This window comes from Solitalea koreensis (assembly GCF_900182575.1).
Lineage (GTDB): Bacteria > Bacteroidota > Bacteroidia > Sphingobacteriales > Sphingobacteriaceae > Solitalea > Solitalea koreensis.
In genome coordinates, this window is record NZ_FXSZ01000004.1 from 288,357 (window position 1) to 371,261 (window position 82,905).

67 protein-coding genes (1 of these 67 cut by a window edge) are annotated in these 82,905 nt (G+C 37.5%); 45 read left to right on the top strand and 22 right to left on the bottom strand.

Features of this window, described 5'->3' with window-relative positions:
* The 5 genes from gmd to FN756_RS08580 all read left to right on the top strand — a co-directional run.
* A protein-coding gene (gmd, locus tag FN756_RS08560) for a GDP-mannose 4,6-dehydratase (protein WP_142603297.1) crosses the window boundary here: on the top strand, window positions 1-216 show its end. Its footprint begins 897 nt before the window's first position; only the last 216 of its 1,113 coding nucleotides appear in the window; the start codon falls outside the window, past its left edge; it ends in the stop codon at window positions 214-216.
* 395 nt (window positions 217-611) lie between these two features.
* Complete coding sequence (locus FN756_RS08565) at window positions 612-1,697, top strand: mannose-1-phosphate guanylyltransferase (RefSeq protein ID WP_246085452.1); 1,086 nt, start codon at window positions 612-614, stop codon at window positions 1,695-1,697.
* Window positions 1,698-1,767: 70 nt separating this feature from the next.
* Complete coding sequence (locus FN756_RS08570; RefSeq protein ID WP_142603299.1) at window positions 1,768-2,079, top strand: nucleotidyltransferase domain-containing protein; 312 nt, start codon at window positions 1,768-1,770, stop codon at window positions 2,077-2,079.
* Between the two features lie 314 nt (window positions 2,080-2,393).
* Window positions 2,394-3,536: an MraY family glycosyltransferase gene (locus tag FN756_RS08575; protein WP_142603301.1), complete on the top strand. Its 1,143-nt coding sequence runs from the start codon at window positions 2,394-2,396 to the stop codon at window positions 3,534-3,536.
* 37 nt (window positions 3,537-3,573) lie between these two features.
* Window positions 3,574-5,163, top strand: a complete 1,590-nt coding sequence (locus FN756_RS08580) for a hypothetical protein (RefSeq protein ID WP_142603303.1) — start codon at window positions 3,574-3,576, stop codon at window positions 5,161-5,163.
* A gap of 79 nt (window positions 5,164-5,242) precedes the next feature.
* Here the strand turns inward: FN756_RS08580 and dxs are convergent, their stop codons facing one another.
* Complete coding sequence (gene dxs, locus FN756_RS08585) at window positions 5,243-7,171, bottom strand: 1-deoxy-D-xylulose-5-phosphate synthase (RefSeq protein ID WP_142603305.1); 1,929 nt, start codon at window positions 7,169-7,171, stop codon at window positions 5,243-5,245.
* A gap of 186 nt (window positions 7,172-7,357) precedes the next feature.
* Between dxs and FN756_RS08590 the strand changes: the two genes are divergently transcribed.
* Both FN756_RS08590 and glyA read left to right on the top strand, forming a co-directional pair.
* Window positions 7,358-8,233 carry a segregation and condensation protein A gene (locus FN756_RS08590; RefSeq protein WP_221929043.1) on the top strand — a complete coding sequence of 292 codons (876 nt, stop codon included), beginning with the start codon at window positions 7,358-7,360 and terminating at the stop codon, window positions 8,231-8,233.
* A gap of 106 nt (window positions 8,234-8,339) precedes the next feature.
* Window positions 8,340-9,611 (top strand): serine hydroxymethyltransferase, encoded by a 1,272-nt coding sequence (gene glyA / locus FN756_RS08595; RefSeq protein WP_142603307.1) that lies wholly within the window; start codon window positions 8,340-8,342, stop codon window positions 9,609-9,611.
* A gap of 578 nt (window positions 9,612-10,189) precedes the next feature.
* On the opposite strand, the gene FN756_RS08600 is transcribed toward glyA, so the two are convergent.
* Window positions 10,190-10,882, bottom strand: coding sequence for a ComF family protein (locus FN756_RS08600; protein ID WP_142603309.1), 693 nt, complete (start codon window positions 10,880-10,882; stop codon window positions 10,190-10,192).
* Between the two features lie 112 nt (window positions 10,883-10,994).
* Window positions 10,995-12,062 carry a 23S rRNA (adenine(2503)-C(2))-methyltransferase RlmN gene (gene rlmN, locus FN756_RS08605; RefSeq protein ID WP_142603312.1) on the bottom strand — a complete coding sequence of 356 codons (1,068 nt, stop codon included), beginning with the start codon at window positions 12,060-12,062 and terminating at the stop codon, window positions 10,995-10,997.
* Between the two features lie 131 nt (window positions 12,063-12,193).
* Here rlmN and FN756_RS08610 point away from each other — a divergent pair, with 131 nt between their 5' ends.
* The 19 genes from FN756_RS08610 to FN756_RS08700 all read left to right on the top strand — a co-directional run bounded on the left by FN756_RS08610 (window position 12,194) and on the right by FN756_RS08700 (window position 38,050).
* Window positions 12,194-13,387 (top strand): amidohydrolase family protein, encoded by a 1,194-nt coding sequence (locus FN756_RS08610; RefSeq protein ID WP_142603314.1) that lies wholly within the window; start codon window positions 12,194-12,196, stop codon window positions 13,385-13,387.
* On the top strand, window positions 13,369-13,899 hold the full coding sequence (gene idi / locus FN756_RS08615) for an isopentenyl-diphosphate Delta-isomerase (protein WP_142603316.1): 531 nt from the start codon (window positions 13,369-13,371) through the stop codon (window positions 13,897-13,899). Before FN756_RS08610 ends, idi begins: the two co-directional genes overlap by 19 nt.
* A gap of 92 nt (window positions 13,900-13,991) precedes the next feature.
* On the top strand, window positions 13,992-14,279 hold the full coding sequence (locus FN756_RS08620) for an acylphosphatase (protein ID WP_142603317.1): 288 nt from the start codon (window positions 13,992-13,994) through the stop codon (window positions 14,277-14,279).
* A gap of 17 nt (window positions 14,280-14,296) precedes the next feature.
* Window positions 14,297-15,781 carry a lipopolysaccharide biosynthesis protein gene (locus FN756_RS08625; protein WP_142603319.1) on the top strand — a complete coding sequence of 495 codons (1,485 nt, stop codon included), beginning with the start codon at window positions 14,297-14,299 and terminating at the stop codon, window positions 15,779-15,781.
* A 50-nt stretch (window positions 15,782-15,831) separates the two neighbouring features.
* On the top strand, window positions 15,832-16,266 hold the full coding sequence (gene dut, locus FN756_RS08630; RefSeq protein WP_142603320.1) for a dUTP diphosphatase: 435 nt from the start codon (window positions 15,832-15,834) through the stop codon (window positions 16,264-16,266).
* Window positions 16,267-16,371: 105 nt separating this feature from the next.
* The gene (locus tag FN756_RS08635; protein ID WP_142603322.1) at window positions 16,372-18,102 is read left to right on the top strand and encodes a tetratricopeptide repeat protein; all 1,731 of its coding nucleotides are present in this window, start codon (window positions 16,372-16,374) and stop codon (window positions 18,100-18,102) included.
* Window positions 18,080-18,874 (top strand): DUF4292 domain-containing protein, encoded by a 795-nt coding sequence (locus FN756_RS08640; RefSeq protein ID WP_142603324.1) that lies wholly within the window; start codon window positions 18,080-18,082, stop codon window positions 18,872-18,874. Before FN756_RS08635 ends, FN756_RS08640 begins: the two co-directional genes overlap by 23 nt.
* Window positions 18,875-18,876: 2 nt before the next feature.
* A complete protein-coding gene (locus FN756_RS08645; RefSeq protein WP_142603327.1) occupies window positions 18,877-20,184 on the top strand; it encodes a murein hydrolase activator EnvC family protein in 1,308 nt (435 codons plus the stop codon).
* 147 nt (window positions 20,185-20,331) lie between these two features.
* On the top strand, window positions 20,332-20,565 hold the full coding sequence (locus tag FN756_RS08650; protein ID WP_142603329.1) for a Sec-independent protein translocase subunit TatA/TatB: 234 nt from the start codon (window positions 20,332-20,334) through the stop codon (window positions 20,563-20,565).
* A 55-nt stretch (window positions 20,566-20,620) separates the two neighbouring features.
* A complete protein-coding gene (gene gatA, locus FN756_RS08655) occupies window positions 20,621-22,048 on the top strand; it encodes an Asp-tRNA(Asn)/Glu-tRNA(Gln) amidotransferase subunit GatA (RefSeq protein ID WP_142603331.1) in 1,428 nt (475 codons plus the stop codon).
* A gap of 176 nt (window positions 22,049-22,224) precedes the next feature.
* The gene (locus FN756_RS08660) at window positions 22,225-23,640 is read left to right on the top strand and encodes a LysM peptidoglycan-binding domain-containing protein (RefSeq protein ID WP_142603333.1); all 1,416 of its coding nucleotides are present in this window, start codon (window positions 22,225-22,227) and stop codon (window positions 23,638-23,640) included.
* Window positions 23,641-23,955: 315 nt separating this feature from the next.
* Window positions 23,956-26,223, top strand: a complete 2,268-nt coding sequence (locus tag FN756_RS08665) for an NADP-dependent malic enzyme (RefSeq protein WP_142603335.1) — start codon at window positions 23,956-23,958, stop codon at window positions 26,221-26,223.
* Between the two features lie 105 nt (window positions 26,224-26,328).
* The gene (gene ruvA, locus FN756_RS08670) at window positions 26,329-26,931 is read left to right on the top strand and encodes a Holliday junction branch migration protein RuvA (protein ID WP_142603337.1); all 603 of its coding nucleotides are present in this window, start codon (window positions 26,329-26,331) and stop codon (window positions 26,929-26,931) included.
* Window positions 26,932-27,006: 75 nt separating this feature from the next.
* The gene (gene sov, locus FN756_RS08675; RefSeq protein WP_449441399.1) at window positions 27,007-33,987 is read left to right on the top strand and encodes a T9SS outer membrane translocon Sov/SprA; all 6,981 of its coding nucleotides are present in this window, start codon (window positions 27,007-27,009) and stop codon (window positions 33,985-33,987) included.
* A gap of 43 nt (window positions 33,988-34,030) precedes the next feature.
* On the top strand, window positions 34,031-34,411 hold the full coding sequence (gene gcvH, locus FN756_RS08680) for a glycine cleavage system protein GcvH (RefSeq protein ID WP_142603339.1): 381 nt from the start codon (window positions 34,031-34,033) through the stop codon (window positions 34,409-34,411).
* A 66-nt stretch (window positions 34,412-34,477) separates the two neighbouring features.
* Complete coding sequence (locus FN756_RS08685; protein WP_142603342.1) at window positions 34,478-34,813, top strand: VanZ family protein; 336 nt, start codon at window positions 34,478-34,480, stop codon at window positions 34,811-34,813.
* A 212-nt stretch (window positions 34,814-35,025) separates the two neighbouring features.
* A complete protein-coding gene (locus FN756_RS08690; RefSeq protein ID WP_142603344.1) occupies window positions 35,026-35,247 on the top strand; it encodes a FeoA family protein in 222 nt (73 codons plus the stop codon).
* 2 nt (window positions 35,248-35,249) lie between these two features.
* Window positions 35,250-37,364 carry a ferrous iron transport protein B gene (gene feoB / locus FN756_RS08695; protein WP_142603346.1) on the top strand — a complete coding sequence of 705 codons (2,115 nt, stop codon included), beginning with the start codon at window positions 35,250-35,252 and terminating at the stop codon, window positions 37,362-37,364.
* Between the two features lie 56 nt (window positions 37,365-37,420).
* Window positions 37,421-38,050 (top strand): SprT family zinc-dependent metalloprotease, encoded by a 630-nt coding sequence (locus FN756_RS08700; RefSeq protein ID WP_142603348.1) that lies wholly within the window; start codon window positions 37,421-37,423, stop codon window positions 38,048-38,050.
* A 4-nt stretch (window positions 38,051-38,054) separates the two neighbouring features.
* Here the strand turns inward: FN756_RS08700 and FN756_RS08705 are convergent, their stop codons facing one another.
* From FN756_RS08705 to mutL, 6 genes are all read right to left on the bottom strand, one after another.
* Window positions 38,055-38,996 (bottom strand): hypothetical protein, encoded by a 942-nt coding sequence (locus FN756_RS08705; protein ID WP_142603350.1) that lies wholly within the window; start codon window positions 38,994-38,996, stop codon window positions 38,055-38,057.
* A gap of 93 nt (window positions 38,997-39,089) precedes the next feature.
* Window positions 39,090-40,556 carry a cysteine--tRNA ligase gene (gene cysS / locus FN756_RS08710; protein WP_142603351.1) on the bottom strand — a complete coding sequence of 489 codons (1,467 nt, stop codon included), beginning with the start codon at window positions 40,554-40,556 and terminating at the stop codon, window positions 39,090-39,092.
* 120 nt (window positions 40,557-40,676) lie between these two features.
* Window positions 40,677-41,774, bottom strand: coding sequence for an endonuclease/exonuclease/phosphatase family protein (locus FN756_RS08715; protein WP_142603354.1), 1,098 nt, complete (start codon window positions 41,772-41,774; stop codon window positions 40,677-40,679).
* Window positions 41,774-42,661 carry a rhomboid family protein gene (locus FN756_RS08720; protein WP_142603356.1) on the bottom strand — a complete coding sequence of 296 codons (888 nt, stop codon included), beginning with the start codon at window positions 42,659-42,661 and terminating at the stop codon, window positions 41,774-41,776. Before FN756_RS08720 ends, FN756_RS08715 begins: the two co-directional genes overlap by 1 nt.
* A gap of 2 nt (window positions 42,662-42,663) precedes the next feature.
* On the bottom strand, window positions 42,664-43,374 hold the full coding sequence (locus tag FN756_RS08725; RefSeq protein ID WP_142603358.1) for a rhomboid family intramembrane serine protease: 711 nt from the start codon (window positions 43,372-43,374) through the stop codon (window positions 42,664-42,666).
* A gap of 57 nt (window positions 43,375-43,431) precedes the next feature.
* On the bottom strand, window positions 43,432-45,282 hold the full coding sequence (gene mutL, locus FN756_RS08730) for a DNA mismatch repair endonuclease MutL (protein WP_142603360.1): 1,851 nt from the start codon (window positions 45,280-45,282) through the stop codon (window positions 43,432-43,434).
* 237 nt (window positions 45,283-45,519) lie between these two features.
* On the opposite strand from mutL, the gene FN756_RS08735 reads away from it, so the two are divergent.
* Both FN756_RS08735 and bshA read left to right on the top strand, forming a co-directional pair.
* Window positions 45,520-48,465, top strand: a complete 2,946-nt coding sequence (locus FN756_RS08735; RefSeq protein ID WP_142603362.1) for a glycoside hydrolase family 3 N-terminal domain-containing protein — start codon at window positions 45,520-45,522, stop codon at window positions 48,463-48,465.
* Window positions 48,466-48,662: 197 nt separating this feature from the next.
* Window positions 48,663-49,808 carry an N-acetyl-alpha-D-glucosaminyl L-malate synthase BshA gene (gene bshA / locus FN756_RS08740; protein WP_142603364.1) on the top strand — a complete coding sequence of 382 codons (1,146 nt, stop codon included), beginning with the start codon at window positions 48,663-48,665 and terminating at the stop codon, window positions 49,806-49,808.
* Between the two features lie 128 nt (window positions 49,809-49,936).
* Here the strand turns inward: bshA and FN756_RS08745 are convergent, their stop codons facing one another.
* Entirely contained in the window at window positions 49,937-51,526 is a 1,590-nt protein-coding gene (locus tag FN756_RS08745) for a pseudouridine synthase (RefSeq protein WP_142603366.1), read from the bottom strand.
* A gap of 263 nt (window positions 51,527-51,789) precedes the next feature.
* Between FN756_RS08745 and FN756_RS08750 the strand changes: the two genes are divergently transcribed.
* Window positions 51,790-52,671: a lytic transglycosylase domain-containing protein gene (locus tag FN756_RS08750; RefSeq protein WP_142603368.1), complete on the top strand. Its 882-nt coding sequence runs from the start codon at window positions 51,790-51,792 to the stop codon at window positions 52,669-52,671.
* A 98-nt stretch (window positions 52,672-52,769) separates the two neighbouring features.
* The gene (locus FN756_RS08755) at window positions 52,770-53,618 is read left to right on the top strand and encodes a lytic transglycosylase domain-containing protein (protein WP_142603370.1); all 849 of its coding nucleotides are present in this window, start codon (window positions 52,770-52,772) and stop codon (window positions 53,616-53,618) included.
* A gap of 99 nt (window positions 53,619-53,717) precedes the next feature.
* Here the strand turns inward: FN756_RS08755 and FN756_RS08760 are convergent, their stop codons facing one another.
* Genes FN756_RS08760 through FN756_RS08775 form a run of 4 tightly spaced genes read right to left on the bottom strand, consistent with a single transcriptional unit; the run spans window position 53,718 to window position 55,939 of the window.
* Complete coding sequence (locus FN756_RS08760; protein WP_142603372.1) at window positions 53,718-54,227, bottom strand: DinB family protein; 510 nt, start codon at window positions 54,225-54,227, stop codon at window positions 53,718-53,720.
* Between the two features lie 2 nt (window positions 54,228-54,229).
* Window positions 54,230-54,784, bottom strand: a complete 555-nt coding sequence (locus tag FN756_RS08765) for a GNAT family N-acetyltransferase (protein ID WP_142603374.1) — start codon at window positions 54,782-54,784, stop codon at window positions 54,230-54,232.
* 15 nt (window positions 54,785-54,799) lie between these two features.
* On the bottom strand, window positions 54,800-55,246 hold the full coding sequence (locus tag FN756_RS08770; RefSeq protein WP_142603376.1) for a GNAT family N-acetyltransferase: 447 nt from the start codon (window positions 55,244-55,246) through the stop codon (window positions 54,800-54,802).
* Window positions 55,247-55,288: 42 nt separating this feature from the next.
* Entirely contained in the window at window positions 55,289-55,939 is a 651-nt protein-coding gene (locus FN756_RS08775; protein WP_142603378.1) for a hypothetical protein, read from the bottom strand.
* Window positions 55,940-56,104: 165 nt separating this feature from the next.
* On the opposite strand from FN756_RS08775, the gene FN756_RS08780 reads away from it, so the two are divergent.
* The 3 genes from FN756_RS08780 to hemH all read left to right on the top strand — a co-directional run bounded on the left by FN756_RS08780 (window position 56,105) and on the right by hemH (window position 59,224).
* Window positions 56,105-57,196, top strand: a complete 1,092-nt coding sequence (locus FN756_RS08780; protein WP_142603380.1) for a glycosyltransferase — start codon at window positions 56,105-56,107, stop codon at window positions 57,194-57,196.
* 70 nt (window positions 57,197-57,266) lie between these two features.
* Window positions 57,267-58,112: a 4-hydroxy-3-methylbut-2-enyl diphosphate reductase gene (locus FN756_RS08785; protein WP_142603381.1), complete on the top strand. Its 846-nt coding sequence runs from the start codon at window positions 57,267-57,269 to the stop codon at window positions 58,110-58,112.
* A gap of 95 nt (window positions 58,113-58,207) precedes the next feature.
* Window positions 58,208-59,224, top strand: a complete 1,017-nt coding sequence (gene hemH / locus FN756_RS08790) for a ferrochelatase (RefSeq protein WP_142603383.1) — start codon at window positions 58,208-58,210, stop codon at window positions 59,222-59,224.
* A 65-nt stretch (window positions 59,225-59,289) separates the two neighbouring features.
* Here the strand turns inward: hemH and FN756_RS08795 are convergent, their stop codons facing one another.
* Together FN756_RS08795 and FN756_RS08800 are read right to left on the bottom strand one after the other, a co-directional pair.
* Entirely contained in the window at window positions 59,290-63,303 is a 4,014-nt protein-coding gene (locus FN756_RS08795; protein WP_142603385.1) for a PAS domain-containing hybrid sensor histidine kinase/response regulator, read from the bottom strand.
* Window positions 63,304-63,369: 66 nt separating this feature from the next.
* Window positions 63,370-64,599, bottom strand: coding sequence for a 3-deoxy-D-manno-octulosonic acid transferase (locus FN756_RS08800; RefSeq protein ID WP_142603387.1), 1,230 nt, complete (start codon window positions 64,597-64,599; stop codon window positions 63,370-63,372).
* A gap of 127 nt (window positions 64,600-64,726) precedes the next feature.
* Here FN756_RS08800 and FN756_RS08805 point away from each other — a divergent pair, with 127 nt between their 5' ends.
* Complete coding sequence (locus FN756_RS08805; protein ID WP_142603389.1) at window positions 64,727-66,043, top strand: UDP-glucose dehydrogenase family protein; 1,317 nt, start codon at window positions 64,727-64,729, stop codon at window positions 66,041-66,043.
* A 15-nt stretch (window positions 66,044-66,058) separates the two neighbouring features.
* Window positions 66,059-67,087, top strand: a complete 1,029-nt coding sequence (galE, locus tag FN756_RS08810; RefSeq protein ID WP_142603391.1) for a UDP-glucose 4-epimerase GalE — start codon at window positions 66,059-66,061, stop codon at window positions 67,085-67,087.
* A 148-nt stretch (window positions 67,088-67,235) separates the two neighbouring features.
* On the opposite strand, the gene FN756_RS08815 is transcribed toward galE, so the two are convergent.
* On the bottom strand, window positions 67,236-67,463 hold the full coding sequence (locus FN756_RS08815) for a helix-turn-helix domain-containing protein (protein WP_142603393.1): 228 nt from the start codon (window positions 67,461-67,463) through the stop codon (window positions 67,236-67,238).
* Between the two features lie 460 nt (window positions 67,464-67,923).
* Here FN756_RS08815 and FN756_RS08820 point away from each other — a divergent pair, with 460 nt between their 5' ends.
* From FN756_RS08820 to FN756_RS08835, 4 genes are all read left to right on the top strand, one after another.
* Window positions 67,924-68,139, top strand: coding sequence for a hypothetical protein (locus tag FN756_RS08820; protein WP_142603395.1), 216 nt, complete (start codon window positions 67,924-67,926; stop codon window positions 68,137-68,139).
* Window positions 68,140-68,464: 325 nt separating this feature from the next.
* Window positions 68,465-68,677, top strand: a complete 213-nt coding sequence (locus FN756_RS08825) for a hypothetical protein (protein ID WP_142603397.1) — start codon at window positions 68,465-68,467, stop codon at window positions 68,675-68,677.
* 152 nt (window positions 68,678-68,829) lie between these two features.
* Window positions 68,830-69,996, top strand: a complete 1,167-nt coding sequence (locus FN756_RS08830) for an HlyD family secretion protein (protein WP_142603399.1) — start codon at window positions 68,830-68,832, stop codon at window positions 69,994-69,996.
* A 36-nt stretch (window positions 69,997-70,032) separates the two neighbouring features.
* On the top strand, window positions 70,033-72,198 hold the full coding sequence (locus tag FN756_RS08835; protein WP_142603401.1) for a peptidase domain-containing ABC transporter: 2,166 nt from the start codon (window positions 70,033-70,035) through the stop codon (window positions 72,196-72,198).
* Between the two features lie 45 nt (window positions 72,199-72,243).
* On the opposite strand, the gene FN756_RS08840 is transcribed toward FN756_RS08835, so the two are convergent.
* A complete protein-coding gene (locus tag FN756_RS08840; RefSeq protein ID WP_142603403.1) occupies window positions 72,244-73,476 on the bottom strand; it encodes an ABC transporter permease in 1,233 nt (410 codons plus the stop codon).
* Between the two features lie 79 nt (window positions 73,477-73,555).
* The gene (locus tag FN756_RS08845) at window positions 73,556-73,918 is read right to left on the bottom strand and encodes a HesB/IscA family protein (protein ID WP_142603405.1); all 363 of its coding nucleotides are present in this window, start codon (window positions 73,916-73,918) and stop codon (window positions 73,556-73,558) included.
* A 67-nt stretch (window positions 73,919-73,985) separates the two neighbouring features.
* On the opposite strand from FN756_RS08845, the gene FN756_RS08850 reads away from it, so the two are divergent.
* The 3 genes from FN756_RS08850 to dnaA all read left to right on the top strand — a co-directional run bounded on the left by FN756_RS08850 (window position 73,986) and on the right by dnaA (window position 77,838).
* Window positions 73,986-74,525, top strand: coding sequence for a DUF7935 family protein (locus tag FN756_RS08850; RefSeq protein ID WP_142603407.1), 540 nt, complete (start codon window positions 73,986-73,988; stop codon window positions 74,523-74,525).
* Window positions 74,526-74,603: 78 nt separating this feature from the next.
* Complete coding sequence (locus FN756_RS08855; RefSeq protein ID WP_142603409.1) at window positions 74,604-76,145, top strand: acyl-CoA mutase large subunit family protein; 1,542 nt, start codon at window positions 74,604-74,606, stop codon at window positions 76,143-76,145.
* A 265-nt stretch (window positions 76,146-76,410) separates the two neighbouring features.
* A complete protein-coding gene (gene dnaA, locus FN756_RS08860) occupies window positions 76,411-77,838 on the top strand; it encodes a chromosomal replication initiator protein DnaA (protein WP_142603410.1) in 1,428 nt (475 codons plus the stop codon).
* A gap of 356 nt (window positions 77,839-78,194) precedes the next feature.
* Here the strand turns inward: dnaA and FN756_RS08865 are convergent, their stop codons facing one another.
* From FN756_RS08865 to FN756_RS08875, 3 genes are all read right to left on the bottom strand, one after another.
* Window positions 78,195-78,992 carry a TPM domain-containing protein gene (locus tag FN756_RS08865; RefSeq protein WP_142603412.1) on the bottom strand — a complete coding sequence of 266 codons (798 nt, stop codon included), beginning with the start codon at window positions 78,990-78,992 and terminating at the stop codon, window positions 78,195-78,197.
* A complete protein-coding gene (locus tag FN756_RS08870; protein ID WP_142603413.1) occupies window positions 78,985-79,416 on the bottom strand; it encodes a TPM domain-containing protein in 432 nt (143 codons plus the stop codon). The genes FN756_RS08865 and FN756_RS08870 overlap by 8 nt, the downstream gene beginning before the upstream one ends.
* Before the next feature lie 92 nt (window positions 79,417-79,508).
* The gene (locus FN756_RS08875) at window positions 79,509-80,093 is read right to left on the bottom strand and encodes a LemA family protein (protein ID WP_185955234.1); all 585 of its coding nucleotides are present in this window, start codon (window positions 80,091-80,093) and stop codon (window positions 79,509-79,511) included.
* Window positions 80,094-80,205: 112 nt separating this feature from the next.
* On the opposite strand from FN756_RS08875, the gene FN756_RS08880 reads away from it, so the two are divergent.
* From FN756_RS08880 to FN756_RS08890, 3 genes are all read left to right on the top strand, one after another.
* Window positions 80,206-81,747, top strand: a complete 1,542-nt coding sequence (locus tag FN756_RS08880) for an NAD(P)/FAD-dependent oxidoreductase (protein ID WP_142603415.1) — start codon at window positions 80,206-80,208, stop codon at window positions 81,745-81,747.
* Window positions 81,748-81,808: 61 nt separating this feature from the next.
* Window positions 81,809-82,273, top strand: a complete 465-nt coding sequence (locus tag FN756_RS08885) for a hypothetical protein (RefSeq protein WP_142603417.1) — start codon at window positions 81,809-81,811, stop codon at window positions 82,271-82,273.
* 31 nt (window positions 82,274-82,304) lie between these two features.
* The gene (locus FN756_RS08890; protein ID WP_142603419.1) at window positions 82,305-82,673 is read left to right on the top strand and encodes a CoA-binding protein; all 369 of its coding nucleotides are present in this window, start codon (window positions 82,305-82,307) and stop codon (window positions 82,671-82,673) included.
* Window positions 82,674-82,905: the final 232 nt, after the last annotated feature.

An 82,905-nucleotide genomic window follows, 5' to 3' on the forward strand; every position in this document is an offset into this window, starting at 1 on the left:
ACTGAAGTTATAGCTGTTGATCCTCGTTATTTCCGTCCTACAGAAGTGGATTTATTGATTGGTGATCCTACAAAATCTAAAACTAAATTAGGTTGGGAACCTAAATACGATCTTCCGGCGTTGGTGAAAGAAATGATGGTAGCAGATGTAGAGCATTTCCGTAAAGAAAAAATGTTGGCTGATGCGGGTTATGCAGTGAAAAATCAATATGAATAGTCCCGAAGGACAATGAATAGCTCTGTGTAATCTCTGAGGTGAAACAATTAATCAGGAGTTGCACAGAGTTTGTAAATAATAAACTTTGAAAGCGGAAAGCATCTACATCCCTTGAAGCAGGAATTGCTAAAGTTTATGAAGAAATAAAGGACACTATCTGGAATTAAATTCTTAAATAAATTCTATGGACCCTGCAAGTTCGTAATCATTCAGGTTAGCGACCTTCAATCTTTCCTGTTTGTATTTAGGAATACTTCCAAATTAGTGGAGGAAAGATTGCAGTCGCGTTCCGGATACTCGGTCCCGCCGACCGCGGAGGCGAAAAATTGCCGAATTTGTATAAAAAAACCAGTCCATTATAAATTAAATCGTTCGAATTACCAGGCTTTGGTACAATGAACAACCGAAAAACAAGTATGACCAATACCAATAATTACGTATTAATCATGGCCGGCGGCGTTGGTTCTCGTTTCTGGCCGAAAAGCCGTGTTGAATGCCCTAAACAGTTTATCGATATTTTGGGGGTTGGTAAATCTTTTTTGCAGTTAACCGTGGATCGCTTCAAAAATGTGGCTCCACAGGAAAATATATACATAGTTACCAATGAACAATACCGTGATTTGGTAAAAGAGCAATTACCTCATTTTACTGAGGAACAGATCATTTGTGAACCTTCCCGAAATAATACCGCTCCTTGTGTTGCTTATGCTTCGTTTAAATTATTTGCCAAGAATCCCAAGGCAAATGTCGTGGTGGCTCCTTCCGATCATTTTATTTTAAAGGAAGATGTCTTTGTGGAAAAGATACAAGCAGTATTGGAATTTACAGCTTCGAATGATGCCTTGCTTACCTTGGGTATTACGCCAACCCGTCCGGATACCGGCTACGGTTATATCAATTATGAGAAAGCGGATAAGGGAGAAATCAAGAAGGTCATTCGCTTCACCGAAAAACCTAAACTGGAAAAGGCGAAAGAGTTTTTAATTTCCGGCAATTATGTATGGAATGCCGGGATCTTTATCTGGAATGTGAAGTCGGCTTTGAAAGCATTTGAACAATATTCTCCTGAAATTTATGAGTTGTTCAATGCCGGAATGGGTCATTATAATACTTCTTCCGAGAAGGTATTTATTGATGAATATTATCCAGCTTCTCCTAACATTTCCATTGATTATGCGATCATGGAAAAGGCGGATAATGTGTATACCCTGCCTGCTGATTTCGGTTGGTCCGATTTAGGAACCTGGGCCTCTTTATATGAAGTGGCCGAAAAGGATGAAAATCAAAATGTAAGCAATTCCGATCAAATTTTGAGTTTCGAGGCAGAAGGGAATATTATTCATCTTCCCGAAGGGAAAAAAGCCGTTGTTAAAGGTCTGAACAATTTTATTGTGGTGGATGATAAAGATGTGCTGTTGATTTATCCCAAGGAGCTGGAGCAAGAGATTAAAGCGGTTTCTGAGCAAGTGGCATCAATGTAATTGTAAATATGAATTATTCATTGATTTTCAGTCGAAGATGGAAAGTTTAGCAAATTTGTAATAATGAAGTTTGGTTTTAGATGAGCATACTGTTAATGCAATCTTAGGTATTTTTAAGAAATATCCTGAAATTGAAAAAGTCTTGATCTATGGATCCAGGGCCATGAATAGGCACAAACCATCTTCGGATATAGACATGACACTAGCAGGAGATCAGCTTGATCTTTCACAATTGTTAAAGTTGGAGAATGAGCTTGATGTTTTGCTGTTGCCGTATAAAATAGATCTTTCATTATTCAGACAAATAGACAATCAGGATTTGATCGATCATATTAACCGAGCTGGAGTAATTTTCTATGAGAAGCGCAAAACCAATGATTAGTCTTTTTCCTCGCGAACCCTACCCAAGAAGAGATTTTCGAACACATCTCACATCGTTTACAAACTGAATGATTATGTCGTGCTTAATAGTATCAAACTAATAAAGCTTTATGTTATTGCTGTAACAATCCTATTATCTTAACCATAATGGGATTTGTTTTTTGATGCAATCTATTGATTATAAGGGAATTGTTTTTTAGTTTTTTTGGTAATTAAACCTTCAAGTATTTTTCACCTCAAAGTTAAAATGTTTAACTTTGAGCAAAATTATAAGTATACCTAAATGAAATTAATCTAAACCAAACCATCACATCTATGTTTTTATATCTACTTATCTTTTTTACTAGTTTATTGGTGGTGAGTTTCTCAATTCCATCCATTATATATGTAGCGTTTCGAAAAAGGCTGTTCGATGTTCCTACAGAGGAACGGAAAATACATACAAAAATCATCCCCAACTTAGGCGGTATATCCATTTTTACAGGCTTTTTATTCTCCACCTCCTTATTTATTAACAGTTCGCTTTTGCCTCAGGCGGGTTTAATACTTGCTGCCGGTATTATTTTATTTATAGTTGGCTTAAAAGATGATCTGGTTGGTTTAAGCCCTCTGAAAAAATTAGGTGCGCAAATTCTTGCCGGTTTAATTTTAGCAATATTGGCAGATATTCGCATTAATAGTTTTCATGGAGTTCTGGGCATAAATGAAATTTTTTATCCCTTAAGTATTGCCTTTACTGTTTTTGCTGTTGTAGGTATTGTCAATGCCTTTAACTTAATTGATGGAATTGATGGACTGGCTGGAAGTTTAGGAGTAGTTATATCCATTTGTTTTGCGCTTTTATTTCATTTAATGGGTAATCAGGGATGGGCGTACATGGCAATTGCAATGGCAGGGGCGCTGGTAGGATTTCTCATGTATAATATTTCACCGGCAAAAATATTTATGGGCGATACAGGCTCCTTATTAGTCGGCATGTTTGTGGCCATATTTAGTATTAAGTTTGCTGCTTATAGCAGTGACAATTTGTTAGTTATTAACGGATTTGAATTGAAGTCGCCGTTGGCCTTAACTGTTTCGATTCTGATTGTGCCCTTATTTGATACACTACGGGTCTTTACTTTACGCATATTAAACAGCGATTCCCCGTTTAAAGCCGATCGTAATCACATGCATCATCGCTTAATTGATCTTAACCTTTCTCATACCATTGCTACACTAATTCTTGTTGGAGTAAGTGTTGCTTTTTTTGCAGTTGCGCTAGCTTTACAGCATATCGGCAATGTTCAATTATTGATTACACTAGCCATGCTGGCACTTCTTTGCAATTCCTTATTAACTTTATACATTCATCAGCGAAAGCGCAAATTGGAGGACGACGCCAAAATGACTATGTTGAATCCTATTGAAAATCAGCGATTTGTAGAGTCAGTAATAGAGCGGATCAAACAAGATTAAAATTCTTTTTTAAAAATTAATTCCAGAATTCATACCTGTGAAAATTTGCCTTCGTATTTTAGTTGTTTCTATTTTAGCGCTTTATTCATTTTCTGCAATTGCTCAAACCACAACCAATTTAGGTACTTATGTTTCGGTTATTGAAGCTAAACAACTGTACACGGATTTGCTGCCTCGACATACGTCAATACGCCCCTATTTAAAAGAAAACAAGGACTGGGCCGATACAACTACCGTTTTTGAATTTTCTGAAAAGAGAAAAAGCTTGGTTTTACGCAAACTTTTTGATGAACACTTAGTCGAATATCATCAACCTGGATATTCACTTGCTTTTGATTTTTTGCCGGATTTTCAAATTGGCAAAGAATCAGGGAATAATCAAACACTATGGTTGAATACGCGTGGGTTTTATCTTGGAGGAAGCATTGGTAAAAACTTTAGCTTTTATACCACTTTCTATGAAAATCAAGGTGTTTTTCCTGCTTATGTAAAAAGTTTTGCGGATAGCAATAGAGTTATTCCTGGTCAAGGTGAAGTTCGCCCGTATGGTAATGGTGGTTTTGATTATGCTTATTCTGCAGGCCGGTTATCTTACACTCCTTCTAAATTCTTCAATTTTGATCTTGGCTATGATCGCAATTTTCTAGGTGATGGATACCGCTCGCTTTTGTTATCGGATGTTACAACTCCCTATCCGTATTTTAAAGTAACAACTACTGTTGGGCCTCTGAGGTATTGGGTAATGTGGTCACAGCTGATTGATATGCGTGCACCGCAATTTTCTTATGATACTGGTTACCGAAAGAAATGGGGTGTATTTCATTACTTGGATTGGAATGTTTCGAAAAAAGTTTCAATCGGCTTATTTGAGAATATTATATGGCAGGATGCTGACTCAACAGGAAAGAGGGGTTTTGACTGGAGTTACATGAACCCGTTTATTTTTCTGCGCCCGGTTGAATTTGCGAACGGCTCTCCTGATAATGCCATGGTCGGAATTAATGCAAAGTATAAAGTTTTGAAAAAGACTTCAGTTTATGGACAGTTTTTTCTGGATGAATTCAAGGAGTCAGAGCTTTTCAGTGATAAAGGATGGTGGGCAAATAAGTGGGGTGCACAAATCGGATTTAAGTCATTTGATATCTTCAAGGTAAATAACCTCTATGCGCAAGGAGAGTTTAATACAATAAGACCTTATACCTCTTCTTCCCGCACCAGTTTGATTAATTACGGTCATTACAATCAGCCATTAGGGCATCCTTGGGGAGCTAATTTTAGAGAATTGCTTGGTATTATTAATTATACCTGGCAACGCTTTGATTTTAGAGGGCAACTTAGCTATGGCAACTATGGATTAGATGCTCCGGGAGACAATTTTGGTAAAAACATATTTTTGTCGTACGATACACGTGAAAGTGACTATGAGAATCACATCGGACAAGGTATTTTTACTCATCTTTATTTTGGCGATTTTAAAACCAGTTATATTTTTAATCCCAAATACAACTTAAGATTAGAGCTGGGCTTAGCTTATAGAAGAGAAAAAAATGACCTTGCAGATAATAAAGCTACAATCATTTCATTTGGGTTGCGCAGCTCCTTCAGGAATCTATATAATGATTTTTAATAGTATCAGAATTATATCAAAACAAAAAAACGCTCGTTTTATCATGAAAACGAGCGTTTTTTATATTCTTAATTCTTTTTTATATCGCCATTAACTTAGCGGAATGTTCACCGGCAAGTTCTTTCACCGTTTTTATGATCGCTGCAGCGTCGTAATTACATTCATTGTATAATTCAGGTTGTTCACCATGTTCAATAAACCGATCTGGAATTCCCAGGCGTTTTACTTGAGCATTGTAACCGTGATCTGACATGAACTCCAGCACCGCGCTACCCATGCCGCCAACTAAACAGCCATCTTCAACTGTAACTATTTTCTTGTATTTGTTAAATACTTCATGCAACAGATTTTCATCTAAAGGCTTTACAAAACGCATATCGTAATGTGCCGGAGAAATGCCTTCAGCGTTTAATTCTGAACAAGCTTTTACTGCGTAATTGCCAATGTGGCCGATTGTAAGAATTGCAATTTCTTCTCCATCACAAATTTTTCGTCCTTTACCCACTTCAATTGCCTGCATTGGTCGTTTCCAATCGGTCATAACACCATTGCCTCTAGGGTAGCGGATCACGAATGGGCCCATGTTTTCTTGTTGAGCCGTAAACATCAAATTGCGCAGCTCTTCTTCATTCATTGGGGCTGAAACCACGATGTTGGGTATACAGCGCATATAAGCAAGATCGTAAGCGCCATGATGGGTAGCTCCATCGGCTCCCGCAATGCCGGCACGGTCAAGACACATAACCACATTTAGTTTTTGTATTGCAACATCATGGATCACCTGGTCATAGGCTCTCTGCATAAATGATGAATAAATATTACAGAACGGAATCATGCCTTGTGTGGCCAATCCGGCAGAAAAGGTAACTGCATGCTGTTCAGCAATCCCAACGTCAAAAGCACGATCAGGCATTGCCTTCATCATTATATTTAAGGAAGAACCACTAGGCATAGCAGGAGTGATGCCCATAATCTTTGGATTCTTTTCTGCTAATTCAACAATTGTATGTCCGAAAACGTCCTGGTATTTTGGAGGCTGAGGCGCAACTGTAGCCGACTTCTTAATTTCTCCGGTTATTTTGTCAAATAAACCGGGTGCATGCCACTTGGTTTGATCTTGTTCGGCAAGTGCATAGCCTTTACCTTTTACAGTTATGCAATGCAATAGCTTGGGGCCTGGAATATGTTTAAGATCTTCAAGTACTTTAGCTAAGTGAGCAACATTGTGGCCGTCAATGGGGCCAAAGTACCTGAACTTAAGAGCCTCAAAGAAGTTACTTTGTTTAAGTATCGACCCTTTGATCGACTTTTCAACCTTTTTTACGATTTCCCTGGCATTTGGTCCGAATTTGCTAATTGGGCCTAGCACTTTCCAAACATCCTTCTTTAATTTATTGTAAGATTCGGAAGTGGTAATATCAGTGAGGTATTCTTTCAAGGCCCCTACATTAGGGTCAATGGCCATGCAGTTATCATTCAAAATCACTAAAAGATTTGAATTTTCAACGCCGGCATGATTCAAGGCCTCAAACGCCAGACCGGCAGTCATGGAGCCGTCGCCAATAACGGCAATATGCTGACGATCTTTCTCATTTTTATAATGAGATGCTACCGCCATGCCTAATGCTGCAGAAATTGAAGTAGAAGAATGCCCCACCCCAAAAGTATCGTATTCGCTTTCTGTACGTTTTGGGAAGCCACTTATTCCACCGTAAAGACGATTAGTATGGAAAAGATCTCTGCGTCCGGTAAGGATTTTATGCCCGTAAGCCTGATGGCCAACATCCCAAACCAGTTGATCATAAGGAGTATCAAAGATATAATGTAATGCAACACTGAGCTCAACAACTCCTAAACTGGCTCCAAAATGCCCTCCATTAACAGAAACAACATCAATAATATACTGCCTTAATTCTTTACACACTTCCTCTAGATCTTCTACCTTCAGTTTCCTGAGGTCGGCGGGATAGTTGATTTTTTCTAATAATGGTCCAGCTTCAACCTGCATTTTTATATTTTTAATTTATATAAGCTGAAAAAATAGAACAACAAGGTTATTTATGTTGAGCAAAAACTAGTCTTTATTCTTGTGTCTTGATTCTTTCGCCTTAAAATAAGGTAGCAAATATAATACTTAACCTCGAATGTGTTTCATTAGTTTTTTATATCGGATTGAATAACATAAACCTGATTGATGGAAAAACCTTTCTTGGGTTTAATTGAAGCGCTTAATTTTTGGAAAAATTACCTGCTTGATTATGAATGCGGAAAGCTATTTTTGCGACTGATAATTTTAGACGTTTTGAGTTTCGAAATTAAGTTACCGCAGTTTGAGGGTCCGTTCGATTTACTTCTCTTCTTCATTGAAAGGGATGAGCTGGATATTCATGATATTCCTATTGCCAGAATTACCAATGATTTCTTGGGATATATACATCAATTGCAGGCGCTTAATATTGAATTAGCAAGTGAATTCATTCTTGTAGCTGCAACGCTCATGCGCATTAAGGCTAAATTATTAATTCCTCGTCCGGAATTGGATGCTGAGGGTAATGAAATTGATCCGCGAAAAGATTTAATTCAAAAACTGCTCGAGTACAAAAAATATAAAGCGGTTCTTGCTGAATTTCACCATTTGGAAGAAGAACGCTTTAAACAGGAACGGCGTGGTAACATTGCAAAAGAATTACAGGAAATTGCCTCCCAGGCAGCTCCGGGAGAGGAATTGCAAACACTGGACCTCTACCGCTTATTAATGGTTTACGAACGTGTCGTAGCTCGTTATAATAACGATCAAAAAAAAGTAGTACATACCGTTGTTCAGTATCCCTATACGATTGAACAGCAAAAAAAAGCAATTTTAGCCATGTTTGCTGCTGCCGATCGCGTGAGTTTTGAGTCGGTCTTGTCGGCTAGTAAAGATAAAGTTCAGTTAGTTTATAATTTCCTGTCCATACTTGAATTGCTTCAGCAGCAAATGCTCGACATAAACATCGGTTTAGGTTTTAATAATTTTTGGTTGAGCCGAAAAGTGACCGTTGATGAATCTGTTGAGGAAATGGAAAAATAAATCCCGTCAAAACAATGCTTTTCTGCTGTCAAATTAACTTCAGAAAAAAAGTATTAAAATAATTGTCTGTGAGTTAGTAAATTCGCGGCTTCTTTTAATACTTATCATGACACGCGACAAACTCATTTTTGATCTTATTGCAGAAGAAGCAGAGCGCCAAGAAGAAGGCATTGAACTGATTGCTTCTGAAAATTTCACCAGCAAGCAGGTAATGGAAGCTCAAGGTTCTTGCCTTACCAATAAATACGCTGAAGGTTTACCTAAAAAACGTTATTACGGCGGCTGCGAAGTTGTTGACGTGGTTGAGCAGATTGCTATTGATCGTGCTAAACAGTTGTTTAATGCTGAGTGGGCAAACGTTCAACCGCATTCTGGAGCACAAGCAAATGCTGCTGTATTTTTGGGTGTTTTGCAAGCCGGTGATAAAATTCTAGGTTTTGATCTTTCTCATGGAGGTCACTTAACTCATGGTTCGCCTGTGAATTTCTCAGGGCGTAATTACAAGCCATTTTTCTATGGTGTAGAAAAAGAAACTGGTTTGATTAATTATGCACAAATGGAAGAAGTTGCTTTGCGTGAGCAACCGAAGTTAATCATCTGCGGAGCATCGGCTTATTCACGTGATTGGGATTACGCTCGTATTCGTGCTATTGCAGATAAAGTAGGAGCGTTGGTTTTAGCTGATATTTCACATCCTGCCGGTTTAATTGCTCGTGGTTTGTTAAATGATCCGTTACCTCATTGTCATATTGTAACAACCACTACTCATAAAACGTTACGCGGTCCACGTGGAGGTATGATCATGATGGGTAAGGATTTTGAAAATCCTTGGGGATTGAAAACTCCTAAGGGTGAAATTCGAATGATGTCGTCAATTCTTGATGGTGCTGTTTTTCCTGGTACTCAAGGTGGCCCGTTAGAGCACGTGATTGCAGCTAAAGCAGTAGCTTTTGGTGAAGCATTAAGCGATGAGTACTTTGAGTACATTATGCAGGTTAAAAAGAATGCTGCACGTATGGCCGAAGCATTTGTTAAACGTGGTTATGAAATCATTTCAGGCGGAACCGATAATCATATGATGTTAATTGATTTGCGTAATAAAGGCATTACTGGTAAAGCTGCTGAAGCTGCATTGGTACTTGCAGATATTACAACAAATAAAAACATGGTTCCTTTTGATGATAAATCACCATTTGTAACTTCTGGTTTCCGTGTAGGAACAGCAGCTGTTACTACGCGTGGAATGAAAGAAGAACACATGGATGTAATTGTGGAATTGATCGATCGCGTATTGATGAATATCGATAATGAAGATGAATTGGCAAACGTGAAAGACGAGATCAATGATTGGATGGAAGAATTTCCTCTGTACAGATAGATAAAAAATAAATGCTATTAATATTAAAGGCGATCAATGAGAATTGGTCGCTTTTTTTGTGGAATAAATTTCGGAAAAGCTATAAAAGAAAAAGGGGCCAACATTGTTAGCCCCGTTTTCTTCTAAATTTTACGCTCTCTGTAAGTCTTTTACGCGCACAAAATCAAAAGGTTACAAAAAAATGAATTATTATAAATAAAGAATTAATCTCATCTGAAGGTAGGGCATAAAAAAAAGAAAGCAAGATTAACATGTGCTAATCTCGCCTTCTATCTAAATTTACGCTCTCTGCTAGTCTTTTACGCTAAAAAAACGAAAAGGTTACTTTTTTTGTAAATTCTCTGTCAAGAAAAAGTAAAATGAAATCGGATAGAAGGAGTGCACGTGGAGTCAGGGTAGGGTATAAAAAAAGAAAGCAAGATTAACTTACGCTAATCCCGCCTTCTATCTAAATTTACGCTCTCTGTGTAACTTTTACGCTTGTAGTATTAAAAGGTTACATAAATTTTAAAAAAAATATTTAATTTTTTGTGATTAACTGAAGGTCAGTGCTGATTTGTGTGGTAAGATAAGATAGGTTATTTGGCATAAGAAATTACAACAATACTTACCTTTTTACAGCCTGCATTTAGTAATACTTCAGCACACGATTGTAAGGTTGAGCCTGTGGTTACTACATCATCTGCTATTAAAATATGCTTTCCTTTTACAAACTCAGGATTATCTACCGCAAAAATGTTCTCTACATTCTCAAAGCGTTGAAATCGATTTTTTCGGGTTTGTGTTTCCGTAGCTAAAATCTTTTTGAGGACGTTCTCATTTATTTCAAGGTTCATTGAAGTGCTTAGTCCTTGTGCAAAAGAATTAGCTTGGTTATATCCTCGTATTTTAAGTTTGGATTGGTGAAGTGGGACAGGGATAATCAGGTCAATGTTTTTAAAGGCGTTCGAAAGTTTTAGTTGATGGCCATAAATTTTTCCGATTTTTTCGCCAATGGCCTTGTTGCCTTTGTATTTAAGCTGATGCAAAAGATTTTGAACTTTTCCTCCCTTTCTGAAATAAAAACAAGCTGCGGCATTTTCGATGTGTACTTTACCCCAAAATTGTTTAGCAACAGCGTTTTCAGGATCATGGTGAAAGTTGGTGTACGGTAAATTATGTAAACAATAGGTACAGATTAATTCTTCTCCACGAAATAGATTATTGCCACAAGCCTGGCAAAGTTCGGGGAAGAGCAATGCTGCAAAATCTGATAAATAGGTTTTTATCAAAGTGGAAAGTTTGAGTTTTTTAAGTTAAAAATTTTAATTTAAATTTAAAGCTCAAACTTTTACTGAAAATTATGAAGAATTACTATTAGACTTAAATCTGTGGGTCGAAGACTCAGGACTGCAAACTGCCTTCTTTTTGCTTAACCGCTAACTGTCCGCAAGCGGCATCAATATCCTTACCTCTGCTTCTTCTAATGTGTACGTTCACATTGTGTTTACGCAAATGATTGGCAAAAGCATCCAGTTTATCTTCTCCGGTATTTTGAAAAGCGGCGAAGGCGATAGGGTTGTATTCGATAATATTGACTTTACAAGGAACTTTTTTGCAGAATTTTACCAGTTCTGCAGCATCCTTGATTTCATCGTTAAAGTTTTCAAATACGATGTATTCGAAAGTGATAGGGTTTTTAGTTTTGTGGTAAAAGTATTGAAGCGCCTCAGCCAATGCACTCAATGAGTTTTGCTCATTAATAGGCATGATTTCATTACGCTTTTCGTCATTCGCCGCATGTAGTGATAATGCAAGATTAAACTTCACGTTATCATCACCTAATTTCTTAATCATTTTGGCAATACCGGCAGTGGAAACGGTAATACGTTTGGCTGCCATATTTAAACCATCTTCAGATGTGATACGCTCTACCGATTTCATCATGTTGGCATAGTTAAGCAAAGGTTCGCCCATGCCCATGTACACAATGTTGCTCAACGGAATCCCGTAATTCTCCTTTGCTTGTTTATCGATCAACACTACTTGATCATAAATTTCATCCGCATTCAGGTTTCGTTTACGGTCCATGTAGCCGGTGGCACAAAACTTACACGTTAAACTGCAGCCCACTTGTGAGGATACGCAAGCTGTCATACGATCTTCTGTAGGAATCAATACGCCTTCAATGATATTGCTATCATACAACTTGAAGGTGTTTTTGATCGTTCTGTCAGAGCTGATTTGTTGATGATCCAGCTTTACCGCATTAATGGTAAAGTTTTGAGTAAGTTTTTCACGCAACTCTTTGGAAAGGTTGGTCATTTCTTCAAAGCTCCAGGCAGATTTTTTCCATAGCCATTCGTACACTTGTTTTGCCCTAAACGCCTGTTCGCCCATTTCAGTAAACAGCTTTTTAAGATCATCTAATGCATATGAACGTATATCTTTCTTTGCCAAAACCTTTTCCATGGCGCAAAGGTAATAATTTTACTGATACTGATTAGGGTCAATTAATAATGTAACTAATTAACTATCATTGGATTGGTTTTCTAAATAGAATCTTTACAATGCTTATTCTAAATAAGAATTATCTTTGAAAGATGCGCAAAATCACAGCCGATTGGATATTTACCCTTGCTACTGAACCTCTTAAGAACGGAGTTGTGATCCTTGATAATCAGGGGACTATTCTTGATTTGTTACCCAATGCTCAGGGTTTGGAAGAGGTTGAAAAGCTAAACGGAGTGCTTTGTCCAGGGTTTATTAATGCTCATTGTCACCTCGAGCTTTCTCATTTGCGAGATAGGTTACCTCAGAAAACCGGCCTGGTTACTTTTATAAAAAACGTTCAGCAATTTCGTAATGCGGCAGATGAAGAAGTGTTGTCGGCCATTGAAAAAGCGGAAACCGAAATGATCGCAAACGGAATCGTTGCGGTAGGCGATATCTCTAATTCATCTATTTCTTTCTCACAAAAACAGAAATCGAATTTACGTTACCATACTTTTGTAGAAGTATTCGGCTTTAACCCTGAAAGTGCTGAGGCGATTATTGAAAGGGCAAATAACTTGCTTCGTGCAGCTCCGCAAACAGCATCTGTAACGCCGCATGCACCCTATTCGGTATCTGAAAAGTTGTTCAAATTAATTTCTAACTCCGAACTTTCAATCCGAAACCCACAACTATTATCTATTCACAATCAGGAAACCATTGAGGAAACTAAATTCTTTGAAGATAAATCAGGTGAGTTTTTGGACTTATATAAAACCTTCGGCCTGGATATTTCTTTCTTTCAATCTTCGGGGAAGACTTCCTTGCAAACTTATTTGCCTTGGCTCGGACAGGCTAAGACATTGTTGGTGCATAATACTTTTTCCAGCCAACAGGATATCGATTTTGCAAAGGCTAGGGGCGAAAACTATTTTTGCCTTTGTCCGAATGCGAATTTGTTCATTGAAGATGCATTGCCCGATATGCAATTATTGATGAAGAACCAACTACCGTTAGTAATCGGTACCGACAGTCTTTCGTCGAATACAAGCTTATCGATTTTGGATGAACTGAAAACACTTCAGCATCATTTTTTAGAAATTAATCTGATTAGTATGCTTAATTGGGCGTGTAAAAACGGAGCAAGGTTTTTTGGTTGGGATGATTTAGGAACCATTGAAAAGGGAAAACGCCCCGGCTTGAATCTTATACAGAACTTGGAAAACTTATCGCGAGCTGATGAGGTTAAGTTGACAGCAGCTTCCAGTGTAAAACCAATAAAACTATGCAAGAATTACTTTTAGTTGATCATCAGGATAATGTAATTGGCTACGGTGAAAAGCTGTCGGTTCATCAAAAAGGTGAACTCCATCGTGCGTTTTCAATTGTGGTGTTCAACTCCAAAGGAGAGTTGTTGTTGCAAAAACGTGCGAAGGACAAATATCATTCGGGCGGTTTATGGACAAATGCTTGTTGCAGCCACCCATTAAAAGATGAGGAACTTGAAGATACGCTCCATAAAAAGTTAATGGGGGAAATGGGATTTGATTGTGAATTGCATTTCCTTTATAAGTTCATTTATCGCTCAGTATATGAAAACGGGCTTACTGAACATGAATATGATTATGTATACGTTGGGAGCTTTGATGGCAAGCCAAACCCGGATCCGGAAGAAGCCGAAGATTTCAAATGGATGAAAGTGGAGAATATTAAATTGGATATCCTTCAGCATCCTGAGACATATTCAAGCTGGTTTAAACTTATCATTACTGAACTCGACCAGTATTCACAGCAGATTCATAAACTGATTTTCTAATTTCGAATTCACTTGTCCCCTAAGTAAAAAGTTTTAGGCTACATATATGTATCTATGAGCTATCTGAAAAGAATTACAATACTTAGAAATCTATGAAACATAAAAACATACAGGTTATTGGTAAAGTACAAGGCGTGTATTTTAGAGCCAGTACAAAAACTGCTGCCGAGCAAATCGGGGTAACAGGTTTCGTGAAAAACCTGGAAGACGGGTCGGTTTATATAGAGGCAGAGGGAACGGAGAAGCAATTGGAACAACTGATCAATTGGTGCCATAAAGGCCCTGACAGGGCAAAAGTAGAAGCTGTAAGAACCGCTGATGGTCCTTTGCAGAATTTTACAACCTTTGAAGTGGTTAAAAAGTCTATTTTTGGATTCTGATTAAAAAACCAGTTACATTGTCGGTATTAAAAAAATTTGCAGGCCAAACGGCTATTTACGGATTGAGCAATATCCTTTCACGCATGCTCAACTTTGTTCTAACCCCATTATATACAGGTGTTTATTCTACAGGTGTTTACGGTGTTTTTACTATCATGTACTCTTATGCATCTATCCTCAATGCCATTCTGGCCTATGGGATGGAGACTACTTATTTCAGGTATCTGCATAAAGAAAAAGATAAAGAACTAGTTTATAGCAATTCATTTTTTGGGGTTGCCTCGGTAGCAGTCTTGTTTCTTATACTAGGTTTATCTTCTGTCGGGCATATTGCAAACTGGCTGCAAGAAGTCAATACATCGATTAATTATGCGCCCTTTGTTCGGTATTTTATATGGATTTTGGCAATTGATGCGATTTGTGTTATCCCATTTGCAAAGCTGAGGGCTGATGAGCGTCCATTGCGATATGGCGTTATTAAGATTGTGAACATTTCTATTTTCATTGCGCTGAATTTATTGTTCCTCCTTATTATTCCGGCTATTATTAAGCATAAATGGCCAATGCATGAATTCCTTGAACGTCATTATCAATCGAATTGGATAGGGTATGTGTTCATTTCAAACCTAATTGCGAATACTATAACTTTGATCCTGCTTCTGCCTGAAATCATGAAAGTGAAATTCAGGTTTAGTATGGATATGTTTGGAACCATGCTCAGTTATAGTTGGCCAATTTTGATTGCTAACATTTCTTTCATCATCAATGAAAATCTTGATAAAATTTTATTGAATAATTACCTCCCAGCTAACATAAGAATAAGTGAAGTTGGTATTTATGGCGCTTGTTGTAAACTCGCGATTTTCATGAATATTTTCATTCAGGCATTTAGGCTGGGGGCCGAACCGTTCTTTTTTAGTCATTCAACAAATGCAAATGCTCCCAAAACTTACGCAACCATTATGAACTATTTTGTGATTATGGTTTGTGTGATTTTTGTTGGATTGATGGCTAACCTTGAAATATTAAAATATTTCCTTGGATTGAAGCACGGGAAAGCGTTTTGGGTCGGCCTGCCGGTTGTTCCGATCTTATTGCTGGCTTATGTGTGTTTGGGCATTTATATGAACCTTTCGGTATGGTATAAGCTATCTGATCAAACCCGTTATGGCTTCTACATTTCGGCAGTGGGAGCGATTCTTACCATAATCCTTAATATCATCTTCATTCCTAAGTTCAGCTACATGGCTTCAGCATGGACTACCTTCATAGCCTATTTTACGATGATGGCGCTTTCGTATATTTTAGGCCAAAAAAATTACCCTATACCCTATAAGCTGAAGGATGCACTGTTATACATCGGAAGCTCTGTTTTACTTGTGGTTTTGTCGTATAAAGTATTTAATAACAACATTTGGACAGGGAATCTCTTGTTTCTTTCTTTTATCGTATTTGTATTTTTCAGGGAGAAAGATAATATTAGGAGACTAATCAGGGCTTAAACAAGAATGCTGAGTAAATAGAATTGATTAAAAAATAAACAAACAATACATTGAAAATTAGAGTTATAAACGAGTCCAATAATCCTCTTCCATCGTACGAAACAGTAGCCTCTGCAGGAATGGATCTACGTGCTTTCTTGGAAGAAACGATTATTATAAAACCATTTGAACGCAAACTGATCCCTACCGGCTTATCAATGGAGATTCCGATTGGTTATGAGGCCCAAATTCGTCCTCGTAGCGGTTTAGCGTTGAAACATGGCATTACGGTACTTAACACTCCGGGCACAATTGATGCAGATTATCGTGGAGAAGTTAAAGTATTATTGATAAATTTATCTGATCAAAACTTTGTGGTAAACAGCGGTGATCGCGTTGCACAGATGATCATTGCCAGTCATGAGCAACCCGGTTGGCTTGAAGTGGAAGAGTTATCGGAAACTGAACGCGGAGCTGGTGGCTATGGCCATACAGGAATTAAATAAATCTTTATAGCAGTGGTAATACCAGGTAGATTTAGTCGTTATTTTAATTAAGGACTGAATTTATCTGGTCTCTGTTAAAAGTTTTGGATGTATAACTAAGTTAGGGTGAAATTTCAAAGAATTACCGGCCTTTTACTACTTACGGTGGCGTTTGCATCCTCTGCTGGATTGGCGCAATCTGTTAAAGCCCGCAAACAGCCTATTAGTTCCTATACATTATCGGATAGTAGCAGATACAAGACTTACTTTTTAAATGGATTGCGTGAAAAAATGTTGGGTAATACCAATGGAGCAATTCGTAACTTCTTACTTTGTATAGATGCTAATCCGAATGCCGATGCTGCCTATTATGAATTAGCTCAAACCTACCTTTCGCTTGATCAGGCCGAGCAAGCTTTACCTGTAGTTAATAAAGCCGTAAGATTAAATGCTGAACAAAGTTGGTATTTTATACTAAAAGCTAATATACAAGAACGTTTAGGTCAATATTTACAGGCAGCAGATACTTACGGGAAGATAAAAGTGCTCCTTCCTGATGATGAGGATAATTATTATGCACAAGCCAATGCTTATACTTTAGGTGGCAAGCCTGAAGAAGCCATGCGTGTTTTTAGGCAATTGGAGATTCGTTTCGGATCAAGTGATGAACTTACACTTCAGCGACAGAAATTATTTATTCGAACAGGGAACATCGCTGAGGCAACCAAAGAAATGGAAATTCTTATCAGGCAGAACCCTGATGAGTTGCGTTACTATATGATGGCTGGAGAGTTGTATGATTCCAATAATTTGCCTGAAAAAGCATTCGAAAAATACCAGCAAGCACTTAAAATTGATCCAACAAACGGCTATGTACATTTAGCCTTAGCTGATTATTATAAAGATAAAGGGAATACCATAACCGTTTTTGAAGAAGTTAAAAAAGCTTTTTTCTCAGATGATATTGATCTGGATACAAAAGTTAGGTTGATGTACTCCAACTATGTTAATCCTCGCGAACAGTCAATTAAAGCAGATGCTTTTCTGCTTTCTAATATTTTAGTTGCAAAGTATCCTAAAGAAGGACGTGTTTTTGCCATAAACGGCGACTTCTTATTCATGATTAACAGGAAAGAAGATGCCGCCGAAGCCTACAAAAAAGCAATAGCCCTGGATAAAAAAAATTATACTATTTGGGAACAACTAGCCCGCATTCAGTTCAGTATTTCTGATTATCAGGGGGTTCAGGAAACCTGTGACGAAGCTATACTTTATTATCCTGATAAAGCAATGCTCTATCTGTACAATGGAATGGCTAAAAAACAACTTGGGAACTCAAAAGAGGCAATACTAGCTTACACTCAGGGATTAACGTATTGTAACAATTCTATTGATCTGCAAACTCAATTTTATTCCAATATGGGTGATGCATATCATGCCATTGGGAATTATCAGGAGTCGGATAAAGCATATGATAAGTCCTTGGATTTAAATCCTAATAATGCGTTTGTTCTCAATAATTACGCTTTTTATTTAAGTTTACGAGGGAAAGATCTCGATAAAGCTGAACGCATGATAAGAAAGGCTAATGCACTTGAGCAAGGAAATTCATCTTATGAAGATACTTACGCCTGGGTTCTCTATAAGTTAGGCCGTTATGCAGATGCCCGTATCTGGATTGAAAAAGCTATGAGAAATAATTCAAATAGTGCTACTTTAGCCGAACATTATGGCGATATACTCTTCAAATTAGGCTATAGAGATATGGCAATTAGTAATTGGAAGAAAGCCAGGGAGTTTGGAAGCAAATCGGAGTCGTTAGAAAGAAAAATAAATGATCAGGCATTACACGATTAAACCACTAATATTACTATCACTATCTATTTCTTTATTTGCTTGCAAAGCAAAAAAAGGTATTGTTGAAAACAAACCGATAAACAAAAAGGAACTTTCAGAAGTCGAAAAAGCTAAGGTTTTATTTAATTCGAAAAGCGACAACGCTGAGCTTGCCTATGAATATTTTACGGCCAGAGGCAAAGTAGGGCTTGTGGTTGATGGCAAAACAACCAATGCAAGTCTTAATTTGAGAATGAAAAAAGATAAAGTGATTTGGGCCTCAATTGGTTTAATTGGAATAGAGGGTGCGCGTGCTTTAATAACTCCCGACAGTGTTAGAATAATTATACGTTTTGGAAATAATTCGTACTTCAATAAAAGCTTTGATTATATTCGTCAGATCACCAATAAAAACATTGATTTTAAAACCTTGCAGGCTATTCTTGTTGGTAACAAGTTGTATAACTTCACCGATAGTGCAGATCAATTCAAAATACAGGATTTATTATATGTAATTACGGGAGTAAAAGATAGTCTGCAGTATGTTTTCAATTACAACAATTACTATAAAACAGAGAGTTTTAATGTTACCAATACTGCAGTTGGGCAGAACTTGGATATCCATTATGGTGGATTTAGTACATTTGCCGATAAATTGGTTCCGCAGGAAGTGAATGCGGCAGCCACATCTGCTGGAAAACAGATTGGTTTAGAAATCAGATATAATAAAATAGGGATTAATGAACCGGTAGATTTTCCATTTTCAGTACCAAAAAGGCTTAATAAGAATTAATAATGCATTTTACATCTAAAAAAAAATTTCTTTCAGCTCTATTTATAGTTTTTCTTTTATTACTATCTGTTTCGGGGCATTCACAAAGCCGTGCAGAGTTGGAGAAGAAAAAAAAGCAATTGAATCAAGATATTGAGTACACCAATAAAATCTTGAAGCAAACGCAGAATGAAAAAAATACTTCTTTAAAGGAACTGAAAGCATTAACCAGCCAAATTAAAACGCGTGAGAAGTTGATTGGAAACATCAATTCTCAATTAAGGGTTCTCGATGGAGAAATTACCCAAAAAAATCGGAATATATCTTCCTTGCAAGCACAGTTAGAGCAACTCAAAAAGGAGTATGCTGCTATGGTGTTATTTGCGTATCGCAATCAAAATGCCTATAATAAATTGATGTTTGTTTTTGCGGCAAAAGATTTTAACCAGGCGTATAAGCGCATGAAATATCTTCAGCAGTTTGGAACGTTTCGTCGCAAGCAGGCCAATTATATTGAGTCCACTCAAAAGTCGCTGAATATTAAGGTGATGGAACTCAATACCAATAAGCAGGAGAAAAAGGGCTTGTTAACTGAAGAACAAAAGCAAAAAACAACTCTTACTGTTGAAAAAAATAAACAATCAAAAGTAGTGGGCGCATTGCAAAGCCGTGAAAAATACTTGCGCCAGCAACTTGCCCAAAAACAAAAAGAAGCACAAAAGTTAAATAAAGCTATTCAAACCGCTATTCGTCGTGAAATTGAAGAAGCGCAACGTAAAGCGGAGGAAGAAGTCCGTCGTAAGGCCGAAGCAGAGGCTAAAGCGAACGCATTAGCTGGAAACATTACCAAACCTGCAGCTGCCCCGGTCAAATCAGCAACCGGAACCAGTGCGCTGTCTGCTACTCCTGAAGCCGCTAAGCTGTCGGCCGATTTCCTGGGTAATCGTGGCCGTTTGCCTTGGCCGGTTGAACGTGGAATTATTGTGGAGCATTTTGGAACACACCCTCATCCTGTTCTTCCTAAAGTAATGGTTGAAACTCAAGGTGTTGATATTAAAACAAGCCCTGGAGCCACCATACGTGCGGTTTTTGCAGGGGAGGTATCTTTGGTTACATCGGATGGCCCTAATGTAGCCGTGTTGATTAAGCATGGAGAGTTTTTTACAGTTTATGCGAACCTTAAATCGGCCAGTGTGTCCAAAGGGCAAAAAGTTACGGTTAAACAAACAATAGGTACAATCGCTACTGATGCAGAAGGAAATACGGAGCTCGATTTTCAAATTTGGCGTGGAACCAATAAGATGGATCCGGAAGCATGGTTAGCGAATTAGTGTTTGCGAGAGATAATTTCATTTAATCTTCATAAACGATTCGTCACTTTGCTTAATCAGTAATTTATCTAAAGTCCTTACGGACAATAGGATTCAAATAAGCGCTCAGAAAAAAAAATGTAGTATATTTGTCAAAATTTTTAAACAATGTTAAACAACAGCTTATTATTTTTAAATCTAGGAACCGGCGAGCTCGTATTGATCATGTTGGTTGTTTTATTACTTTTTGGTGGTAAAAAATTACCTGAACTTGCACGCGGTCTTGGTCGTGGTATCCGTGAGTTTAAAGATGCTTCTGAAGGAATTAAACAAGAATTACACGATAGCATGAATAAACCTGCTGAGGGTAATAATTCAAATCCTAACAAGGATCAGCAATAATACGTTCAATTCACAATTCATCTTTTCAGTTTAAAGAATATTGCTTTTTTAGACATTGTACCTATACGACTCCCTGGCATCAATATTATCTGATATTGAAGGCAAATCCACATCGGTTATACAGTTAGTAGAATATCATCTTGAACGCATTGAGGAGCATAAGCACCTCAATGCGTTTATAGAAATATATACAACTGAAGCACGTGAACAAGCCAAGCTTGTTGACCAAAAAATCAAAGAAGGTAAAGCCGGAAAGCTTGCCGGAATGGTTATTGGATTAAAAGACAACATTTGTTATCAAGAGCATCAAGTTAGTGCCGCATCGAAAATCCTCGACGGATTCACTTCCCTTTATTCAGCTACAGTAGTTCAACGCTTATTAGAGCAAGATGCGGTTATTATCGGCCGTTTAAACTGTGATGAATTTGCGATGGGAGCATCAAACGAGACTTCATTTTATGGACCCGTATTGAATGCGGCTGATGCGACCAAAGTATCTGGAGGTTCTTCCGGAGGTTCTGCTGTTGCTGTTCAGGCAGACATGTGTCATGCTGCACTTGGCACAGATACAGGCGGTTCTGTGCGTCAACCTGCCGCTTTTTGTGGGGTAGTAGGTTTAAAGCCAAGCTATGGAAGGGTATCTCGTCATGGAATCATTGCTTATGCTTCTTCTTTCGATCAGGTTGGCCCAATTACCAAAAGTGTTGAAGATGCTGCGCTTCTGCTCGAAGTAATAGCAGGAAAAGATGAATTCGACAGTACGGTTTCTTCAGTTCCTGTGGCTGAATACTCGAAAAATCTGGCTTTCAACGGAAAAGCACGAATAGCTTATCTGAGTGAAACGCTTGAAAGTGAAGGCCTCGATCCGGAAATCAAGGCTTCTATGTTGAAAAACATGGATCTTTTGAGGAAAGATGGTCACATTGTTGAAGAGGCGCATTTCCCTTATCTTGATTACGTAGTACCTACTTATTATATACTTACAGCGGCAGAAGCATCATCCAACCTGGCAAGGTATGATGGTGTACACTTTGGATATTTAAGTCCTAACGCTAATGATTTAGAGCGTACTTATAAGAAATCACGTACAGAAGGTTTTGGGCTTGAAGTGAAACGCAGGATTATGCTCGGTGCTTTTGTATTAAGTGCCGGATATTATGATGCTTATTATGCAAAGGCGCAAAAAGTAAGACGATTAATTCGTGATAATCTAAATGATATTTTAACTAATTATGATTTCATTTTGCTCCCTAATGCCCCCACCACGGCATGGAAATTAGGAGAGAAAATGGAGGATCCGGTTGTAATGTACTTAGCTGATATTTTTACTGTTCAGGCATCTTTAGCCGGGCTGCCAGCTATTTCTATTCCGGTTGGAGATCACTCAAATGGTTTACCAATTGGGTTGCAGTTGATTGGCAGGAAATTTGAAGAAGAAAATTTACTTGCCTTTTCGAAAACATTACTGCATCTAAATAAATAACCATAACTCTAGTTTAGGCAAGTTGGGTTAAATTAATTTAATCCAACTTTTTTTTGCACTGCTCGTATAAAAAAATGCTAACCGTTTGTGTTATGCATGAATAGTAGTTGCATGTGTTTTTTGAAGTTAAACAGATCATGTAGCATATAAGGAAATTAGTCAACTAATTACATAACATGAACAGATCTTTATTCGCACTCGCCTTCCTTTCTTTACCTTTTGCGACGCTGGCCAATAGCGGAGTTCATCCTCTCAATAGTAGGAATACTAAACTCAACGGAAGCTCAATACTTGATTCTACCTTATTGGCTGATGGTGAGGTAACTAAAGAAAATTCTTCAGCTAAGCCCAAAGACACTTTATTTGTTTTATCATCCGATCCGGCAGAAGTTATTATGTCGGAAAGTGATATTATTAAGGGGAGATTGGATTCAATTAAGAGTCAGATCCCGATGGATTATAATGAATATGTACAAGCTTATATTGATTTATATATCAATAAGCGAAAAGGATTGGTGGCGCGTATGCTTGGAACGGGGAAATATTATTTTCCAATTTTTGAAAAATATTTAAGTGAAGAAGGACTGCCCATAGAGTTAAAATATTTACCCGTTATAGAGTCTGCATTAAATGCTAATGCTGTATCCAAAGTAGGAGCAACAGGATTATGGCAATTCATGTATGGTACAGCCAAAATGTACGACATGAACATGAATTATTATATTGATGAGCGTCGTGACCCAGTCGCATCAACTATCGCTGCTACTCAATTTTTGGGCGATCTTTATGATCGCTATAGCGACTGGTTACTTGCAATTGCAGCTTACAATTGTGGTCCTGGTAATGTAGATCGGGCAATTTCGAGAGCAGGAGGAAGTAACAGTTTTTGGGACATCCGTCCATATCTGCCAAGAGAAACGGCTAATTATGTTCCTGCATTTATTGCCGCAACTTACGCCATGACTTATGCTGAAGAAAATGACATTGTTGCTGAAGAACCTGAGTTTTCTTCCGAAACTGATACGGTTTTAGTTAATCGTTCTATTTCTCTCCCCAAATTAGCAAGTACCCTTAATCTTTCTGATAGTGAGTTAAAGCTCCTAAACCCGAAGTATCGTAAATTGATTGTTAAAGCTACCGCTGAAACTCCTCAAACGATTGTTTTACCAAAAGCTTCGAAAGAATTTTATGCAAGTCTTGATGCCAGTGTTCTGGATAACAGTACGGTGTCTTTATCAAGTTTTAGGGAGCATGACGATTTAAGTTACTGTAAAGTTAAAAAAGGGGATAATTTAGGTTCAATAGCAAGTAGGTATAACTGTAGTACAACAGATTTAAAAAAATGGAATGGAATGCGTTCAAATAGAATTGTTGCAGGTCAAAGACTTAAAATTTATTCTTCGCGTTCCGGTTATATGGCGATAACAAAAAACTTATCAAAAACACGCACCTATAAGGTTCGTTCAGGTGATACTTTATCAACAATTGCTGCTAAATTCTCTGGTATGACTGTTGAAAAACTAAAAAAGCTAAATAATTTGAAGAATGCGAAAAATATTCGCCCAGGAATGACGCTTAAAGTAAGCATATAAACCTTATTTTCCTTTCTATAGCTATTTTAAGGCCTTTGCATTTTTATCGCAAAGGTCTTTTTTGTTTTTTAAGAGTTGTTTTTAAAGGATTTTATTTATTCAACTAAAAGTTTTTTCCTTCTATCTTATTTGATGAATTACTAATATAACTACTTGATTTATAATCTTACTTAAAGGAAATTATTGCGCTGTTATAATAGGTTTAGAAATAGGTTGATCCTTTAAATTGTTATCAAACAACCAGGGCTTTCAATATTAAACTGTGATTGTTCAGAGTAATTTATATTTTTGGCGATTCACTAAGTAACATATACAATGAGTAAGACCTCACGTAAGCAGGATGCCCTCGATTATCACCAACAGGGCCGTCCAGGCAAAATTGAAGTTGTACCTACAAAATCAACTAATTCACAACGAGATTTATCGTTAGCCTATTCTCCCGGAGTTGCTGTACCATGTTTGAAAATAGCAGAGAATGTTGACGATGTTTATAAGTATACAGCAAAAGGTAATCTGGTTGCTGTAATAAGTAACGGAACTGCTGTTCTTGGTCTTGGTAATATTGGTCCGGAGGCAGGTAAGCCGGTTATGGAAGGAAAAGGTGTATTATTCAAGATCTTTGCAGATATTGATGTTTTTGATATTGAATTAAATGTTACTGATGTTGATGAATTTGTACGCACCGTTAAAGCTTTAGAGCCGACTTTCGGGGGTATTAATCTTGAAGATATTAAAGCACCAGAATGCTTTGAAATTGAGCGTCGTTTGAAAAACGAATTGAACATCCCTGTAATGCATGATGACCAACACGGTACAGCTATCATCTCAGGTGCAGCATTGCTTAATGCGCTTGAACTTCAGGGAAAGAAAATTGAAGAAGCAAGAATTGTTGTTTGTGGAGCTGGTGCAGCGGCGGTTTCATGTACAAAACTGTACATCTCTTTAGGAGCTAGCAAGGAAAATATCGTGATGACCGATAGCAAAGGTGTTATTCGTGCTGATCGTGAGAATCTTGATGCTTCCAAACGTGAATTTGCAACCAATAGAACAGATATATATAGCCTGGCAGATGCTATGAAGGATGCCGATGTATTCATTGGTCTTTCTACAGCAGGAACGGTTTCTGTTGACATGTTGAAAGACATGGCTCCAAAACCTATTGTTTTTGCCATGGCTAATCCCGATCCTGAGGTTCCATATGATGTGGCTATCGCTACGCGTGAGGATATTATTATGGCTACAGGTCGTTCCGATTACCCTAATCAGGTTAACAATGTACTAGGATTTCCTTATATTTTCCGTGGAGCCTTAGATGTAATGGCCACCCAAATTAATGAGGAAATGAAATTGGGGGCAGTACATGCTATTGCTGATCTTGCCAAAAAACCAGTGCCAGAGGCAGTGAACTTAGCGTATAATCAACGAAATATTGTGTTTGGAAAAGACTATATTATTCCAAAACCGCTTGATTTACGCCTGATTTCGCATGTAGCGCCTGCAGTAGCTAAAGCCGCCATGGATTCAGGTGTGGCTCGCAAACAGATTACTGATTGGGATGCTTATATTGAGTCACTGAAAAAACGGTTAGGGGTTGATGATAAGTTGATGCGCAATATTGCTCAACGCGCTAAATCTAATCCTCAGCGTATTGTATTTGCAGAGGCTGATAACTATAAGATGTTGAAGGCGGCCCAAATTGTTAAGGAAGAGGGTATTGCTATTCCAATTTTACTAGGAAAAAGAGAAAAAATCCAAAGTATTATTGCTGAATACAGTCTTGAATTGGATGATGTACAAATCATTGATCCACGGGATCCGTCTACTGATGTAACAAAATTTGCGGAGAATCTTCTCGAAAAACGTCAGCGTCGCGGAATGACATTGTACGAAGCTAATAAGTTATGCCGCGATCGTAATTACTACGGTTCTTACATGGTCGAGCTTGGTTTGGCAGATGGTATGATTTCAGGTTTAACTAAGAACTACAAAGACGTTATTAAACCAGCACTTCAGGTAATTGGAACAGATCCGAATGTGAAAAAGGTGGCAGGTATGTACATGATGCTATCGAAGAAAGGACCTTTGTTCTTTGCTGATACTACCGTGAACATGAATCCAAGTGTTAACGAAATTGTTGATATTACGGTTATGCTTAACCAAGCTGTAAATCGTTTCAACATTAAGCCTAGAATTGCATTACTTTCTTATTCTAATTTTGGTTCAAGTGAAGGAGAGGAAGCTGTAAAAATGCGTGAAGCTGCCGAAATTCTTCACCGCGAGTACCCTGGAATTTTAGTTGATGGAGAAGTGCAGGCCAATTTTGCTATTAACCCCGAAATGATGAAGGAGAACTTTCCGTTCTCAACACTAGTCGGAGAACCCGCCAATACGCTCATTTTCCCTAATCTTGCATCAGGGAATATCGCCTATAAATTATTACAAGAAGCCGGAGGAGCCGAAGCCGTTGGGCCTATTTTGTTGGGTTTAAACAAGCCGGTTCATATTTTGCAGCTGGGTAGTTCAGTGCGCGAAATTGTGAACATGGTAACAATTGCTGTAGTTGATGCACAACAAAGGGCATAAATATTTTGAGAGTTTAAAATAAAGCATTAATATGCAGGATGGTAGGAATAATTCGGGGTTGCCTTAAAACCCTAAATTTTCTACTCTTAACAAAATTTTAGGTGCATGATTGCTTACGTTCAGGGAAAATTAGCTTTTAAATGTCCTACTCACGTTATCATTGATACCGGTGGCGTAGGTTTTCACATTAATATTTCATTAAATACTTATTCGCGTATTGCTGAGCCGGAAGAAACCGGCTCAACTGCGTTAAAGCTGTATACATATCTTCATGTGAAAGAAGATGCTCACACTTTGTATGGTTTTGCCGAGGAGGGGGAACGACGCTTATTTACGCATTTGCTTTCTGTATCAGGAATTGGACCCAATACCTGTAGGATGATACTTTCATCAATTACTCCGCAAGAAATGGAACAGGCCATCATTCGAGGGGAAGTAGGTTTAATCCAACGCATTAAAGGAATTGGTCCAAAATCTGCACAGCGCATTATACTTGAACTGCAAGATAAATTAAAAAAAGAAGGCCCGGGTTCGCTGATTTCTGTTCCTGTGAACAATACCGTAAAGGACGAGTCGTTATCAGCATTGGTGATGTTGGGGTTTGCTAAAAATTTGGCCGAGAAAGTACTGGATAAACTTATGAAAAATGATAATGATACGAATTTTACGGTTGAAAGCTTGATTAAAGCAGCTCTTAAAAATCTCTAAAACAAATAATTAGATTATCGACGAAACTTTTACTTAGGCGGCTTGAAAACTATTTTGTTACGTGTCTTATGTTTAATGATGTTTTTCTTGTTAACTACAGGGAACACTTCGTTGTTAGCACAGGTAATCAATAATAAGGATTCTGTTAAGCTTAAATATCCCATCAAAGAGCGAAAGGATGTATTGAGCAGATTCAATAATACTATCGGTTTAAAGGATCCTGTAAATATCCGCCGTAAAGTTGAATACGATCCTACTACAAACACCTACGAAATTACTGAAACGGTAGGAGGTCGCTATTACCGTTTACCTCAACGATTAACTTTTGCAGAATATCAGAAATATCAGCTAGAAGAAGCAAAGCAAAACTATTGGCTTCAGAAATCAGGTCAGGAAAATAGCATTGTGCAGAGCCGAGGCATTTTGCCTAAGCTTGACCTACAGAGTAAAGCACTGGATAACCTATTTGGAAGTAGTGTGATAGATATTCGGCCACAAGGTTTTGCCGAAATAAATCTTTCTGAACGATTTAATAAAAACGAAAATCCTCTGTTTAATGAGCGTCAACGCAGTCAAAGCAATCTTGATTTTGATGAACGGATTCAATTAAGTTTAGTTGGACAAATCGGAGATAAATTAAAAATTAACACCAATTTCAATACTCAAGCACAGTTTGATTTTGAGAATCAGATTAAGTTTGAATATACCGGTAAAGAGGATGAAATCATTCGTAAAATTGAAGTAGGTAATGTTAGCATGCCACTTTATGGCTCATTGATTACCGGCAGCCAGAGTTTATTCGGTATTAAAAGTCAGCTGCAGTTTGGTAAATTGGGAGTAACCAGTGTTTTTTCTCAACAAAAAAGCCAGGTTAAAGAGATCAGTATTTCAAATGGAGCACAGGAGAATGAATATCGTTTTCAAGCTGATGCATACGATGCCAATCGTCACTATTTTCTTTCTACCTACTTCAGAGATAACTACGATAAAGCATTAAGAAGCCTGCCTACTATCAGTTCTGGAATAATGATTAATAAGATAGAGGTTTGGATTACGAATAAAACCAATAATAATACCGACTCTCGCGATATCATCGCTTTCATTGATTTAGGCGAAAACAAGGTTTATAACAATGCTCTGTTTCAAGGAGGAGCCGGATATGCGTCAAATCCATCCGGATTCAATGATCCAACTGGTACAAGTCTTCAATCCAATAATATATTAAATGTTCTTCCTCCCAATTTTCGGAACTCAAATGACAATACCATTGGAAGTTTTTTCTTAGGTTCAGGAGGTGGTGATAACTATGCAAAGCTTACCTATGCTCGTAAATTAACAGAACGAGAATTTAAGTTTGATCCTGTTTTAGGATACATCTCATTAAACCAGGCCCTTAATAATGACGAGGTGCTTGCCGTTGCTTACCGTTATACGTTAAATGGAGTTGAATATCAGGTTGGAGAATTTTCTACCGATGTTCCTTTAGATCCGGCAAGACCAAAAGTATTATACACCAAATTACTTAAAAACGAAACGCTAAAAACGTCATTGCCTACCTGGGACTTGATGATGAAAAACATTTACAGCTTAAACGCTTACCAGATTAGCCCTGAGAGTTTCCGTTTAGAGGTGTTTCGTTTAGATGAATCTTCCGGGGTTGAACAGCCTGTAATTGCCGAAGGTGTTCGTACAAAAGGTAAGCCTTTCATTCAGTTATTAAATCTTGATCGATTGAACTCTCAACAGGCAGCACAGCCCGATGGAGTGTTTGACTTTGTTAATAAGATTACTATCAACACGGAGGAAGGCAGGATTATTTTTCCAGTGGTAGAGCCTTTTGGAAAGAATCTAAAAGATCAATTTGAACCGTCTGAAACCAATTTGATTAAAAAATACGTGTTTCAGCAATTGTATGATTCTACACGGTATCAGGCGCAGCAGTTTCCTGAAGTAAATAAATACTTTATCAAAGGTTATTATAAGTCAAACTCAAGTTCGGAATTTAATCTTAATGCTATTAATATTCCGCAAGGGTCGGTTATTGTAACGGCAGGAACAACACCATTAATTGAAGGTGCTGATTTTACGGTTGATTATAACCTGGGCAGAGTGAAAATATTAAATGAGGCGCTGCTTAATTCAAGTTTACCTCTTAAGATTCGCTTAGAAACTACGGAGTTATTTGGCTTGCAATCGCGGTCTTTAATGGGAACACGTCTCGATTATGTGGTGAATGACCATTTGAATTTAGGCGGGACTCTAATGCAGCTTAGTGAGCGTCCCTTGACGCAGAAAGTAAATATTGGTGATGAGTCCATTTCTAATACTATTTATGGGTTTGATGCAACCTATCGTTCCGAGGCTCCATTTCTAACTAAATTCATAAATAAGCTCCCCTTAATTCAAACCAAAGAAGCCTCCTCAATTACTTTTACAGGAGAATTCGCTCAATTTTTACCCGGGCATGCAAGAGCTCTAAATTTTGATGGTGAAAAGGGTGGCATTTCATATCTTGATGATTTCGAGAATTCGAAATCAATTATCGATTTAAAAAATGTTAGCAGTTGGTTTATATCTTCAACCCCGCAGCTTTTTCCGGAAGCCTCACTTGTGAATAATCGCCAATACGGATTCAATCGAGCATTGTTAAGTTTCTATACCATTGATCCCGTCTTCTACAGTATATCAAACAGTTCAACTCCTGAAAATATACGAACCAATAAAGATGAACTATCGAGCGATTATGTTCGCCAGGTAACAGAGCAGGAGGTTTTTCCTAATAAACAATCAGTAACCGGACAGCCCTTATTGCTTCCAACGTTTGATTTAGCGTACTACCCAAAATTGCGTGGCCCTTATAATTATACAACTTCCGCACTATCTGCAGACGGTTCGTTACTGAATCCCAAGACACGTTGGGGTGGCATTTTCCGTCGATTAGATCAAAATGATTTTGAGGCATTGAATGTTGAGTTTATTGAGTTCTGGGTGATGGATCCATTCTCAAAAAATCAAAATTCTACCGGCGGTGATTTATATTTTAACCTGGGGAGTGTTTCAGAAGATATATTAAAAGACGGAGCAAAAAGTGTGGAGAATGCATTGCCCGCCGATGGTGATGCAAATCAAACCAATACAACAGTTTGGGGGCGTGTTGGTAAGCAACAGCCCGTTACACAGGCTTTTGATAATGATCCGACGGCGCGTCAACGTCAGGATGTTGGTCTTGACGGAGTTGCTGATGGAGAAGAGAAAACGTTTTTTGCTGATTATTTAAATCAGCTTCGTTCTGTTTTACCGGCAGGCTCTCCTGCAGTACTCAATGCTGAAAACGACCCTTCTGGAGATAATTTTGTGTACTACCGCGGTCCGCAACTGGATGCTCAAAGGGCTTTGATTCTTGAACGATACAAGCATTACAATGGCACGGAAGGCAACTCTCGTACCAGTGAACAGTCAAGGCAGCTTATTGGGATCGAAAATGCAGCGTCCACTCCCAATCCTGATGGCGAAGATGTAAATCGTGATAATAATTCAAGTACCGCTGAAGAATATTACCAATACAAAGTTTCTATGCGGAAACAGGACTTGGTAGTAGGACAAAATTTCGTAAATGATATGGTAACCACAAAGGTTAAGTTGGATAATGGTAAAACAACCGAAGTGACCTGGTATCAATTTAAAGTGCCAATTCAGCAGTTTCAATCTCGCGAAGGAGGGATACAGGATTTTAAATCAATCCGTTTTATTCGCATGTTCATGACTGGTTTTGAAGATTCGGTAATTCTTCGTTTTGCCAAGCTTCAACTACTGCGTGGTGAATGGAGAAAATACAATGCTGAAAACAATCCTGCTCGTATTATCAAGGATCCTGCATTGCCTCCAAGTGCAAGTGATAATTCAACAGCAGATATTTCTACCATTAATATTGAAGAAAACGGAAATCGTACTCCAATTCCTTATGTATTGCCTCCAGGTATTCAACAAGAGGTTTTACAAAGCGCTTATCGTGAAAATGTAAAGCAAAATGAGCAATCATTGGTAATAGATGTCAAAAACCTAGCCGACGGTTTTGCTCGCGGGGCATATAAAAATATCAATTTTGACTTCCGGTCTTACAAAACATTGAAAATGTTTGTACATGCAGAAGGGCCCGTAAGTAATGATGATGTACACGCATTCCTTCGTTTAGGAACTGATTACAATGAGAACTATTATGAATATGATATTCCATTGCAAATTACGCCATCGGGAGCTACTAATGCTAATGTAATTTGGCCGGATGCAAATAATCTGAATATTGATTTTGCTTTGCTGCAAAATGCAAAGCGTGACAGAAATGCTGGCGAGTTTCCAATTAATAAGCCCTATTATATAAAAGACGGAAAGAATCTGGTTACCGTATTGGGGCAACCTGATCTAAGTAAAGTACGGGTCATGATGGTGGGTATTCGAAATCCGGCAAAAGGTACGTCCGCTAGTTTTGATGATGGGTTGGAAAAAAGCGCTCAGATTTGGGTTGATGAACTCCGAATTACCAATTTCGAAGAAAAAGGGGGCTGGGCCGCCACAGGGATTTTAAATATGAAAATGGCCGATTTTGCCAATGTAACCGTTGCCGGAAGCAAAAGTACATTTGGATTTGGGTCGTTAGATAAACGCATAGGACAAGTAAACCGTACAGATAATTCCAGTTATGATGTTTCAGCAAACATGGAGTTGGGTAAGCTTTTGCCTCCAAAACTAGGTATAACCATCCCTCTGTATGTTTCATATTCTCAAGATATCAAGAAACCTCAGTACAGTCCTATTTCTCCTGACTTATTACTGAGTGATGTGCTTAGGGCTGCAAGTCGCAATCAACGCGATTCTCTTGCTGCAGTAGCGAATGATGTTACGACACGTAGAAGCATCAATTTTACCAACGTTCGTAAAAACCGCGCCCCAGAAGATAAGGTTCAATTCTATGACATAGAGAATTTTAACTTTACCTATGCCTACACAGAGTTTAGCAATCGTTCTTATACCATTCAAAACAATCAGAATAAAACACATAAGGCAATTGTTGCTTATAACTTCCAAAAGCAATCAAGAAATTTTAAGCCTTTTGATAAGATTCTTAAATCAGAGCATTTGGCACTTATTCGTGATATTAACTTGAATCTATTTCCTCAGGTAGTCGATGTACAATGGTCGCTCGATCGTTTTTATAATGCATATACCTTGCGGGCAACAGAAACCAGTAATTTTTTTACAGTACCGAGTACCTATAATAAAAATTACTTCTTAAGCGGTTTATATAATGTGGGATGGGACTTGAGTAGTTCGATGAAAATGGATTATTCAGCCAGAAGTTTAGCTTCTATTGATGAACCTAATGGGCCCATTAATTCTCATGCTCGAGACTCTATTACGAGCAATCTAATGCATTTTGGACGTCCGGTTGAGTTTAGCCAGCGTGTGGGAGTTACCTATAATGTTCCGATTAATAAAATGAAATTTTTATCGTTTACATCAATGAGTGTGCGTTATGCCGTTGATTACAATTGGAGAACGGAAGCCTTGGTTACCTTGATGAGTGATACTTCTCGCTTAGGTAATACCATACAAAATGCCAGAACCGTACAATTGAACGGACAGTTGAATTTTGCTCAGTTATTCGGTAAATCAAAATGGTTGAAGGATGTTAATCCTAAGCAATTTTCTGTTGGAGATGTTTTGAAAGGTTTCTTAACGATGATTAAAAACGTTAGTGGAACCTATAGTTTGGGAGATGGAACATTCTTGCCGGGATATTTACCTCGTACATCATTTTTTGCAGGTAATCCGGGCTTAGGGTTCATGTTAGGAAGTCAAAGTGATATACGGTATAAAGTTGCATCGCAGGGTCAGTTGACAACTTATTCAGGCTTAAATGCTTCTTACATTAAGAGCTCTAAAGAGGATTTGAACTACCGGGCTATTGTTGAGCCAATCAAGGATTTCAGGATTGAACTATCAGGTACACGCGGCTTCATGCGGAATGATCAGTCCAATTTCAGGTTCGATGATATAACCAATACTTTTACAGATTTTAGTCCGGTTACTACAGGATTGTTTAATATATCAACTATTGCTTTAAATACTGCTTTTGATAACGAAAGCGGACTGAACAACGTTTCTAAAACCTTTATTAAATTCCAGGAGAATAGAATCCATATTGCTCAACGTTTAGCAAAAGAAAACCCTAACTCTTCTGGACCTCTTGATGCAGATGGTTATCCGGATGGTTATGGTAAAGCGCAGCAAGAAGTGATTGTGAATGCATTTTTATCAGCATATTTGGGTAAGGATCCTGATAAGGCCAGTCTTAAACAATTTCCGTCAATCCCATTGCCTAATTGGAGAATCACTTATAATGGTTTATCACGATTGGAACTTTTAAAAGAGATTTTCTCATCCATTAGTTTAAATCATTCGTATCGTTCACTGTACACAATTGCCAATTACAACTCATTGCTTAAGTATATGGAAGATGCTTTAGGCAAAGTGCAAACGCGTGATGTAAGCAATAACTTTTTACCTAAATATCAAGTTGGCGTTTTCAGTCTTTCTGAAGATTTTCTGCCTCTAATTGGTCTTGATTTCCGTTTCCGAAACAACATGACTGCAAATTTAGAGTGGCGTAAAAGTCGGTTGTTGAGCTACAGTACTAATAATTCGCAAATGGCACAACTTAAAGATCGTCAGATTGTGTTTGGATTTGGATATCGAACCACAAAATTCAAGCTTCCATTCCGTGTTGGTAATACCACCTCCTTGAATAATGATTTGAACTTCAAACTTGATTTTGCCCTACGCGGAAATAAAACGGTTATTTATCGTACAGATGATCCGGTTGCTCAAATTGCCGGAGGAACTAGCACCTTATCACTTCGTCCTTCCATTGATTATGTAATGAATCAACGACTTAACTTTAAAGTTTACTTTGATCGTAACGTAACTAAACCTGAAACATCAAACACCTATCAAACTTCATTTTCAAATTTTGGAGTTGGACTAAGGTTTACGTTGTAGTTTAGAAAAAGAAACGTATTTTTGGGCAAAAAAAAACAATCTTATGAATTTTCCAGCTGAATTAAAGTATACTAAAGATCACGAATGGATCAAAATTGAAGGCAATACAGCCTACATTGGTATCACTGATTTTGCTCAACGTGAGCTAGGTGATATTGTTTATGTAGATATCAACTCAATTGGTAAAACCGTAAATGAAGGTGAAATTTTCGGTACGGTTGAAGCTGTTAAAACCGTTTCGGATTTATATATGCCAGTTACCGGAGAAGTATTAGAATTCAACACGAAACTAGATACTAATCCTGAATTGGTAAATAGTGATCCATATGGCGATGGCTGGATGATTAAAATTAATGTTACAAACGTTTCTGAACTTGAAGCATTGCTTTCAGATTCTGTTTATAAAGAACAAATTGGTCAATAAAACATGCAAATGAAACATTTCCGGTATGCTTTTTTATGGATATTGGTAATTTTTATTCTATGTAATATGAGGCCCTCGGCTTTACCGAGCGCCTCATTGTTTTTTCCGGGTTTTGATAAGTTTGTGCACGTCGTGTTTTACTTCGTATTGTGCTTTCTGCTTTGCGATGCTTTTTACCGGCAACAGCGCTATGGATTATTAGGCCTTTTGCCAATTACGTTCTCTACATTTATCTGTCTGTTTTATGGTGGCTTGATCGAAGTGTTGCAAATGAAAGTGTTTACCTATCGCTCTGGCGAATGGAGTGATTTTATAGCAGATGCAATTGGCACTTTTATGGCATTGATTCCTTATTATATTTACAGGAAAATTAAACCGGCAAGTCATGAACAAAATGCTTAAACCTTTACTCATTATTGCAGCTCTTTTTATAGTTGTTTCATTAGATTCTTGTGCTGCAAATCGTTGTCATTGTCCGACGGTTAAGTATAGGATACGATAAATACTATACGATGATGCGAGCCTGTTTATTGATGACAAACAGGCTTTTTTGTGCTTACTTGGAATTAATATAAATAAGAAGTATCTTGCGTCACTCAAAAAAGATACAATTAATGAACCTGTCGGAACTTGAAATAGGAGAGAGTGGAACCATCACAGCTTTTACCGATCAGCACATGTCAATAAAGTTGATGGAAATGGGTTGCTTGCCCGGTGAAGAAGTAAGGTTAGATCAGATTGCTCCACTTGGCGATCCCATTGCTATTACTGTCTCTGGCTATAAACTTAGCTTACGTAAAACTGAAGCGGCAACAATCCTTCTTAAAAGTAATTAAGCGTGAATGGTACTTTGAAAGTTGCTTTAATCGGAAATCCGAATACCGGTAAATCAACACTCTTTAATGATCTAACAGGCCTTAATCAAAAAATAGGAAATTTTCCAGGAGTTACAGTTGATAAAAAAACTGGCTTTTCTAAAGTATCTCCTGAACTTACTGCCGAAATCATTGACCTTCCCGGAATTTATAGCTTATATGCCAAATCACGCGATGAGCAGATTGCGTTCGAGGTGTTGTACGATAAAAAAGGCAGTCTGAAACCGGATCTGGTTGTAGTCGTAGTCGACGCTTCGAATTTGAAGCGAAATATGCTTCTTTACACTCAGGTAGCCGACCTAAATATTCCTGTTATTCTTGCTTTAAATATGATTGATGTTGCGGATAGCAACGGACTGAAAATCAATATTGACAAGCTTTCAAAGAAATTGGGAGTAACCGTAATACCCGTAAACGCTCGGGATAATAAGGGTGTTGAAAAACTAAAAGAAGCAATCGCCTATTCTACAAAAATTGCTACTCAAAATAAAACTATTGAGGTAGAAGAGATTGCTCCTATGCTAATCAATGAAATCGCTGACAATTTTGAAGTGAATAGTTCTTATGAAGCCCTACAACTTGCTCATCAGCATGAAAACTTAAGTAGTTTGAGTGAAGAGCAAAGTGATTTGGTTGAAACACTTGAACAAAAATATTCTTTTCATTCCTCAAAGGCGCAAGCTCAGGAGACAATAGCCCGATACAACTTTATCAATGATCTTTTATTTGATTGTGTGAAGCAAGATGAGTCGGCAAAAGGAGAAACATTTAGCAATAAATTGGATAAGGTATTAACACATCGTGTTTTTGGGCTTATTATTTTTGTTGTGATCCTTTTCATTGTATTTCAGTCCATCTTTACTTTCGCTGAATACCCGATGAACTTTATTGAGGGATTATTTCTTCAATTGGAGCAATTGCTAGCGAATATATTGCCTGCGGGTGTATTAACTAATTTGCTTATTGATGGGGTTATTGCGGGCTTAAGCGGAGTTTTGGTTTTCGTACCACAAATCCTGATTTTATTCCTGTTTATTGCCATTTTGGAAGATACGGGATATATGGCGCGCGTTACATTCATGATGGATAAAATCATGCGTAAGGTGGGGTTGAATGGAAAATCGGTAGTACCTCTGATTAGCGGGGTTGCTTGTGCCGTTCCTGCAATTATGAGCACACGTACCATTGAAAATTGGAAAGATCGTGTAATAACCATCTTAGTAACGCCTTTAATGAGCTGTTCGGCTCGTTTGCCCGTATATACCTTATTAATCTCGCTTGTAGTTCCGAGCAAACGGTTGTTTGGGGTATTAAGCCTGCAAGGACTTACTTTGCTTGCCATGTATCTTCTCGGTTTTTTTGCAGCGATAGGAGCCGCTTGGGTGATGAAGAAGATCGTAAAGAGTAGAGAGAAGGGGTATTTCATCATGGAGTTGCCCATCTACCGCATGCCGCGTTGGTCGCATATTGGGTTACAGATGTTTGAGAAAGCAAAAACATTTGTGTTTGAAGCAGGTAAAGTAATCATTGCTGTTTCTGTAATACTTTGGGTTTTGTCAACCTATGGTCCTTCCGAAAAGATGGATGCTATTAATGCTAAATATGCTACTCCAGAAATGGCCAAGCAATTTAATCCGGATCAATTGCAGCAACATTTAAAATCAGAACGTTTAGAAGCTTCGTATGCAGGGATGCTAGGCCGTACTATAGAACCCGCAATAAGGCCTTTAGGCTACGATTGGAAAATTGGTATTGCTTTAATTACTTCTTTTGCCGCTCGTGAAGTATTCGTGGGTACTATGGCAACCATTTATAGTGTTGAAGGGGACGATAGCAATATTGTTTCCGTACGTGAAAAATTGTCTGCAGCAACCAATCCTCAAACAGGTGTAAAAGTATTTACTTTTGCTACGGCTTTTTCACTGATGATTTTTTATGCCTTTGCGATGCAGTGCATGAGTACGCTTGCGGTTGTGTATCGTGAAACCAAAAGTTGGAAGTGGCCGGTTATTATGCTGGTTTACATGACCGGTGTGGCTTATTTAGCTAGTTTGGTGGTTTATCAATTGCTGAAATAACGCTAATTCCAAATATAAATTTCGATATTCGCTTGCAAACATCACCAATATCAAAGTTGGATAAAGTTACCGTATTACAAAAGTTTATTCCTGCAGAAGCAGCCCCATTAATCGTTAAATGGATTGATCATTATCAGGTGGCGCTAAAGATTACCCGTAATCGTAATTCTAAACTTGGTGATTATCGACATCCATATGGAAAAGCGGGGCACCGCATTTCAGTGAATCATAATCTTAATTGTTATTCATTCCTGATTACATTGGTGCATGAATTTGCACATATGCTCAATTGGAACCGTCATAAAAATAAAGTTAAACCACACGGACTTGAATGGAAACAAGCCTTTCAGGAAATGATGGCTCCTTTTTTTGAAATGAATATTTTCCCGGAAGATATTTTGCTGGCACTCAAAGCTTATATGAATAATCCTGCAGCATCGAGCTGTAGCGATGTAAAGCTTATGCGTGTTCTTAAGCAGTATGATCGTAAACAGGAAGATATGGTCACAGTAGAAACGCTTCCCCTTAATGCGTTCTTCGCCATGAAAAATGGCAGGAAGTTTCAAAAGCTAGAACTTATTCGGAAACGATATCGTTGCGTAGAATTATCTACTCGTAGAATGTACCTGTTTAACCCCTTAGCAGAGGTGAAAGATTTATCTGCTTTAGAACAAGAATCAGCTTAGCTGCTTATTGGTTCTTTGGAGGGATGGGGGCCTCGATATCTAATGCAATTTTCCAATATCCATGCTCTTCTTTACGCCAAATACGAACATAATTATAAGCTGATGTAACCATTTTGCGCTTTACATTTGTAGTAACAGTTACGGTTCCGTAAGTATAACCCAAATCTCTTGAAGCCGCCACGTATGCTACATTAGGCTTGTATTCGTAATTTGCTTTAATTGAATTTAAGTATTTCGTTGCAGAGGTTTTGCCAAGTATTGGCAAATTATTAGTACGGAGTAACCGAATATTTTGAGCCAGATACTCTTTATAACTTTCGTTAATTAGCCCACTGTTTAAATTTGAACAGTAAAGTTCGTCAGTAGCTTTTAAGAGTTCGCGCGAATTTTTTTGTTGCTCAATAGCGATAAAATCCATTACTGCACGCTTGTATTCAGGATTGATTTCGGCAAAGGTTAACTGAGGTGTGAAAGGAGGCTTTGCATGTGAAATTCCCAAATCAAGCATTAGTTCCCATTTTCTTTTATCTTTAACCCAAATAGAAACATATTGGCCAAAATTAGCTTGCTGTGGATCAGAAGGGTCATTGCGGTATTCAAAAGGACCTGTCGTATATCCAAGAGCCCCATCGCTAGATACTTCAATCCAGGTTGGCTCCCAGCTTAATTGTCCCGGAATATCTTCTTTTCTTTCTTTAAAAAAGAATTTGCCATTTATAGGTTCGGGTCGGAAAACTGTTCCCCGCTCATTCAATACAGCTAGAAAAGCAGCTTTAACCCCCTTTTCTTGTGAAAGTTGATTAAACTGCTGTTCACGATCGGCAAGTTCTAAAATGTACTTAGGAGTTTCTTGTGCTAAGCCTAATTTAGAAAGAAATATAAAAGCAATTAAAAAAAAGAATTTTATAGTGTTTTTAGTTGAATGTACACTTAAATATAAACACATAATTCAAGAACAAAGTAAAAACGAAATAACTTATACTAATCAGTTATAGAAAAAGCAAAGCTGCTTTGTTGAGCAGCTTTGTTTTTTAACCTTTTAAACAATAGACCAGCTTGTGCCTTCCTTGCTGTCTTTGAGTTGATAACCCAACTCTAACAATTTATTTCGGATTGCATCTGAAGTCGGATAATCTTTATTGGCTTTTGCTTGATTTCTGATGTCAATCAGTAATTGCATTACGCCGTCAACATTCGCCCCGTCTGAACATTCTTCGTTTTTCAATCCAAAAATAACAAACAAGAAAGTTGTAAAGAGTTTATGAAGCCTTTCTAAATCGCTACCTGTTATTGTTTCTATTCCTGCATTTACCGAGTTAATAATGCGTACTCCTTCAAATAATTCAGCAATAGCGATTGGGCTATTAAAATCATCATTCATAGCTGCATAACAGCGAGCTTCAAGAGCAGAAATATCAGATGAACTGCTTGGGCCGGTTTTTAAGTTATGGATAAGATCGTATGCTGTGAGCAATCTCTTTAAGCCTTTTTCCGATGCTTCCAAGGCTTCGTTTGAGAAATCAAGTGTGCTGCGATAATGAGCTTGCAGCATGAAAAAGCGAACAGTCATTGGTGCATACCCTCTTGTCAATAAAGCATGGGAGCCTGAAAACAGTTCATGAGGAAGAAAACTATTGCCCAGCGATTTTGACATTTTTTGACCATTAACGGTAAGCATATTGGTATGAATCCAATAATTTGCCGGATGTTTATGGCAGTAAGCTACGTTTTGCGCAATTTCATTGGTATGGTGCGTAGGAGCAAGGTCCATGCCCCCTCCATGAATATCGAAATGTTCACCAAGGTATTTTGTACTCATGGCCGAGCATTCCAAGTGCCATCCTGGGAAGCCCATTCCCCAAGGAGAAGGCCATTGCATCAAATGTTCGGGTTTAGCTTTGATCCAAAGGGCAAAATCAAGTTTGCCTCGTTTCTCATCTTGCCCTTCCAGCTCGCGGGTATTATTCAATAAATCTTCAATGTTGCGGCCGTTTAATACGCCATAATCATGTTGTTGATTGTATTTTTCTACATCAAAATACACTGATCCATTGACCTCATAAGCATAGCCATTTTCAAGTATTTTTTTTACGAGTTCAATTTGTTCAATGATGTGGCCGGTTGCCGTTGGTTCAATACTTGGCGGTAAAACGTTAAAAACCTCCATCACTCTACGGAAATCGACGGTATATTTTTGTACGACTTCCATCGGCTCCAATTGGGATAGCTTAGCCTTCTTTGAAATTTTATCTTCTCCTTGGTCTCCCGCATCACCTTCCAAATGGCCGGCATCCGTAATGTTGCGTACATAACGTACTTTATACCCTAAATGAATTAAGTAACGGTAGATTAAATCAAAAGAAATAAATGTACGGCAATTGCCCAGATGTACATCACTATAAACAGTAGGGCCACAAACGTACATCCCTACAAAGGGTGCATTTATAGCCTTAAATTCTTCTTTTTTTCTTGTAAGTGAATTGTATAACTGAATGGTATGCTGCATAGAAATTAATAGTCAACGAACCTCAAAATTAACAATCTTTGTGCCATATGCCCAATTATTTTAAAGGGGAATGCATGTTTAAAAATGAAAAATCAGCGGTTCAATTTATTGTTAAATGGATTAGTTTGTAAGGGTCAAATCACTCCGTATGGGGTAATGATCAGATATCTTTTTTTTAATGATGTAATAATTTTTCACCTCAAACTCCTTGCTATATAAAATATAATCAATTTGAAAGTTGGGGAATGAGCCGTTATACGTTCTTCCGAAGCCACAACCTTTAGCCGTAAATGCACTGTGCAAATTCTTAGAAACGGTTGTGAATGCATACGAAATAGGGGTGTCGTTAAAATCACCGCAGACTAATATTGGATAAGGACTTTGTTCAACCTCTGATGCAATAAGTCGTGCCTGATAGCTTCGCTTTTCAAAAGCGCGTTTTAGCATTCTGGCAATTCTTCGTGTTAAAATAGGGTCAGTTTCCAGATCTTTTATTTTTTTAATGTACTCGTAATCAATAGGCTGAAAGCTGATCGATTGTAGATGCGTATTGAATACTCTGATTGTTTTCCCTTTTACATTTATATCCGTAAAAATGCAGGTATTATAGGTTCGTTTATTGTCAAAAAACGGCAATATCCCTTTATTTTTAATCGGGTATCTCGAAAAAATGGCAATTCCTCCGGCCTGATATTTATTACGATTGATTTCTTCAAAATAGTAATAAATTAAACCTTCCTTTTTCAGACTATCTATAATGTTGTAGATCCCTCTCAACTTGGTGTAGAACTCCTGAAATGAGATAATATCAGGCCTTTCATCCCTTATAAGTTTTAAAATTTCTGATTTGGCTGATCCATCAGGTGATTTATCATCTTTTTTTCTGAAGTTATGAGTATTAAAGCTCATAATTCGAATTGAATTTACTGGTTTTGTATAATTATCGCCAAAAAAATGAAAACCAAACGAGTTTTTATGAATAGGTAGGCCTAGCGCAATAACAAATATTGAAAGCGCCGCCTTATATTTTAAACCTAGAAGCCAATAAAGTACACAAAGCAAATTCGCGGCGAGTATAAAAGGATAAGCCAAGCCAAGAAATGCAATGGGCCAAAGCGTAGCTGGATCAATAAATGGGGTAAGATAAGTGAGCAGGAGCAGAAATGCTACTATTATATTGATTATAAAAACCGATTTTGAAAAGAAACTGATGCTCATTATTCTTTTTCCTGGCTCGCTTTGAACAAGATCTCTTTTTCTTCGCGAGAAAGACCCTCGTAGCCTGTTTTAGAAATCTTGTCCAGAATTTTATCAATCACTTCCTGACGGTTAGCATTTGCAGCTCTTTTTTTATTTTTGGCATCGGTATTTTTGTAGGCTACTTTCATTTTTGATTTGCCGCTAAATACAGATGTGATTTTTTTACCTATGTTTGAAAAAAAAGATGACTCACCTGAACGCATTTGGCTAATATAGGTAAAACCTAACAGAGCTCCTCCTAAGTGTGATATATGCCCCCCTGCATTGGCACTTGCGATACTTATTAAATCAAACAGGATATAAAAAAAAGCAATGTACTTAATGCGTACTTCACCTAATAACAATAGCATAAATGGGAAATTAGGAACCAAGGTGGCAGCGGCAACCACAATAGCCATTACTCCGGCTGAAGCTCCTAATATTGTGGAGCTGTTTTTTATTTCTGCAAATAAAGGAAAGACATTATAAGCAGCGATAAAAAGTATACCGCCAATTACTCCCCCCAATAAGTAGATCCATCTGAATTTTTTTGATCCGAGGAATTCTTCTACAACCTGGCCAAACCAATATAATCCCAGCATATTGAATAATAAATGCAACAGATTTGCATGGAGAAACATATAGGTAAATAAGCTCCAGGGTTGCGTTAATAAAGTATTTAAGGAGGACGGAAGGGAAAGATGTTGAATAAGAAAAGTGGAAATATTTACCGGTAAGCTAAATAACAACTCAACAACTTTTAGCAACTGGATAATAAAGAATACACCCACATTCACCGCTATGAACTGGTGTAGCACCTTTCTTGGTCGAATAAATACTTGTTTAATTTCTTCAGTGATGTTCATAATCAATAAAACGAACTTGGCCTTTTAATGTTCCATGCTTTCAATAAAATAAAGCCAAAAATCATGCCTCCGATGTGTGCGAAATGGGCAACATTACTTAAACTATTCGTTACTCCAAAACCTAATTCTACAAGCGCATAAATAGCTACAAGGTACTTTGCTTTTATTGGAATTGGAATAGGAATAATCATCAATTTTACATCGGGAAATAGATAGCCAAACGCCAGCAATATACCAAAGACCGCCCCTGAAGCACCCAAAGTAGGTGTTGAGTAAATCATCTTAACTTTTTCAAGTAACACCGGGTCTGAAAAATTCATATTCTGGGAATACGGAATGACAGATCCCGTCAGTTTATATACTTCATAAGCATTGATGCACATTTGAAACAGAATAGCACCAATGGCTGTAATCATGTAAAACGAAAAGAAACGCTTTGAGCCGATATACTCTTCAATGATTTTTCCGAACATAAACACAGCAAACATATTGAAGAAAATATGCATAAAGCCTCCATGTAGGAACGCATAAGTAATAAGCTGCCAAATCCGAAAATTTGGAGAATCAAAATAATAGGCCGCCCCATGAAGAACGAATAAATTATCTATGGCAGGGTTGATCATTGCAAAAAAAACTAACACATTAACGATTAATATGTTTTTTACAACAGGCGGTAAATTTGCAAACATTGAGGGTGGTCTAAATTGATCCATGAAAAGATTATTGTAAGCAGAAACTCCAAATAGAAAATAGTTTAAAATTAAATTTCATCAGCTAAAACGTTTCAGTAATTCATCAAGGCCAATGGTGATGAACGTAGGTTTACCACTTACTGAAACTTTTGGCATTTGGCAGGCAAAAAGTTCATCAATTAGTAATCCCATTTCTTCTTTATTTAAAGCAATTCCTGCTTTCAAAGCCGCATTTTTTGCTAATGAACGGGCCAGATTATCTCGTTTGTCGAGTTTTAAAATCGCTGCATTGTTTTTAAAATTTTCAAGCAGACTATCCAATAATTGAGCTTCGTTTCCACTGCTTACATCGGCCGGAACACCATCTACAATTATTGTATTACGGCCAAATTCTCGGATGTCAAACCCTAGTGCTTTAATGTCTTCGCTGAGTTCTTTCACAAGTTCAAAATCAGAAGCGGAAAGCTCGAGAGTTTGAGGGAACAAACTTTGCTGGCTGCTGCCTTTGTGATGCTCCAACGAATCTTGATAACGTTCATACAGTATGCGTTCGTGTGCCGCTTGCTGATCAATTACAATAAAGCCCGATTTTATTGGTGAAATTAAATAACGATTATGTATCTGAAATACCTGGCTCTCCTTTATTGAAACTTTCTCTTCGGATGCTTCTACAATATCTTTCGGCATTTCAAAAAGAGGATGGCCAAGTGAAGCTTGGTTTAACTCATCATCTTTGACCACTTTATAAAGCTGCTCCCAATTACCAAGGTTAATTTTTGACTGTTGAGGTTGCTGATAAGAGCCAGAGCTCCGGTGTGCATCCGTTTTGAAAGGATTGAACTCCGTATTTACGGTTACACTCGGCATTTTCATATGTGCGGCTGAAGGTACAAAATCTTTCATCAAAGGATTAGCTTCAAAGTCGATGGTTGGAGTAATGTTATACTGGCCCAACGATCGCTTTACCGCGGAACGAATAATAGCGTAAATGATTTTTTCATTCTCAAATTTGATTTCGGTTTTTGTAGGATGAACGTTAATATCAATGTGAGAAGGATCAATGTCGATGAAGAGTACATATAACGGAAACGATTCGGTAGCCATTAACTCCTGATAGGCGTTCATTACTGCGTGGTTCAGGTACGGATCTTTTATAAAACGATTGTTTACAAAGAAAAATTGTTCACCACGCGTCTTTTTGGCATACTCCGGCTTGCCTATAAAACCTTTGAGATTGATGATGTCAGTTTGTTCTTCTACCGGAACCAGTCGTTCTTTGAAAGAATTTCCGAATAAATGAACGATGCGTTGCTTAAGCGTTCCTTTGGGTAAATGAAAAATTTCTTGTCCGTCGTGATGAAGACTAAAAAACAAACCCGGATTGGCCAAACTCACCCGTTGAAATTCGTCGATAATGTGGCGCATTTCTGATGCATTGCTTTTTAAAAAATTACGCCGAGCGGGAATGTTGAAGAAAAGATTCTTCATAGAAAAGGAGGTTCCGGCGGCAGTACTGCAGGCCTCTTGCGTTTTAATCTCCGAGCCTTCAATCACAATGCTCGTTCCTACCTCATCTTCATGTCGTCTGGTTTTGAGCTCCACTTGTGCAACAGCAGCGATTGAAGCCAGTGCTTCTCCCCGAAAACCCATTGTTCGAATTGCAAACAAATCTTCAGCTTTGCGGATTTTTGAAGTCGCATGGCGCTCAAACGACATACGAGCATCGGTTTCACTCATGCCGCAGCCGTCATCAATAATTTGTATTAAGTTTTTACCGGCTTCTTTAACAATCAATTTTATAGTTCCGGCACCTGCATCAATAGCATTTTCAATCAACTCTTTCACTGCCGATGCAGGCCGTTGTACAACTTCTCCTGCAGCAATCTGATTAGCAACGGAATCGGGTAAAAGTTGAATTATATCTGACATTGTAAAATTCTGGTAATTAGTAGAAAGCCTAAAGTTTGTTTTGATTAAGTAACACGCTTAAGAGCCAACTTTTGTTTTAAACTCCTGCAACCTTGTTCAAAATTGTTAGTTTTGTTAGCATGGTGGGTAACAAAAAAATGGTTTTAATTGATTGGTTATCAAAATTCTATGATTTAATCATGCGCGTTGTCAAAACATCGTAAAAGTATAAAATTCGTCCTTAAACTCTATTATCATTTGAAAACAATATCGATCCGTCAGCTACGTACTTGTTTCATTGTACTTTTCTTATTGCAAAGCGTTAACAGCTATGCTCAACAACGTATTACTGTTTCACAAATTAGTTCAGCAAATAAATGGACTGATTCCGTCTTAAATACGATGAGTGTTGACCAGCGAATCGGACAACTGTTTGTTGTGACTGCATATTCCAATCGGGATTATAATCATGTTCGTCAAATTACTGAATTGGTTCGTGATTATAAGATAGGGGGAGTAATGTTTGCTTCGGGAGGTCCGGTTCGCCAGGCTTTGCTCACCAATTACTTTCAATCACAGGCGAACGTACCACTTATGATTTCGATGGATGCCGAATGGGGCTTATCCATGCGTTTGGACAGTACCATGAATTTTCCGCGAGAATCAACCTTGGGAGCTATTCAAGATGATCAGCTGATCTATAAATTGGGACTGGAAATAGCCCGGCAATTGCGGCGAATGGGCATTCATATGAGTTTTTCTCCCGATGCTGATATTAATAATAATCCCTGGAACCCAGTGATCAATGAGCGCTCTTTTGGTCAGGATAAACGAATGGTGGCGCGTAAATCAGTATTGTACATGCAGGGTTTACAAGATGGGGGAGTAATTGCCTGCGCCAAACACTTCCCGGGACATGGTGATACTGATCAGGACTCGCATCAAACGCTTCCGATAATCAATAAAAATAAAGCGCTTATGGATAGCGTTGAGCTATTTCCGTTCAAAGAATTGATTACTACGGGCGTCACGGCTATAATGGTTGGTCATCTTGCTGTTCCGGCCTATGATGCTTCCGGTATGCCAGCAAGCCTGTCGTATCTTGCGAATTCTTCTTTATTGCAGCGTCAATTAAATTTTAAAGGATTAGTTGTTACTGATGCACTCAGCATGAAAGGGGTAAGCACAGGTATTGCTCCTAGCGATTTGGCACTTAAAGCATTTTTGGCAGGAAATGATATTTTACTTTCTTCTGATTACATTCCTGGAGGGATAGCTGAAATAAAAAAAGCAATTAACCGTAAACAGATCAGCATTGAAGATGTGAACTTACGCGTTAAAAAGATACTTGCTGCTAAATTTGCATTAGGTCTTAATCATTACAAGCCCATTGTTTTGAAAAACTTACTTACTGATTTAAATACACCTGATGCTAAAAATTTAAACAGAGAGTTGGTTAAAAATGCAATCACCCTCTTCAGGAACACCAATGATGTGCTTCCAATAAAGAAGTTGGATAATCAAAAGATTGCAGCTATTAGCATAGGTAGTGAGCTGGATAATTCATTTTTGAACACCTTAAAGCGATATGCTCCTGTAAAAACGTTCGCTATGCGTATGTGGGCTGAAACCAAAGATTTTGATAGTTTGCTTAATAATTTGAGAGGTTATAACACTGTTATTATTGGCCTGCATGATGTCGGAACAAGCAGCACTGATAACTATAGCATTTCAGAAACAGCCCGAACCTTTATCTATAAGCTGAGTCAGCAAACCAAGGTTGTCTTTAGTGTTTTCGGAAATCCTTACTGTCTTACTAATTTTGATTATCTGTCGCCGGTTGTAATTGGTTTTGAAGATAATACCTTAAATCGAAGTTTGGCTGCACAAGCTATTTTTGGAGGGATTGGAGTTAAAGGAAAACTTCCGGTTGATGTAGGCGTTTCCTGTAAAAAAGGAGAGGGCGTTACAACTCAGCCTATCCGTCTGGAATATGCCTTGCCTGAATCAGTTGGTATCCATTCTGCTGATCTTAGCCGAATTGATTCAATTGCCATGGACGGGATTACTAAAAAAGCGTATCCGGGTTGTGTGGTGTTGGTGGCTAAAGATGGGAAAGTATTTTATGAAAAAGCCTTTGGATACCATACATTCGATCGTCTTCAGCCTGAAAAAACAGATGATGTATTCGATTTAGCTTCGGTTACCAAGATTGCTGCTACCACCCAGGGTGTCATGAAATTAGTGGAGAATGGGTCTGTCGATCTTAATAAAACATTCGGCACATATGTTCCTAAAGCTAGAAATTACGATAAGTCGAATATTTTGATCAAAGACTTAATGACTCATCAAGCGGGTTTAACGCCCTATATTCCTTTTTATAGGTACATTTCTGCAGCAGATTGGAGTGCTGATTCAAGCGCTGCATTCCCAACCCGAGTGGCAGAACATTACTACATGCGTAAAGGTTATTTTGAAAAAGTGATGTTGCCAGAGATGCTTGCTTCTAAACTTAAAACTCCCGGAAAATATGAATACAGCGATTTAAGCATGTATTTTATGCAGCAGGTTTTAGAAAACGTAACCGGGCAACCTCTGGAAAATTATGTAATGAATACCTTTTACAAACCACTCGGATTAACAACCATGGGTTATAATCCACGCAATCGTTTGCCGTTGAATAGGATTGTTCCGACTGAAGACGATAAATACTTTAGAAAGCAATTGGTTCATGGAGATGTGCATGATCAGGGCGCGGCAATGACAGGAGGAGTGGCTGGTCATGCGGGTCTTTTCTCCGATGCAAATGATTTGACTGTTTTAATGCAAATGGATTTGAACGGAGGAGAATATGGAGGACAACGTTATTTGCGACCGGAAACGCTTGAAAAATTTACGGTCTATAACGACCCATTCGTCAGCCGGCGCGGGCTTGGATTTGATAAGCCTGAAGTTGATCTGAAAGAACGATCGTTCGGTGCAACTGCCAAAGATGCTTCCGATGAAACCTTTGGCCACACAGGATTTACAGGTACCTGTGTTTGGGTGGATCCTAAAACTAATTTGATTTATGTGTTCCTTTCTAATCGGGTAAATTCAAGTTCGGAAAATAATAAATTAGGCAGCATGGGAATTCGCCCTAAAATTCATCAGGTGGTTTACGATGCCTTGAAGAAAGCGGAGGGGAGTGCGGTTAGTAATTAACTGCTCAAAAAAATATCTGTTGCTGGTTGAAAATTATAGGGGAGTAGATTTTTAAAGCCTGAAATTCAATTGGTTTGGTTTTGAAATTGTATTCAGAGAGCTGCCGGAAAAACAATTTAAGTGCTTTTTCATTTATCTAGGAGGATTTAATCCGTAATTTAGTAAGCAAAGCAATCAATAAATCCAATATAAAATAGATGAAAATAGGTATAGTTTGTTACCCTACATTTGGAGGTAGCGGAGTGGTAGCCACCGAGTTAGGAAAAGCGCTGGCGGAAAAGGGGCATAAGGTCCATTTTATTACCTACAGTCAGCCTGCTCGTCTCGACTTCTTCTCAGAAAACCTTTTCTATCACGAAGTTTCTGTTGCCAATTATCCTTTATTCGATTTTCCACCCTATGAGTTGGCCTTAGCTAGTAAAATGGTAGATGTGGTAAAGTATGAAAAACTGGATATTCTGCATGTACATTATGCTATTCCTCATGCTTCTGCGGCTTATATGGCTAAACAAATCCTGGCTTCAGAAGGGATTTATATCCCATTTATAACCACGCTGCATGGTACTGATATTACTTTAGTAGGTAGAGATATTACCTATAAACCGGTAGTTACTTTTTCGATCAATCAATCAGATGGAGTTACCGCTGTTTCAAAACATTTGAAGGATGATACTTATCAGCATTTTGATATTAGCAATGAAATCAGGGTGATTCCTAATTTTATTGATCTGGAGCGTTTTAAATTGAAACCCAAAGATCACTTTAAAAAAGCAATTGCTCCCAGCGGTGAAAAGCTGATTACGCATACTTCTAACTTTAGAAAAGTAAAACGTGTGAATGATGTGGTTGAAGTTTTTGCCAGAATATTGAAAGAAGTACCCGCAAAATTATTAATGGTTGGTGATGGTCCGGAGCGTGCTCCAGCTGAACAAATGTGTCGTAATTTAGGCATTTGCGATAATGTTCGTTTCTTAGGCAAGCAAGATGCTGTAGAAGAAGTACTTTCAGTATCTGATTTGTTTATTATGCCTTCTGAATCAGAAAGTTTTGGTTTGGCGGCGTTAGAAGCCATGGCTTGTCAGGTTCCGGTAATTAGTTCAAATTCGGGAGGTTTACCTGAATTGAATATAAATGGTGTGACCGGCTTTATGAGTAATGTGGGAGATGTAGATGATATGGCCAAAAATGCGATTTATATTTTGGGAGATGAAGAACGCCTTAAAACATTTAAAAGTAATGCCCTGAAACATGCTAAAACGTTCGAGTTAAGCCTTATTCTTCCGTTGTATGAGCAGTATTATTTAGAAGTGATCGAGCGAAGCAAGATATCATTTGCTGGTTAAATTACGTATAAAGTTTAAGGCAGAAAAGTTGTATTTGTAGTAGTATAAAAAATGGCCCGTGAGTGATTACGGGCCATTTTCGTTTTATCTAATGTTGTTTAGCGTGATAGGTATATACTACCATTAGCTTATTTAACTAAACGCTTGAGGAACATTAATTCTTTTTCATCAAGGTATTTCCATTTTCCGCGCGGTATGTCTTTTTTGGTTAAACCTGCATACATTACGCGGTCAAGTTTCATCACCTCGTAACCCATGTGTTCGAAAATACGGCGCACGATACGATTCTTTCCGCTATGAATTTTAATGCCTATATCTTTCTTAGAAGCTCCATCAACGAAAGCAACTTCGTCAGGTTTAACAAATCCGTCTTCAAGTTCAATACCCTCTTTGATTTGTTCAAGATCTTCCGTTCTGATGTTCTTGTTTAGGGTAACGTAATACAGCTTTTCGATCTTATGTTTTGGATGAGATAATTTCTCAGCCAGATCACCATCATTGGTTAACAATAGTAAACCAGTTGTATTTCTATCCAAACGACCAACAGGATAAATACGCTCTTTTGAAGCTTTCTCTACCAATTCCATTACCGTACGACGTTCACGAGGATCATCGGTAGTGGTGATGTAATCTTTAGGTTTATTCAATAAAACGTAAGTCATGCGTTCGCGACGCAATAATTGTCCGTTGAAATGAACCGTGTCAGTTGGACTAATTTTGTGCCCTAATTCAGTAATAACAATGCCGTTAACCTGAATTTCGCCTAATTCAATTAGTTCGTCGGCTTTTCTGCGTGAGCAAACTCCTGCATTGGCAATGTAACGGTTCAAACGCAATAAGCCATCATTAGCTTCATGCTGACGTTCTGGTTTTGGCGCACTTCGTTCGCGGTAAGGACGGTCAAAGGTTCTTACGCCATCATTCGAACGAGGTTTGAAGGTTTTCTTGCGATCTCCGCCTCCCGAAGGTCTGTCTCCATAGGGTTTACGATCTCCGAAAGCCGGTTTATCACCGAATGAACGTGAACGGTCATCTCCCGAAGGTCTGTCTCCATAGGGTTTACGATCTCTGAAAGCCGGTTTATCACCGAATGAACGTGAACGATCTCCGCCTCCCGAAGGTCTGTCTCCATAGGGTTTACGATCTCCGAAAGCCGGTTTGTCACCGAATGAACGTGAACGGTCTCCTCCCGAAGGTCTGTTCCCATACGGTTTACGATCTCCGAAAGCCGGTTTGTCACCGAATGAACGTGAACGATCGTCTCCCGAAGGTCTGTCTCCATAGGGTTTACGATCTCCGAAAGCTGGTTTGTCTCCGAATGAACGTGAACGATCTCCTCCCGAAGGTCTTTTTTCATACGGTTTTCGATCTCCGAAAGCCGGTTTGTCACCGAATGAACGTGAACGGTCTCCTCCCGAAGGTCTGTCTCCGTATGGTTTACGATCACTACTTGAAGATCTGTCGCTATATGGTTTACGGTCGCCGGAACGATTATCTTGTTTGCCGTAAGGTTTACTTTCTTGATTAAAGCTTCTGTCTCCTGCGTTTTCCCGGCGATTATCTACTTGTCTTTCTGAAGCATTTCTGCTGGCAGAGGAGCCTCTGCTGTTTCTTTCTGTTCTATCGTTGGAAGAAAAAGACCTTCCTTTACTTGCTGAACGATCACTTTTTCCTTTTCCTGAGGACTTGTCGTCACGACTTTTCCATTCTCTGCTCATAATGTATATTTTTTGCAAAGGTACGTTTTTAATTTAATCACTTTTTTAAAGCTTTTTTTCATAAGCTTCTAATTCAGAAAAATCACCCTTTTTGACATTTTAAACGCCGATTTTTTATTTATTATTTTTCTTTTTAAGAATCTGTTTTTAGGTTGTTTTTGACAAAATGTTGTAAATCAGCTAAATAGTGTGTAGTTTTGCAGCCGGTTTGAGAAAAGGCCGTTTGAAATAAACGCGTCTTAGTGTTCACGAAAAAATACAGAATGAAAAAATACTTATATTTTGGAGCTTTGTTGACTTTATTTTCAATAAATGCTTATGCTGATTCTGATGCACCTTCTGTCATAAAAAATAATTCTAGTAAAGCAGCTAATGTTCCTGGTATTGCTGATCTTTCAAAAGGGTTTCTGTCTGATGCTTTAAGTTTTGCCGGAGAAGCAATTCCGTTTGACAACGATCATGTTTACGATAAATTTATAAATAACTATAACAAACGTAATAACGAAAGTTTTCTGGCTAATCTTGAAATGTTAGCGGCTAGATGGTTTCCTGTTATTGAGCCTATTTTGGCACAATATGGTATTCCTGAAGATTTTAAGTATATTCCTGCAATTGAATCAGGTTTTAGTGTAAATGCACGTTCTCATTCTGGAGCGACTGGTATATGGCAGTTTATGCCCACCACAGCTCGTGGATATGGTTTAATGATATCAAAAAAGATAGATGAGCGGAAAGATATTGTAAAGTCGACAGTTGCGGCTGCTCGTTACTTAAATGATCTTTATGCAGAATTAGGTTCTTGGACATTGGTTGCGGCGGCTTACAATGTAGGTCAAGGTGCTTTAAAGTCAGCAATGAACCGCCAGGATGAAGACGATTACTTCAATTTAAAACTGAATAAGGAAACTGGCAATTACGTTTATAAGGTAATTGTATTTAAACATTTGTTAGAAAATTCGGACAAGTCGTCTGAAATGACACCCATGCAATCTATTAATTTATTTGCAGCATTGGGAATTATGGGGACAATGAAAAATCCATTGTCACGTCCTGTAGTTCAATTTGATGCGAATTCTATTATTCCTTTAAAGCTTAAAACCAAGAAAAGGCCTACTGGAATCAGTCGTATAATGAACTGGTTTTAAAATCAATCGAGTTTCTGGTACATTAGTTGTGCTTACAAACTGAAATTCTTTATATGCATTTTTTTTGCATTTGATTATTTCAAAAAAGAATCTAAGTTATGAGAAAGACAATAAAAAAGTATTTTATAACTTGTAGTACGGTTGTGTTGATTTTGACCGTCGCGAATTTGTTCTTTTTTAATATTCAGAACGGGTTCTCTGTTAGTAAAGCTTATATGGATGCTCCTGTAGTAGCTAAAAAGATTTCAAAACCGGCTTTAAATTTTGCCGGCGAAAATATTCCGGAGAATGATCCAACGGTAAAAACGAAATTAAAAGCCGCTGTTTTAAATTGTGACGTTAATAAACAAAATGTTCATCGCTCATCCAAGCGCTTAAAAAAGTGGTTCGCAGTGATAGAGCCAATTTTAAAACGGCACGGCATTCCAGAAGATTTCAAATACATTCCTTTTATCGAGTCGGGGTTTAAGTCTGATACTTCTGTTAAGGGAGCGGCAGGTTATTGGCAGTTTATGCCTGCAACGGCACGAAACTATGGTTTGAGAGTCGATGATGTGGTTGATGAACGATATGATATTCAGAAATCAACTAACTCTGCTTGTCGTTATTTGAAAGAGCTTTACAGGGAGTTTGGCTCTTGGACAATGGTTGCAGCCGCGTATAATATCGGTTCAACAAAACTCCAGCAGCATACGAAAAATCAGGATGAAGATAATTACTTTAGATTACATTTAAATACTGAAACGGGGCGATATGTTTACAGAATTCTGGCAGTAAAAGAAATGCTTAAACAAGCAGAAGTTAAGCATAATGTTGGTAGTAAAATTATTGTTAACAAACCGGGATATAGTATTAATCTAAGTAGTATTTATGTTTATGATCCTGAATTTGTTGCTTCTGTATTGTCATCAATAAAGAACAATTTCTTTGCAAGGATTAAAAAATAGCTTTCTTAGATTTCAAAATATATGTATATTGGGCTTTTTTATGTCGATAGTTTATTGACTCACTGATGTCAAAAAGGAAATGGATTCTACTTGAAATTTTTACAGATATCTTTCCTTTATAATTTGCATGTGATGATAAGTATGCCCTGCAATGATAAAGCCAAGCGCACAGACGCCAACGGGATGATTGCTTGCTGTTCCCATACGATCAAGCGCATCAGCGTTAAAGCTGTTGAAAAGAATTTGTGTGGAAGTTCTAACGACTTTTAATTCATCAATAATACTAGCCAATGTTCTGTAGGATGCATTTGAATAGGGTACATATTCATCTTCCTCAAATCCGGCTAAAGGAGTTTGGTCATTGCGGGCAATACGTAAAGCGCGATAACTAAAAATGCGCTCGGCATCACTCAGATGTAATAATACTTCTTTTAATGTCCATTTACCTGGTGCATAAGCATAATCCGATTTTGCTTCCGGCAGATTTTCTAAAAAATCTAAAAACACTTCAGTATTCTTTTTGAGGGCTTCGTTAACGTTATCCTCAGGTACCTTTTTAATGTAGGTTTCATAATAAGGGGCATAGGTTGAAGAATTGGGTCTTGCCATGATTAAAATTGATTTTGGTGAATAGAAATATGTTGAAAAGGGTCTGCTTGTTGCCATTTGTCGTTTGAAATGGAATACTGTTCAATAATATTACCATTTTCTACCCAAGATTTTTCGAAGCACATGCCCACTTTCTTTAAAACATTAATGGAAGCTGAATTTACTTTCATCGCTCGACCTACAATCTTTTCAAAGCCTAACTGGCAGAAACCATAGTTCAAGCAAGCAATTGAAGATTCCGTTGCATAGCCTTTGCCCCAATGTTTATACATAAACCGATATCCAAGGTCAACTTCTTTTAATCTGGGTATATATTTTAGTCCGCACCATCCCAGGTATTCACTGGTTGATTTAAGTTCGACGTTCCATCTTCCAAATCCGTATTTGCGATAATGAGTATAAGTCTTTATGAAATTTTTACTTTCTGCGAGGCTTTTAAATTCCTTATCACCCGTGAATCGAGTAACCTCCGGATCGCTATTTAAAATGAAAATGTTTTCAGCGTCATTGATGCAAAACTCACGCAACTGTAAGCGGGGAGTGTTAATTAGATACATAACATTTCAGTTTGGTTATGGCATATAAAGATTTGGATTATGTAGTTCCATAAATCGTTCAGGTTTGTTTAAAGGCGTAAATCCAAATTGTTCGTACAATTTATGAGCATCGGCGGTGGCAAGTACCCAACGTCTTAATCCTTGTAAATCCGGGTGAGTGCAAATGACTCCCATTAAAAATTTAGATAAGCCAAGGCCCCGCTTCTCCTCGATTATGAAAACATCGGCTAAATATGCGAAGGTGCTGAAATCAGTAATGACACGTGCAAAACCTACCTGTTTTTCTTTATAAAACACTCCAAAGCAAAGCGAGTTTTGAATAGAACGCTCTACGGTTGTTAGGGGGATATTCGCCGCCCAATACGATTTTTTCGATAAAAAATAATGAATGAAAGGAATATCGAGATGATCTGTTTCAGTAGTAATGAAAAAATCATCTTTATGTACCGTCAATGCGTTCATATTGGTTCCGCCTTTTTCAATATATGAAATTAGGCATCTTTATCAGTTTTTTGTACCGAAATTTTCATTTTGAATCATTGTTAGTAACAAACAAACGTCAATTTCCTTGTTGTATGTTTTAAAGGACGAACAAATGGATTTTAACAGATTATTGATTGGGTCGATAGCGGTGCCTTTTGTTTGCGGACAGGTGAATGAAACAATTACCTCATTACAAAGTGTTGTATATGAATATTGATAAATTACAGGAGTAGAATTGTCATGTAAAGATTGTTGAAGATTTTTATCGGGATTTTTGCAATTCCAAACCATGAAGTTTTGTGTGCCAATGGTTTGAAACGTGCTTCTGCAAACTAAAGGTTCATTTAATTCAGTTTCTAAGTAAGCCAGTTCGCGTAAGCGAAAGGCTTCCAGGTGTTTTTCTTCTGTAACGTTATCAGGGAGTGCTATTCTCTGTTTCTTGATAAAATAGAGTTGAATTTCTTGGTTATCTATACGAAATCTTTGAGGAGCTTCAATTACCTCAATATTTTTTCCGGGTAATTCAATGGTGAAATAGGTTCCGGGTTCATTAAAGTACAGTAATAACCCCCGGTTGGTGGGAATTGCGCCAACTTGCGGAAATTCTGTTTGAGCTGATGCATTTAAATTGTAATACAAAATTATAGAAAAAAGCCAATACCACTTTTTCATAGGGCATAAATTAAGATGTAAGGAAGATGAGGTGTGTTTTAAAGCGTTTGTATACAGGCAATTATGTTGCCAATGCCAGCACTAAGGGAATAACGGAATTTGAATTTAAAATTTGGATTTTGAATCTTTGAGAGGAAAAATGCAGTCTCTCGTAAAAATATACAGATGATTATTGTTAGCTTGGTACTTGTTTTCTTGATTTTACGTTTCTGTGTAACGCTTTTTAATTTTATATCATTCCCTAAGCTTACCTTTTCGCCAAAATCTTATTCTGATTTAGTAACTATTCTTATTCCCGCTCGTGATGAAGAACATCGGATTTTGCCGCTACTTTATTCTATTGAATTACAGGAGTACAAAAACTATGAAGTGATTGTTTTAGATGATAATTCAACTGATAATACATTTGAGGTTGTTCAGGCCTTTGCTAATGAGCGTTCTCAGTTTAAAGTAATCAAAGGAAAGCCTTTGGAAGAAGGATGGATTGGGAAAAATTACGCTTGTTACCAATTAGGAGCAGAGGCTAGCGGTAATTATTTTTTATTCCTTGATGCAGATGTTGAAATTGCTTCGGGAGCTATTAATGGCGCGGTGAATCGCATGAAGGTATTTAATTTGGCTTTACTTTCTTTATTCGCTGATCAAACCATGAAAAACTTTGGTGAACGATTAGTAGCCCCTTTGCGAAATTATTTAATACTTTCTCTTTTGCCCTTACGATTGGTTTCTTTAACTAAAATACAAGCATTTATTGCAGCAAGTAGTCAATTCATGTTATTTGACGCCCGCATATATCGTCGTAATCAATGGCATAAAAACGGGAAAGCTGAAGTAATGCAAAATGTTGAGATTATGAAGGAAGTAAAAGCTGCCGGATTAAAAGGAGAGGCCTTATTGGCTAACGGATTTATTTCATGCAGAATGTATACTTCATATTTTGAAGGTATTAATGCCTTTAGTAAGGATTTGTTGGCTGGTTTTAGTTATAGTGTATTTGGCTTATTTATATTTCTTTTCCTTGATTTCTTTGGATATGTATCCTTGCTTATGATTCCTGATGTTTCATTAATAACTCTGGTCGTTTTATTGATTTTTGGAATACGGATGATGATTTCTGCAATGAGTAGCCAGAGCATGGGCTATAACCTGTTTTTTCATCCCTTGCAAATGATTACGCTGGTGATTGTTGGTGTTATATCCGCTCAAAAATATCTTACTAAAACTATTAAATGGAAAGGCAGGAAGCTCTTACGTTAGTTTTACATATAATTCATCTTTTACACACTTTACATCAGATAAATAGATAATTTTGCAGAAATAATCAGATATGCTCAGTTTACAGGTTACGATCGATCAGGATTCCGGTTTTTGTTTTGGGGTGGTCTATGCTATTGATATGGCAGAAGAGATTCTCGATGAACAGGGCTATTTGTATTGCCTGGGAGATATTGTGCATAATGATGAAGAAGTAAATCGCTTAAAAGCCAAAGGTTTGCGAATTATTGATCAGGACGTTTTAAAAACGATTCGCAATGAAAAAGTACTTATTCGGGCACATGGAGAAGCTCCTGAAACGTATCGATTAGCTGTGGAAAATAACATTCAGTTAATTGATGCATCGTGTCCTGTAGTGCTTAAGCTGCAGAACCGAATTAAAAATGCGCATGATAAAGATGAGCACATCCTTATTTATGGTAAACATGGTCATGCTGAGGTAATAGGTTTACACGGGCAAACGGATGGAGATGCCTTGGTTTTTCAGGATATTAGTGAATTAAATGGAATTGAGTTGCCTCAAAAATTCTCACTCTATAGCCAAACTACGAAGAGCACGGATAATTTTTATAAAATCAAAGATGAATTATTGGCTCGCGGATACGATGTGAAGGCCAATGATACCATTTGTCGTCAAGTTTCAAATAGAGATAAAGAATTACCTGTATTTGCCAATAAGTTTGATAAAATAGTGTTTGTATCCGGTAAAAAATCATCGAACGGTAAAGTGCTATTTGAAGTTTGTAAGCGGAATAATCCTAATACTTATTTTATTTCTTCTGTTGATGAATTAGATGCCATTCATTTTAAGCAAGGAGAAACGATAGGCATTGCAGGAGCTACCTCAACACCTATGTGGTTAATGGAAGATGTTAAGAAAGCACTTGAGTCTTTGTAAGCCACAGGGGCTGTACTATTGAATCCACAAAGTTTCATATTATAAAATAAAGGTATTTTAGCCCCGAATTCTTATGGGCTAAAGGTTAGGGATAAATGAAAGCTAAAAAAGGAATATTATTAGTGAATTTGGGCACTCCAGATAGCCCATCTACTTCAGATGTAAGAAAATACCTGGATGAATTTTTATCAGATCCACGGGTGATCGACACTAGTGCAATTGGTCGCTTTTTTCTTGTAAAAACGATTATTCTTCCATTACGATCTCCAAAATCAGCCAAGTCCTATCAGGAAATCTGGACGGATAAAGGCTCTCCTTTATTGCGTCATACCATTCGTCAGGCAGAGCTTTTGCAAGAGCGATTGGGTAATGAATTCCAGGTTGAATACGCCATGCGTTATCAAAACCCGAGCCTTGAAACCGTATTGGAGAGGTTCAAGCAGGAAAAGGTTTCAACCATTAAGGTTATTCCTTTATTTCCACAATACGCTTCAGCATCAACAGGGTCAGTGCATGAGAAAATTATGAGCCTGGTACGATACTGGCAAATTGTTCCTGAAATTGAGTTTGTAAATAGCTTTCCTGCTCATCCGATGATGATCGATGCATTTGCTCAGTTAGGTAGTAAGCACAACGTTGCGGATTACGATCACGTATTATTCAGTTTTCATGGTTTGCCGCAGCGTCAGCTCATAAAAGCCGATCTGAGTGGTTGTCATTGTCAAAAAGTGGACAATTGTTGTGGTGCGATAAATATAAATAATCAGTATTGTTATAGTGCACAATCACATCTTACCGCACGGGAAATTGCTAAAGCTTTAAATCTTTCAAAAGAAAACTATACAATTTGTTTTCAATCAAGGTTAGGGAAAGATCCTTGGGTTGAACCTTACACCAGTGCTGTTATTGAGAAGCTGGCTAAAGAAGGTAAAAAGAAATTATTAGTGTTTTGCCCGGCATTTGTTGCTGATTGCCTTGAAACTATTTTTGAAGTAGAGGTTGAATATGATGAAGAATTCAAGTACAATGGAGGAGAAAAAGTGCAGTTAGTAGAGGGTTTGAATGATCATCCAAGGTGGATAGATGCTTTAGAAGATATGGCTAGAAAATAGAATTTCAGAATTAAGGGTTTAGCGCGCTGAAAATTGCAGCGCTAAACCTTAATTCTCGGACTTAACTATATTTTAACGCTAATCTCTTCTCTTCTTTCCTCCATCTCGTTCATGATTTTGTTTCCGTAGTTTTTAGCGCGGTTAATAAGTGTTTCTACCTGAGTTACATCTCTATTGTTTACAGATATAAGCGTTTTAGCATCATCAAACACTGTTTTTAATGGGACGAGATTCAGGATTTCCATTAAAGGCGTGTGCTTGTGTTTAGTTTCCTTGATTCCGGTTAAGTCAAAGGTTTGTAAATGATGCTCAAAATTATCCAATAGTTCTTCCATAGACTCCAGGGCAACATCCAGAAACTCTTTTAAAAATTCAGGATTGTCTCCTGTTATTTCTAAAATCTTATCAAAATTGACAATCCCATCGGTTGTCATTTCTTCCGGTAAAGAGGTGGTTTGAGGGAATTCATCAGTTTTAGTAATGCATTTTACAATGGTAAGATAAAGTTCAGTAGGATTAAAAGGTTTTGTTAAATAGGCGTTCATGCCTACATTGAATACTTTATTGCGCACTTCGCTTAAAGCTGAAGCTGATAAAGCAATGATTGGCAGTCGTTGGTATTTGGGGCCTTTCATTTTTCGGATTTTTTTTGTTGCCTCGTATCCATCCATCTCAGGCATTAACAAATCCATCAATACTACATGATAATCATTAATGCTAATCTTTTCAATGGCTTCGATTCCATTGTGAACAAAATCCAGACTGGCCTTCCATTTGGAAAGAAACTGTTCAATAACGATACGATTGGTCTTGTTATCTTCTGCTATAAGAATTCGAATCCCTTCAAGATTAGGTATATTGACAGGTTCTCTACTATTTAGGCTATTCAGTTGTGCTCCTTGATATTTTCTTAGTTTAATGCAGAATGAAAATTCAGACCCTTTTCCTTCTTTGCTGACAAGTTTAATCTCACTATTCATTAATTCAAGTAAACGTTTTGTAATAGCAAGGCCTAAACCGGTTCCTCCAAATTTGCGGGTAGTTTCCGAACTGGCTTGAGTAAAAAGCTCAAAAACATAGTTAATCTTTTCTTCAGGAATGCCAATTCCGGTATCCTTAATGGAAAAAATCAGGTTAGCGTATTCATATTCCAATGGTCCATTTTTGATTGAAATGGTTACTCCTCCCTCTTCCGTAAACTTAATTGCATTTCCAATTAAGTTAGAAATGATTTGTGAGATGCGGGAAGGGTCGCCGATGAGGAGTTTGTTTATTTTTTTGTCCAGTTTTAAGTCGAGCTTAATGCCTTTACTCTCGGCCTGATACAGAAATGAATGATATAAATGCTTAATTAGTTCTTCAATATTAAATGGTATTTCTTCAATGTTGATTGCACTTGATTCGATTTTATTATAGTCGAGAATGTCGTTAATTAGCGTTAATAAGGTTTCCGAAGAAAATTTAAGTGTATCAAGTTTTTCAATTTGAGATGACAGAGGATCTTCTTCTAATAATAAATTAGTCATGCCGATTACCGCATTGAGTGGCGTTCGAATTTCATGACTCATTGTGGAAAGAAATTGAGATTTTACGTCAGCCGCATGCTCGGCTTTTTCCTTGGCTTCGATTAGCTCTTTTTCAAATTTTTTGATGTGTGAAATATCCTTTCCGAAAATTGCGGCCCCAATTACTTCATTATTATCATTGTAAATTGGATTAAAGGCGATGTCAAGAAAAACAGTGTCGTCATTATAGGTCACTTCTGATTGAACGATAAAGCGTTCACCATTAAACGCGCGTAAATACCATGCCTGCCAAGTTTTAAATAGTTTTGTTTCAAATTTCTCTTTTAAATTGTCGTTTATCTTCAAATTTAAATTGTAGATAGCTTTAACGCTGTTGAAGAATATTTCGTTGGCAATGATGAGATTGTATTCACAATCGATTGACCAAATTGGGTCTGCGGTGTTATCAATAAGAGCAGCTAGTTTGCTTTCATTATTTTTAATGATTTCTTCTGAGCGTTTTTTCTCAGTAATGTCTTGTACAATAGCAATATAGCCTCTTATTTCGTTTTGATTATTTCTTAATGCCGTAACGTTGAGTTGCACAGGAAAGGATTCGCCATTTTTTCGGATATAAGTAGTTTCTATGTTAACGGCGCGCGTCATTTGGGCTTTTATTGCAAAAGCCATTTCTGGTTTTATGTCGTATGAGAGGTTCAGTTCTTTTTTAAATTGAAGCGCCCATCGCTCAGCATCGCCTTCTTGATGAAAGGCCCAAGGGCTAAGAATGCCTATTGCTTCATGGGCCTTGTATCCTAACATTTCTTCGGCAGTGGGATTAAAACTTTCAATAATGCCCATTGAATCTGTAGAAATGACGGCATAGCCAGCATAGTTGAGGATAGCATTTTGCAATCGAGACATCTCATCCATCTTTTGCTCATTAAGCCTTTGATTGGTTACATCAATTCCGTAAATAGTGGCTCCAACTATTTGGTTTTTTACAATAATCGGTGAAAAAGCACATTGAATATGTTGTGTGAAACCAGAAGATGCTGTTGTAATTTCCTCAGAAAAGAATTCTCCTTTTAATGCTCTGTCATAAAGCGATTTCCAGAGATCATAATTTTCACCTCCGTTTAAAACCTCTAATATTGATCTATTGGTTTCAAAAGATTGAACGAAAGAGTTAAAATAGGCCTCCTCAAACTTTTTATTTGAGGTAATAAATCTATACTTGTTGTCAATTGACCAAACTAAGGCATCTGTGTTTTCAAGCATAGAGCTTAAGTTCGCTTCTTTTTCGCGAACCTTGTCTTCCAGAATGTGTTTTTCTGTAATGTCTTGTACAAATCCGGTTAGTTTATGAATCTTATTGTTTTCATAAAACGCCTGGCCCGAAACTCGTGCGTAAATGATGCGTCTATGAGCCGTAAAAAGTTCAACTTCAATATCAAACGGCTCACCGGTAATAATTGCCTTATTAGTTACGGCGAGTAATGCCTTAAGTGATTCAATGGGAGCTAATGCTCGAAGTATAAAGTAGGTTAATCGTTTATCTTTTGATACTTCAAAAATACGATAAGTCTCATCCGACCAAGTTGCTTCCTGTTTACTTATGTTGAATTCCCAACTGCCCATGTGAGCAATGCGTTGAGAAATACGTAGTAATTCCTCACTTTTACGTAGATAAGCATCTTTTTCATTACGTATCGTATCAACCTGATTCAGCCTGTAGGCAGCAGAAATAATACTTATAATGGAGGCAACAATTACAGCGGCAGTAATCAGAATAATGCTGATTCCATAGGGTAAAAAATTGTAAAAATTGCTGCTAAAACGAAGAAGTAAGAGAAAAACAGGGACAAGAATTGCGTAGGGTATTAATCTTCGGGCCACCTTTCCTCCTTGTAGATCAGAAGAAAGTATCTGCATAAAACCTTCGTCAGGATGCACAAACATAAATCCAATTCCTAGAGCTGTAAGAATTACCGTGGTAGGTACATCCATTGGAGCAAAAAATATCAGTTTATAAAAGCTGGAAAACTTAAATATGTATCCAAGCAACCTTACAATAGCGATAAGTATCACAATAAAAATCATGACCTGGGCAACTGCAATATGCTTTTTAGCGTATAAAAAAGGGACACTGGCTATTAATAAAATTAAACAAACCAATGAAGCAGCTGAAATCAGGTCCGCTTGTATTTGCAAAGGAATAGTTAAGTTATACTCGAGTATGCGGCCAAGATCGACACTATGGTTAACATAAGACAGAAAGGTATTAATGATAGTTGCATAAACCAGAATGCTTCCGGCCATAATTAAAGCAGAACACTCCCAATTTCCTTTTTTAGGATGTGTTAAACACTTTAAAATGATACTCAACGAAATGACGCTTATGGCGGTCCCTGCCTTCATTTCTGCGTAACCGGAGTCAATAGATCGGAAGTACGCGAGGTCAAACTCCCAGCCTAAAATGCAAAGCATGCCCAGAATAATTCCTGCAATGCTTACTCCATTTGAATAGAGTAAGAATCTTTTTTGCGCGTTTGTATACCGCTGTGTTTCCATTAAACTCCCCGTGAATGATTTGGTTTGATACTTAAGGGGCTAATATATAGAAATACGGTTAAATAATTAGTTGGATAGCTTTTCGAAAATTGTAGTAGTGGCTTGGGTGTTTTCTTTTACATATTCAGCTGCTTTTTCAGAAGCTGCTTTGAGTTTCGAAGGGCTGGTTAATTCTTGAAATACTTGTTTAAATGCTTGGGTGTTTGAAACAGGAAAGGCAGCGCCAATTTCTACCAATTCAACAGCTTCTTTAAATTTCTGATAATTAGGTCCGAAGAGAACGGGCATTCCAAATACTGCGGCTTCGATAGTATTATGTATTCCGGATTTTGAAAATCCTCCACCGATGTAAGCAATATCTCCATAACTATACAATGAAGAAAGCATGCCGATATTATCGATAATGAGCACCTTGGCATTGGCCGAATTGATGTTGTTGACTAACTCAGAATAACGGATGCCACTGGTTTTAGTAATAAGGTTTAAAATTTTATCTTCTTTAATTTCATGAGGCGCAATAATGAACTTCCATCCTTGAGAGGTCTTTTCGATCAATTCAATTAATAACTCGTCGTCTTTTGGCCAAGTGCTCCCTGCAATAAAAATTTGATTGTTTTCTGCAAATGCTTCCACTACTGGAAAGTGCTTAGGGTTTAAACTGTTCGCATATACACGGTCAAATCGGGTGTCTCCGCTAACGGTCCAATTCGTAAAGTTGATGCTTTTTAACAGATGGCCAGAATTTTTATCTTGTACAAAAAAATGAGTTACACAGGTTAAAATAGAACGGTTAAATCCTCCGTACCATCTGAAAAAGATCTGTTGCTTCCTAAAAATAGCCGAAATCATATACAAGGGAATTCTTCGTTTTTTTAATTCGGAAAAATAATAATACCAATATTCGTATTTTGTAAAGAATACTAATTGAGGCTTTACAATTTCGATAAATCGTTTGGCATTAGTGGGAGTATCAAGTGGTAAATAAAAAATATAGTCGGCCTCTGGGTAATCTTTACGTATTTCATAGCCAGAGGGGGAAAAAAAGGTCATGAAAATTGCCAGTTCCGGACGTTCTTTTTTAAGTTTTTCCAATACCGGTCTGCCTTGTTCAAATTCTCCTAATGAAGCAAAATGGAACCAGGCTATAGGACGAGTTTCTGATTGCAAACTGTTTTTAATTCGCTTTAGAAGCTCTTTTCTGCCTTGTACAAAAAACTGAGCCTTTTTGTTGAAAAGGGAAGCAAATTTAATCAACAGGCCATATGCTATTATCGAGATCGTGTAGATCAACTTCATTATTTCTTTTGATTTTTTAAATTCAAACAGACTTTAAACGGGTTAAAGTGCGTTTATGTTGGGCTTAATTGTAGTATATTCGCCCAAAGTTTAGAATATATTTCATTAAAATAAAATCCTGCTTAAAATGAGAATTGCTGTAGTTGGCACCGGGTACGTAGGTTTGGTAACGGGAACCTGTTTAGCTGAAACCGGAAATAATGTTATTTGTGTGGATATCAATGAGCAGAAAGTAGCTCAAATGCAGCAGGCTATCGTTCCATTTTATGAGCCGGATTTAGAAGGTATCTTCAAAAGAAATATTGCACAAGGCCGACTAACATTCACTTCTGATTTGGAATCGGCTATTGATGCTTCAACAATTGTTTTTTTAGCACTACCTACGCCTCCTAATGAAGACGGTTCAGCCGACCTTTCTTATGTGCTAAATACAGCCGAAAACATTGGTAAGTGTCTGAAAAGTTTCAAAATCATTGTTAATAAAAGTACGGTGCCGGTGGGTACTGCTGATCAAGTAAGAGAAATGGTGGCTAGGCACAGCAAGCATCCATTTGAGGTAGTTTCAAATCCTGAGTTTTTACGAGAAGGAGTTGCTGTAATGGATTTTATGAAACCCAACCGCATAATTGTTGGAACCCATTCTGAAGAAGTGAAAAAGGTTTTTAGTGAATTATATGCTCCCTATATGCGTCAAGGTGAACGTTTAATTTTTATGGACGAGCGTAGTGCTGAGCTCACAAAGTATGCAGCTAATGCATTTTTAGCTACTAAGATTTCATTTATGAATGAAATCTCTGTTCTCTGTGAAGAATTGGGTGCAAACGTAGAAATGATTCGCAAAGGCATTGGTACCGATGATAGAATCGGGAAACAGTTTTTATATGCGGGTATTGGGTATGGTGGTAGTTGTTTTCCTAAAGATGTTCAGGCCTTGTCTAAAACGGCTACTGATATAGATTCAAAAGTTAATATTGTTGAAGCGGTTATTAAAACAAATACACAACAACGGGAGCGGTTCTTCCATAAGATAAGTGATTTTTTCGGAGGAAACTTAAAAGGGAAACGAATTGCTTTGTGGGGCTTGGCGTTTAAGCCTGAAACAGATGACCTAAGGGAAGCGCCTTCCTTGTTTCTAATTGATAAGTTTTTGGCAGAAGGGGCAACGGTTGCTGCGTATGATCCGGTCGCAATGGATAGCACCAGAAAACAAATCGGTGATCGTATAACTTATGCTTCAAATCAGTATGATGCACTTAATGGAGCGGATGCATTGGTCATTGTTACCGAATGGCAAGCCTTTCGAAATCCTGATTTTGATATAATGGCGCAAAAATTAACGAATAAAGTGATTTTTGATGGCCGAAATTTATATGATCTTAATCGTATGGAAGAGCGTGGTTTTTATTATAATAGTGTTGGTCGTAAAACAATTCTGAACAAATAAATAAGCCTAAGTAGGATGTCAAAAGTAAAAATTCTTGTCACCGGTGGAACGGGGTATATTGGATCACATACAGTGGTTGAATTGATCAATGCTGGTTTTGAAACCGTAATTATAGACGATCTGAGTAATTCTGAACAATTTATACTTGACAGAATAGAACAAATTACAGGTGTTTGTCCAACTTTTTATAACATTGATTTATGTGATAAGGACGCAGTTGAAGATGTTTTTAGTAAAGAAAAAAATATTGTTTCGGTAATTCATTTTGCAGCATATAAGGCGGTCGGCGAGTCGATTAGTGAGCCGCTAAAGTATTATAATAATAACCTCCTTTCCTTAATTAATTTGCTGGAAGTAATGAAAGGGAAAAATGTGAATAATGTAGTGTTCTCATCTTCAGCAACAGTTTACGGTGAACCCGATATTCTTCCAATTACAGAATCGGCTGCTATAAAGAAATCGCTTTCTGCCTATGGCAGTACTAAACAAATGGGAGAGGATATTTTAGAAAAGCTTTCAGCGGTATCAAAAATAAACTCCATCGCTCTTCGGTATTTTAATCCTGTGGGAGCTCATGAAACAGCTTTAATTGGCGAATTGCCTGTGGGAATTCCTAATAATTTAATGCCTTTTGTTACTCAAACAGCTATAGGGAAAAGAGAAGTGCTAACGGTTTTTGGCGATGACTACGCTACTCCTGATGGAACTTGTATACGCGATTATATTCATGTTGTTGATTTGGCCAAAGCCCATGTTAAGGCTTGTGAGCGTTTAATTGAGGGCAAAAATACATCGAAATACGAAGTGTTTAATTTAGGTACGGGAAAAGGAAGTTCTGTGCTTGAAATCATCGAAACATTTAAACGCGTTACGGGAGTAAATTTAAATTATAAAATTGGTCCTCGTCGTGAAGGTGACGCTGAACAAGTATACGCTGATACCAGTCTGGCTAATAATAAATTAGAATGGAAAGCAAAATTGGGACTGGATGAAATGATTAACTCAGCATGGAAATGGGAAGAGCAATTAAAGGAAAAGGTTTAGTTTAGTCCGGTCAATTTTATCTTCTGATAGAAAATTTACTAATAATTACGAAAAAGACACCTTTTTGTTAAAAAAAGCAGGTGTCTTTTTTATAATTTCTGAGAGTGGTTCTCTGAAGATCATTTTCTTAGTCTTTTTTTGTCTCTAATTAGTAGTTTGTTCGCTTTTCTTCAGATCCAATTATGTCAAGTATATTTAATTCTAATATTTTGGCTATTTCATATAGTCTTTCCAGGGTAATTGTTGTATGTCCTAGTTCTGTTTTGCTATAGGCATTTTGAGAAATTCCAAGTTTAAGTGCCATGTATTCTTGAGAATAGTTTTTTGATTCTCTAATTTGGCGAATTTTGGAGTGAACGTTGATTTTAGTATTCATAAGTTTTTCATTCTTATAGGTGTAATGTGTAGAAATGCGAAAAAAATAAAGAAATGCTGTCTTGGATAACTTTTTTTTCTAAAAAGTAGAATTACTTTTCTGTTATTGCCATTCTAAATCAATTGTAAGGCATTATATACCCCCATTCACAATATTTGTGCCAATGCATTTTTAATCGCCAAAAATGCCGTTTGCCTGCTTCAAGTTGGTCTGTCTCGTTTCGGTTTTTTCGAAATCTATTTTAATTATCAAATAGGCCACATTTACTTACTATTTGTAGCCCTATTCCAAAAGGTTGTAAGTATCTGAGTTCCTTACTCTAAGTGGTTGTTGATTAGAGGTATGTGTTGTAATGTAAAGCGTGTTTTGGTATCAAAATCGCTTAGAATGATGACCGGTTGTAAAAGCGAAAGCCGAAAAGCTTTAACAGAGTAGGCAATAAAAATCAATCAACATCACAATGAAAAATTTATCAGTTTCAAATTTTGTAGAATTATCAATGCACGAAGCAGAATCTACTAATGGCGGTGGACGTAGTGGAAGTGGCGGCAGTAGTTTATTAAATTTTAGTGTCGGCGATATTTTGAGTGGAAATCATATTGCCAACGGAAACTTTAATTGTAATACGGTTAACGTAGGAAGTATTGTTGGAAATATCTTGGCTTTGGGATTGTAAGCGTTTTCATTCTTGCAATTTAAAGCACTTATAAAAAGCCTGTAGTAAACTTTACTACAGGCTTTTTTGTACAGAGACCCACATCCAGATTTAGCTTAATGCTAAATAAGATCAGTATACCCTCGTATGAGTGTTTATTGGTTTATTCTAATAGGTTGTAAAATAATTGTGAAATTACTCTAACTGGTTGTTGATTAGATGTTTATGTTGTAATCAAAAGGCTCTTTTGGTATCAAAATCGCTATAATAGTCGCAACCGGTTATAAAAAGCGGAAACCGAAAAGCTTAAAAAGAGTAGGTGCAAAAAATCAATAACACATTTACAATGAAAAATTTATTAGTAAAAACTTTTGGTTTTGAAGAATTGTCAGCTAAAGAAGTAGAACTTATTAATGGCGGCGGTCATTCAAAAGGCGGTGGCGGCTTAATTAATGTAAGCGTAGGCGATATTTTGAGTGACAACAAAATTTTAAATGACAACTTTAATGGTAATAAAGTTAACATTTTAAGCATTGTTGGCAATCTGATCGGTTTATAATACCCTTTGGTAATGCATAAACGTGTATCCCGTGATTGAGCCTTGAGCCAATCCGGGATTACTTTTTTAGTTTAGTATCAATTGCAAGAATATTTTATTTGGAACACAAGTTGTTATCTCAGTCGAAATTCTTGTACTATTCTTAATATCCTATGACAAAGCTCATCTTTCCGATTGAAATAGTTGAAAATAGCGTTGAACAACATTTTCTGCAACATGACAGCACTACTAAGGCAATTTATCAAATTGTATTATTGTTTTTAGCAGGGGTAATTGCATCATTATGGTTTATTAAGGTTGATATAAATGTAAGGAGTACAGGGATACTAAAGCCTATTATCGATAGAACGGAAATTAGGGTACCTGTATCAGGCAAAGTCAATGAATTTTTTGCCAAGGAGAATATTCCAATTAAAGCTGGTCAGGTTTTGTTGAGTATTCGGACAGATTTACTTGAGCAACAATCTGTTTCTGTAGATGAACAGATTATCGAATTAAGAGGAAGAATGGAGGATTTGGAGAAACTGGTGCAGGTTAGTAAAAGCCGTAATTTACAGTCTCCGGTTCTATTTAGAACTTCCCTGTATCTTCAGCAATATAGCCTTTTTAAACAACAGGTAATGGATGCCGATGCACTCTATAAAAATAGTAAAAGAACATACGATCGTTATAAATACTTGTCTGATAATAAGGCAATTACTGCTGCTGAGTTTGAGAAATATGAGTTTGAACTCCAAAATGCTCAAAATGCTGTTCAATTATTATATGAAACTCAAAATGCGCAATGTCAAACCGAATTAACTAATCTTCGCCGACAATTTCAAGATTTGAATGCAAAGCAAAAGATGTTTAATAAAGAAAAGGAACTATATGTAGTAAAAGCCCCTATGAATGGCACTATTCAGCAATTAAAAGGATTGCAGAGTGGAAGTTTTATTACAAGCGGAGATGTAATAGCACAAATTTCACCTGATACAACTGTTATGGCTGAAGTATTCTTGCTTTCAAAAGATGTTGGGCTTTTAAAAGTTGGAACGCCGGTCCGACTTCAGGTTGATGCTTTCAATTATAATGAATGGGGAGAGGTAAGTGGCAAAGTTGCAGAGATTTCTAACGATGTCATTATCGGTGACACACAGCAGCCTTATTTTAAAGTAAAATGCTTGTTGAATGCCGAGCAATTGAAATTGAAAAATGGGTATATAGCTAAGCTTAAAAAAGGAATGACTTTGCAAGCAAGATTCTATATAACAAGACAAACTTTATTTCAATTGCTTTACCATACGATGGATGATTGGCTAAATCCAAGCAGAGCTTAGTCGTTTAATACCCAACACATCTATTTCTACAGAAAAATGCGAAAAATCAGAATTAAACAACATGATGTTACCGACTGCGGAGCTGCTTGTTTGGCCTCCATTGCAGCACATTATGGATTGCATTTGCCAATCGCCTGCATCAGGCAGCTGGCTAGCACTGATAAAAAAGGGACTAATGTATTAGGTTTGATTGAAGCTGCCACCAAAATTGGTTTTGCTTGTAAAGCTGTGAAAGGACCTGTTGAAAGTTTAAATAAAATACCTCTGCCAGCTATTGCTCATGTGATTCTTAATGAAACTTTGGCCCATTACTTGGTTGTGTATGCGGTTTCCGAGAAGCACATACAGGTAATGGATCCTGCAGATGGTAAATTGCACAGGTATTCCCATGCTGATTTTAAAAAAATATGGACAGGTGTTCTTTTATTGCTTGTTCCTGGTGATGAATTTACAGCGGTTAATGAAAAGGTTTCCTTGTATAGCCGTTTTTGGTTTTTGATAAAACCGCATTGGGCTGTAGTTTTGCAAATTCTTTTCGGAGCCATTATTTATACTATTTTAGGATTGTCGACCTCTATTTTTATTCAAAAGCTAGTAGATAATGTCCTTCCGGAAGGAAATAAAAACCTGTTGAACCTGATGGGGTTGATCATGATTCTGCTGCTTGTACTAAAAGTATTTATCAATCATGCCAAAACAATCTTAACGTTTAAAACAGGGCAATTGATAGATGCACGGCTTATTTTAGGCTATTATAAACACTTGATGAAATTACCTCAGCAATTTTTCGACACGATGAGAGTCGGTGAAATTATTTCAAGAGTTAATGATGCAGTAAAGATAAGAGTGTTTATTAACGATGTATTGGTTGATTTTGCTGTGAATATATTTATAGTTGTCTTCTCTTTTGCGCTCATGTTCACCTACTATTGGAAATTAGCATTAATAATGCTTTTGGTAGTCCCTTTGTATTCTATTATTTATGTTATTTCAGATAAGCTTAATAAAGCTACTCAACGTAAATTGATGGAAAATTCTGCCGAATTAGAATCGCAAATAGTGGAGTCGATATCTGGTGCAGGTACAATTAAACGATTTGCTCTTGAAGAATTTTCCAATATTAAAACGGAAACTAAATTTATTAAAGTATTACACAGTGTTTACGCTTCTTCTGTCAATTCAGTTTGGATAGGAAATGGAGTAAGTTTAATTTCCGGTGCTTTTACAATAGGTATATTATGGATAGGGTCTTTTTTTGTATTAGATAAAATAATCACTCCAGGGGAGTTATTGTCCTTTTATGCTATTATCGGGTATTTTACAGGGCCGGTGGGTAGCTTAATTGGGATGAATAAAACAGCGCAGGATGCTTTAATTGCAGCCGATCGCTTGTTTGAAATAATGGATTTAGAGAGAGAGACCTCAGCTAACAAAATGGAACTTATACCTGAAATGCTAGGTGATATAGAGCTTAAGAATGTATATTTTAGGTATGGAACCAGAGGATATATATTTGAAGACATAAGCATGGTTTTTCCAATAGGTAAAATTACAGCCATAGTAGGAGAGAGTGGTTCTGGGAAATCTACCTTAATGTCGCTCATTCAAAATATCTATCCTTTGCTTTCGGGAAGTATCGTTATTGGTAAATATGATATAAAGTATCTTACCAACGAAAGTTTACGTAGCGTGATCGCTGTTGTGCCACAACAAATTGACCTTTTTGCAGGTAGCATACTTGAAAATATTGCGATTGGAGATTTTAACCCTGATATAAAGAAAGTCATCTCCATTTGTACTGATTTGGGTATAATGGATTTTATTGAGAAGTCTCCTTATGGCTTTAATACACCTTTAGGGGAAAATGGAGTTAATCTATCTGGAGGTCAGCGTCAACGTCTTTCAATTGCGAGGGCTTTATACAAAGATCCTGATATCTTGATATTAGATGAAGCTACCGCCTCTCTTGATTCTATTTCAGAACAGTATATTCAAAAGGTAATTCTGCAAATGAGAGAAGCAGGTAAAACTGTTTTAATGATTGCTCATCGGTTAAGTACGGTAATGCATGTCGATAAAATTATTGTGCTGCAAAATGGAAAACTGGTGGAAGAAGGAACTCATCAGGATTTAATGGTTCCAGGAAGTAAATACCATGCTATGTGGGAACAGCAATTTCCTGTGCTAAAAGAAATGAGTTAGAGCGAATTAATGAATTCACTCTTTACTTTGATCTTTTCGCTTATTTTACTCATATCTCAAAGCTTCAACAGGATCAAGTTTTGAAGCTTTTATGGCTGGATAAAGGCCTGAAACTAATCCAACAATAGTACAAACAGCAATGCCGCCGAATATCCATTGCCATGGAATAATAAAGCCTCCTCCAATCAATAGCGAGAGTCCGTTGCCGGCAAATATTCCGAGGATGATGCCACCAATTCCACCTAACTGACAAATAAGTAAGGCCTCATACAAAAATTGACGACGAATTACTGTAGGAGTAGCACCTAGCGATTTTCTGATGCCGATTTCACGAGTACGCTCCGTTACAGAAACCAACATAATATTCATCAGGCCAATAGACGCTCCAATAAGGGTTACAATTCCGATAACGGTTGCTGAAATTGTTAAATAGCTTACAATATTTAGAAAAGTTTGAGCAAGCGCATCACTCTTAGTGATTTCAAAATTATTTTCTTGGGCAACATTCAGTTTTCTGATATTACGCATTTTACTGGTGGCTTCACCGATAGCCGGTTCCATAGTTTGCGGATTACTTACAGTTACTGTAATTATATAACTTCTATTCTGACTACCGGAAGTCATCTTGGCTTTTAACAATGGTATCAAGCTGAATCGGTCACCTGCACCTACAGCTGCTGATCCTTTTTCAGTCAATAAGCCTACTATTTTGTATTTATCGTTGCCTATACTGATTATCTTATTGATAGGGTCGGTATTGGGGAATAGATTGGTTTTAATTTCGTGGCCAATTATACAAACTGCAGTTCCAAACTCTAATTCTGAAGAAGAAAAGTTCCTGCCTGATTCAAGTTTATAGCCGGATGTAAGAAGGTAATTTTCATCACCTCCCTGAACGTAAATATTAGGATTGGTTTTCTTTTCGTTGAATTTAAGGGTAGCATTGAAAGACGAAACGCATGACACCGATACTATTCCAGAAGTATTGTATGATTTTTTAAATGCAATAGCCTCATCGTATTTTATGGAAGGAAAACGTTTTGGAGCATTGCCGCCTCCTCCAATTCTAATGTTCGTGCCCCGATTTCGAATCGTGAATGAATTGGAGCCCATGCTTGCAAATGTGTTGTTTGCAAAGCTTTTTACGCCATCAATAGCAGTTAAAATACCTACTAAGGCCATAATGCCAATTGAAATAATGAGGGCGGTCAGTGTAGTTCGCAGCTTATTGCCTTTTATTGACTGTATCCCAATTTTGATTGTTTCAATGGCGCTCATCAAAATAAATTATTCTTCTAAAATAAACAAGTCCCGGCTTTTTTTGCCGGGACTTGCGAAAAATGTTCAAAATATTTTCTTAAACTCCAAATGAAGTGCCGCAACCGCAGGTGCTACTTGCATTGGGATTGTTAAATGTGAATCCACGCGAATTTAAGCCATCTTGCCAATCTACCTCCATGCCAATTAGGTACATGCCATGCGCTTTGTTTAAATAAACTTTTACGCCTTCGTAATAAAACTCTTCGTCACCTTCTTTCTTTTTATCGAAACCCAGCACATAGTTCATTCCCGCACAGCCACCACCTTCAACACCAACGCGCAAGCCAAACTCTTCGGTGAGTTCTTTCTGCTCTACCAATTTCTGCAATTCTTTAATAGCTCCTTTAGTAAAAGTAATCGGAATTAAGGTAGATGTATTGTTTACAACATTCGCTTCCATATATTCGTCCAAAATTTTTACAAATATACGTTTAATTGATGATTTTTGTTTTTTGATAATGAAGCTTATGATTTTAGAAATTACGTGGAATCAGGCACCTTCAATTGGGGTGCCAGTAGTAGGATTACTTATTTTAATGATTTTCTCTTTAAGAGAGCATTTTTTTGCCAAAGAGAAAACCGAAGTTCACCAAGCTTCGCTCGAACTAAAAAAGAATATACAAAATCATACATTGCCATTGCGTTTACAGGCTTACGAACGCTTAACTTTGTTGATTGAACGTATTACTCCTTCAAATCTATTCTTACGTATCAATCCTCAGGGGTTAACAGCACGTGATATGCAAGCGATTTGTTTAAATGAAATCAGGAATGAGTTTGATCATAATGTGTCACAACAATTGTACGTTACTGAATCGGCTTGGCAATCGATAAAAAAAACAAAGGACGAAACCGTTCTGACAATCAATTCAATTACTTCAAGCCTTCCTGTTGATGCAACTGGTTTGGATTTAAGTCGGGCGGTACTTGAGCATGTAAGCAAAGGGCAAAGCGATCCGTATAGTAATACGATTTCTGTTTTGCGTGCAGAGGTGGCAAAGTTTTAAATTTTTAATTAATAATGGTAGAAGACTGTTTCTATCATTCAATCATCACTTTAACTTTAGTTTACCAATCCATATTTTATGAAGAAAATAGTGACCACTTCGGGTATAGAAATCAAAAAGGTATATACCGAAGTCAAGGCGGTAACTGATTTGCCGGGAGAATATCCTTTTACCAGAGGTGTTCAGCCCGATATGTATCGAGGAAAGCTATGGACAATGCGGCAGTATGCCGGTTTTTCAACTGCCGAAGAATCGAATAAGCGTTATCATTACCTATTGCAAAAAGGAACCATGGGGCTTTCTGTTGCATTTGATCTGCCTACTCAAATTGGGTATGACTCTGATCATGAATTGGCAGAAGGGGAAGTTGGTAAAGTAGGAGTTGCTATTGACTCATTGCGAGACATGGAAACTCTTTTTGATGGTATCGAGTTGCAGAAGATCACTACTTCGATGACGATCAATGCCACCGCTTCGACACTGCTTGCCATGTATGCTGCTTTGGCAAAAAAACAAGGAGCAGATTTGAAGCAGATTTCGGGAACGATTCAAAATGATATTTTAAAAGAATATGCCGCAAGGGGAACTTATATTTACCCTCCTAAGCCTTCAATGCGAATCATTACCGATATTTTTGAATACTGTAGTGTTGAATTGCCTAAATGGAATACCATTTCAATTTCGGGTTACCATATGAGAGAGGCTGGTTCAACAGCAGTTCAAGAGTTGGCATTTACCTTGGCTAATGGAAAAGCCTATTTAGAAGCTGCTCTTCATAAGGGGTTGGATATTAATGTTTTTTCAAAACGACTTTCTTTCTTCTTTAACGGACATAATAATTTCTTTGAGGAAGTAGCAAAGTTTCGCGCTGCAAGACGTATGTGGGCTAAAATTACCAAGAATCTCGGTGCAACTGATCCTCGGGCACAACAATTACGTTTTCATACACAAACAGGTGGTTCAACATTAACAGCTCAGCAGCCAATGAATAATATCATGCGTGTAACCATTCAAGCTATGGCTGCAGTTATGGGAGGAACGCAATCGTTGCATACAAATGGATATGATGAAGCGTTGTCGTTACCAACTGAAGAAGCTGCTCGTATTGCCCTGCGTACCCAGCAACTCATCGCACAGGAAAGTGGTATAGTTGATACTGTTGATCCTCTGGCTGGTTCATACTTTGTCGAAGCACTTACAGATGAAGTAGAACGAATGGCTTGGGATTACATTGAACGCATTGATGCAATGGGAGGAGCAGTTGCTGCAATTGAAGCCGGTTATATTCAACAACAAATTGCTGATGCGGCCTATCAATATCAAAAAGACATCGAATCAGGAGAGCGGATTTTGGTGGGTGTAAACAAATTTCAGGAAGCTGAACCCCCATTTGATAAAGTGTTCAGAATTGATGATTCAATTCGTGCCATTCAAATGGAAAAGCTTACGGTGTTGAAAAACGACAGAAATCAATCGGCAGTTGATATTTCTTTAAATGAGTTAGAAGCGCGTGCGAAAGATGGTAGAAATTTAATGCCTTCAATTATGGAAAGTGTTGAAAATTATGCTACTTTAGGTGAAATCGCCACCACGCTCAGAGGGGTGTTTGGAGAATATTAATCGTAATTATTAATTATATTTTATGATTTTGGGTTTATCTCTTTTGTAAATTAACAAATAAAGATATTAACACTCAAAATGAATAAATGAGCTCGATTTTGTCATAAAACCGCGTTTTTACTATCAGAAACGCGGTTTTTTCTTTTTTTGAGAAAAGTTTTTTTATTAACATTTTAAGTCCTATAATTGAAAAAGAAACAGGGCGAATGTTCATTTTCCCGACTCACTTAAAAATCAATCTTTTATAATTTTCGACGTAATGATTATGAATAGAACTTGTCATTCTGTGTGGATGAATTGTCTTCAAATAATAAAAGACAACGTTCCTGCGCAAAGCTTCAAAACTTGGTTTGAGCCGATAAAGGCTTTGAAGCTTGAGGGAAACGTATTGACCATACAGGTGCCTAGTGTTTTCTTTTACGAATGGCTGGAAGAACATTACGTTTCTCTATTGCGTAAAACTATTAAGCATCAACTGGGAACAGGCGGTCGTTTAGAGTACAACATTGTTATGGAGCGTGCATCTGAACGTGGCAAGGGGCACACTATTAATGTGCCAACCAACAGTAATGGGGAACTGAGAAACCATCCGGTTGCTATGCCCGTAACTTTAGGAGCAGATATCAAGAATCCTTTTGTTATACCAGGTTTAAAGAAGCTTAATATTGACCCTCAGCTTAACTCGAAATATTCATTCGATAATTTTGTAGAAGGTGATTGTAATCGTTTAGCACGTTCTGCAGGTTTTGCGGTGGCTGCTAAGCCGGGTGGTACTTCCTTTAATCCGTTATTTATATACGGTGGAGCCGGAATGGGGAAAACTCACCTAGCGCAAGCTATAGGGTCATCTGTTAAAACTTCTTATGCCGATAAAATGGTGCTTTACGTTCAGGCTGAAAAATTTGGTCAGCAGTTCGTAGACTCATTAAAGAACAATACTATCAATGATTTCGTGAATTTTTACCAGCTCATTGATGTGTTGATTATGGATGATGTTCAGTTTTTCTCAGGGAAAGAGAAAATGCAGGATATTTTCTTTACCATCTTTAATCATTTGCACACTAGTGGCAAGCAAATTATAATGACATGCGATAAGGCTCCGAAAGATTTAGTGGGCTTAGAAGAACGTTTGCTTTCGCGCTTTAAATGGGGGCTGTCTGCTGATTTACAGGTACCAGATCTGGATACTCGCATTGCTGTTCTGAATATGAAAATGCGTGCGGATGGTATCACTCTTCCGCATGAAGTTATAGAGTACGTGGCACATAATATTGATAACAATATTCGTGAACTTGAAGGTGCGTTGATTTCATTGCTTGCTCATTCAACATTGAATCGTAAGGAGATTGATCTTCCTTTGGCAAAACAAATGCTGAAGAACTTTATAAAGCATTCTTCTAAAGAAATCTCAATGGAGTCTATTCAAAAGTTAGTTTGCGAATACTTTGAGATCCCTATGGAAATGGTGAAGTCGAAAACGCGTAAGCGAGAAATTGTTCAGGCCCGTCAAATTTCGATGTACTTGGCTAAAAATCATACCAAAGCTTCTCTTAAAACAATTGGGCAGTTTTATGGAGGTAGAGATCATTCTACTGTGATTTACGCATGTCAAACGGTAGAGGATTTGATTGATACGGATAAGAAATTCAAGAATTGGGTTCAGGATATTCAAAAGAAGTTAAAAATGAGCTAAGGCTTATAAAAATACTTAATGTAGATAATGAAGGCTGTTTCGAATATAGAAACAGCTTTTTTTATATAGGTTAGATCTGTAAATAAAACAAGTCCGCTTGATATTGTTGAAATGTAAAACGATCATTATTAAATTTTTTAACGATCACTTTAAAATCAACTTTATCTTAACGGACTTGACGGAATAAAAATTCCAATTTTACTTCTACTCCTCTAACGCACACAATGAGGAGTAATACTTTGCAGAGTATTAAACTCTGCTGTGCGCAAAAAAAAGGAACTGTTAAACTGATATAAATTTACGACTATTTGTTTTAAAACTTATATGTTTAATGCTTTTTTTGTTTTATTCATTGATTACCAGCTGTCTCCGGCTCCACCTCCGCCAAAACTGCCACCACCGAATCCTCCAAAGCCTCCACTGTCACCGCCACCGAAGCCTCCGCCCCCTCCTGTAAAATCATCCCAGTTACCACGATTTCTATGTCCTCTATTTCCAAGCATGGTCATCAACATCCAGAAAGGAAGATCAGATCCGGCGCCTCGTCCTGCTATGTGTTGGTATTGGCTTCGTCTGCTTATGAAAGAAATTACGATGAATACAAGAAATATGATTAGAAAGACAGGAAAAACTCCAATTCCTTTTGAATGAGATGGATCTGCTTGGTATTCACCTGATGCAAGTTTAATAAGCGCATCTGTGCCATCTTCTATTCCTTTGTAATAATTACCAGCCTGATATGAAGGTTTAATTATCGTAGAGGTAATTCGTTTTGCATATGCATCAGGTATAGCACCTTCCAAGCCATAACCAACGGCAATAAATACTTTTCTATCCTTCATTGAAGTTAGTAGCAATACCCCGTTGCGTTTATCTTTTTGGCCAATACCCCATTTGTCGCCTAATTTAAAAGCATAGTCAGAAATATCATATCCATTTAAAGAAGGTATTATAACTACAGCTATTTGAGTGCTGCTGGAATCGTTAAAAGCTACCAGCTTCCGTTCTAATATGGCTTTTTGTTCAGGTGTAAGTGTATTGGTATAGTCATTTACCAAACGAGGAGGATTGGGTCGTTCTGGTAAATCTTGAGCAAAGGAACACAGTGTAACCAGTAAAAATATTAAGGTAAAAATTGGCTTTAGTTTAGTCATTGCCGATGTATATATCGTCTGAAAGTTCATTTTTATCATCACTTGTATATGGGAAATATTTCTGCAAGGCGCGGCCTGCTTCTTCAATGCCTAGAATCACACCATCAACCAAATTCCCTTCTTTAAATGAACTACGCATAATTTCTTTTGTTTTATTCCAAAACTCAGTTTCGACAACAGCATTAATTCCTGCATCTCCTATAATTGCAAATTTGTGGTCATCAATTGCCAGGTAAATAAGCACTCCGTTGCGTTCTCGAGTGTTATGCATTTCAAGTTCTTTAAAATAAAACACAGCTCGGTCGAGAACATCTTCGGAACAGCGTCTTTCTACACAAACTCTTATTTCTCCAGAGGTTAATGATTCGGCTGCTTGAATGGCTTTTTTAACTCTTTGTTTATTGTGTTCTTGAAGGAAAGGCATGATTTATAAAATTAGAGTTGCATAATATGAAATCGGGTCGTAATTCGACCCGATTTCACTGTTCTACTATTTTAATTTGTCAGTAGTCCCTATTAAAATTGAACGGTTGGAGCTTTTTCTGAGCCTGCTGCAGCTTGGAAATAAGGTTTCTCTGCAAAACCAAACATTCCCGCATAAAGATTATTAGGAAAACGTTTTACTGTTGTGTTATAATCACCGGTTACTTCATTGAATTTATTACGCTCCACTGAAATACGGTTTTCTGTACCTTCTAATTGCGCCTGCAGTTCCAGGAAGTTTTGATTAGCCTTTAATTCCGGATATTTTTCAACGGTTACTAATAACCTTGATAATGCAGAGCTTACGCCTTGCTGTGCTTCTTGAAATTTTTGAAAGTTTTCAGGGTTCAAATTGTTTGCATCAATGTTTACAGCAGTGGCTTTAGCACGTGCTTCTATTACTTGTGTAAGCGTTTCTTTTTCAAAATTTGCATAACCTTTTACAGTATTTACCAAATTTGGAATTAGATCAGCACGACGTTGATAAGATGTTTGTACCTGGCCCCATTGTTTCTTAACATTTTGGTCTAATGTTACCATGTTATTGTAGCCATTGCAGCCGCCTACTAGTAAAAAAAGGGCTAAGAAAGCGATAATGCCTAAAGAGATTTTTTTCATATTTAACTAAAATGTTTTAACCAAATCTACAAAAAATATGCTAGAGGGTTTATTTTTTGAATTGTTATAACTTTGTCTTGGTTTCAGAATAAATATCTGACAATAAAACACGATGATTCAAGAACTCGAACTGACAATCCTACCTGATTTTATTAATGATGATAATCAGCTTCGTAAGCAGCTTGTTGCTAAACTAAAGATTAATACAAATCGTATTTCTGGTTTTCTTATACTTAAACGATCTATCGACGCACGTTCCAAACAAACCATTTATCGCATTAAGGTGAAGGTTTTTGTTGATGAACCTGCACAAGTGCCTGAAATTCAAAATGCAGCGTATAAAAACGTACAAGATAGTAAGGTTGTAATTGTAGTTGGTGCTGGTCCTGCGGGTATGTTTGCAGCTTTGCGCTTAATCGAATTAGGGTTAAAGCCCATTGTAATTGAACGGGGTAAGGATGTTAAGCAGCGTCGTCGCGACTTAGCCAACATTAATAAACAAGGTATTGTAAACCCTGAAAGTAATTATTGCTTTGGAGAGGGTGGTGCTGGAACCTATTCGGATGGTAAGCTTTATACCCGATCGACCAAACGCGGTGATGTTAACAAAGTGCTCGAGACATTTGTATCACATGGAGCTTCTGAAGATATTTTGATAGATGCTCGTCCGCATATTGGAACCAATAAATTACCGCAGATTATTACTGCAATGCGAGAGAGTATTCTAAACGCAGGTGGTGAAATTCATTTCAATACTAAAGTTACTGATCTTGATGTTCAATTTGGTGCCGTAAGAGGAGTAATAACTGATAAAGGTTCGTTTAACTCTGATCATGTTATACTGGCAACCGGACATTCGGCCCGTGATATTTTCTATTTGCTCGATCGCAAGAATATATTAATTGAAGCCAAGCCATTTGCACTGGGCGTACGAATTGAACATCCGCAGGAAGTAATTGATAAAGTGCAGTATCGTTGTGAAGTTCGTCATGATAATCTTCCTCCGGCTTACTATAGTTTAGTCGAACAAGTAAATAATCGGGGTGTGTTCTCATTTTGTATGTGTCCGGGCGGAATTATTGCGCCTTGCGCAACGGATTTTGATGAGATTGTTGTAAATGGTTGGTCTCCTTCAAAGCGAAATAATCCTTATGCAAATTCAGGAACCGTAGTTCAGGTTAATTTGGAAGATGTTCCGAGCAGTGATAAGAATCCCTTGGCGATGCTTCATTTTCAACAGCAAATTGAGCAGCAGGCCTTTAAAGTTGGAGGAGGTTTGTTAAAAGCCCCTGCACAACGGATGGTGGACTTTGTAAATGGTAAGATTTCATCCACACTTCCTGATTGCTCTTACCTTCCTGGTATTGTAAGTTCTAATTTATATGATGTACTTCCTGCTTTTGTTTCGAAAAGTTTAAAAGGAGCCTTGCCTGTTTTTGGACAAAAAATGAAAGGATATTATAGCAATGATGCGGTTTTGGTGGGAGTAGAATCAAGAACATCCTCTCCTGTACGTATTCCTCGTGATAAAGAAACATTGCAGCATCCTCAAGTGAAAGGTTTGTATCCATGTGCGGAGGGGGCCGGTTATGCAGGAGGTATAGTTTCGGCCGCTATTGATGGAATTAAATGCGCGGAGGCTGTGTTGTTATAATCTCTCTAAATCATTAAACTAATTTTAAGCTCATGGGTTAATTAAGTAAGAAATTCAATCCATGGATAAGAAATTAAGATTAATTGTAGCGCTTCAAGAGGCAGCATTGGAGATTAGAAACAATTCATCCTATCAATGGGGGCATATGGGAAGCTGTAATTGCGGTTTCCTAGTTCAAAAGCTTACTAACCTTGATAAAGGTAAGATTCATCAAATGGCTATGGTCCGTGAAGGTGATTGGCGTGAGCAATTGGAGGAATATTGCCCCAATTCCGGTTATCCCATTGATCATCTTATATTCGATTTGCTTCAATTTGGATTAACAACACAAGAATTGGCACATCTTGAGCGCCTCTCCGATCCACGCATTCTTAATTGTATTGGTACGGAAGGGGGCAAATTGAATTTTAATGATTCAGAACATGCTGCTTTGTATATGAGTACGTGGGCCAACATGCTTGTAGATCAATATTCAAATTCAGTAGATCTGATTAAATTGGGATTCTTACATAATCAATCTGCATAGATTATTAATCGATGTTGTTTTAACATTATATATGTCTGAAAAAAAGAAAACATTAGTCCTTGGGGCATCTATTAATCCTGAACGTTACTCTTACAAAGCAATTCATCGATTGGTTCAACATGGGCATCCTGTGGTGGCTATTGGAATGAGCTCCGGAGAAGTTGCGGGAATACACATAGAGCAAGTAAATCATATTTATAAAGATATAGACACGATTACTTTATATGTAGGTCCTTTAAATCAACCCTTTTTTTATAACTATATAATAGATACGAAACCCAAACGAATCATTTTTAATCCAGGGACTGAAAATCAGGAATTATTAAAACTTGCTGTGGAAAATGGTATTGAAACGGAATTAGCCTGTACGCTGGTACTGTTGTCAGTAAATAATTATTAGGTAGATTGGTAGATCTTTTCTCTTATTTCAAGTTTTTAACCTTGGTTTATAGTAGCTTGAGTACTTTGATTAAAAAAGATTTTTATTGTCGCTTGTAAAGGCGAAAATTTTTCTACTTTTGCACCCCGCTGTGGGGGGATTCAGGCAGCGGTAGTACATTGAAAGGGTAGAAAGAAGAGCGGCAGATTGTAAGCGAAGATCAAGTTAAGAAGGGATGCCAAAAGCAGCCCAA

What these genes read in the sequence shown, in the direction of transcription:
- FN756_RS08795 (WP_142603385.1), bottom strand. Translation starts at nt 63,303, where the DNA reads ATGGAAACACAGCGGTATACAAACGCGCAAAAAAGATTCTTACTCTAT.
- FN756_RS08690 (WP_142603344.1), top strand. Translation starts at nt 35,026, where the DNA reads ATGAACCTGTCGGAACTTGAAATAGGAGAGAGTGGAACCATCACAGCT.
- glyA (WP_142603307.1), top strand. Translation starts at nt 8,340, where the DNA reads ATGACACGCGACAAACTCATTTTTGATCTTATTGCAGAAGAAGCAGAG.
- FN756_RS08765 (WP_142603374.1), bottom strand. Translation starts at nt 54,784, where the DNA reads ATGTATCTAATTAACACTCCCCGCTTACAGTTGCGTGAGTTTTGCATC.
- sov (WP_449441399.1), top strand. Translation starts at nt 27,007, where the DNA reads ATGATGTTTTTCTTGTTAACTACAGGGAACACTTCGTTGTTAGCACAG.
- FN756_RS08660 (WP_142603333.1), top strand. Translation starts at nt 22,225, where the DNA reads ATGAACAGATCTTTATTCGCACTCGCCTTCCTTTCTTTACCTTTTGCG.
- FN756_RS08780 (WP_142603380.1), top strand. Translation starts at nt 56,105, where the DNA reads ATGATTATTGTTAGCTTGGTACTTGTTTTCTTGATTTTACGTTTCTGT.
- dnaA (WP_142603410.1), top strand. Translation starts at nt 76,411, where the DNA reads ATGAATAGAACTTGTCATTCTGTGTGGATGAATTGTCTTCAAATAATA.
- gcvH (WP_142603339.1), top strand. Translation starts at nt 34,031, where the DNA reads ATGAATTTTCCAGCTGAATTAAAGTATACTAAAGATCACGAATGGATC.
- FN756_RS08855 (WP_142603409.1), top strand. Translation starts at nt 74,604, where the DNA reads ATGAAGAAAATAGTGACCACTTCGGGTATAGAAATCAAAAAGGTATAT.
- FN756_RS08650 (WP_142603329.1), top strand. Translation starts at nt 20,332, where the DNA reads ATGTTAAACAACAGCTTATTATTTTTAAATCTAGGAACCGGCGAGCTC.
- FN756_RS08640 (WP_142603324.1), top strand. Translation starts at nt 18,080, where the DNA reads ATGATCAGGCATTACACGATTAAACCACTAATATTACTATCACTATCT.
- FN756_RS08685 (WP_142603342.1), top strand. Translation starts at nt 34,478, where the DNA reads ATGAGGCCCTCGGCTTTACCGAGCGCCTCATTGTTTTTTCCGGGTTTT.
- FN756_RS08715 (WP_142603354.1), bottom strand. Translation starts at nt 41,774, where the DNA reads ATGAGCATCAGTTTCTTTTCAAAATCGGTTTTTATAATCAATATAATA.
- FN756_RS08620 (WP_142603317.1), top strand. Translation starts at nt 13,992, where the DNA reads ATGAAACATAAAAACATACAGGTTATTGGTAAAGTACAAGGCGTGTAT.
- hemH (WP_142603383.1), top strand. Translation starts at nt 58,208, where the DNA reads ATGAAAGCTAAAAAAGGAATATTATTAGTGAATTTGGGCACTCCAGAT.
- rlmN (WP_142603312.1), bottom strand. Translation starts at nt 12,062, where the DNA reads ATGGAAAAGGTTTTGGCAAAGAAAGATATACGTTCATATGCATTAGAT.
- FN756_RS08665 (WP_142603335.1), top strand. Translation starts at nt 23,956, where the DNA reads ATGAGTAAGACCTCACGTAAGCAGGATGCCCTCGATTATCACCAACAG.
- FN756_RS08575 (WP_142603301.1), top strand. Translation starts at nt 2,394, where the DNA reads ATGTTTTTATATCTACTTATCTTTTTTACTAGTTTATTGGTGGTGAGT.
- FN756_RS08875 (WP_185955234.1), bottom strand. Translation starts at nt 80,093, where the DNA reads ATGAAAAAAATCTCTTTAGGCATTATCGCTTTCTTAGCCCTTTTTTTA.
- cysS (WP_142603351.1), bottom strand. Translation starts at nt 40,556, where the DNA reads ATGCAGCATACCATTCAGTTATACAATTCACTTACAAGAAAAAAAGAA.
- FN756_RS08835 (WP_142603401.1), top strand. Translation starts at nt 70,033, where the DNA reads ATGCGAAAAATCAGAATTAAACAACATGATGTTACCGACTGCGGAGCT.
- FN756_RS08870 (WP_142603413.1), bottom strand. Translation starts at nt 79,416, where the DNA reads ATGCCTTTCCTTCAAGAACACAATAAACAAAGAGTTAAAAAAGCCATT.
- FN756_RS08880 (WP_142603415.1), top strand. Translation starts at nt 80,206, where the DNA reads ATGATTCAAGAACTCGAACTGACAATCCTACCTGATTTTATTAATGAT.
- FN756_RS08705 (WP_142603350.1), bottom strand. Translation starts at nt 38,996, where the DNA reads ATGTGTTTATATTTAAGTGTACATTCAACTAAAAACACTATAAAATTC.
- FN756_RS08770 (WP_142603376.1), bottom strand. Translation starts at nt 55,246, where the DNA reads ATGAACGCATTGACGGTACATAAAGATGATTTTTTCATTACTACTGAA.
- FN756_RS08845 (WP_142603405.1), bottom strand. Translation starts at nt 73,918, where the DNA reads ATGGAAGCGAATGTTGTAAACAATACATCTACCTTAATTCCGATTACT.
- FN756_RS08850 (WP_142603407.1), top strand. Translation starts at nt 73,986, where the DNA reads ATGATTTTAGAAATTACGTGGAATCAGGCACCTTCAATTGGGGTGCCA.
- idi (WP_142603316.1), top strand. Translation starts at nt 13,369, where the DNA reads ATGCAAGAATTACTTTTAGTTGATCATCAGGATAATGTAATTGGCTAC.
- FN756_RS08755 (WP_142603370.1), top strand. Translation starts at nt 52,770, where the DNA reads ATGAGAAAGACAATAAAAAAGTATTTTATAACTTGTAGTACGGTTGTG.
- FN756_RS08725 (WP_142603358.1), bottom strand. Translation starts at nt 43,374, where the DNA reads ATGGATCAATTTAGACCACCCTCAATGTTTGCAAATTTACCGCCTGTT.
- FN756_RS08610 (WP_142603314.1), top strand. Translation starts at nt 12,194, where the DNA reads ATGCGCAAAATCACAGCCGATTGGATATTTACCCTTGCTACTGAACCT.
- FN756_RS08825 (WP_142603397.1), top strand. Translation starts at nt 68,465, where the DNA reads ATGAAAAATTTATTAGTAAAAACTTTTGGTTTTGAAGAATTGTCAGCT.
- FN756_RS08645 (WP_142603327.1), top strand. Translation starts at nt 18,877, where the DNA reads ATGCATTTTACATCTAAAAAAAAATTTCTTTCAGCTCTATTTATAGTT.
- FN756_RS08890 (WP_142603419.1), top strand. Translation starts at nt 82,305, where the DNA reads ATGTCTGAAAAAAAGAAAACATTAGTCCTTGGGGCATCTATTAATCCT.
- FN756_RS08805 (WP_142603389.1), top strand. Translation starts at nt 64,727, where the DNA reads ATGAGAATTGCTGTAGTTGGCACCGGGTACGTAGGTTTGGTAACGGGA.
- FN756_RS08590 (WP_221929043.1), top strand. Translation starts at nt 7,358, where the DNA reads ATGGAAAAACCTTTCTTGGGTTTAATTGAAGCGCTTAATTTTTGGAAA.
- FN756_RS08840 (WP_142603403.1), bottom strand. Translation starts at nt 73,476, where the DNA reads ATGAGCGCCATTGAAACAATCAAAATTGGGATACAGTCAATAAAAGGC.
- FN756_RS08885 (WP_142603417.1), top strand. Translation starts at nt 81,809, where the DNA reads ATGGATAAGAAATTAAGATTAATTGTAGCGCTTCAAGAGGCAGCATTG.
- FN756_RS08785 (WP_142603381.1), top strand. Translation starts at nt 57,267, where the DNA reads ATGCTCAGTTTACAGGTTACGATCGATCAGGATTCCGGTTTTTGTTTT.
- FN756_RS08830 (WP_142603399.1), top strand. Translation starts at nt 68,830, where the DNA reads ATGACAAAGCTCATCTTTCCGATTGAAATAGTTGAAAATAGCGTTGAA.
- FN756_RS08775 (WP_142603378.1), bottom strand. Translation starts at nt 55,939, where the DNA reads ATGAAAAAGTGGTATTGGCTTTTTTCTATAATTTTGTATTACAATTTA.
- FN756_RS08750 (WP_142603368.1), top strand. Translation starts at nt 51,790, where the DNA reads ATGAAAAAATACTTATATTTTGGAGCTTTGTTGACTTTATTTTCAATA.
- FN756_RS08760 (WP_142603372.1), bottom strand. Translation starts at nt 54,227, where the DNA reads ATGGCAAGACCCAATTCTTCAACCTATGCCCCTTATTATGAAACCTAC.
- FN756_RS08815 (WP_142603393.1), bottom strand. Translation starts at nt 67,463, where the DNA reads ATGAATACTAAAATCAACGTTCACTCCAAAATTCGCCAAATTAGAGAA.
- bshA (WP_142603364.1), top strand. Translation starts at nt 48,663, where the DNA reads ATGAAAATAGGTATAGTTTGTTACCCTACATTTGGAGGTAGCGGAGTG.
- mutL (WP_142603360.1), bottom strand. Translation starts at nt 45,282, where the DNA reads ATGTCAGATATAATTCAACTTTTACCCGATTCCGTTGCTAATCAGATT.
- FN756_RS08820 (WP_142603395.1), top strand. Translation starts at nt 67,924, where the DNA reads ATGAAAAATTTATCAGTTTCAAATTTTGTAGAATTATCAATGCACGAA.
- ruvA (WP_142603337.1), top strand. Translation starts at nt 26,329, where the DNA reads ATGATTGCTTACGTTCAGGGAAAATTAGCTTTTAAATGTCCTACTCAC.
- FN756_RS08800 (WP_142603387.1), bottom strand. Translation starts at nt 64,599, where the DNA reads ATGAAGTTGATCTACACGATCTCGATAATAGCATATGGCCTGTTGATT.
- FN756_RS08745 (WP_142603366.1), bottom strand. Translation starts at nt 51,526, where the DNA reads ATGAGCAGAGAATGGAAAAGTCGTGACGACAAGTCCTCAGGAAAAGGA.
- galE (WP_142603391.1), top strand. Translation starts at nt 66,059, where the DNA reads ATGTCAAAAGTAAAAATTCTTGTCACCGGTGGAACGGGGTATATTGGA.
- FN756_RS08565 (WP_246085452.1), top strand. Translation starts at nt 612, where the DNA reads ATGAACAACCGAAAAACAAGTATGACCAATACCAATAATTACGTATTA.
- FN756_RS08720 (WP_142603356.1), bottom strand. Translation starts at nt 42,661, where the DNA reads ATGAACATCACTGAAGAAATTAAACAAGTATTTATTCGACCAAGAAAG.
- FN756_RS08865 (WP_142603412.1), bottom strand. Translation starts at nt 78,992, where the DNA reads ATGACTAAACTAAAGCCAATTTTTACCTTAATATTTTTACTGGTTACA.
- dxs (WP_142603305.1), bottom strand. Translation starts at nt 7,171, where the DNA reads ATGCAGGTTGAAGCTGGACCATTATTAGAAAAAATCAACTATCCCGCC.